This window comes from Dictyobacter halimunensis (genome assembly GCF_036245075.1).
Map to the genome: position 1 here is coordinate 2,249,189 of NZ_BSRI01000002.1, position 115,343 is coordinate 2,364,531.

Here is a 115,343-nt window from a genome sequence, read left to right on the forward strand (position 1 = left end):
CGCGACGATGACCGAACTGGGCATGCGGGTCGCCGAACAGGTCAATCAGACTCTAAGCTCCAATAATACCGACTATATGTATTTTTGGATGGATATGCTGGAGATGACGGCTCCTCTCCATCAATCCCCCCATATCTGGCTCGCGCTGGTACAGAATATGACGGCCGAGGACCTCGGTGTGCCGGTCTTTCAACTCTGGTGGCAGATCAAGGGTGAGAACATCTTCCAGGCGATCCACCAGAGACTCAAGCTGCCCGTGGACGAAAACCTGCTTACACCCCTGACTCCGCTGGGCAAGAACGTGGTCGATAAGATCCTGGTGGCCATCCAGGGCGAGGATCGCTGGTCCATCGATAACTGGCAGGAGAAACTGATCAAGATCACCAGTCCGCGCCAGGATCCCGCCGTCTGGATCTATCTGTTCGAGCATATTGTGACCCGGCCCTTCGATCCCATCTATTGGGAGTGGTGGAACGCCTATGGTAAACATGGGGCCGAAGAGCTGAACCGGATGGGCCGGCAGAATTCCAGTGTGGCGGACAGGCTCTATCAGCTGGGTGAGCTGATTATCGGCAATATCGTGCAGATCATCACGCAGGAGGATCCCCTGAAAGGGATACAGTCCTCGCCCAACTGGCCTATCTGGTCACTGTGGAATGAGATGTTCTCTACCCTGATCGCCCTGGCCGACACAGAGGTGGGCGCCTGCAGAACCTGGCTGGACCTGTGGGGCAACCTCTGGCCTTATGTGTTCACCCCTGTCTATGAGCAGTGGTGGCAACACCAGGGAGCGGAGACGGCGCTCGTCATTCGCCGCTGCACCGAGAAGCATCCTCAGAGCGAGGTGGCACAGAATGTGGCAGACTTCATCTTTGAGTCGATTCTGCCGCTGACCTATGACCTGGTGGATCTGCTGCTGGAGCAGACCGAGGAGAAGGCGCAGCTCAACGCGCGCAACAATCTGTTTATCGTGCTGCGGGTACTGCTTAACGCGCTTCCCGCGCAGCACCAGGAGGTGGTCTGGTTCAACGCAGATAACAATGGTGGTCTGCTTGAATATCTGATGCAGACGATCCAGGGCTGCGCGGACGAGGTCTATCCGTGGGAAATCCATCGGCCGCTGTTGGAGACGTGGGCACAGGTTAAAGCGCTGGACGGGCATCCGGCGCTCTATTCCTGGTTGAACGTTTCATGGGGCACGATTGAACGTCTGCTGGCCGATAAACAGCTGCCAGCCAGCTGGCACCACATGGCCATCGATAGCGTGTTGCTGAAGCCGGTGACGCTGGAGGCACCTCAGCTGAAACATCTCCTGCAGTCCGATCAGTCCTGGCAGGCCTTCCAACAGGTCCTCCAACACAATATCGCCAGCGCCGAGACGGCCCCGCTGGCCCTGACGTTCTTTCAGCACCTGGTAGAGATCGATGATCCCCATAAGAGCCGGGTGCTGGGCAGCCTCTTGCTGGCCGCGCGTGGGTTGCCAGAAGTCGTACAGGAGTTACTACAGCTGGCGCGGTTCACCAACGAGGAGACGGCGACCTTTCTGGAGCGGGACTGCCAGGAGATGCTGCAGCTACCAGAGTGGCCCGCAGCCTTTACCTCGGTGCTGTATAACTACGTCACCAGCCTGGATGCCAGCCGGCTGATTGATCCCACCGTTGCAGGCCTGCTGCGCCAGCTCCAGCAGCGCAGCGAATCCGAGGGGTCCGGCATAAGCGCCGAGCTCACGCTCTATATCAACGGCTGGCTCTACATCGAGAAGCTGTTGAGCGCGCCTGAGGATAGCAAGCGCTGGGTGCGCCTGGCCAGGTCCCGGCTGGGTCAGATGCTGGGATTGCAGCCGGAGGCGCGTGGCGCCCTGGCCGATGTGCTCTGGCCCATCCTGGTCCGGCATCTCAATAGCGAGATGGATCTGACGCGTGTGCTCGATAACCTGGGCCCGGCCCTGACCGGTACCACGCTGGAGGCTGAGGCGGAGACCGAGACCGGTACGGCCCTGCTCTTGAATATGGCCACCCACATGGCCGCCTACCATCAGCAGCAGCCGGACGTGCGGCGGCTGGTCCCCTATCTCAAGGTCGCGCTTGAACAGGCGCAGGAGACGCTCTATCCTAAAAACGAGGCCTTCCTGTTGACGTTCTTTCAGACGCTGTGCGGGGATCTGAACGCCGAAGAATATGAGCGGCTCAATAAGCAGAGCGAGCTGTGGCCGCTCGATTATAAAGAGGTCTGGCAGACCTACATGCAGCAGCAGCATACTAAAAATACCGCCAGGGTGCTGGCCGCGTTCAAGAAAGCGGTGCAGAACGAGGACGTTGAGGTCATCACGCAGGCCTACCAGCAGGTGCTTAAAGAGGTGGCCTATCCGGGTACCCACGTCAATCAGCAGGAGCGCGACATCGCCTTGCTGGCGGGCGATGTCGTCAGCGCCTATAAGTTGATGGATCAGGGGGCGCTGTTCCAGGCGCACCAGGAGGTGCTGCAGTCACAATATAAAGATCGCATCAGGTATACTCCAGAGATCGAGCATGCCATCGCCAATCTACCCGAGGTGCCGCAGATGAGGCCGAAGACAACGCGTCCATTGCTCAAGCACCGCAATTCGCAGATGCTCACCAAGATAGCCACGCAACCCAACGCCGAGATCCTCAAGGCCCTGGAGCAATCCGTACAGGAGACCAACGCCCGTACCACCATCGGTATGGTGCAATCCAAATCTATCATGCTGGATCAGCTGAATAAAATTCATGCCTTTAAGCGCCTCTACATTGGCTACCGGCTGAGTATCCTGGATACCCAGATCAAGAACTCACCGTGGAACAGCAAAGAGAGGTCGTACTATAAGAAAGAAAAGAAGGATCTGCAGGAGGTCCAGCGGCAGAATGACCAGTTCCTCAGGCGCAAGGCACTTGATGATCTGATCGATAACGTCTTTATTAATTCAGGCATCGAATCTAGAATCAAGCAGGGGCAGTGTGGCATCGAGGAGTTTCTGCTTGAGCAGCGCGTGCTGGAGCAGTTCCGATCCTTCCAGCCAGATGATTATGTGGCGCTGGTCAAGATGCATAACTTCACCGAGACGGATGTGAAGCAGGTGCTGCGCATCTTCCGACGACGCGAGCGCTTCGCCGAGCGTCTGCTTAAAGAGCGCTACGACCTGGATAGCTGGCTGGAGGAGCGCAAGAAGCTCTACCAGGATGAGATCCAGATCGAGGGCCGCTGGTAGTCCGGGAGAGGGAAGAGGGATCGCCTGGCGATCCTATCTTCCCGCATCTGTGGCCGCGGGCGCCTCAAAGGTGTAGGTATCGCCGCGCTTGAGATAATGGACCCGGTTGGCCAGGCCGGCCTTCTCCGCCTCAGCCTGAAAATCCGAGAGCGGTGAGGTAAAAACCGAGTAGTCATTGTAGTGAACGGGGATCGCGGTGCGTGGATTGATCAGCTGGATCATCTTCACCCCCTGCCCGGCATCCATCGTCAGCATCACCTTGAGCATCCTGGTTCCTCCCAGGTGCAGGAGAGCCATATCTATATCGTGGTAGCGCTTAGGGATCTCGCGCAATCCTTTATGCATCAGGGTGTCGCCGGTGATATACATGCGCAGGGTTTTATGGCCGGGAACCTCGAATTCGAGCATACTCCCCATGACCGGTGGCAGGAGCGGATTGAGTGGTCCTGGTCCATGCTTGCCGGGCATGGCGGTAATGTTCAGGCGCTGCTCCCCTTTCTCCAGCGTCAGGGATTGCCAGGTGTCCAGGGGATAGAGGCGGTAGAAGTGCATCTTCTTCCTCAATGCTTCCGCCGCTTTCGGCGTGGTCGTAATTGGGGTCGCCTTATCGAGGTCGCGCGCCACCCCGCGATCAAAGTGATCTTCATGCAGATGCGAGAGCAACACCATATCCAGCGGAGGCAGTTCAGACAGCTCCATGGCAGGATTGTGCAGGCGAGTCGCCTTCATGCCATAGCCCAGGTGTACATGGTCGCCGCGATGCAAGAAATTAGGATCGGTCAGGATAGTAAAGCCCGCGTAGCGCAAGAGAATGGTCGCATTGCCAATAAAGAAGATTGTGCCCTGGCCAGTCTGCGTCTTTTCAGCCGTGCCCGGTAGCACTACGGTATGCCTGAAATCCATAAGAGGCCTCTTTCTTTGCTATTCATGTGGTCCTATGAGAAACCTTACACACCTTCGACACGTGTCATAATACCTGCTGGTAACAGCAACAAGAAACATCCATCGAAGGTTCGGGCCTCGCGACTGATTTTTCCTTCACGTACGAAATATGTCGTCGAACACGAAAACATGACAGATTAGGACATAACATGTTTGAGAGACGTAATTGGATGGGGAGGGAAATCGGGAGCAAGGCCCGCACCCACGGCAAAAAATATGACGCGGGCTTTGATGCATATGCAAGAGATTAGAAAATACGAAAATATTGTATACTACACAGTATGATGTCAATATGTATAGTTGTGCTAAAATGACGAATAATTCAAGTGTAAGAGGTTATGATGGAACATATTGATGAGGCAATGATTCAACTCTCGGCGCTATTCACAGCAAGTCCAGATGGCGTCATTATTCAGGATGTTGAAGGGAATATTCAACGTCTCAATCCTGCTGCCCTCGCCCTCTTAGAGCTCACTTCTGAAGAGGAATGTAAAAGTATGCCTTTTCAGCAGTTGATGGATCGCTATCAGCCACGTGACGCGCAACTGTACCCGGCCTACGACGACAGCTTGAGCACAATCATTGGTCATAAACCAGCATCATCAGCATCCAAGCATAGCGCTATCCTCACGTTGCCATCACATAACGCTATCTGTGTTGACATTACCTCGACCCCGTTGAGCGATAATCAGCAGCAGCTGCTTGGCGTGCTGCACCTGTTTCATGATATGAGCGCGTTATACCAATCCAAGCTCGAGAGCCAGCGCGCCAATAAAGCCATCTTCACCTTAATCAAGGCCATCTCACATATTCATGAATCTATATATGCCGCCTCACCTGAGGAGGATGTATTGCATACGCCTTCCATGGATGTGATTGGTCAGCAGCTAACCGATTTAATCAGCCAGCTCTTAAAGACGCCGGCGGTCCTGCTGGTTTCATTTAAGAGGACCCCCGAACAGAAGCTGCATTATATCGCCATCAGTGGACTGCCAGATAAGCAGGTGCAGATACGCAAACAGGCAAGTGGACATTATCCACTCTCAGAATTTCTGCAGCCAGAAGAAATAGCACAGCTGGAACGGCAGCAGATAGTCTGTGTCGAGCGAGCCAATCAGCGTAGTCCATTTTCCATTACCAGCACCGCATCGACGCGATTTATGTGGATACCATTGGTCATTCAGAACCAGGTTGCCGGGGTGCTCATTATCGGTCGCATCGATCCCTGCACAGAAGAAGAAATGGCTCTGATCAAAGCAGTGGCCACGCTGACGACGCTGCTCACTGAATGCGTCAAGCTCTTTGCCCGCTTTAAAGATCCCCGGCTGGAAGGCATCGTATTAAAAGAGACCAACGCGATCATCAACGAGTTTTTGAACCTGGCCAGCCATGAGTTCCGCACTCCCCTGACGGTGACCATGGGCAATATTCAGCTGGCACTGCGAAGGTTGGAGAAGCTGCGCAGTGAGATGGCGGGCCAATCAGAGGAGCTGAGTCGTGGCATCGAGCGTGTGCTCAATCCTTTGGAATATGCCTCACAGAGTACGCGGGTCCACGAACGCATGATCGGCAATATCATCGATGACTCGCGGCTGCAGGCGCACAAACTGGAACTGCACGTCTCACGTGCTGATCTGCGCCAGCTGGTGGCCGAGGTGGTCCGCACGTATCAACGCCGCCATCCCGATCGGCAGATTGAGCTAGAGATAGATCCGTTAGCCGAGCCCATAGAGGTGATGGTGGACGCGAATCGCGTCAAGCAGGTGACGCATATCTATCTCACCAACGCCATTCAGTTTTCGCCCGAGGGGCAACCGATCACCGTCAAAGTGCGCGAGGGTGAGAAGGATGCATGTGTCTATGTGCATGACAATGGACCAGGCATCGCGCCCGAGGATCAAAAGCTGATCTGGGAACGCTTCTACCGGGCCAAGGGGACCGCGCTGCAGAATGAGCTGGACCTGAGCCTGGGGCTGAGCCTCTATCTGTGCAAGGAGCTAATCCAGCTGCATCACGGTGAGGTCGGCGTGAAGAGTAATCCGGGCCAGGGGGAAACGTTCTGGTTTATGCTTCCCCTGTCCCCGACCAGTTCATCATGACCATGGGCCGCCCGCTAGCGCGGCAGGGCTCCACCGGAGGCGATCAGGCCGGCCAGCAGAGCGGTGCGCTGTGGAATGGGGTCCAGCAGCACGTATTCTTCCGTGGTATGCGCGCCGCCGCCGATCGCGCCCAGCCCATCAATAGAGGGACACCCCGCGATGGCCGTGTTACAGCAGTCGGAGGCACCACCCCGCGTCTCAGGATCAAACGGCACATTGAGGATCTGTTCAGAGATGCGCTGTACCTGTTGGGCCAGGGCCAGGCTCTGTTCGGTCGCCACCATCGGCTGCATCGAACTGGGAGCGGGCGTCAGGGTTAACGTCACCCCTTCGATAAGCTGGTCCCGCAAGAGCTCGTGCCAGCGCGCCTCGGCCGCGCGTCGATCATCGGGATGCAGGAAGCGCAGATCAAACATGATCTCGGCGTGATCAGAGACGATGTTGGCACGTGAACCTCCTTTGATCGGACCCGCGTTGATCGTCATGCCGTCGCGCATCCCCATCAAGCCCTGCGCCTGCACGATCTGGTGCGCCAGCTCTACCACGGCATTGCGGCCGCGCTCCGGATTGCTCCCGGCGTGGGCGGCCAGCCCCTCGGCGCTGAGACGATAGTGCGCGCATCCCTTGCGCCGCGTGACCACGTTGCCGATGGAGCGCGCGCCCTCCAGTCCCAGCACAAAGGGACGTGCCAGGGCCAGCTCACGAATCAACCCCACGTGGTAGCGCGTCGAGATCTCTTCATCGGACACCGAGAGAAACGTGATCTTCGCGAAGTCCTGGTAGCCGCGCCGGTGTAGATGTTCCAGGGCGTAGATGCCCTGCAACAGACCCGCCTTCATGTCTACGGTACCGGGCGCGTAGAAGCGCTCGCTCTCCAGCCGCGTATGCGCGCCGGCCGAGCCAACCGGATGCACGGTATCGTGATGGCCGATCAACATCCAGCTCGGGCCGGCGGGATTGGCTCCCTGCAGCGTACCCACCACAGCGTTGCCGCATGAATGCTCCACAATCGAGGCGCGCATCCCTACCTGCCGCAGCAGGCCCGCCAGCTGCTCCGCCATCGCGTTCAAGCCACCCGTATCCTCCGAAGGCGAATCGATCGCGCACAACCGCTGCAGATCCTGCACGAAGCGCGGCATCGCCTCCTCCAGATAGGCCACCCCCTCCCTCACTAACGCCTGCACCGCCCCATCCGCATAAGCATCCTGCCGCTGATTACCCATAACAATATTTTGATCTTCTTCTGGATTCAACATATGCAACCTTCTATTTCCTTCGCCAAAAGAAAGGCAACAAGAGAAAAGACCACAGTACGTGCGGGGCTTGCCCCCGCTTTTGTCCCCCAAGAGGAAAGCTCATTCAAAGTGATCAAGAACGATTGAATGAGATGCATTGCATTCTGTTTGTTGCTTTTTCGGGTGGTGAGGAAGGAAGCGGGGGCAAGCCCCGCACGTGCTCTCGTCATTTTTCTTGTTGCCTGCATTAAAGTTGAACGTATTAGGGTTCTTGTTTGGCTCATCACCCGTTTATACGTGAGGAAATCGGCCGCAAGGGCCGAACCCACGGGGCAAATCACCCATTTACACGCCCAGGTCACGCCGATCGTGGTATTACATTTTATACGCAAAAAAATGCCAGAATGGATGCGTGATAGGAGCAGCGGTTAGAGAAAGAGGAATAATCATTTAAGCATAGAATGTTTCTATTTTTAGAAATAGCATCACGTTTCAACAAACGGAATCATCATACAGCTCATCTGTAAATCGTTTTGAGCAGCATGCAATCCATTATTGTTGCGTTACTCGCAAGTTGCTGTCATCCAGCGATTTAAAGCTTGCGAACAAGCACATTTGTAATCATGAGAAGGTGACTTTATTATGTCATGGGAAATAGATCGTTTTCATAGTGTGGCTGAATTTGCTGTTCAACATCTGGGCATTGCTATAGTCCGGGGAAAGTTTACCGACGTAACCGGCACAATCGAGACGGACCCACACTCTCCAGAGCACTCCTCAGTAAAAGCTCAGATCATGGTCAACAGTATAGATACCGGCGCCCCGCAACGGGACGTTCATTTACGTACTGCCGACTTCTTTGATGCCACCAAATATCCAGCCATTACATTTAACAGTACTCAGATAAGGCATATAGATAGCAATCGCTTTATTATCACGGGCGACCTGTCCCTGCATGGGGTGACACACCAGGTGCAGCTGCGCACGCTGTATAATGGCGCCACGCAGGACCATTTAACCAATGCCTGGCGCATCGGCCTGCGTGCCATTACTAAGATCGATCGTCGCGATTACGACATGACCTACAGGGTAACGAATAATGCAGGGATAGCCCTGGCAGGCAATGAGATACAGATAGAACTGGGCGTAGAAGCTATCTGGGCCGGTTAAACAACGCCTTACCCCAAAGAAAGAGCAATCTCCCTCTTGAGAGCCTCGAGAGGGAGATTGTTCTTTCCTGGCGTCTGATATGATTGGATTGGTTCTTAAAGGCTATCTGCGCCCATCAGGGAGCATAACGATACGGGGCAAGGGCATTTTCTTGAGCGACCAGGGTCCGTTCATCAGGGGTAACGCAGACATGGTCGTTGGGGCCAGCCTCACGCCAGACATAGCCGGAACGACAGGTATCGGCACCGTAAGGACCACCATACGGATTGACGCGATAGCGAGCCTGGCTATTGTCGAATGCGACCTGGGTGCGGCGATCGGGCGTAACGCACACGTGATCGCCCGTAAAAGCTTCACGCCAGACATAGCCGGAAATGCAGGTGTCTGGACCATACGGGCCTGACGTAGACACGGCAAGGGCTGATCGATTCATAGCAACATTTGAAAATTCGACCACCAGGCACAGGCAGGCAACGAAAATGAGCGAAACCAGGCAGCGTTTAAGCATGTTTCTTCCTTTCTCTCACCAAAACGCTTCACACAATGGTCGCTTTACATTTCACCTATAAACATTTCTTTGCTATACATCCAAGCATTAACCATAATAAAGATATTATGGGCAGCTATGTGCTTTACGATATATTATACTCCTCGCTCAAATTAGCCACAGACTCTGGATTGGTATCCACATGGATATTGGCCAGGCACAAAAATAAGCCCCGCGTAACTGGCAGAAAGGGCCTGTCAACCGGGTGAATATAAAGCCTATTGCAGTGTTTATTAAATTCGTATCCTGTACCATAATTGGCCCGATATTAAAATAATATAAAGATCGCAACAAAATAAAACCTGTTAAAAGCATTTTATATGATCTATTATTCTTTCTTGCATAAAGATATGTACGATAAAAATAGCCGCTAATATCCCAAAGTACTATATAGATTCCTACCTCTTCTGTGCTGGCTGCGAGCTTAACCACGTCCATATATAATTATTGTTATATTAAAAATAAAGATATTAATTAGACGTACAAATTGAAAGTAAGCATATGTATTCGATTCTCGCAGATGAACCGTTTCACATAAAGTGGTCGATAATCGATCACAAAAAGATTTTATTAATGTATAACTATATAGCCCAAGGATGGAGGACGTAACCTTAATGAAAAAATTGAGTTTCATTGGCGGAGCAATCTTAACAGCATTACTTGCCTGTCTTTTTCTCTCGCCATTCAGCGCTTCTGCCCATGCCCAGGCTAATGCTGCTAAAAGCGGCTCGGTAACCCAGGCAGTTACAGGAACGGCTGCTAATGGGTCCACATTCAATGGTGCTTATACAATTAACCACTTTGTCTCTCAGAATGGGCAGCTCACCGGCGTAGGTACCCTCAGTGGCACCCTCACCAGCGCGACTGGCCAGGTACTGGGAACGGTAACCAATGTTCCGGTTCAGGTACCAGTCGCCTCAGCTACGGGTACATGTCCGGTTCTGCATCTTGATCTTGGCCCATTAAACCTGAATCTGCTGGGCCTCAACGTAAACCTTAATCAGGTTATCCTGAATATCACAGCGCAGTCAGGCGCGGGCAACCTGCTTGGCAACCTGCTGTGTGCGGTTACTCACCTGCTTGACGGTGGTGCTCCGTTAACAAGTATTACCAACCTGTTGAATCGGATCCTGGGTCTTCTATAACTCAGTAAAATGAAGTGATCCGTCACAGAGCACAAATGACATTGTGGCATAGCGCGAAGCAGCCAGAGCTGTAAACCGTAAATGCCATGACGAGAACCAGGGGAGTGGAGATATACATCCGCTCCCCTGGTTCTTGCTATCTCACAAAACGTCAGGTGTCTTCTTTTGTGGCACGCCCCAGGTGATCTGGGCGCGCACCTGGAAGGGGACCACGCCATCAGGATACGCCGCGAGCAGGGCCTGCTCTGCCTCGCGATCAAAAGCCGCCGCCTTGAGTGGTCCCATGCGCTCTCGCGAGAAGCCGGCACGTGAATGATAGGACTCAACGACATCAGCCAGCGATTGGACGAACGCATAGGCCTCGGTCGTGCTTTCACCCACCTGCTGAAAGAGGCCCTGCTCTTGCCTCTCCTGTGACTGAGGAAGGTAGAAATCGGCCCGGTAGCGCGGCACCACGTCGCCGAGCAAGGACCAGATATCCGGCGTGATCTGCCTCCCCACCATGGCCAGGTACGCCCCGTCCTGCAGCACATCATGGAGCAACGGCATAACGATATGCCAATCCAGCCAATGCATACTCTCGCCGGCCGTCACCAGGGCATAGGGAGGCTGAAGTTGCACCTCCTCGATGCGTCCATACAGCCAGCGCAGAGCAGGATGATCCCCATTGGGGAGCTGCCTGCCCCGCTCAAGCATCTGGGATGAAAAGTCCACCGCATCCACCCGCTCAACCCGTGGCACCAGCTGGCGCGCGATATCGCCGCTGCCACAACCCACATCCAGCACCGCCCCAGGCCGTGTCCCCATCAGCTGCACCAACAGATCGAAGGTGGCAGATGGATAGATGGGACGATAGCGATACGCATACACCACGCTCTTATCTTGAAACGCCGCCGCGTGTGCTCGATACGCCGAAGCAGCGCTGTGAGCTTCCTCAGCCATGTGTCTATCACACTCCTTCTTCCTCTATCGCTTTGAGCCTCTCCATCGCGGCTTTGCCAGACGCGGGAAAGGATCTATTTGCATCTGCGGTGCATCTAAAGCGAGTGGCTTTAGAAGGTCCAGCAAGATCTCCATCCGTGTCTCGCTCAGGGCGCTAACACGCAAAGAATGGTCCTCAGACAGCGTGAAATCACCAAAGCAAAGTGTTCCATAGGGAGCATCATACGCTGGATCTCCCCAGTATAGCCAGCAGCCATGCTGAGAACCATCATCCGCCACACAATAGAGCCGCTCATCATTCTGCAAGAAAGCATACACCACATCATCAGGGATATGCTTGAAGTAAGCTGCCTGTGGGTGCATCAAACTATACGTTTGCATGCTCGGATTCTTACAGACAGGGCGCCAATAGGGTAATGGCTGGCAGCAGTCAGCAAAACGTTTGCCACTACCACAGCAGCACAAGTCAGAAGCGCCCAGCGGCAGATAGCTCGAGATAAAGACCTTCTCTCCAGGCTGCTCAGGATCGGGATCTTTTGCACATGGTCGCCAACATACCATGACAGCCACAACGCCTCCATCTGGATCAAGGGAGCGCAGATCAATGCCAGCAAGCTCATCAAATATATCCATCAGCCCATCCTCCTGGCTTTATTTCAAGGCATGATACGTACTTCTTGCTCTATAGCTTTTTTTTAGTATATCTAACGTATCAACGACCAATTTAGCAGAACTCTGTCGTTTTTGTCTATACAATGGAAGAGCTTCTTATATGGGGTTAGATCAGATGTACGACTGAACCCTCACTTCTTTGTCGGAGGTCTGGTCTTGTCCCTCACCCAGCCTCCTGTCAGTTGAAATGTGACAACATCCTTGAAATCGTGCAACGCATCCAGCGTCTCTTGCACGGTCAACGGTTGCTGTATACCGCGCTTCCATATTGCACGGTCCATGGTTCCTACTACCAGATAATCGTTGCCAACTATTTCTAGATCAGGCCTGGAAAAGTACGCTGCCAGAAAACCCTCCACGTCGTTTTGATGAGCAATAAGCAAATCACAATGTGGACAATAACGGCATGTTTTGTTGAGAGAGAGCAAGTAAGCTGGATCGACATGGATCACCAGCGGTAACTTACGCTGATGCATCTTATTCTTACACTGAGGGCACATCGTCCACCGCAGATCCTGATACGGATTGAGATAGAAACGGTAACGCGGATATTGCTTGCCGAGCTGTGCCTTAGTTTCCTTTTTTTGCTTCGCCATTGATAGTTTACTCCCTCTTGAGACAGCAACTCCTTTCAACTCCGTCCTTCTATACTATCGCCAACAAATCAGCAGGCTGGTATACATAGCTATCCTTGTATATGATAGTAAAAAACGCTCGATAATAGACTTGGTAGACGGAGTCAAGAAGGAAGAAACAGAAGTAGGGCTAAGTCCCCTCCAGCAGCCAATTCACTACTATAGGTATACGGCAATAACGTAGATTCCCCTGGTTTTTTATTTCCCTCCTTTGAAGCCTAAATCAACGCCCAAAACCCCTCAAACTTGTGTTACGTCACCATCGGTTTTGCATCTCAGACAGTAATACCTTTCTTCTCAGGCCTCTTCCTCAAAGCTCACTGGAAGCAATACTTGCTCATGTTTTTCTTTCCCATCAAGCCAATCTTGAAGCCAATCTTGTAATGAGGGGGCTTCAATACCAACGTGATATGTTTGATCGCTTCTGACAATGGGATATGGTGCTTCAGAACAAAGAATTGAAGTATAGATCGTACATCCTTGTGAACCGATGACGATAAGCTGATCAGGCCAATTTCCCCATTTCCGAAACAAGAGAGTAGTATGAACACACGTGTTGTGTATACCGCCTTGAAGGGGGAAATTTATTTATTCGAGCAATTAGATTCAAATTTTCAATGAGCTTGTCATCATTAAGTTTCATATTTTCTCCTGACAGGTGACTATAGTATAGGAAGTTTAGTTTCTATATGTATGCCAAGTGGGAATGATTTTGACGTTTACGGTTGTGATGAAGCCATAGCTAAGTTGTGCTGAATACTTATTGAAAAATTGGCTTTACCCAAAGTGCTTTCAATTGGTTAGCTCGGAGAATAGCTCCACACCCCATCGCAAATAGGACAGCAACGTCATCTTTGTGAGAACTAACGTCTCCGAAGCAAACCCAAGAAGTAGCTGAGTCATAAGAAATGTCCCACGATTCTGAACCTTCAAGTCCAATAATATCGCCACACTCAATTGCTTCATCAAGTAAAATCAATCTACCTGAATGGAAATTAGGAACACGGAGCTGGCGCTTATCCCATCTGGTGGAGTCTCCACAGTATCCACTCACTTGATTGGCGTACTTGGTATCGCCGTAAACCCAACTAAAGCCCAATTCCACGTGTAGGATCTCCACGCTGCAATCACTCTGTTGTCTCGGCACAAAATTCAATGCGTAGTCTTGCCGAACATATACGAGCCGTCCAAAAGAAAGTACATGTCCTTCTTCAACAGCAAAAACACTTTTTCTTCCCAACAGTGCGGCCCTTTCAAAACCTTTTGTTAGATGGTAGTAATTTCTATTTTTGGCTAGGAAAATTTTGGTAGGCTTCTCTGTAGGCCTGGGTTATTGGCGCTCCAGACTCTTTCATATCGAGTACGAATACGCTGGTATCATCTCTCGGGAAGATGATCTCGCTAAAGCCAAAGTGCTGCAGCAGTCTAACCCCGCTGCGGGTCACTCCTAAGAAGGATTTTTCGGTTTAGTCAGGTGTTCTTTCTACACAATTAACTCAAGCTTCCTCTTTCAATTGAGTAAGGTCTTTACTAAGCAATGCATAGATAAGGCTACCTACGGGAAATTCAAGGCAGCAGGCCCAATCTATCAAATGTTCGGTTTGAGAGAAAGTATCCTTATAAGCCTGCCATTGATGCAATTCAACTTGTAGCTGCTGATCACTTTTCCCTGCAACAGAACTGTAAGGATCTGGCATAATAACTGGTAAACACAGCCCTACGATTGGCCAAGCCAGCACTACGAAGGCGATATTTATGAATAAAATAAACTGCAGTTTCGTTTCTCGACGATAGGGTCTGGTTACTTCACCATCCATTCTGAGCAACTTCCACATAGATATATTCGCAATACCGTACCTACGCAGTTGTTTGTCTTGTGCCATCATTTGTCGGATCACATAAATGCTTAGAGGAATTAGTGTCAGAAAAATCAAGAGCAAGCCCGTCAGGAGAAAGGTTCTGGCCGGCTCATGTTGGTCTGAATGCATCAAGCCATCGAGGATGACACTAGAACTCAAAACAACACAGTTTATAAAAGCCACCACGATCAATGTACGGCGCATGGTTCCTTCCATCTTTTCTTTTTACCTATAAGTCTAGCATAGCAATATATTTACGGTATAACAACAAAATGCAAAAAAAGGCGGGTTTACCAGTTGCTTGCTACATTCAGTAAAAGAGTTTTCTTTAGCTTCTGAGGCGGGTTTACATTATTGAGTTTATGAGGGATGGGGCTGGGAGACTTGAGCCTCCGACGCACGACTTAGGAATGAACGAGGGCACCATTTGCTCCTCAGATCGAGCACCACGTTATCCGTAAGCTGTTAAGCATGTTCCTCGCATCGAGAGCAAGAGTTACAACTGGTGCCATTGGCGACGTTATAAATCATATGTGGGTTGAACTGGAAATGTGACAAACGCAGAGTAAAGAAAGGAGCAAGGCTATGCCTACCTACGTAGTACTCATCAAATGGACCGATCAAGGGGTGAAGAATGCCAAGGATACTGTCCAGCGCGCTCGTCATTTCCGTTCCGATGTGGAGCGTCACGGGGGTAAGCTCGACAATATCTACTGGACCCAGGGAAAGTATGACCTCATCAGTGTCATTGAGGCGCCAGATGAACAGGCGGCGATGGCGACATTACTCACCCTCGACAGCCTCGGTAATGTACGCACCCAGACACTTCGTGCGTTCAACGAGACCGAAATGGAGGCCATCATTCAGAAGATGTGAGGCGTGACCACGCTTCCAGTCTACCCCACGCTCCTCTTTTCCTCTGAGCACGAGCCTCGCAAGTGAATTTGTGTTTGCCATGAAGACGCTACCAGATGGTCGCTGATGGATACTATTTATTCTGGATATAGTGATAGGAAATCGCGGTTCACTCGTCCGCACAGGACGACCAGGTCCCGATTGAACGCACCATCGTAGCGCCCAGTGTGATCGTACCGGGAAGCTGAAAAAACGGCAGCAGACGTTTCCAGGTGGCCTGCGCGTTTGTTTCTCGACAGGCAAAGTAACCTTTGGGCGGCTGGTATCCAGACATTGGTTTCCTCCCTGAATATGCCACAAATCCGTCATGCTCACACTCTATCGTAACCAGGTGATGTCTCAATGACTCGCCAGGCAATGACAGATGCAGGCATTTCCCCTGATCTCTCTGGACGGCAGATTGAGCAATGAGGAGCTGGAGACGCTAGCCGCAAGGCCAGGTTAACGTACGTTTGCCCCCAATCAAAGCTTTTTTCGTGTTTGAATGAATAACAAAATACACATAATGCTCGAAAACAGAGCAATGCAAGCATCCGTAAAGGAAAGGCTCCTGTGACTATTGCTTGTAGCGGCTATATAAAAATCACCGGCAGCCACAACAATGCAGCAAAGAGCACTAAAGGCTATTGCATAGGTTCCTATTTTTCTTCTTCTTGTTTGCATAATTTCGTTTTCCTCATTTTGCGTCACTATTATGTCCTATACGCACTACCCAAGCTTTCCGGTTAGGTAGGTGACAAAAAGCACCTCACGAAAGAGTCTCGGCAGTGGCTGCTATGAATGTTCTGAGCAAGCGGAAGAGACGGAAACAACAGGGCATTTAGTTGATATAATCTTTATGCTTATTTGGCTAAGAAAGGATTCAAACATGATTGACTGGGAGTGGGCACTCATTGATGAGTTAGAAACTGCTAAGAGCTGGCAAGAAGCAAAAGCAGTCATGCTTCAACAATGGGAAGAAGACCCCACCCACATAAAAGCCTGCGTTCGTTTAGCGTTTTTATGCTGGTATACCGTTGTTGAACAACCTTACCAGTGGCAAGACGAATACGATTTACCAGACTATGATGAATGCCTTACAATCCTTCGCCGCCTGACATCCTATGGACTGGAGCATTTTACAGAAGATATTAATTTTCTCTGGACCTTTGGTTATATGATGTCTTTATTCGCGGAGTACTTTTGCGCGAACTATAGCGAGCAGGCTTATCTTGCATGGGAGCAGAAAGGGGAGCAAATGTTAGAAAAAGCTCACAGTATGATGCCGGATGATCCAATGTTTACTATGATTCTTCTCAGTAACATCCCTACTGCTAAGTTATCAGATCAACAAAAGATATATAAAGTGGCTTGTAGGGCAACTAAACCACTATTAGCTTCGAGATTTCAAGGAAAAGGGGAAATGCAGCGATACTTCCTATCAGTCCTCAATAGAGATAAAAAAGTCTAAAAATGGGAGGTTTTCCTGTCGGAGAATCGGCGTTCCGACAGTAATACTTGGGAAAAATGGCCCCAAAATAGGTGCTTTACCTGGTTCTCTCGGGTGGTGCCTGTTGGGGACTTTTTTAGCTTCTGGAGCGGGTTGAAGGGGTATTAGAAAAACTGAATGGGGCTGAGAGGACTCGAACCTCCGACGCACGGTTTAGGAAACCGACGCTCTATCCACTGAGCTACAGCCCCGCTGTCCTTTTATGATAGCATATCCTCTGCTTTCATTCAATCCTCTTGCAGAGCCAGTAAAAGATATGTAGCTTCGGCCACGGTCAAAAAAGTGTGCGCGCAGCACGATAAATGTGTCACAAGCATTTATATTCATGCATCATGTATAGTAGCTACCTCAATTCCCTGGTCGAGAACATAGAAACTGGAGGAGTCGGCATGCTCTTACACCTCACACTTGCGCGTTGCGGCCCACCCACAGCAATCTTCGACAATTTGTCATTGGCCTTTGCATTCTGCGGGATCGTTGCATTTTTTACTGCAACAGCTTTCTCGCTAAGAGTGCTTCAATTGAAGCAGTTCCACCGCTGGTGGGTAATTACAGTCATGGCTTTTTTCGCCAGCTTTACTTCCATTCTGATGGCAGCTGTAACTCGTGTCCCCATATTTGTTTGTGGCCCAGGTTTCGATCCCCCATGGTGGCACAATCTTTATATCACCATGCATATTATGTGCTTATGGAAAGTGATAGAGACGCTTGCTTTCTTCGTCGTCTACTTCAAAGTACTCAGCAACAAAGTAGTTTCTCTGCAATTTGATTCTTGAGTCTTACGGCAGCTGAGACACCTTGTTACATACAAAACGCCCAGGTATGACAGTCAAGAACAGACTATTTACCTGGGCGTTTTTGTTTGGCTCATAGTAGCATTTTATGAACCTACAATATATTTCGGTTCCGGGAATGCTAAGTGCGCCTTTTTCTTGCTGATGTTAGTTTGCCTCATTTAGCTCAACTAACACACTATAATAAATCCATACCTTTGCTTCTCTGGTCCAGGGATAGCGACCTGAAAAAAACCACCTCGCTACATGATCTAAAAAATCATATGCTTTGCTAAAGTATTCTGGTTCTTTAGCAATTATATCGCTCCAATATGGATGAGAAGTATGGCCTGGTACAAAGGTGGCAATATACCAGTATCCTTCTGCAAGCCAGCGTGGTAAAGGTAATGCGTCCTCTTTTGAGTTAGGTGTTTGCTCATATTGTTTGCAGCATGCATACATGGCCTCAATAAGGCGCTTAAATGCCACTTTGTCCCAATATAAGTCACATCTTAGCTGCAAGAGAAAGCTGTTCTCCTGGGCAGCGAATTCATGCTGGAGTACAGCTATATAATCATCATCTATGTATCTTCTCCATTACATTTACCACACTGGCTCAAACATTGTTGCGCCCTTTGGCTTCAAATTCGAGTACCCATCGGGTGGCTAGTCTTTGTGGGCCTCGTCGGGGCCGTAGGAGGCGGCGCTGCGATAGTATGGCTGGTCGTGGCGGCCACGCGCATCCATGCCTTCGATGATGCCGCTGAGCTCTACCAGGTGGCGCTCGATCTCCTGCGACTGACGCTGGAGAGAGCGGAGCTGGCCCGCCAGCTCGTACACCCGGCGGTTGAGAGATTGGGCACTGGCATCCTCATCATAATAGCCAGGCGCCAGGCTGCCACTCGCACGCGGCGGGGCGGTCTCCTCATTGCGATTGTCCTGGCTCTGATGTGTATTGAAGGCTGCGGGCGACCGCTCGATGGGGCGAGGCGTCGCGTCCGTGGGGGCGACCGCGCTGGGTGAGCCCGCGGCCTGGGCGGCCATCAGTTCTGTCTGGGCCTGGTTGTTGCCAGGCAATTCGGACCTGCCGCTGCCGCCGCGCTCGCCGCTGGCTCCACGGGCCAGGAAAAAGGCGAGCAACAGTGCCGCAATGGCAACAGCGATGAGTCCACCGGTAATCAACATGCTTCTTCCTTTCGATTGAATGCAGGGACACCTCCATAGCAAAGATGCCCCTCCCTCAGGCAGGCAGGCTTACTTGCTGCATGGCCGCCTAGTGCACGTGAATGGTTACTTCCGCGCTCATCCCAGGAACGACATTGTCGCTCCCGGTACTATTCAGACTGATGACGACGGGGATGCGCTGCGCGACCTTGGTGAAGTTGCCACTGGCATTGTCCGAAGAGGGCAGCAGCGAGAACGAGCTGGCGGTCGCCGAGACGATGTCCTGCACATGGCCCTTGTAGGTGGTGCCGCTAAAGGCATCGATCGTCACATCGACATCCTGATTAATCTTAACATTATTGATGGCGCCCTCATCGACATAGGCGGTGATCGTCAGATTGCTGAGATCCGCCACCTGGGCCAGCGCCACGCCGGGGGTCACCGTCTGTCCCTGGACCGCCGGGACCTGGACGATCGTGCCCGTAATGGGGCTGATGATATCGATATTGCTGCTCTTCGCGCCACCGGCGGCCGTGGTCCCGGTGCCTGTGGTGGGGGCCGCGGCGGTGATGGTGCCGATAGTCTGGCCGGCGGTCACCTTATCACCCAGCTTGACGGACAACGCGGTCAGCTGGCCCGCCTGGGGGCTGCTGACGCTCAAGATATGCCCCGTCACCTGGGCATCGTCGGTCTGGTAGTTATTGTAACCATTCCAGAACCAGTAGAGAGCGCCACCGGCGATGGCCAGAATGGCGATCATGATTAAAATTGGAACAAAGACCATCCGTCGCATGGTACGTTCACTCCTTCGATCATTCGTATCGTTGTATTTTTCAATCGAACGCGTTTTTAATCGGACGCGAGGTCCGAACCTATGGGTTGGACGCGGCGGCCGGGCCGATGGGTTATACGGCCATCATGGCTTCTTCGCGGGCCTTGGATTCTTCGTCGCTTAATGGTTCTTGTTGGGCCGGTTGGTTCTTACGGCGACCGGAGCCGACAAAGAAGGCGGCGACTACGGCGACCAGCGTGAGCGCCAGGCTGAGCCAGAAGGCGTCCTGGATGGCCAGGATATATGCTTGCCGCATCACCAGGCCACTGATGGTGCTCAGGGCCGTGCCATAGGCCTGGGTCGCCGCTGCCCCATGCGAGATAAACAGCGCCTGCAGGCGCGGCACCAGTTGTCCCAGCGGGGAGTCTGGCGTGACTTTCTCGGCCAGGTGGGCATAGTGTAGCCTGGTCTGGCTCTGGACTAGCGTGGCGATGATGGCGACCGCCAGCGAGCTGCCGACAAAGCGCAGGGTGGTGCTGACTGCCGTGGCCTGCGCCAGCATGCGCGGCCGGATCTGGGCCAGCGCCGATACCATCAGCGGCTGCATACAGAGGCCGATGCCGAAGCCACGCAGGATCAAGAGCAGCTGGAACGAGCCAAAGGGAATATAGAGATCTAAAAAGGTAAAGCGCCACATGGCGATGGCGGTGATAACCAGACCCGGGATCACCACGGCGCGCACCCCGAAGCGATCCACCAGCCGGCCACCGACCAGCACGGCGATCATAGACGCGAACGCCTGGGGCAACAGCAGCAGTCCGGCCTGGAAGGCGCTCAGCTGGCGCAGGTTCTGCAGGTAGACCGGGACCAGGAAGAGCCCGCCAAACAGGGCGAAGGTGACCAGGATGCTGGCAAAGCTACTGGTCGAGAACGAGCGATCCCTGAACACGCGTATATCCAGCAGCGGCTGCTGTTCCCGCCGCACGCGGCCCAGTTCGACAAAGATGAATATGACCAGCAGCAGGCCGCCCGAGAGCAAGCAGCCCAGCACGGTAGCCGAGGTCCAGCCAGAGGTACTGGCGTCCGAGAGCCCATAGAGCAGCAGGCCCAGCCCGATCGCCGAGAGCACGAAGCCGGGGACGTCAAAGCTGGTGCGTGCATCGCCGCGTGCCTCATGGAGATAGATCGCCGCCAGAATCAGGCCGATAATCCCCAGCGGAACATTGATATAGAAGATGAGCTGCCAGCCGGCGAAGGTGACGATATAGCCACCAAGGGTGGGACCGAACGCCGGGGCCAGCAGGATCGGGATACCCAGTACGCCCATGGCTGTACCACGCTCCGCCGGTGGGAACTCATGGTAGAGCAGCGTAATGGCCAGCGGCGACAGGAAGGCTCCCATAAAGCCCTGCAGCAGGCGGAACGTGATCAGTACCGGCAGGCTCCAGGCAAATCCGCACAGGGCCGAGCCCAGCGTAAAACCCGCCAGCGACATCATGTAGAAACGCTTGATCCCGATGCGATCCGACAGATAGGCGGTGAGCGGCGTAGCCACCCCCTGGGCCAGCGTATAGCCGGTCAACACCCACTGCACACTATTAAGATCCGAACCAAAGGCACTCTGTAGACGTGGAATGGCGATATTCACGATAGTACTATCGAGAATACTCATAAAGATGCCAAAGATCACCACGCATGCCACAATCCATTTATATGGCAATCCCCCGCTCCGAGGCGCGGCAGGTGCAGACGTCTGCATAGACAGAAACTCCTTATACGCTGTACAGATGCGATATTGCTATATACACATCAAGCAATGCAAAGTACAAAATACAGTGATGTTCCAGAGTTCGATGTCGATTGGCAAGCAATCAAGTAAGTGACTGGTTAGTTGTCAATTGACTTACAAACAGATTTCTTGACTACTCAGTCATCAATTTACCAGAAGGTCATTTCAAAGTCAAGGGATTAGGAGGGGGATTTTTGCCTTCGGCGCATGACTATACGCGTCTACGGCGCTCAAAATGTATTTAGATGTGTGGGGTGGTGGTGTCAGGCAGGCGCTGGGCGCCTGCCTGACACCACCACCCCACACATCTAAATAAAGAGGAGCCATGCACCACCCCACACATCTAAATAAAGAGGAGCCATGCACCACCCCACACATCTAAATAAAGAGGGAGCATGCGCCACCCCACACATCTAAATAATAGGGGGGCATGCCTGTGGCACTCACAAATAATTAAGATGAGGGTGTGTTTTTGCATTGATGGCGCGTAACGCGCCATCAATGCAAAAACACACCCTCATCTTAATTAAAAAGGGCGGCCGCGTATGCGGCCGCCCGGGAGGGGGCGACTAGTCGCCGTAGGGCATGGATGGTACGGAGGAGCTCCTGCTGAGCAAGGGCTCCGACCCATTGCCATTGCTGTGATTTTTGCGGTTCATGTGTTCGATGACGCCGCTGAGGTGCATGAGATTCTGCTCGATGTCACGCGTCTGGCGCTGCATGATATGCAGCTGGCCGGCTAGTTCGTATAAGCGACGATTGAGGGCGGCTACGTCGGGCTCATGCTGGCTCGCTGACTGCTCCTGCGGCCAGTAGGCCGGCGTGGCGTTGTAGTCCTCAAAGTTGTTGACGCGAGGCATGGACGTTGTCGTATCCTGGCTGAGATCGGGCATGCTGGAATTCTTTGGGAACTCCAACTGCTGGCTCTCCCTTTTGAGCTCGGGAGCCGGGATAGTGGCCTTCTTCTCTATGTCAGGCTGGACCGGCGTCGCTGGCTGCGCGCTCTCCACCCTAGCAGCAGGCTTCGCGTTTTTATCGCCACCACCACGTGCCAGGAAGAATGCACCCAGCAAGGCGAGAACGGCGACCGCGATAAGTCCTCCAATGATCATTTTTCTCTCCTTATATTAGTGAACGTGAATGGTGACTTCCGCGCTCATGCCCGGTACGATGTTGTTGCCACCGTTGTCGCCAAATGAGATGATGACAGGGATGCGCTGCGAGACCTTGGTGAAGTTGCCGCTGGCATTGTCCGAGGAGGGCAGCAGCGAGAACGAATTGGCGGTCGCCGAGACGATGTTCTGCACATGGCCCTTGTAGGTAGTGCCGCTATAGGCATCGACGGTCACATCGACATCCTGATTCATTTTAATATTGTTGATGGCACCCTCATCGACATAGGCGGTGATCGTCAGATTGCTGAGGTCAGCCACCTGAGCCAGCGTAGCACCCGGAGTTACTCCCTGTCCCTGCACCGCTGGAACCTGGACGATGGTGCCATCAATCGGGCTAGTAACATCGACAGTAGCAGGCTTGGCAGCGGCCGCTACAGTCGTTGCGCTGGTACCGGTGGTGGGAGCCGTGGTAATGGTGCCAATGGTCTGGCCGGCAGTCACCTTATCACCTAGCTTGACCGACATGGTGGTCAACTGGCCCGCCTGGGGACTGCTAACGCTCAAGATATGGCCAGTGACCTGGGCGTCATCGGTCTGGTAGTTATTGTAGTTGTTTAAGAACCAGAGGCCAGCTCCACCGGCGATAGCCAGGATGGCGATCATAATCAGGATCGGTACAAAAATCATGCGACGCATGGTGCGTGATCTCCTTCAAATGAAAAAGTAAAAATTGATAACAATTTGTATTTATATATGCATCAGGGAATGATAATCATTCCCCTCCTTTTTAAACTGGGTATGACATACCTTTTGCATCCCCGCCTTCGGCGGGGAGAGGGAGAGGAGAGTTGGTGGGGTGCCGCCGTAGGTGCCGGGCTTGCCCCGGCTTGCCGCAAAGCGGCCACGTCCCCGGCCACCCACGTCCCACCAACGATACCATCTCCCCTTTGGGCTATACCGCCATCAGGGCCTCTTCTTTGGCCTTCTGCTCTTCGTCGGTCAGCGGGCGCTCCTCGATCGGCTCATTCTTTTTATTATTCTTCTTGCCGCTGACAAAGAAGGAGGCAACGACGGCCACTCCTACCAGGATCAGGGTTACCCAGAAGGCATCCTGCATAGCCATCACATATCCCTGCAGTTGCAGGCGGCCGGCGATATACTCCAGCGCGGTCCCGTAAGCGGCCGAGGCCGATGAACCACGGCTCATCAGGATGGCCTGCATCTGGGTGATAAAGTGACCTGTGGGCGAGTCGGCGGTAACCATCTCGGCCAGGTGGGCATAGTGCAGCTTGTCGCGCGAGGTCACGTAGGTCGAGATCACCGATACGGCCAGCGAGCTCATCACAAAGCGGAAGGTAGTGTTGACCGACGACGCCTGCGAGAGCATCTTAGGCTTGATCTGCGAGAGCATCGAGACTGAGAGCGGCTGCAGACACAGTCCCATACCAAAACCGCGAATGATCAGGGCCGTCTGGAAGGAGCTAACCGGCTCGGTCAGACTGAGCGAGGTCAACATCCACATGGCGAATCCCATAATCAGCAACCCCGGGATAACCACCGCACGTACGCCGATCTTGTCAACGAGACGACCGCCAATCACAACCGCCAGCATGGAGGCAAAGGCCTGTGGCAACAGGACCAAGCCGGACTGGAAGGCCGATTCACCGCGCAGCGACTGCAGGTAGACCGGGATCAAGAACAGACCGCCATAGAGGGCGAAGATCACCAGCGTACTGGCGATGATACTGGTGGTAAAGACGCCATTGCCGAAGACGCGCAGGTCCAGCAGCACGGCTTTCCCTTGCTTCGCACGCGACAGTTCCAGAATGACGAAGATCGTCAGGCAGAGCAGGCCGCCAATGATACAGCCGAGCACAGTCGCCGAGCTCCAACCGTCGGTACCGGCATCCGACAGACCATAGAGGACCGCTGCCAGGCCGATAGAGGCAAAGATAAAGCCCAGGAAGTCGAAGTTGACACGCTGCCCCACGCTCTCACGCAGGAAGAAGAATCCCATCAGCAGACCGACGATACCGATCGGCAGGTTGATATAGAAGATCAGCTGCCAGTCGGAATAGGTCACCAGGTAACCACCCAGCGTCGGCCCAAAGGCGGGCGCCAGCAGGATCGGGATACCCAGGAAACCCATGGCCGTACCACGCTCGGCGGGCGGAAACTCCATGTAGAGCAACGTAATCGCTAGCGGAGACAGGAAAGATCCAAATATCGCCTGAATGATACGGAAAATAATCAACGACTCCAGACTCCAGGAGAGTCCGCACAGCGCCGATCCCAATGTAAAGCCAGCCAATGCGACAAGGTATAAACGCTTATTGCCGATCCGGCTCGCCAGGTAGGCGGTCAGTGGGGTGGCCACACCCTGGGCCAGCGTATACGCTGTGAGCACCCATTGAACACTGGTCAGATCAGCACCGAAGGCGTTCTGTAAGCGTGGAATGGCGGTATTCACGATGGTTCCATCCAGGATGGTCATGAACAGGCCAAAGACGACCACAATCGCAACAACCCACTTATAGGCAAGTCCCCCCGCCTTTTCCTGCGGAGATACTGTAGAAACTTGCATTATGAGTTACTCCTTACGACGCAATTTCAATACATTTAAACTCATAGTTATAGAAAAGACAGAGACATTGTTTATGCAATTTTTTATCAGAGAGCGGCATTGCTAGATCTGGCAACAAATGTTCCGTCGGTATATTCCATTTATCGGCACAGCCGGCTTTAGCCCGCAGGCGCGGGTGTGGGGGCTGTGATACCGTGGAAGTAGATGCACTTAAGGTGGCCAACAAGATCTTCGTATGTGACCTGCTGACCCTGGTGAAAGTTCTTGAACAGGCGCGAGACGATGATGCCAAACAGGGCTTCCATCATCACCTCGGTCGGCAGGCTGGCATTAAAAATTCCCTCCGCCTTCCCGCCATCCAGTATCACACTGATCTGGGCGCGAATCCCATTAAAATATTCTTTGATCTCCTCATGGATCTCCGCCTCCAGGTCAGAGGCGTTACGCATGATAAAGAACACCGGATGCTTCTCGGCCAGGTGGTAGCACAGCGTATCGATCATCAAAGATATCTTTTCCTGCGCACCAACCTGCATACCGGCAATATTCTCGATAGCCACATGCAGATCATGGAACTCACTCTTAAAGAGGGCGATCATTAAGGCTTCTTTGCTCTCAAAATGCTGGTAGAGCGTACCTTTGGCCACCCCCACTCGCTGAGCGATCTCGCCCATCGAAGTTTCATAGTAGCCACGCTCCAGCAACAACTCCTGTGTCGCCTGCAGTATCAGCTCTTCCCGCTCCTGCCGCTGTTTTTCTTTAAGCGATTGATGTATCATTTTTCTGCGACCAATTCTCTAGAGAGATACATTCCTGTTCATCCCGGTTGATTTCTGACCAGTAATACTAAATTTTGACTAGCCAAATTTCTTTATGACTTCTTAGTCATTAAGTTACCAGAAAGTCAACTTCATGTCAAGGGTTCAGATTTCCTTCTCATTTACCCGCATGGAAACCCCTCCTCCACGCACGAACACGCCCACCGTAGGTTCGGCCCTTGCGGCCGATACGTTCAATTTAAGACCATGCAAAACCAGAAAAGACCACAGTACGTGCGGGGCTTGCCCCCGCTTTGCTTGTTCCCCAAAAGGAAAGGTTCCTTGAAAGCAGCCAGGTACGGTTGCATGCGATGCCTCGCATCATGCTCGTTGCTTTTTCGAGCGGCGAGCAAGCAAGCGGGGGCAAGCCCCGCACGTACTCTCGTCTCTTTTCTTGTTGCTTGCTCTAAAGTTGAATGTATTGGCCCTTGCGGCCGACCTACAGTGTGATCATTTATTTGATGGGGGTTCTTCTTTGTGGGTGTATTGGAGGGCGAGTTCGGCGGCTCGTTCAATGGTGAGGTCGAGGGTGTCGAGGATGTTGCGCAGGTCAGTTCCCCAGCGATCCTGCTGCTGGCTGAGGTCGGTCATGGTATGGGAGATCTCTTGTAGTAGCTGCGTCGATTGGGAGGCGGCGGTGATCAGGGATGCCTGCTGGCGGGCCAGCTCGGCGGTTGGGAGCGCCAGGTTCTGGGCCTGCCGCGTCAGCTCGCCGTTGGTCTGCTGTAGAATGGTGGCGGCGGCACGCACGTGATCGGCCGTCTGCACCACGCCCCCGCTGAGCCGGTCCATCTCTTTCAGGTATTTGCTGCCCTCCAGGAGCTGCTCCAGCATGCGATCGGTCATCTGGCCGAAGCGATGCATGACCTGCTGCGACATGCCATCGTAGCGGGTGGTGATATCCGTTGTGACACCATCGAACTCCCGCGTCAGCTCTTGCGCGATGCCCGCAAAGCGCTCGGAGACCTGCCGCGTCATGCTATCGAAGCTGGCGCTAACCTGCTCAAAGTTCGTTTCCAGGCGGCGCCCCATGGAGTCGATGCGCCGGGCGAGCAGGGTCAGGTTGTCCGCCGTGCTGAGCTGACTCTTATAGTGCGCCAGATAGAGCGTGACCATAGCCAGCGTATGGTTCAGGGCGGCCCGCAGATCCTGCTCCTGCCGCGCCTGTTCCTGCGATTGTTGTTGCTGAAGCGATGGCACTCCGGCCAGCCACAGCGAAGAGATCAGCCAGGCCAGCAGCAAAAGCAAATCGAGCAGCAAGACATTGCTGGCCCGCAGCCAGCCCGGCAGCTGACCGTTAAAGCCCTGTTGCCACCAGAAGAGAAACGATTGGCTGCCGCGTCCAGCCGGGGATGCTGCCAGGACGGCTGGATAGAGCGTCAGAGCCTGGATCAGACTCACGCCGGTCAGCAGCAGGGGCAGACAGGGCAGCAGGATGCGCAGCAATGTTCGTCCATTGAGCTCTACGCGCGATCGCGCGGGCCGCGCCTGATAGCTACGATAGCGCTCGCATACCAGCGCCGGATCGATCAGCTGGTAGAGGTCGCTATCGGCCCAGGCATTAATCTCACCGCTCGCCTCATCCTGAATGGCCGCGTTCAGCAGCTTGAGGCGCCCGGCGCTCTCCCCATCAAATGACTCGATGCGCCGCGCCATCTCCGCCAAAAGTTCTGTTACATGCATGATATCTATCATAAATCTTCCTCAACAAATGGACGATCTCGATGCCATATGCCCCTTAAATAAAAAGGGATAAAAATCATGATGCCAAACGAGAAAAGACCACAGTACGTGCGGAGCTTGCCCCCGCTTTGCTTCCCAAAAGGAAAGGCCCCTTCAAAGTGATCAAGGACGGTTTGCATACGATACACCACATTATTTCTGTTGCTTTTTCGAGCGGCGAGGCAACCAAGCGGGGGCAAGCCCCGCACGTACTTTTGTTTCTTTTCTTGCTTGCGCATGCCGCCTCTTCAACGTTCGTCACATTCTTATGATGCGATCATGTGGATTTACAGCGCGAGGTGGGAACGCAACCATCGGCGAAGAACCAGCGTCGCCGCTCATCCCAGGGATCGCGTAGAGCGCTATAGCCCTGGATATAGAGCGCGGCTTCAGCCGCCGGATCCAGCCTGATCTCGCACGAGCCCTGCAGCTGTCCTTCCGGACGCTGTACCCAGGTGAAATGCTCGGCGCCCGGCTGCCTGACATGGTTGCCCAGGCGGGGCGGCCAGCATTCATAGCTCCAGACTATCACGGCATGGCGCACCAGCGGCGAATCCGGCCAGCGCCACGTGAGGGTGAGATACGCCGTCTCGGCGCGCCGGCTGATGGTCGCCTTGAGATCGCTAATGTCTTGCTGGCGCACCAGGCGCAGGGCCGCTCTCTGTAGCTTAAAGCGGATCAGCAGTCCCGGCTGATTGGGAAGCAGGGACCAGCCGCGCCGCACGGCCCCGGCATAGTCGCGCCGCGCCAGTGCCTGCTCGATCTCAGCGGCGGCCATGGCTCCCTTGATGCGTTGCTGCTGCTCTGCAGAAAAGGCGCAGGCGCTAAATAGCTGCTCCAGCTCTGGCCGGTATGCCCGGCGGATGCGCGCATCGTCGTCCGTGGCGATCCCTCTCAGCACCTCGTCCCGCATGGCTTGATAGCCACGGGCCACCTCAACCAGCTCCAGTTCCTGGGCCGAAAACCTGAAGGCGCGCTGATAGGGCGAATCCTGAATCGCCTGGTAGGCGGTCAGCAGGGCCTGGCTATCATGCTCATGGCTGGCCTGCTGGAACGCGTGGGCCAGCACCAGTAGCGACCGCTCCCTCTGCGTCACGCTATGGGAGGCGTTCAGCAGGGAGGCGTCGTAGGCCGTGGCCATCTGCAGCGGCCGCTTCGTGGACAGGGCCATGCGAAAGCGTGCCAGGGCACTGCGCCGCTGTTGCGCCAGCCGCGCACGCTGCAGCAACGCCGGCGGAAAGAGCCCCTCATCGAAGTGCCCAAAATTGCTGATCTCCTCAAAGGCGGCCGCGATCTCCTCGTCATCCTCACGCTGACAGACCTGCCTGAAGGTTGCTACGCGCTCAGCGAACTGGCGCTCCCACTCGCGCATGCTGTAACCTTGAGCGGGCCGCGCAGCCGCAACGCTGATGGAAAGGCTGCTAGTGGTCACCCCCGGAGCCACCGCAGGGCTTCGCTCCTCCGTATGGAGCGTCGTGGCGGCTGCCCTGTCTATCTCAACAGTTGGCGCTGGCACGGGCGGCACAGGTCCAGGCGCGGCGACAGGTTGATCTAACAGATGCCAGGGAAAGCGTACCTGCTCAATGGGCTGCTGGCAGGCGTGACCGAGCGCGGCCAGGGCGCGGCTCACCCGCTCATCATTCAACGCGGCCAGGGATCGCCACAGGCGCGAGTGATCGGGATCCAGGTAGTCCTGGCGCGTAAAGAGCAGATTGGTATCCAGTAGCTTGCCCTGCGCGTCGCGTTTGGCGTACATCTCCCACAGCTCCGGCTGCCGCGCGAGGGCCAGCAGGGCCGTATAGATCACCAGTGCCGAGAAATCGTCCATGGTGGCGTTAAAGGGGCGCGCCGTCATCTGTGGATGCTGATAGTCGGACTGACCCAGCAGGACGCGCTGCAGGTTAGCCGCGCCGGGTCCAAATTCGGGCAGATAGACGCCATCGTAGTCCACCAGCAGCATATGGCCGTCCGTACGACACATCACATTGACGCCGGCCAGATCCCCATGGGCCACTCCACTCTGCCTCAGACGCACGATCAGCTGCTCCCACTGTCCCACCAGTCGCCGCAGCCTTTGTATGTTACGGCGGCGACAGCACTCATCCACCATCTCCAGCAGCGTCAGACCATCGACCCACTCCATAGCGATGACCGGATAGGCACGCGACGGCGACACCCCTTGCTCCTTGACCACCAGACAGTCGGCGTAATAAGAGCAGTCCACCGTAATGTCGGGCAGGTGGGAGCGGAAGAAGACTCCGATACGCTCATAGCGAAAGCGCATATCGGCGTCGATGGGCACGCGAAAGCAGCGCAGGGCGCGCGCCTCCCCGCTACGCGTCATAAACTTATAGACGACCGCGAAGCCCCCTTCAATGCCCCAGGGACGCTCAACGGGTCCCAGCGCGGTCCGCGTAGTCAGCGTAGCCACTTTCCCCTGCTTAAGCTCGGGATCCGTTACCTTGAGCCGAACCGCCGCAAACAGCATCGCCTCATCATAGGCCAGACGATCAGGCATGGCATCATCCCTTCCACCAGCTTAAGTGCGTCACCCATGGACAGACCCGCTCCAGGCGCTGCCTGAACTCGTCCGCGTCGTAGCCATGGGCCTCGCGCAGCCAATCATCCAGCTGTGTCGAACGCTCCCAGAGCAGATAATCCTCAAACAGCTGCCGGTTAAGAAAGCTAAGCAAGATATCCTTGAGCTGCCCCTCGCTCAGCTCCAGCTCCTGTAGCAGATGTTCATAATTGACCATGGGATCACCTTTGAAGGCCTGCCAGATATCTGGCAGCAGGATCTCCGGCAACAGCGGCATGCTCACGCCGCTACTATTGACGGCCCGAATCCCCTCATGGATCAGGGGAGCATTTAGCAGGTCGTCCAGGGTCGACTGCTCCAGCTCAACATCGTCAATCTTCTGGTAGATCCAGTGCATTAAATAGATGCGTTTCACGGCGCATACTTTCCTGAACCAGGCCTCGCTGATGCCGGGCTCATGATGCTGGACAATCGTGGGGGTGGTGGCTGCCGCCATTTGCTGCTGCCTCTGCTGCCACAGCTGCGCCAGGTAGGCTTTATCCTGTTCCGGAAAGAGCAGTGTCTCCCTGTAAGGAGAGGCAAGAATGGCTTCGACCGCCTCCAGGACGGCCTGGTCATTCAGGGCGCGCCGCGCGTCCATCCAGCGCAGAGCCAGCGCTGTGATCTCGCGCTCATCTGGTGAAAAGCTGCTGAGGTTACGCCCTATCACGTCGGCGGCCATGGCGATCTGCTCGATATGCTGGCTGGCGATCGCCTCCTGCATATTCACGCGACCCTGCTCACGCAGCGCGGCCTGCTGGATACGTTCCTGGTCGCGTCGCGAGATAGGCACCATATCCACGTAAGGAGAGCTCTGCAGGGCGGCCGAGGCTTCGACGATAGCCATGTCATCGTTTGAGCGCAGGGCCTCGTCCAGGTCGCGTTCCAGTTGCAGCTGCGCCGGATCTTTAATGACCACCTGCATGGGGACAGCCGTGGCTGGTGGCAGGGCCCAGCCGACCGCATGGGGATCTTCCGGCGCCTCCAGGGGAATGCCCAGCCGCGTCAAGGTCTTGCGCACAGCGGCGGCGCATGGCTCCTCTAGCAGCAGATGCTCATGCTGTCGCCACGCGGGGGCGATCAGCTGAGCGGCCTGGGGACCATTAATCTCGCGTCGCAGCACCGTCAGCATCTCACGCAGCGCGTCGGCCACCTGGCGCGCACGCTGCTTCTGATCATCCGAGAAAAAGACCCCCTCCTGCGCCATGTCCAGCCCATCCCCAAAGATGATCGCGGCCAGCTCTTTATTCTGATCCTGTACGGCCTGCAGAAAGTCGCCTTTGCGGCTGGCACGCACCTCAGGACGATGGGCCGTGGTCGCCCCGAGCAGGGTTGCGCTGTCGTCGTGCGGACGCGCACTCAGCGCGAGCAGGATGGCCGTGCAATCATCATCAATCATCGAACCGGACGCGCGGCAGGCCGCTACGAAGTTGAGCCAGCTCTCCGCCGTCTGCCCGGCGATGGAGTGGAAGGCGCTCAACGCGCTCTCGCCCACCCGGTTTTCGGCATCGATAATCCAGCGCGCCACCGCGTCGGTCGCCAGCAACACACGATCACCAGCCTGCAGATCGATACAATGCGTCTGCGCGCGGTGAAAATAACGGTGAAACGCGCTCAACTTCGATGGCAGGCTGATCGGCGGCTGATCGAAATCGCTCACCTGCGCCAGCGGAAAGGAGAGCACAGCGGCAGCCGCCGCTTTATGGATAAAAATACAGCTATCCCCAAAGACCAGCATCTGCGCCTGGAGCGAAGCGTGCTCACCCTCCCCGGCCGTCGCCAGCATGCGTAGCGTCGCCAGAGTCGAAAAGCTCCCTTCGTTCTGCACTTTTTGCTTCACATTCCAGGGCATCCCATCCAGAGGCGGCAACGACTGCTGAAATTGCTCCTGTGCCACACGCAACCACCACTCCACCTCAAAAGGATCCTCACTGAGGAGAGGCACAGCCAGAAAATGATCCACAAGGTGCCTGGCCCACACATTTGAAAAGAGCGTCGTCCCAACGCCATCCGCCACCGCCAGCAATCCATCGCCAGGGCTTATACCATAGGCATCTTCACAGGTCTGATCATTATGCTCGGATTTCCAACATTGCAACCTGGTCACATGTGCATACATACAAATTCAATTTCTTACGCGCGGGTAGCGCGTTCACCTATTCATGAACGTTCAAAGGCTGGGTAGCCGGTACACTGGCAAAGACAAACATCTGGCGCACCGAAGCAGCATCCCCATTAAAGATTATGCCACGCGCCCCCGGTTGAATGTCCTTGTTTAGCAGCGAACGCAGCAACTGGCGGCTGCTCTCGGGAATCTCGCTAGAAATATCAAACAGCAAACGGGCATACTCGTCGGCGGGCAACTCTTCGCTGCTGACCGGATAGGTCACCGGCGCCAGGTTAAAATCGGTAATATGGACATTGAAGAGCAGCGCATGCCCATCATTGGTCCGGATCTCGCTGATCTGTCGCGCCAATTCCGATGGATCACCATCGCTAGCCACACCATCGGTCACATTAATAATAACGGGCGGATAGCTATCGGGATGGTTAGTAGCCCACTCTTGGGCCAGATCCCGCGCCTGCTCCAGCGCCATGCACATCGGGGTACCACCGCCCGCCTTCGCCTTCACCCAGACCGGGAAAGGGACCGTAATCTCAATCTCCTGGCCAGTATCGTCGATCTCGGTACGCCTGCGCCGCTCGATATCAAAAGGATTCATTTGCAGTTCCGGCAGACCGATAAAGGCCTGGCCCGGCAGACCGCTCTGCAGAACGGGTCCCACCGAGATCCCCTCGTATCCTAGCACCACCACCTCGGCACGTGGCCGCACCTCGGTCGTGCCATCTCGCTGGGCCACTGTATTGGCAACAATCAATTCATTTAAGAACCCATTTAAAACCGTCGCCACCATATCGCATTTGCGACGACCCGCGCCCGCCTGGGCCATGCCAAACGGTTCGGCCATCGATCCGGATTGATCAAGCAAAAAGATCAGGCATCCAGGGCGCGAACCCGCCCACACCTGTGTATATGTATCCATAAAATTGAACCCACAAATTATGACTAATACAAACAAACAATGACTTCACAGTCATCAATTTACCTAATAGTCAAAGCAATGTCAAGTAGGGATTGTTGATAGGAAATTTGTGTTGTGCGGGGAGGGGACGCGAGCGTCCCCTCCCCGCACAACACAAATTTCTTAAATAGTAGCATACGAACTAAAGAAGGGAGATAAAATGCGGGGGCCAGGCATCAATGTGATGCCTGACCAATATGCATGGGGTCTTTAAACGTTATCACTAGCCCGCCTATGCGTCCTCTATGCATCTTCGACAGATGCGGTAAGGAACCAAAATACTACAGGCAGGCATCCAGCAACGAACTACTGACTTATGAAAGCGACGCCAGTCCCAGTATGGAAATTGGTTTCTGTGACCTGACTAGGTGTACTTCCCCAGTTCATCGAACTGACGGTTATCTGATTGCCCTTAACCTGTTCAACTACACCAACATGTCCCACAGGCGATGATCCTTGCACGCCTGACTGTAGGACGATAATCGAGCCAACCGTGGGAATGCTGGAGACATGCCACCCAAATTGTTGGGCACGATCGACCCATCCTCCAGCATTAGCATTTGCCCATGGCACTAATACATCGTGCAATTGATAGTAGCGCTGCGCGGCCCACCAGGTGCATTGTTTGAACGGATATGCGTTCTGCAGGCTGTTCCTCATAGAGAATGGGGACAGAGCCGCAAAACCCGCCGTTACCCGAGGCAATGCCGCCCCGATAGGTAGATCTATCTCCGATGATGGCACCGCTTGAAATTTTGGAGCCGCTGGCTGATCGCGCTCCTCTAGCAAATAGGCTTTATGTCTCGCCAGTGCCATAGGCGCCCTGAATGTACGCAGTACTCTGTGCGTATACATCGCGCTACTCATGTTTTCCGGTTGTAGGCTCGGAATACAAATACGCTGATTGATGTAGATTGAATGAGGGCCAATCAAGTGATTGTAGGCCACAACACTCCGTTCGCCAAGACTATAATATGCCGCGATACTCGCCAGTGTCTCATTCCTGATTACGGTGTGAATGCGATCAGTCTGTGAACACGCAGCATCCGTTCGCGCGTGCGCATCCTCCATATTCGCTCGCGACGTTACTCCAACCAAGCCAATTCCAAAGACGATGATAAAACAAGCACTCACTACAAAACTCACTACGTTGTACCGCTGGAGAGTTTTCCAGCTTCGCTGTTGTGTTTGCAATGTATCCTCTTTCGAATATACAATTTGCAGACCCCCGCAACCGTCCTTGATACATCCTGTAGATCTTTTTACGATCAGGCATACACTTAAATACACTCGCAAGTGATGCCACGCCTACATTGATGATCACGGACGTATAGTTGCAATATACACCCTATACAACAATGAAACATGTTAATATACCGGGTCATTAACTGACTTAAAAGGTAAACACAAAACAAACAGGCGTAAAATCAGAAAAAAGCGCAATACATGCAAGCATGTATTGCGCTTTTTTCTGATTTTACGCCTGTTTATAAGCGCTTCTTGCGTTTACCCAGCATCTCCTGGCCGGTGGTAGGCTTCTGGTCAAAGCTAGCCAGGTCAGCCATCGAGGGATCGGGCAGCGAGCGCGACTGCTGATCGCCGCTGGCCGACTCACCGGTCTCCTGGTTATAGCCAACCTCACTTACCTGTTCGGGGCGGAATGGATTAAATGAACGCATTCCCGGAGGGGGCGGGGTCGCACGCGGACCGGGTCTGGAAGTGGGCCAGGTAGGCCATGCGATCTGTGAGGGCGCCACAGCCTCATTCTTCTGTTCCGCAACCTGTACCGGAGCCTCCGGCGCGGCTGTCCCCGTCTCCGTCTGCGTGGTGGTTGTGGGATCGCCGGCGGCCGGAGCGGAATCCACAGGCGTGCTGGCGGGTGCCTGCGTCGTTTCCACGACGGGTTTCTGGGCTGTTTTATTTTTTACTTTTTGGTTACGAGCCATTGATTACTCCTTTATAGTAGTTTTCTTCTATAGAACAAACGAGAGAGGAAATAGCACCCCGCCAATAAGAGCATTATTACTTATACGACATTATCATGATGCATAAAATCAATATATGCGGGTACTGATCCCTTGTAGTAACACTACTCGTTCCATAATTCAGGCGAGTTAATCTTATAGCATATTGTACACCGTCATGGCTATATATGCGATGGAAGTCGGGGGAGAATATAACCACATCCTCACCATAATTTCCTCGGCCGCGACCTAGATCAATCCCATACGTAGTGCCTCGGCGACCGCCTGCGCGCGGTCGGAGACCTGGAGTTTCCGATAGATCTCCTGCAACTTCCGCTTGACGGTTACCTCGCTCCAGAAACGCTGCAGGGCAATCTCTTTATTTGTATAACCATCACCCACCATCCGTACAATCTCAATTTCAATCTCGCTCAGCCCGGAAAGGGTGCGTACCTGATTACGACTGATGCGGCCAAACTCATCCAGCAGCTGGCTCAGAGTATGGGAATCCATCAATACACGCTCCCCCTGCTGAACCGCGCGCAGAGCCGCCAGCACGCCTCTGATGGGGAGCGACTTCTGCAGGTAGCCATGCGCGCCGATACGAAAAGCCCGAAAGAGCGACTCATCATCAAAGCAGCCGGTAAAAATGACCACGCGCACCTCGGGACAGGTCCGCAGCATCTGCTGGGCAATATCGAGTCCATCGATCCCACGCAGGATCACATCCAACAGAACGATGTCTGGATGGAGCTTCTGAGCCATGGCAATGGCCACACCGCCCTCCGCCGCCTCACCGACCACTGAAAAATCTGGCTCAGCCGCCAGAGACGCGCTGATACCGGTACGCACAACCTCGTGATCATCGACGACCAGCACCCGAATCGGCGCGGGCACCGCCGGATACCACTCCTTCCCTTCCAGATATCGCGACCCCTGGATCGAATCCAGCTCTGAACGTTGCTTATCCATATCCACCCCCCCAATCATGAACCACGAAACATCTTTTCGCCGTCAATTGCGCGTAAAAAACCGGGCCGAGCCTGATCAACTTAATCGTATGTGCCTATATGTATATCGAGCGGCGCTCCGTGTCGTTCCAAGAGCATCACTACCTACCTATTGTACCCATGCGCCAGCATGCGCTTGCGCCCTGTAGGAAATGTGGTTGCCTGGACGCTTACCCTGAAGAGCTATCAGGCACGATTGAGGAAAGGCATGGCGTGCTTGGCATAAAAGTCCGCGTGCTCCTGCTGCAGCCAGTGCAGTGGGGCCAGTAAAATAGAAGGAATATTGAGGGCTACCGCGCGCTCAAGCGAGCTCAGGGCCTCCTCATCCTTGCCCAGACTGGCGCTGATCATCCCTTTCCAAAAGTGGGCATCCCAGCGATCCAGGTCAAGGGCCAGCGCGTACTCAAGTTCCTGCAGGGCCAGCGTATGGCGCTGCTCCAGGAAGTGGGCTACACCGCGACAGATGTAGGCGGCGTAGGCGGCCGGCTCCGCGGTCGCGATGCGTTCCAGGCGTTCAGGGACAGCGGCATCGGGCCGCAGCGAACACATATCCACCCATTGGGCCATCCACCCATGGTCGGCATGCGAGCCATCCAGATTCCAGCTATGGCGGCAGTCGCGGGCCGCCTGCTTCAGATCGCGCAAATAGAGATACGCTTCGCCGCGATTGGTATAGGCGCAGGCAAAATCCGGTCGTAGTTCAATGGCGCGGTTGAGGTCTTCAATCGCCTGCCCCGGCTGCGACAGATAGATATACATGGTGCCACGGCTAAACCTGGCCATGACATTGCCGGGATCGTAGCTCAGGATACGACTATAGTCGTCCGCCGCTTCCTGATAATGCTTGAGGCGTATATAGATAGCGGCCCGGTCGTGGTAGACCGCTGTAAAGGTAGGATTCAGCGCGAGGGCCAGCGTATAATCGGCCAGCGCCCGCTGCGTCGCCTGCAGACCATCGTAGGACAGGCCACGATTATAATACACCGTTGCCAGGCTGTCATCCAGCGCCAGCGCCTGGTCGAAGTCCTCGATCGACTCCTGGTAGCGTTCAAGCAGCCGATAGGCCTCACCGCGATTGTTATAGGTAAAGGCCGTGCCCGGCTGAAGCTCAAGGGCTTTTTGATAATATTCCAGGGCATGTTCCGGGTGACCACTGTCCGTGCAGGCCGCGCCCAGGCGATTGAGCAGAACTACATCCTGCGGCTTAAAGGCCAGCGCGCGCTGGAAGTCCGCGATCGCCTCGGACAGACGCTCCAGGGCCGCGTAGGCCTGTCCACGGCTGGCATACGCGCCCAGCCGACCGGCATTATGCTCGTCCAGCGTCAGCGCGCGGTCCAGATTCAGGATCGCCTGCTCATACTCTTCCATCACGTTATAGACCAGGCCACGACCAACCAGCGCCTGTACATCCTGTACATTCAAGGCCACGGCCATACTAAAATCATAGAGCGCGCGCCGATTATTATGCTGCAAATAATAAATGATCCCGCGTTGATAATAAGCCTGCCCATAGGTTGGCTGTAGCTCAATTACACGCTGGATATCTTTGAGCGCCTGCTCATATTCATTCAGACTACGATACACCAGAGCTCGATTATAGTAAGAGGAGGCTTCCTGAGGATGATTGTGGATCGCCAGACTAAATTCCGCTAGCGCCTGATTATAGTCGCCCGCCAGCGCATAGTCGGCGCCACGCTTGTTATACTCCGAAACGTCACCAGTGGTCATCGACGCTGTCTCCTTTATCGCTTTTAATGTTGTATATCAATGCATGAATGATTTAGGCATATACTAGTAAAGACGAATAAAGCAGGTATTTCTATCAATGAACCACAAAGGGCTAGTACAAAAGCGATAGAAAGCAGTATGGCTGGTAGCCATACTGCTTTCTATCGCTTTGCCGCCTTCGGCGGCGTGGGGAGAGAGAGAGTCTGGGGGACACCCCCACTCCTCCGGCAGGAGGGCTCGCCGCCCTCCTGCACCTCCCGCGTGGGAAGGAGGGGGGTTGGTGGGGATCACCCGCCCCTGCGGAAGGCCGGCCGCCCTCCTGCACCTCCCGCGTGAGAGACTTGGTGGGAGTCACTCCCACACCTACGGCAGGAGGAACGCCGCCCTCCTGCACTTCCCGCTGGCGGGCTTGGGCGGCTCCCGCACGGGCCTCCGCATACGCGGCCGCAGCGTTTTTATAAGGTGATGCAAAAATGGGGCGCGTTACGCGCCCCATTTTTGCATCACCTTATAAAAGTTTGGAGCACCGCCGTACGTGCGGGGCTTGCCCCCGCTTTACGTTTGGAGCACCGCCGTACGTGCGGGGCTTGCCCCCGCTTTACGCGCTGCCGACGCGGGGGAGCGGCTGGGCGGTGGTGGGAGGGCGCTGAAAGACTTCATCCGTATAGACTACCTGGTATAGTTGGGAAGCCGCCGTGGCTAGCTTTTGTACATCCTGCATAAGCTCCTGTACGGTTCCGTCTTTCATCATGGTATCGATATCTTCCTGGCTGCGCCACTGGGCGTAATTCACTACATTTCGTCCGTCGAGACTTTTATGAAGATTCGCCGAAACATAGCCAGGCATGTGGCGAATCGCTACATTGATGGCTTTGATCAGAAGATCTATCAGGCGTTGCTGATTCTCTGGTTCGACGGTGAAAACATTCACTACAGTAATCACAGGTCGATCTCTGGCAATTTTTGTCATCATATCGTCTCCCACCCGATAGAGAGCCCATTATGCTTCACCTACATTTCCTATTTCAGGGTTACATACTTCTACGCAAGAAAGACGAAGGGTGATCCATTTCAGGGTAAAGCCACAGCACCAGGTAGCCTAATGCGACTTTGCGCGCGGCGTCTCTTTACCACGTACCAGGGAGGCCAGTACGCCTACAACAGCGATACAGGCACACACAATAAAGGTCTGATGGAAGCTATACACAAAGGTTTGCTGCAACTGCGTCATCTGGCTACCTCCGTGGCCCGAGGCCAGGATTCCGCCCGCCGCTGCACCTCCCAGAGCGGAGAAGATCGCTCCGGCCAGCGCGATACTTAAGCTCTGGCCCATGGTACGAGCGGTGGCCAGAAAGCCCGAGGCGCTACCCTGGTGCTGGGGAGGCGCCGCCCCTAATAGGGCGCTGTTATTCGGCGACTGGAAGATCGACTGCCCGATGCCGGTTATCAGCAATGGCCAGACGATGCCCCAGATAGGTGTATGCGCATTCAAGAAGCTAACGAACACCAGTCCCAGACCAGCGATCGCCAGCCCACCGGCGGCCAGCCAGCGCGTACCAATACGATCGGCCAGCGAGCCACTGAACGGCGCGATACAGGCAATCGTCAGCGGCAAGGGCGTTAGCAGGAGGCCTGATAGTTCGGTCGAAAATCCGCGCAACTCCTCCAGGTAGAATGGCAGCATAAAGCTGACCGCGAATAGAGCCAGAAAGCTAATGATCAGGCTCAGCAGGGCGGAGGTAAACACGCGGTTTTTGAGCAGAGAAAGCACGATCGCCGGATTGGGCACCCGCAACTCGACAAAAGGTAAGATGATCAGAGCCAGCACTCCCACAATCAGCAACGCCAGAATCGGCGGCGAGCCCCAGCCCAGTTCCTGGGCGAAAGAGAGCCCAGCCGTCAGAGAGGCCAGGCCGACCGCCAGCAAGATGGCCCCCAACGGATCAAAGCGGCCGGGACGGCGCTGCACTTTCTCTTTAATAAACGACAGTGTGGCAATCAGTCCAAGGATGCCAATGGGCAGGTTCACATAGAAGATCCAGCGCCAGCTAAAATAGCCGGTAATAAAGCCGCCCAGGATAGGTCCAATACTGACTCCCAGCGCCACGATGATAGCGTTGAGGCCCAGCGCGCGCCCACGTTCATGTGAAGGAAACGCAGCGGTCAGCATGGCGGGACTCACCGCCATCAAAAGCGCGCCACCAAACCCCTGCAGGGCGCGAGCCGCGATCAAGAAAGCCAGGTTGGGAGCCAGTCCGCACAACGCCGAACTTCCGGTAAAAACGACCAGCCCGGTCAGCCAGACCGACTTGCGGCCGATCATATCCGCCAGCCGCCCGGCCGTTAATAAGACCGCCGCCGTCACCACCAGGTAAGCAATGATAACCCATTCAACCGCGCCACTTAAAGAAACCCCAAAGTTGCGCGCGATCGCCGGCAAGCTAATATTGACGATCGACGAATCCAGCGTCGCCATAAAAACCCCAATTGCCACCACCAGTAGCGTCTGCCACTTCCCCGATTGGAGTTGTGGCGCCGCCTCTTTACCAGTAGGAGCAGGAGCATCAGAGCTCCCCACACGCTGATTATTCGTTTTCATATCAGATTGAGAAGTCTTTTCCTCTTGCTTCATATCAAAATCCAGGTTCTCTATATATGGTTAAAAATCTACATGCATGAATGAAATCATCGGTTAGCCATCCTAACACAGACATCATACATAACACGTTTCAGGGCTTAATGGGTTTTGATAAAGAAATACAATGTCATCACGAATCCTACTGCAATCACAAAGTAGCGAATCCATCTCTGATCAATCTTACGCGCGAAGTAGGCGCCACCATAGCCACCAATGATTGCTCCCACTACCATTACGATCGCCGCGGGCCAATAGATAGCTCCCGCCACAATAAAAGTGATCACGGCCACGCCATTGATACAGGATGCCAGCACGGTCTTGAGGCCATTCATCACATGGATATTTTCCAGACCCATCAAGGCCAGCGTTGCCAGCATCAAAATGCCGATGCCGCCGCCAAAGTAGCCCCCATAAACGGCGATCACCAGCTGCGCAACAGACATACCAACCAGTTGTCTGACCGAAAGGGTTGTCTTTTCAATACGCCGCAACCGTAAACGTTTGGTAACCGGGCCGCTGAAGGTGAACAGCAGCGTAGCGATCAACAATAAATAAGGGATCAGCGTTGTAAAAATAGAGGGTGGCGTAAGCAAGAGCAGGAACGCGCCCAATACTCCACCAATCAAACTGGTCACCACCAGTACGATCAACAGCCTGCGATCAATCATTTTTAGCTCATTGCGATAAGCACCCGCGCTGGCCACCGAACCCGGCCAGAGCGCCACCGTACTGGTCGCATTCGCCACCACCGACTGCACGTTCGCAAAAATCAAAGCCGGAAAAGTAAAGAAGCTACCGCCACCCGCCACAGCATTGAGCGTTCCACCCACAATCGCTACCAGAAACAACAACAAGATAGTTGGTAAAGACATACAGACACCTTTATACCCCGTGGCTAACAACAAAGTTCATAATATTGACAAGTATATCATTATACAACGATATAAAGGACAGTAAACCTTTCCTTTTCGCTTGAAAAGGAAAGGTAGCGGTCTTGCTCGGGCGGCCGCTGACGCGGCCGCCCTGTGTTTTTAATAGGTGGAGCAATGAAGTGAGCAGGTGCGCAAGCACCTGCTCACTTCATTGCTCCACCTATTAAAAACAATCGAGTATTGCACCTGCCCATAAAACATTTGAGCGTCGCAGGGATCTGGTTATCTGATTCGTGGTGGTGGCACAGGGACCTGCTTATCTGATTTATGGTGTCACAGGGGCGCGAATGCGCCCCTGTGACACCACCATAACCCACAGGCGGCCGCGTTTGCGGCCGCCTGTGCGGGGGCGCTCACGTACACAAAAGGCAGAGTAAGAAAATAGTCATGATATATTGCGGATTAAGCTAGCAATAGATAATATCAAACTACAGAATAGCGTAAAATGTAGGAGTTGTATCATAAATACTATTGCGTGATTTGGCAATTTAAAAATATAGATACATGGTTATAAAAGTTACTAAAGTATGTAGGGGATAAGAGTAAGTAGGTCACATAGGCTTAGAAAGGACTTTTTTTTGTCGCAATCAGTCAAATATGTCTTATTGCTTGTCGGTATATTTCTGCTTGGTGCGCTGGTTACGGTTGCCATTATTATTCCTGACAATATTTCATCGCTCGCGGTAGCTCAAGGGCCTGGCAATTCAACACTGGCAACCGGGACACCTGCTTCAGGAGCTTCCCCTGCTGAGCAGATACGCCAGCTGGCGCAAAACAGCAATGCTTTTGCCAATATATCTGGAAATATCGATGTTAAATATACGCAAGGCAACGCGCAAATTACTGAAAAGCTCTATAAGATTAGCGATGTCACTGTGGGACGCGACCAGGTGAAGCATGACTGCTTTACCATCCAGCGCGCCATCTGGAATGCGGGCATTAAACAATTGAATTCATTGGCGGTCATATTTAACGCGCCTATTGCCGATAAATACGGTCAGGTCAACCCGAATGAAAACGTCGGCAGCTGCATGTTAACCAGTACAACGGCAAAAAAAGTCTTCTGGGAAAACCTTACGTATCAGCGAGCCTGGGATGGCACGGGCACGGCTAGTGCCGGCACCACGCCAGTCGCCACAACGACGCCAGATCCGTTCGCGACAGTAACCCCAACGGCCACCGCCAATACGGGCACCTATGTGTATGACGCACACAAGTTTATCGGTTTCCTGGCCACCAATCCAGCACCAACGCCCGCCAGCTAGCAAGCCATATTATATAGATATATATTATAGATAAACAAAACAGAAGAGAGCGGGGATAATCCCCGCTCTCTTCTGTTTTGTTTTGTTCGCGGTACGGCTACAACGAACCGTACACCAGCTGGCCGCCAAGGATGGTAGCCTGCACGCCATTTTCTGAAATATGGGTCTGCTCCACACGCAGAATATCGTCGCGCAGCACAACGGCATCTCCCAGCTTCCCCACGGTCAGCGAGCCTTTTTGTCGCTCCTCGGCGCCCGCGTATGCCGCGCCCAGTGTATAGCCACCCAGCGCGCTCACCACTGACAGCGCCTGATCTGGCAGCCAGGGTGGACGCCTGGTGGCGGGATCGCGGCGAATAGTGGCCGCGTAGATAATGTTGAGGGGATCAAACGTTTCCACCGGTGAATCCGAACCCATCGCCAGCGGTATCCCCATATTATGCATGGTACGATAGGCATAGGCGCGGCGGTAGCGCTTTCCCCAGTAGCGTTCCGCGATATCCCGGTCCGCCACCGCGTGAAACGGCTGGATCGAGGCAATAACGCCCAGGCGCCGCATCCGCTCCAGGTCCTCGGGCGCGATCAGCTGAACATGCTCCAGGCGATAGCGCAACCGCTTGACGGGAGTGCTCGCGTCGCCCTTCATTACGAGCGATTTCTGCGCCTGCTCAATGGAATTGAGGGCCACACGCGCCGCCCGGTCGCCGATGGCGTGGATAGCCACCATCAGGTCCATCTCGGTCGCCACTCGCACGGTATCCATCATCTCTTGCTCAGGGATGGCCAGGATGCCACGGTTGCCTGGACTCCCCTCAAAGCTATGCAGCATGGCGGCGGTCTGCGAACCCAGGGTTCCATCGGCGAAGATCTTGATGCCGGCGACGCGCAGCAGATCGTTCTCGCCATTGGAGATCGCCAGTTCGGGCATTTTGTGCAGCAGCTGGCGCGGCATAATCATCTGCACGCGCACACCCAGCTTGCCTTCATCACGCAGCTGACTGAAGATGTTCAGGGAGAGCTCATCTTCGATGTCATGGATGGTCGTGATGCCGCTACGCTGCAGCTGGGCCAGGGACAGCTCCATCAGCTGGCGGCTCAACGTGGGATCGGGTGGCGTGATCACATCAAACACCAGGCGCGTGGCATCGGCCTCCTGCAGAACGCCGGTGGGCTCGCCGCTGCCATCGCGCAGAATGGCACCAGTCTCGGGCTCGGGCGTCTCGGCGTTAATGTGCGCCAGTTCCAGCGCGCGCGAATTCACCCACAGCAGGTGCCCATCTTTACTGGAGAGGGCCACTGGATGATCAGGGGCGGCGGCATCCAGCGAGGCGCGCGTCGGAAAATTAGTATTCGGCCACGCATTGCGATCCCAGTGGCTCCCCTGGATCCACTGCCCGGCCGGAGTTGTGGCGGCTCGTGACCGCACCAGTTCAGCCACCTCCTCCTCGCTGGTGCAGGCCGAGGCATCGATGCGCTGCGACCGATAAGCGGTCGCCAGCAGGTGAATGTGCGCATCAATAAAACCCGGCACCACTGTGCGCCCGCGCAGATCCACCAGTTCCGCATTCTGGCCGCCCTCGCGCCTCACCTCATCATTCGTCCCCACCGCCAAAATGCGCCCGCTCCCCCCATCTATCGCCATCGCCTGCGCATATGGTACTTGCACATCCATCGTATAGATGTTGCCATTCAAATAGAGCACCTTGCTCATCAAGCATCTCGCTTTCTCATAAATGCTGAGCTGATCTCAGCTTACATCCACTTATTCCTCCAGAAAGTTGAGGATCGCTTCGCCAAGAACCTGCGGGCGCTGCAGCTGGATATCATGCGCGGTTTCGGGCATCCACAGGACGGAGCAATGCTGGATAGCGCGCGCCACCTGGGCCGCCATCTGTCCCTTGGCGGCCGCGAACTCATCGGCATGCTCAAGCCGTTCAGGTGGCTCCTCTCCGGGAACAGGTTGGCTGGCGGCCGGCACCAGCAGGACCGGACAGCTTAATTTACTATAGTACGACAGAGCGCGGTCCTCCCACAGCGACTCGCGAATAGCGCACTGCTGGCTGGCACGCAGACGCTCCTGTACGGTGCCATCAGGCAATTCAATAATATAGGTCTGGACGATCCGCTCAATCTCTGGCGTCCAGGTAAACGGCATCTCTGTTCGCAATGCCTGCAGGTAGGCCGCGCGCGACGCGTACAGTTCGGACGTGGCCTTCTCGCGAATGAAGCGCTCACGTGTCATGCCCGGCCAGTGGCGGGGCTCCACGTGTGGACAATCAACCAGCACCAGGTGACTGACCAGGGCGGGATGACGGGCAGCCAACACCAGGGCTACGCGCGCCCCCCAGCCATGTCCCACCACGGCCACCTGTCCCAGACCCAACGTGGCCATCCCACTAATGATATCCTCGGCGATCGTAGTCAGGTCGTAGCCCGTCTCCGGCTGGGTACTCAAACCATGCCCACGCAGATCAAATGCCAGCAATGGGTGGCGCTGATAGAGATATTCAGCGGTCAGACGCCAGGTATCCGCCGTCGCAGCCAGACCGTGCAGCAGCACAACAGGAATATCATCGCTGGCATCTTCATATGCCGCTGACGAAGCCTCGCCAGCTGATGCATTGTGCAATACCGGGTCCCATTCCAGATAGTGAAGACGCACATCGCCCGCATCAACAAACGAGCTGCGAGGTTCCAACATAAAACGTACCTCTTTCTCAGTATATCTTCTTATTCCTGCTTAGAAATCAAGTAGACGCTGACGATAATGAGTATACCGCCAAAGATGGTGTAAGGGGTAAGTTCTTCATGCAACAGTAGCACGCCCAGCAAGGGCCCTAATAGTGGTTGAATAAAAAGCGTCGAAGCCGCCGCGGAGGCTTTGACTTTCGTCAGACCTTGAAACCAGGCCAGGTATGCCAGACAGGTGCATGGAATAGCCAGCCAGAGCACGCTGAACCAGCCGGCCATATCGGGCATGCGCCAGCCGGTTGAAAAGAATTCCCAACCCGCCACCGGTAGCCAGAAAATCATACTACCCACAATTGAAGCCGTCGTAATCAGCAGGGGCGAATGCCTGGTCAGTAATGCCTTACCACGAACAGTATACAGGGCCTCAACCAATAGTGCCGACACGACCAGCAAATCTCCTACGATACGCCAGATACCACCATTGGCGGGCAGATTGGGCAGCAGGCTACGCTCAACAATCAGGTACACGCCGAAAAATCCCAATCCCAGTGCGCCCAGTGCTCGTCGACTGACATGTTCCCGCAACACAATCCAGGAGAGGGCCGAGGTAAAAATCGACTCACCTGTAATCAGCAGGGCCACGTCCGAGGCAGTGGTTAACGACAGGCCGCCAAACTCCAGCATCTTATTCACCACAAAGCCGATCAACGACAGCAATGCCAGCTGCGGGAGGTCGCGCCAGGTTAAATGAAGTGAATCCCACCTGGCGATCAGAAAGGGCAGCAGCACGATTCCAGATAGACACATTCTCAGGGCGAGCATCAGAGGCAATGGCATCGCCGCCAGGGCATACTTGGCCGCCACATAACTGGTAGCCCATAAGATATTCGCCCCGATCAAAATCAGCCAGGGCAGGGTATGACGAGACGACGAAGAGGATGGGAGGCGCGAGGAGATAGGCAAAACGATGCTCCTTACAAGGTATCGAGTTATCAGTACGCTACGGTCGGAACAGGCCCGTCCGTCACATTGTACCGCACTACACTATTTTTAACATTTTATGTAGCCCTTTTCCAGCATCCTTAATGAGGACGCGGCCCGGTCGCGTAGAGCACCTTGTAGCGATTGTTGCCGCCAACCTCGCGCACCTGCTGGAAACAGGCCTGCAGCGTGGGCTCATATTTCAGGAAGCGGTTAGCGACCAGGTAGAAGCGGCCGTTGGGCACCAGAATGCGGGCGGACTGGCGAATAAAACGCTCGGCGATCTCCAGCGTCTGTACCCCTCCCTGGTGAAAAGGAGGGTTGGTGGCGACCAGGTCAAAGCGCTGGTCCAGCACCGCCTGGGCGCCGTCGCTGGGAAGCACACGCACGTTGGTCAGGCCCGCCAGGCTCACGGCCTGCTCGCTGGCCGCCACCGCCGCCAGGCTGGCGTCCACCATCGTCACCTTTCCTTGAGGGGCTAAACGTGCTATATGCAAACCAATAAAGCCGGCGCCACAACCGATATCCAGCGCACGATCGGTCGGTTGTACCTCCAGAGCCGAGAGCAGCAATTGCGTACCCTCATCCAATTTGCTATCCGCGAAGATACGCAACGTCGTCACCGGCAGCTGCTCAACGCTGAAGCCCTGCCGCTTGATCGAGCAGAGCACGCGCTGCCCCTTGGAGATTGTCAACGTCTCCACATTCCCAAACAGCTCTTGCATGCGCTTCGCCATCGTCAGGATACCCCGATCCTTGGCGCCCGCGACATAGAGCTTGCCGCCAACCTTGAGCGCAAAGGCGGCGACGCTCAGCCCATAAAACATCCAGACATTGCCCGGCTGATACAGCAGATTCATCGCCGCCACATCTACCGTCTCTGGCGAATGATGTAAGATATAATCATGAAACGGCATAGCGCGCACAGAAGAACCGGACGCATCTATCTTGAGCGCTCCCAGGGTCGCGATATTATCTTCCGCCAGGCACAGATGTCCCGTCGTCAGACGTGGCCGCGCCTGGATCACGAAAGGATCGGCAGCCGAATTGAGCATCAGCACTTGATCTGTTGTGTTAAATTGTACGAAATCAGATAATAATCGAGATTGGAGCATCACTATGGCCCTCTATATTGATAGTGCTTACCTGGATGATATCACAGCGGTAGCACAGACATTACCCGTTGCCGGAGTAACCACGAATCCGACATTGCTTTTGAACGCCTACCAGCAACACGGTCAGCGTTTCAACGCCAACGAGCTGGTGCAACAGCTCTTGCAGCGCACCATCGGTACTATTTTCATGCAGCCCTCCATGGCCAACGAAGAGGAAGCCTATCGAGAAGCCCACTCATATATTGATGCCGACCCCGAGAGGGTTATTCCCAAGATCCCGATGAACAGGGCGGGAGTGCGCGTAGGGCAGCGCCTGTACGCCGAAGGACATTATATCGCGTTCACGGCCGTCACCACGGTCTTTCAGGCCTATGTCGCCTCACAGGTAGGCGCAAAATATATTATCCCCTACTATAACCGTTTACGGCGCAGCGGGGTAGATCCCTGTGAGCGCATCGCGAACATGGCCCGGGTCATCTCCGGCCAGACCCCTGGCACCCGCATTCTGGCCGCCAGCATCAAATCCGCGGCCGAAGCCGCCGAAGCCCTCGTCAGTGGCGCGCACGACCTGACGATCCCTCCGGCCATCTTACTGGAGATGGCCAACGACCCCGAAAGTGATGAGGCAATCGCGCGTTTTGAACAGGATGCAAAGAATTTAAACAGGATACAAAGAAGATGAATAATCTGTAATATAATTCTTGTCCAACTTTTCTCGTAGTATGAACATTTATTCAGCATAAATGAACGTCAATTCATGTCATAGTCATGCACACATGGTATATTATCTTCTGTAAGCGGATAGAGAAACGCGACCCCTGGTGGATGAAGTGATGGAAGGGATGGGGGGAGCGTGGTTCGCCATTCTTGCGCAGGTGGGGTGATGTGAGGATGCGGGCAAGAATGGGACGTGGTAAGGGATGGAGCTCAACGTTCTTGCAGGTGGTGTCGATGGAAGTGGATGTGGGCAAGGACGGAACAGGGATGTGGAAGGGGAAAATACCTGCAGCCTTGCTGGTGTGGCGGTGGTAGCGGTGATTGAGAGCAGGGCTGGCATGGTATCAGGGTGAAGATCAAGAGCAACGTTCTTGTGGGTGGCTATGTGGTAGTGGATGTGGACAAGAACGTGTCGGATAGAGGGGATGAACCGATTTTTTATCTGGTTGCCATGAACACATATCGGGAGGACGCACAGTGGGACATGTGGTATGGGAGGTCAGTGGTGTGCGCCATGGGTGGTGGTTGTGGTTGATGAGGGTCCCGCATATGTCTTTCGTGAGGGGGGAGAACAGTGAGCGACGCGGGGAGGGGAGGAGTGAGAAAGCCTGACAGCTGTATTTATACAGCTTCAGGCTTCTATATATCTCTCCCTTCCACGATTGTATAGGAAGGGAAAGCGGTAGGATTTTTGGGGTGGAGGGGCGTGCGCGCCCTCCGCCTTTTTTTGTGTGTTCTAAAGGGGAGATTTGTGCCTTCGGCCCCTGACTCTACGCGCCTACGGCGCTCAGAAGGTTTTTTAAGACAGTGTGCGACACAACAGATGGCTGCATTCGCACGCTGTCTTAAAAAACCTTTTGAGGGTGTTATGCATTTTGTTGCGAAAAGAAACCGTGACAAGAAAAAAGAAACGGACACGTAGGTGTCGGGCTTGCCCCAATACCTTTAACTTAAGAAAATGCAGGAATAGAAAGAAATACAGTACGTGCGGGGCTTGCCCCCGCTTGCTTCCCAAGAAGAAAAGCACCTTCAAAGCGATCAAGGACGGTTGCATGCGACGCATCGCATCATTCCTATTGCTTTTTCGAGCGGCGAGGAAAGAAGCGGGGGCAAGCCCCGCACGTACTGTGGTCGCGTTTCTTTTTGCCTGCGCTAGAGTTGAAAGTATTGGAGCTTGCCCCGACACCTACATGCGCATGTCCATTTTTTTGTTGCATTTATATTTATCTTTGCAAAAACATAAACTGCACTCTGCTCTGACATACAATTGTAACAATTTCGGTCTATGCTAGTTGGTGATAAATGTTGGTATCAGAGGGTAGGGGAAGAGGTGGTGGTATTCCGGTGCGGTCTCCTGCTTCTCGTTACAAGGTCAGAATGTATTCTATGTATCATATGCCGCAACAATTACAGCCGCCTCAAAAGAGGCGCCGATCGCAGATGGGGATCAATGTCGGCTATCTGCTGCTATCGTTTCCACTGGGCATCGCCTATTTTGTCCTGCTCGCCATCTGCATTGCCTTCACCGCACTCAATCTGTTTCTGATTGGTATTCCGCTGCTGATCTTTATTATGGCTCTGCTCTGGAAGATCGCCGCATTTGAGCGGCACCTGACCATGAATTGGCTGGGCGTGGAGATCGCGCCGATGGCCGCTCCTTTTCCGGCCGACGCTGGCAGGATACAGCGCGCCCTGATCCATCTCAGACGGACCGTAACCTGGAAGAGCCTATTCTATCTCTTTCTCAAATTTCCCTTTGGCATTGCCGCATTCAGCCTGACCATAGTCTGCCTCAGCCTCTGCCTACCCCTCAGCATAGTCGCAGGCGTGCTGGGACTGCTGGCCGCTCCCTTTGTGTATCTCTATATGGTTGTGGCCTCCCGTAGTCCGCGAAAAGGGAGGTCCGCCGGTTACTATATCAAGACCATACTGACGCTTGGGGGCGGCACCACCTTCCCTTTGATCATTGTGAACTTTCTGGCCGCGCTCTGGGGCCAGTTTGCTCAGGCTATGCTGGGCATGAATCAAAACGCCCTGCGCCTGGCGGAAGCCACGGCCATGGCCGAGCGCGAGCGGCTAAAAGCGGAGCAGGCCGAGCAGAGCAGGCGCGAACTGATCATGAATGTCTCGCATGATCTGCGCACGCCTGTAGCCAGCATTCGCGGCCACCTGGAATCCTTGCTCCTGAGTAGCGAGGAGCAGACGCTACAGCCTACCATGCTGCGCGATTATCTGCAGATCGCGCACCGGGAGACCCTGCGCCTGGGCACGCTGGTGGAGGATCTGTTGTCGCTGGCACGTAATGATAGTCAGGAGCTACGTCTTCAGATCGGTATCGTCGATGCCAGGGAGGTGATAGAGGAGGTATACCAGGTAATGATGCCCCTGGCTCGGCGCGAACGCCAGATCAGCCTGGTACGCCAGGTGCCACCCCAATTACCGGCCATCTACGCGGATCGTCAGCGCCTGGTCCAGGTCATGCTCAACCTGGTGCGCAACGCCGTCACCTACACACCCGACGGCGGCATCGTCGCGATCTCCCTGCAGCAGACCGAGGCGCAGTACCTTACCCTGAGCGTCTCCGATACCGGTATCGGCATCGCGGCGCAAGATCTCCCCCACATCTTTGAGCGCTTCTACCGTACCGACAACTCCAGGACACGCAGTTCCGGCGGCTTTGGTCTCGGCCTGGCTATCGTTCAGGATTTCGTCCTGGCCATGGGTGGCACCATCTCGGTGGAAAGTACCCCCAATGTTGGCAGCACCTTCCACCTTCATCTCAAGGTCGTTCACAAAACCACAAACAGGTTTTAGAATTTATCAGGTTCCCTGGCTTTTTGAGATATTTTTGAGGTCGGGGCGGCAAATTTTGAGACAGCCTTGACACCTTTAGTTGTATCTTAGAGGAGGATATACAAAGACAACAGAGGATCAGCTATACCAGAGGGGGTGAGCGCATGCAGAAAATCGAGCGCATTCCGCAGATGGAAACGGGCCACAAAAACAAGTGGCAGTATTATGTATATGATGTATTGATCGCCATGGCTGGTTCGCTCATCGTTACCGGCCTGATCTACTTTTCTCATCTCTACCCGCATATCTCTGACATCGTCATCATCCATTTGATCTGGATTATGGCGCTGGCCATCTGGCGCAGCCGCTATGCAGCCATTGTTGCCGCCATCACAGCCTTTCTCTCGTTTGACTACTTCCTGGTTCCCCCGCTCTACACACTGACCATAGCGGATCCAGTCCAGTGGGTAGCCCTGTTTGTATTCCTGTTTACAGCCATCGTCACCGGCTGGCTGGCTGGCGCGGTCAGGCAAAGCGCCGAAGAGGCCAGAAAGAACGCGCACGAGCTACGCATCCTATACGAGTTGATGCGCGTCTGCAATAACACCAATAACCTTGATGAGCAGCTCGATATTATCGTGTTATCAACGTTGCGCGTCTTCTCCTCTCTGGGGATAACCGAGTGTGTCCTGCTGATGCCAGACCAGGTAGGAAAGCTCAGCGTGCGCGCTGATGCCCCTATTCGCGTCGATGAGTTTCAACCAACGTCTGAGGAGATGGGGCACGCGACCCAGGTCTATCGCAGTGGAACACATACCACCATCAAAGATGTAAAAGTGCCGCATTCACAGGTTCATTACATCCCCTTGAAGTCCGGCTCTCACGTCTTCTGTGTCCTCTATCTGCGCGTACTCAATGGGGTCCCATGGCTAGAAAATGAGGAAGGCGTGAACAGCGCCCTGCGCAACGCCTACCCACCGGCCGAATTTTTCCGCACTTATCTCGACCAGATCTCCTCGCTGATCGAACGCTCATTCTTACGCGAAAAGCTAGCGTCATAAATATCGCAGGCGGCCGCCTGTAGTCTGCCTGGGCTTTCGCACCTGCGGTGCTTAGTAGTTTATTTGAGCTGGTGCATGGGTGCGCGAATGCGCACCCATGCACCAGCTCAAATAAATCAGTGCGGCCGCGCGTGTGGGGGCGCTCATGTACCCCTGTACAATGAGGGGGAGACGCATTCTACTACGCTGAGCTCCACAGGAGCAAAGCGGCAGGCGTTTACACGACGAAGCGATAACCCACGCCCCAGACCGTCACGATCTTTTCGCCGAGGGGCCCCAGTTTTTTGCGCAGGCGGGTGATATGGGTATCAACAGTACGGTCGAAGCCATCATAATCATAGCCCCATAATTCCTGCAGCAGGAACTCGCGGCTAAAGGCGCGCCCAGGGTTCTTGCTCAGCAATACCAGGAGATCATATTCCCTGGGGGTAAGATCTAGCGGCCGCTTCTCCAGGGTGACGGTGTGCTCCGCCAGAGAGATATAGAGGGGGCCACGAACAATAGGGGGCGGTGTAGCGGACGAGGACCGGGCCACTGTATCCGGCTGCGAAGATGCGGAGAAATTATGCGCGAGCACAGGGGTTTGCGCGTCCAGATCGATGCGCCTCAACATGGCACGCACCCGCGCCGTCAGCTCACGTACGCTGAATGGCTTGCTAATATAGTCATCAGCGCCCACCTCCAGACCGAGAATACGATCGACCTCATCGGTACGGGCAGTAAGCATAATAATCGGGAGCAGGTGCTTCTGCCGAATCGTACGGCAGACGGTCAGGCCATCGAGCTTTGGGAGCATCCAGTCCAGAATAACCAGGTTTAACGGCAGCTGCTCAACCAGGCGCAGAGCGGCCTCCCCATCAAAAGCCTGGTAAACCTGGTACCCCTGAGATTCCAGCTCTTTGCGAATAAGGTTACATATATCGATCTCGTCTTCCACAACGAGTATGCTGGCCATAGTTTGATCCTCTAATATAAGACTCTACCTTAAATACTCCTGTCAAAGTGTACACCAAACAAAAAGACAAATCCAGTCCCAGTAGGCGTCGGGCTTGCCCCGGATTTGTCGCGAAGCGACCGGCTCCCGGGCGCGCACGTTCCACAAAAGGTGATAAGAAATGACGGCCACCCCATTGTGGGACAGGGTTATTGCAGGATCGCGTGCACCACAATCTGTGGGGACTGCGGAAACGCAGGTATCCAGTTGTTATCGCAGGTCACCAGATTGAGGTAGGTGCCGCTACCATCGCCGAAGATAGCGGACGCGGGCGTCTGATCGGGCGCATAGCTACGCACCAGCGTCACGATAAAGTGCTGCACAACACCGGTCTGATTGACAACCAGGATGGTATCCCCCTTATGCAGGCTGGTCAGCTTACTAAACGCGCCCGGCGTACCATCCGGCTGGCTGGCATAGCCATCGATGACCGCGCTCCCCATATCCCCCGGTCGAGGACCATTCATGAACCAGCCTACGCCACCGGACCCATGGAGCGCGGGCACATCGACATGGTTGTTCATATTCAGGCCGACGGCCTCAATCGGCGCATCGACCTTAATGGCGGGAATCTGTAGATGCGCGCCGGTATCCGGATGTGGTGGCGATAAAATCGGATCAAGGGTCGGGGTGGGAGTGGGGAGCGCCATATTGGCGCTAGCATCGAGGGAAGACTTATTGTTATTGCCCGTCTGGATTAAGAGCCGGGCGGTCTCATGATCAAAGTTGGTAGAGATCTGATCGCCACTATTATCGACCTTGCGGTGTGTAGAATGGGCACCATCCGGCGTAAACACGATATTTGGATGGGTGATGCGATACTCCAGCGTCGAAAGAGAGCAGACCTGGCACAGCCCCCAGCCTGAAATCACTCCGCCTACCAGCAATAGTAAGACCAGGGCAAATAGTATATTCGTCTTCGTATATGGCGTAGTATTGGATGATCGAAAAGCCTTGAAAAGCCGTTGCATGGAATATTCTCTCCTCTCGAATGGCATCCTGACCATCTAGCAGGTTATACCCTTCAAGGGTATATATAGACCAGGCATAGCCAGAGATGCCAGCCATATAGAGATCAATCTGAAAAGTCAACACCAACGATTTCGTACAGCGCGACCTACGCGATGCGCTGTGTATACACAACCAGGCGCTCAGAGGTCTGGTTCTCTGCGGGTACCCATACGCCAGCGCAGGTAATCAGGTTCAAAAACGTACCATCCTGGCGACCGAATATAAGCTTGATCGGAGCCTGCGTGGGCTTATAGTTGGAGACCTGAGTAACCTTAAAGCGCGCCTTATCACCATTTTTTGCCTGCACGGTGACGATATCGCCGGGATGCAACTTCTTCAGATCCCAGAACACAGCCGGTGCCCCACCCGTACGATCCAGATGCCCATCAATTACCGCGGTCCCCTTCTGACCGGGAAGTGGACCCTCCTTATACCAGCCCACGCCGGTCCACTGGTTGCGCGTTGGCACATCCATATACCCTTCAGACGTCTTACCAACGGTCTCAATTGGAGCATTCACCTTGATAGCCGGGATAATCAAACGCCCCCCCGACGAAACATTAACACCAGTACTCAAATCAGGCGTCGCAGGCTTCATAGCGGGCATCTTTATCGTCTGCTGCTGACTTGCCGTTTTCTGCGAGGAAAGGATACTACTCCAGACCCACCCCCCAAAGCAATACTCAGCAGAACAAAGAGGATAGCCACAAAAAACCAGACACGCTGCCTTGTATGCATCGTTTACAACTCCTTTCCAAGAGCATGCACCAGAACACACCTCATAGCACGATACATCATCACCCCGGCAAGCCAGGAGTGATGATGATAAACAGATCCTATTGACAGCCGGGATGATAGAGGAGGTCAGTAGAGCCAATACGCTCGCGCCCATCGTTTCCCCGACCTTCCCATATCTATCCCTCAACAACGCGAATATCACTTCAATCCTAGCGTCTCAAGCGAGGATCTGGATCAGATCCTGTCAGAGGCATGCCAGGATATCCAGCAGCACCAGCGGCTCCGAAAGCGCTATGGCTGTTGAAGTGGTTATTGTGGTTATTGTGGTTATTATTCTGATGGTGATGATGCTGTTTCTTCACAAAGATCGTATACATTACTGTATTGTTGTCGGTGTTGGAATCGTTTTCAACGTCTACAGTCGCGGTATCGGTCAGTGTTGGAACAGCGTCACTGGTCAGGCGGCCCGTGATCGTAATCACCGGCAAGGTCTGGCCAGGCATGAGTGGAGCGCTGCCCGTAAAGTTAGCATCGATCACCGAAGGACTGTCATGGTCACTCACCTTAAAGTGCCAATTCTTGCCTTCTACGTGAATGTTATTGAGGCCGATCGGGATAACATCTTCAACCGAAATGGTAGATGGATCATCTACACTCACGGAGTCAGACACATTCGAGACGGCGACAAAGAAGGTTACATTATCACCTACGCGGAAGTGATCGCCACCCAGGCTGCTCTTCACGATTTGCAGATTCGGGCCATTCTCGGTTGGTCCAGTTGGCCCAGTTGGTCCAGCTGGTTCAACTGGAGCACCTGAAGCAATTGGAGCACCTGGAGCACCTGTTACTCCTGGGGTACCTGGGGCAGGTGTAACGGTAACAGTGACATAGCTGGCGCTGTGGGCGGGATTCTGATAATCAGGTGAGCTGGCAAGTACCGTGTTGGTAAATGCCGGGCCAACAGCGCTGGTTAGCGTACCGCTGATCGTCAGTGGTGACAATACGGTGCCCGGAGCAACCGGATATGCGCCTGTATACGTAGCCAGAATCGCCACCGGGCTGGTAGTATTTGACACACTTACCTGCCACTGGGGACCATTAGCTGTTATATTGGTCAAACCAACGGGAATCAGATCGAACAGCGTGATCGGCAGGGTCTCGGGACCCGCGGCAGCGTTGTTACTGACGTTGACCACAAAGCTGAGCGGATCGCCACTTGAAAAGGTATCTGAAGTGCCCAGGTGAGACTGGGTGATATCTAGTGCGGGCGAGACTGGCGTTGGCGATGCGGTCACCGTGCCTGGGGCCGCCGGCGAACCTGCTACTGGTGTCTCCGTGCTCGTCACGGTTGGCGAACCTGCTACCGGTGTCTCCGTGCTCGTCGCCGTCGGCGAACCTGCTACCGGTGTCTCCGTGCTCGTCGCCGTCGGCGAACCTGCTACCGGTGTCTCCGTGCTCGTCGCCGTCGGCGATCCAACAGCTGGCACAATCGAGACGCTGGAGATAGCAGAATTGTTGCTGGTATCGGTATCACCAGGAACAATAAGGCTCGCGGGATTGGTATATGGGCTAGCAGCGGTCGCTGCCACTGTACCCGTAATTGTAATAGGCGGCAGAACTGTACTGGCTGCAACCGGATAGGTACCGCTATACAGAGCAGTGATCGAGCACGGACATGCCGTTGAGCTCGATGAAATGCTCCAGTCAGGACCACCACTCGCGGTTACACCGGTCAGGCCTACCGGAACCGTATCATCGACCTCGATGGGCGTCCCAGTTGCCACATCACTTGTGCCAACAGAAGACACCGTCAAGGTGTACGTTATCGTATCGCCAACTGAGAAGCTACTACCGTTGGCCACTTTGCTAAGCGCAAAGTCGATACCTGTAGCCACGGGAGCCGCCGTTGGTGTTGAAGAGGCCTGATCTACCTGTACAGGAGTACTGTCGGTCACCGGGGAACCAGCTGCAGCTGAAGTAGGCGCTGCCCCAGGTGTCGACACCGCAGTTGGGGTGTCGTCCCGCATGTTCGAAACCGCTGCCTGAACGCTGGCCGCGTTATTCGACAGGTTGGTATCTCCAACCTCGGACACCACAACGCTGGCCGCCTGCAGTCTGGCCAGATTGCCAGTATGAATAGCGCCAGGAGTGGCGGTAACCGAGATACTCGGCAACACATGTCCGGGGAGGATCGGTAATGCGCCCGTATAGATTGCCGAAATGACCGGACCACTGGACACAAATGACCAACCACCGGCGGATGCCGCCGAAGCGTTGACGAAGCCAGCTGGCAAAGTAATCAATGCCGTCGGAGCAGCAAGGGCGCTACTCGCCTTTGCCAGGTTCACAATGCTGGCTGTAAATGTTACGGGCTGACCAATCTTCGATACCGACGAGCTCTGTGAGATACTCACGCCCAGGTCGGGACCCATAGCTGCCGAGCCTTGCTTCTTTATAATTTGAGGCTGTGTTGTCCTCAGATGAGGCATGTTTAAGGAATGGACGATGCCTCTACCATGAGAATAACCAGCAGCTTTGACGCCAGCCAGCAAGCCAGCGCCTATAGAAAGCTGACTACCTAAAAGTAGTAAGCAAAGAAGGACAGCTCGAATTAACGAGATTGGTGTTAGAGTCTTTCTAACACGATGAGGTTGATGCATCACTAAGAAACCCTTCTTCCACTATACTAATTTACCAAAGAAAGTGATGACTAGCACGAATTCACATATACCCTATTACACTGCCATCTATACCTATAAAGCAGCTACCCATCATGCTAGGTTCAAATCAAGTATACAGACGGCCTCCAAAAAAAGAATTTGAGCCTGAAATAACAAAAAATGTGAAATAGGGGGATCCAGTGGTTATACGGGGTACAACCACTGGATCCTCCTACCTCACATTAAAAGAGAAGGGATTGCTTGGTAGAGAGGAGATTCATGCGTTTATATAGATGAAGTAATAATTATAAGAGGAGATGATATGTCAGAGACCACGGATATCTTGATCAGCGTGGCGGAGCAGGAGTTCGCGCAAGCCAAGCAATCAGAGGATCAGCGGGCGAACATCACAGGATTGGTGATAGTTGTGGCCTCGGCCATCCAGGGAGGACTAACCCAGACGGGTCTGACGAAGAGCGCCCTCCCACTCACCCTGATGCTGATCGCAATTGGAGCCTTTGGCATGCTGGCCAGCATCAAGCTCTATGAGCGCTTCCGACGCCACGTGCGGCTCAAATTCAAGATCCGCCAGCGCCTGGAAGAACTCTATCCCGACACCAGGTTACAGGCCCTGCTAGACCTCACGCGCCAGGAACAGCAAAAAGACTTCCCTTTCCTGAGAGGCGTACGTCTCTATTTAATCTGGGTCTGGCTGCACGGCTTCATCGTCATCCTGGGCATCATCTACACCATCATTGCCTTATTGCATTAAGTACAAAAAGGAACCATAACACCAGATTCATTATCTGATAACAGGTTCCTATGTAGCAGTATCCATTTCCTTATCTCGGATTGTCATAGATCCACCGGGTAATCCCTTGAACTCTTCTTCTTAAATCGATTGAGTATTAGATTGGTGATAAGATTTAAAAAAAGTAAAGTAAGAGGTACAATGAGAAAAACTCTGAATGACGTATAGGCTGCCCAGGATATAAAAGAGTGTAGAACAATTAATAAGATGCTGATAGCAGCCAATAGCAATCTGAATTTTGCTTTCCAAGACACATTTCTCGCAAAAATTATCCACGCCACAAATAAATCAAATAAGCTAAAAGATACAAATATTAGGAAGATCCCCATTATCCCTACATCTTCGCGATACCATCCATACATCATCTGGCTCAAAAATATTTCAATAACAATTGACAAAGCGATAACAGCGAATAAAACAAGAAGTTTCTTAAAAAAATCACCCCGTGGAGGTTGGGTAACAACTAATTTTTCACGGTGAGCATCGTATTTAAAACGCTGTTCTTGAGAATGCATAAAAGTACCTTTCCTGCTTTGTCAATAACTATTGCCAAGGAAAGTATCCTGGCAGGATTTAATCTTTATGGGCAATATTGCATTTAATTAGCAGCAGCTTCCTCCTCATAAAGTTATGAGAAAGAAGCTATTGGAAGGAATTGCTAATTTGTACAGTTGCTATCTAACTTCAGTGAAGAAAGAGAATAATTTTGTATATTTCCATATGAAAAATTGCCCTTTTCATAAATATCAAAACGTTGACTTCCACCTCCACCATTTATATCGCTATACATGGTTCCTGTAGAGCAACCTGACCAAAAGCTGGCAGCATTATCATTCCAACTGTTCGTACAATAGGCATTACCAAACCAATGCGCACAATAATCAGTCAAATTAACAAAACCGCTACCAATGAAACAAATCGTATTTCCGCCCCAACCAGGGGAGTCGTACAGTTCAAATGCGGAAGTAGAACAACCTGTTATATAGGTATGTGGTTGTACTAAACCAGTCTTTGCTGCCGTTTTTACTCTGCTCACACAGATACTCGTCGCTGGCTGAGAACCATGTAACTGGACTTGGAGGACAGCGCAATTTGTTGTGGGTGTTTGTGCTATCCCATGCCGCGCTGCTGCTTGAGCAACCGTTGTATGTACAAAAACTAACAATACGCAACAAAGGCACAAGTACAACAACTTTACACTTCCCAATTGAATAATTCTCATGGAATCCTTTCCATTCAACTGATATGACTAATTCAACTTCAAGCATTTGAATATTATAATGTTATTATAATATTTAGTCAATCTAAGATGTTAATTATCAATATTTACCTTTTATATCGATAAAAGCATATATTATAATAGTTCTTCAAAATCCACATTAAAATGAAGCACACCGTATTTTTCAACAAGCCTCTCTGCTCCTTGACATAGCCCAGGTGAGATGATATAGTTCCGGTACCACAAAAAGTGAGAATGATTATCATTATTAGGGTAACCTAATTTAGGGGGGCCTAATAGAGATGGGGGTCTGTATATGAGAGAGAAGCTGAACGCCAATGCCCAGGCGGTGCTAGAGATGGTGCGTGCGGCCCATGATCATCCTACGGCCTCGGAGGTGTATGATGCCGTCAAGCAAGTTCGGCCGCAGATCGGGCTGGCGAGCGTGTATCGTATCCTCCATCATCTGGTTGAGCAGGACTACATTAAGGAGCTCAGGCATAGCGATGATACCTGCCGCTATGATGGTCATGTGTCACGGCACGACCATGCGATCTGCACCGAGTGTGGAGCGTTGCTGGATGTGCCGATAGATATTCCTCTGACACAGGAAATGTTGGAGCAGGCAGCCAGGGCGACCGGCATCGAGTTGAGCTCACACGAGTTACGTCTCTATGGGCTCTGTCCTACGTGTAGTAAAAAACAGAAGGCGGCCCAATAGGTCCGCGTTCATTCAACATTATTCGTGTATAAGAAGGTACATCCGTTCAGATAGATGACAAAGTAAGTAGCGCAGTCAGCAATATAAGGAGACTGTTTAATGGTGCAAGAGAAACAGAACGCAGAGCGACCGGAAGTCCAGATAGAGCAACAGTCCGAGAAGGTCACAGTTCGTCAGGAGATTGATGCTATCTTTAGCGCCCTGCGCAATAATGACGATACCTCACACGATTTCTTGCTGCGTGTAGTGCAGCCTGGCCTGGCGGGATTGATGGACGGCTCAGTATCGACGCTCGCACCTATCTTCGCTACTGCTTTCGCGACGCATAATCCTTTTACCGCCTTCCTGGTTGGTATGGCCTCGGCGACCGGTGCGGGCATCAGCATGGCCTTTTCAGAGGGGCTGTCGGACGATGGTACGCTAACCGGCCGTGGGAGTCCGGTGGTGCGTGGTAGCATTACCGGTATCATGACCTTCTTTGGTGGCGCGCTCCACACCCTGCCTTTCCTGGTGAGCGATATCCACCTGGCTCTGACACTGGCCTACGTGGTAGTGGCCGTTGAACTGGTGCTGATCGCCGCCATTCGCCATCGTTACTTCAGGACACAATGGCTCAAATCGATCATCCAGGTGGTGGGTAGCGGCGTTCTGGTCTTTATCGCGGCTATGATCTTTGGTAATGCCTGAGCGCTAGAAGATGTCAAAAAAGCCAATATATGATAGCATAGGAATGGGGATGAGCTTACATCCCCGTTTTTTTATTGTTCTATCGTATTCAGTCAAAAGTATTCAATCGAAACTGCTAGTAGTATGGGCTGCGTGTTACACATAATAATACCTTATACTGATAGAGGAGGTACCAATTAGATGGCACGCGAACTCACAGTACCAGCACCAAAGTTTACCATTCCGTCATTGATCGGGGCGGCGGCTGGCGGGGCAGCAACCATTCCTATGACTCTTTTCATGCTGGCTATGCATAAAGTCCTTCCACGCTGGCAAAAGGATGCTTTACCACCCGAGAAAATTACGGCAGAGATAACCGAACGGGCCAATGTCTCGGTAGATAAACCACAACTGCTGGGAGGCACGCTGATGGCTCACCTGGGCTATGGTGCTAGCATGGGATCTCTCTATATGACCTTTACCCGCAAGTGGACTCTCCCTCCCGTGCTCAAAGGAGCCCTCTTTGGCCTGGGCGTCTGGGCGGGAAGCTATATGGGTTGGCTACCTGCGGCAAATTTCGCGGCTGCTGGAACTAACGAGCCAGGACAACGTAATATTCTTATGATTATAGCTCATCTTATCTGGGGCGGAGTTACTGGCGTGCTGGCCGATCAGCTTCTACGCCAGTTGGTGGGAGAAAATTAGCTTTTCCAGCTTTTCAAGCCTACAATTATTTTACATAATGTAAAACTCCTTAACCGTGGAAGACGTACTATAATAGAGGAAGAGTAATTGATAGGCCAATACTACAAATTTTAAAGGAAAGAGTGCATTTGCTATGAACCTGAACGTGGCGAACAATACCCTTTACCTCAGTATTGAGTTGCCTTACCTCATCATCATTGTGGTTATTATCATTATTATTTCTTTACTGCGCCGCCGGTAATGAAGCTAAAGGGAAGATGGAACGTGTGACACACCTCCGTCTTCTTTTTATATAGCGAGGGCCCCGCGTGGTACCCTCCTGATGGCGAAGAAGAAAGAGATAATATAACCACCTCGACAACCATATGTCTGTCTGTTAGCAGCCAGACATATGGTTGGTAGTGTGCTGTTTTTTTCTATGACTGCCACTTGTTCAGATTGACCTCAGCAGTGCAATAAAATACAATACATTACGGTATAGATCATGAATGTTATAGACAACAGGTGTTCAGTTTGATTGCCTGTGCTTATGATAATAAGGAGGACAGATGCGCATTCGTAAAGCGGTACTGCCAGTGGCCGGTCTGGGCACACGAGTACTCCCCGCTACCAAGGTTGTTCCCAAAGAGCTTTTACCGATCGTCGATAAGCCGACCGTGCAATATATCGTGGAAGAGGCGGTGGAGGCTGGTATCGAGGAGATTATTTTTGTGACGAGCCGCAGTAAGCGTGCCATAGAAGATCACTTCGATAGCTTTCCAGAGCTGGAGCTGGCCCTGGAGCGCAAAGGCAAAGAGAAAGAGCTGGCCGCTGTGCGCCACATTCAGGAGATGGCTAAATATGTGTCGGTACGCCAGGCGGAGCCGCTGGGTCTGGGACACGCGGTGCTGTGCGCGAAAGAGGCGGTTGGCGATGAGCCATTCGTGGTGATGCTGGGCGATGAGATCTTCGCGCCCGAGACCCCCTGCCTGCCACGCCTGATAGAGATCTACGAAAAGTATCAGGCAACGGTGCTCTCCCTCTTCTCGTCGCCCCGCGAGCTGATCCCTTCTTATGGCATTGCCTCGGTGGAGGAAAAAGAGAAGCATACCTACCAGGTCAAAGATCTGGTGGAGAAGCCTTCAATTGAAGATGCGCCTTCCGACCTGGCGGTGGCGGGACGCTACGTGCTGACGCCGGATATCTTCGCCATCCTCGAACAGACCAAACCCGGTCGCGGCGGCGAGATCCAGTTGACAGACGCCCTGCTTGAGCAGGCGCGCGCCGGTCGCTGCTACGGCCTGAACTACACGGGCAACCGCTACGATATGGGCACGCCACTGGGCCTCCTGACGACCTCGATCGCCTGGGCCCTGCGCAATCCAGACATCTCCCCCGCCCTGCGCGACTATATGCAACAAACATTAAAAGAACAATAATTAAGGAGTTGGTACGACACAGCGAGGAGGTGCGAATGCACCTCCTCGCTGTGTCGTACCAACTCCTTAACAAGAGAAACATCAGGACAGGCGGATGGTAATCTGCTGACGGCCGGTAGCGGTAGCGAGTACGCTGGGAGAGGACATCGGCTCTCCATTGAGCAGAAATTCCTGGATGGTAGTGCCCGTTCCCTGAATCTGAATGTCCAGCAGCATTGAGCGGTATGGCAGATCGTGAAGCTCGACCCCATCAAGGCCGCTGGGGAGCAAGGGCTGAAAGCTAACCCCCTCGACGCTGAAGCGCATGCCCAGCAGACCCATGAAGATCATGCGCAGGTAGCCGCTGGCGCTCCACGTCTGACGCGAACACGATCTCCATTCGCTGATCTGCTCGCCGATGACCTTACCGCGCGGTCCCTCCTGCACCCCACCATAAATGGCGCCGGTGATGGGATGATAGATTTCGGCGAACTGGCTATCGCGACAGGCTTTGCCAGCCACATTGCGCAATTCATGCTCGAACAGATCAAGGCGACCCTGCTCGGCCGCCGCCTGGGCCCAGAAGGCCTGGATATGCGGCCAGACCACGCCACAGTGGCGCCCAAAACGCATACCTTCCGCATCCCTGTAGCGCTCAAACTGCGGCCAGACACAGGGTATGCCATGCTCCGTCAGGTATTGCTGATTGAGGACGGAGGCCGCCTGTTCAGGATCGGCGATTCCGAACAGAAGCACAAAGGCATGCCCCATCCCCTCCTGGTGCTCGCACTTCTCAAACTCATCAACATAGTAGCGATAGCTGCCGCTTTCCGCGTTCCAGAAATGGATCTGGATGGCCTCCTTCAGGGATGCCGCCTTCTGCTCCCAGGCAGGATCAACGGGACGCTGCAGCTCACCGGCCATCGGACTTAAGAGGCGATAGGCCGCGTAGTAGAGGCAGTTGGTTGAGAGCGCGTGCATCGGGATGCCGAAGCCCGGCGTGGATGCCTGGTCGGGATTGTTCTTGACCCAGGCAAGGATGCCGCTCGATCCCCGCGTACGCGCATAGAAGTCGTCATAGGCCGCTATGCCATCCCCGTAGCAGGCCGGTCCGCGAAAAAGATTGTAGCGGGGATCAAATTCGCTGGACTCAAAGTACGCCAGCGAATTGCTCACCGCCTCAAAGGCCAGGGCCAGAAACTCTTTATCTCCGGTCCATAGATACTGATGCCATGCCCCTAGCGTCCAGGAGATGGCGTCCCAGTACTGGCCGCCGATCTGCACTTCATCCCCTTCACGTTTGAGGACCGATAGCAACGTATTATAGGTCACCAGGGGAAAGAGCAGACCAGCTCCATTCCAGGTGTTGATCGCGGTGTCACGTGTCCAGGGGGTATTGTAATCAAGGCCGGCCAGTAGAGATAGCTCTGGCTGCTCCAATAAGCCATCTTTGAACGGTACGATATTACCAGCGATATCACCGACGGCGATGCGGAATGCGCTATCCAGAGCGCGATCCCCCGAACGGAAGCTGGTCGCGGGCCACTGGACGGCCCGCGAATCACGAACTACATCTGTCATACGAGAATCGTATCAACTTTCCAGTCATCTATAGTTACGCAAACATTAGAAAAAGTCGAGGGCGGAGCGCACCAGCACCTCAACGGCGATCGGCAGCGCATCCTCATCAACGTTGAAGCGAGGATGATGATGGGGGTAGCGCGCGCCTTTCTCTTCATTATTGGCCCCCACGACAAAGTAGCAGCCCGGAACTGCATTCAGGAAGCAGGCCATATCGTCGGCACCGGTCGTCAGGATCTCTTCACCAACATCGACAAACTCCTGTCCCACGGTGGCGACGGCTGCTCCCTGCACCATCTGCGTCATGGCGGCGTTGTTGACACAGGGTGGGCAACCATCAAAGACATTCACCGTGCAGGAGCCACCCATAGCCGTGGCGACGCCGTTGGCCACCTCCTCAATGCGTCGCGTCAGATACACGCGATGCTCATCAGAAAAAGCGCGCAAGGTACCACCCAGCTCGGCCTTTTCGGGAATGATATTGAAGGCGGTCCCGGCATTGAACGTACCGATAGTAATCACGGCCGGACTAAACGGCGAGGTCTCGCGGCTGATCAGGGTCTGCAGCGCCGTAATGATCTGGGCCGCGATCATGATCGGGTCCACTGTCCCGTGAGGCATACCACCATGCCCGCCTTTGCCGTGCACGGTCAGGGTCAGCTTATCCGCGCTGGCAAAGACCGTACCAGCCCGCACGCCCACGCGTCCGACCTTATAGGTACTGATCAGGTGCAGACCGATCACGCCGTCGACGTCATCCATCACGCCCGCCTCGACCATTGGTTGGGCTCCGCCAACCACCTCTTCAGCGGGCTGGAAGATAAACTTGATGTTGCCTTTCAGTTCGGAGCGGCGACGGCTCAAGATATCGGCGACCGTGAGCCCGATGGAGGTATGACCATCGTGGCCGCAGGCATGCATCTTGCCATCGACCTGCGAACGATAATCAACGTCGGTCTCCTCATAGATAGGCAGGGCATCCATATCAGCGCGAATAGCCAGCGTCCGGGCCTCGGGACCCGCGGCACCGCCGCGCAAGAGGCCCACCACTCCGGTCTTCGCGATCCCCGTCTGCACCTCCAATCCCAGAGCGCGCAGGCGCTGCTCCACGATACCGGAGGTACGCACCTCCTCAAACGCCGTTTCTGGATGCTCATGGAGATCGCGCCGCATCGCCACCAGATCGGGCACACGCTCATCAATCTCCAATTTCAAGCTATCGGGTTGGGATATCTGCTGCATATAAATCTGCTTCCTTCCTGATTCATGCTCGCATCCAGTTTCTTTCCCCCTGAGAGGAGGATATGACGACGCCAGCGATATTAAAAACAAGATTCAGATAGATTCTGAGGGAATTTTATATTATCATCGTAACATACGAAACAGGGAAATTCCTAGAACAGCTGATAGGAGTACACATGGATACAACAATACAGAAAGAGGAAGAACGCTGGCAGGCGGTAATAGAGCGCGACAATCACGCGGACGGCACCTTCGTCTATGGGGTACGCTCCACGGGCATCTATTGCAAACCGTCCTGCTCATCACGCAAGCCATTGCGCGCAAATGTGCTGTTTTTTAGCGGCACACAGGCGGCCGAGGAGGCCGGCTATCGTCCCTGCCTGCGCTGTCGACCACAGGGACAGGCGGCGCAAGATACAACCAATGAGGAGATTATTCAGCGCATGTGTACTTACATCGAAGAGCATCTGGAGGAGCGCCTGACGCTGGCACAACTCAGCCAGCAGGTCCATCTTAGTCCGTTTTACCTGCAGCGCATCTTCAAGCAGGCCACGGGTATCACGCCGCGCCAATATGTTGAGTCGCTGCGGCTCACGCAGCTCAAGAGCCGCTTGCGCGATGGAGAGGAGATCACCTCGGCCCTCTACGATGTCGGCTATGGTTCGGTCAGCCGGCTATACGAGCGCGTCCCAACCCACCTGGGCATGACACCCAACACCTATCGTCGCGGCGGCCTGGGCATGCAGATCGCCTATACCATCGTTGATAGTCCATTGGGACGTCTGCTGGTCGGAGCCACCGAAAAAGGCGTCTGCGCCGTCAGCCTGGGAGATCAAGACGAGGAGCTGGAACACCAGCTGTGCAAAGAATATCCCGCCGCCGAGATTCAACAGGACAACAGCCAGCTCGCTGGCTGGGTTAATGAGCTCCTGCAGTATTTGCAGGGGGAACACAACTGGTCCCAGTTGAATCTGCCCATTGATATCCAGGCCACCGCCTTTCAATGGCGCGTCTGGAACGTTCTGCGCACCATCCCGCAGGGAGAGACGCGTTCATACGCCGAGGTTGCCAGCAGTCTGGGAGATAAGAAGAAGGCACGCGCGGTCGCCAACGCCTGTGCTACCAACCCAGTAGCATTGATCATACCCTGCCACCGTGTAGTAAGAGAAGACGGCGCCGCAGGGGGATACCGCTGGGGCATCGAGCGCAAACGCCGTCTGCTCGCGCAAGAGAAAGCTGAATTATAGATAAATTTCTATATAAGGCATAAAAATTTTTATTCAGACATAATCAGCGCGGATGGAACATCTTTCCATCATTGACGAAGGTGAAATCCTGGCTACCGACATGGACAATCAGATTGATTTTTCCCTGCTGGTTGACCACGTTCCCGGTGACGGGAATGAGATCCTGGCCAGAACCATCAAGAACAGGGCCGTTGAAGATACGAGTTTTCGAGGTATCGCCACCCGGGATTTCTATAACTTGAATATGTCCGTGGAGATTAATAAACAGAAAGTGGGTGGGGTGATCCTTGCTATCGTTATGACCGACGACCGCATCGATTTGTGAGGTGCGCGGATTACCATAGGTCATATCTTGTTGAAAGCCCTGCCACCATGAAACCAGTGATGTGAGACCAAACAGAAGTACCACGGCAACGATCATACCAACAATCAAAGTTGGTACAAAGCGACGTGGTCGTTTGCCCGGTTTTCCGTTGTTGCGACCACGGCCGCGATCGCGATCAGGATCATCCGGGTAAACATCTACCGTTCTGGATGGGCGAACAGCACTGGAAGCAGCACTGCCTTGTTGTCGTGTGGTATATACACCTTTGGTTTTAGTAGTATTGCCACTCGAACGACGACGTTGGATAGAAGGGTTATTCTGGTTTTGTAACACCAGGGGATCATCTATTGTCTCGTATGGCTTGTAGCGACGGGCGCTACTGGGCATACGCGTCACGTAGAGATCGTCACGATCATCCACATCGTAATAGGCGGGCTGCTGGCGGGTATAAGTCGTTCCCATTACGATTTCCTCCTTCTAGTTAGATTTTTTAGAACATTTGTTCTCATGCATAAGTATAACAGAATAGATTTTCTCGTCAAGCGGTGGGATAAAACAACTCACGCTTTGGGGAACCTGGTAGGACAAGCTGATATGCGGTAGATACCATATATGGCCCAGGTGAGGACTATCCTGTCTGCCTATAGCAGGTCTTAATAATAGCGCAAAAGCATAAAAGAAGCAAATATATCCCCCATAAGTCAGATGGTACTAGTACACGAGCATAGCTCTCAAGCTCCCCTACAGTTGTTGAGGTTAAATAGAGGTAAGTTTTGTGCCCCTGCCACTTGATTCGAGCGCCAGCGGCGCTCGAATCTATATAATCGCAAGGGACGTGCATTGTATGTGAAGTGGGCTGAGCCCACTTCACATACAATGCACGTCCCTTGCGATTGAGAAAAACACTATAGGGCGATGCACGCCCTTCGATTGAGAAAAACACTATAGGCCTACGAAGAGGCGACTGTCGGTGTCGAGCAGGGGATCGACTTCGTGCTGCAGGGCGGCATGAGAGAAGACCATGCCGGGCTCGGGGGAGCGCATAGCGCGTCCCAGTACATGATAGCTTTTTGTTCTATTCTGCTCCTGGATCTGCTTGCTGATCACATCCCATTCCGTGAGGATATCGGCAAAGGATTGGCGAGATCCCACAGCCTGGGCATACAGTTCCTGAGGGGTCAGGCCATCACAGTAGCCATGGGTGATGATCACGGGGTCTCCATTGACGTCTGAAACGGCATCCTGACCGGCGTAGAGGGCCAGCAGTTGCAGGATGTCACCCAGGGCGCCGCTCTTCACCGTCAACAATTGAGTCCCATGATCGAGATCTGTATAATCGACGCTGGCGCCCAGATATTCCGTCTGCTCGGCCAGCCAGTCTGACCACTCTCCGGTCGCCACATTGTGATCGGGCCGCTGTCGTCGTATGTCGCTACCGGCAAAGGGATGTATGGAAAGGCCGGCACTGCGCGCCTGTTCAAAGCCGCGCCGCCAGAGCCGCTCAAGCATCTGCACCGTCTGCTGCGAACCGGACTGCTTCAACTGGGTTTGTAGCTGCTCCAGCAGCATAGCCTGGGTCAGCATGGTATCGGCCAGGGATACATTCAGCAGGGCGGCTAATTCGGCTCTGCCTTCAGGTGTCAGGCTCAACCAGGCCAGTCCCCACATGACCTCGTGTGACGGCAGCAGGGCCTTGATTAAGGCCGGATTGTGGCTCAGCTGGGCGGCAACAGTCAGACGCGTGCCAGCTTCCTGCTGGGCGGCCGGGCTCTGTGGCAGAAAGACCGCCACCTGATCGCCATCAAAGTCGGTCTGGATCTGCCGGCTCACCAGGGGGTGAAGATGCAGCGCAGCATCGGGATAGCGCACCGGGTGGCAGGCCGCAAAGGTACGCAGATCAAACACGGGCGCGCGATTGAGGATCACCCAGGACTGCTCCATCAACTGGTCGAGCCGCTGGCTGGCGCGCTCGCTGCGTCTCTCAACCTCCTCGGCATCCAGCTCACGTCTCAACCGAGGTCCAAACAGGAACCAGGCCATCTCTTCCGGTAGGCCCACCTGATCATGTTGTATATCCAGCGTCGGCACGGCAACCGCGCGCGCCGATGATGAGGCCAGAGCATTAAAGCGCAGCTGGGCGGGCGTGATCATGGCCTTACAGAAGGCATGGACATGCGCGGTCAACTGGTCCAAAGCTTGCCGGGCCAGACTCTCCGGAGCCTGGCTGGCAAGGATGCGCCGCAGACGCGTATTGGCCGCCACCAGCGCCGGGTATTCCGCCTGGTCACGGCAGACGCTATCGGCTCCGATGCTCGTCAGCTGCTGACCCTTCAGCCAGGGATGAAGCACCGGGCGAGCCAGCTGGAGCACGTCACCGGCGGGAGGAGCCAGTCTGAAGGCCAGCTGGCGCTCATCGGTCAGCTCGGTCTGGATGCCGATGGCCGCCAGGCGCCGCGTCAGCGTCGTGAACTGGGGAGCCTCCCTGGAAGCATGCTGTCCCCCCCCGGCACCATCAGCCAGCTCATGTGGGGGCAGCGCGCTGGTATGGAACTGCTCATGAATAGTCTCAAACGCCTCACCGTTGCGCAGGGCGAAGTACTCAAGCTCTCCGCGCCGCTGACCGTCCTGTGGACTCAGAAATGCCCGCAGCTTCTCCTGTGCCATATGTGTCAGGCGTCCCCAATAGATCCAACCAACGGTGCAGCGCTGCTGCACCGGCTCACCGGATGTTCCAATGGTCAGGGCCTCCATCCCATCTGCAGGCAGTCCATTATCCACAAGCGCTGCTTGGATCGCCTGCTCATCAGGAGACGCAAATGGAGGAGCCACAAATGGCGCATCCTGGGCCTGCGCGATGCGCCCCAACAGGGCCTCGCGCACCATGCCAAACGACTGCTGTACATGCAGACCGACCACGTTGACGACCAGCTCGACCGGGGTACCATCCTCCAGGTGAGGCATCTGCTCATCCGGCACGATACGGCTCACCACCCCCTTGATGCCATGGCGATTGCTTATCTTATCTCCGGGCTCAACGGTGCGTGGATAATCCAGTCTCCGGGCCGCCGAGGCGCTCAAGAGAAGCCCGTTATCAAAGGTATCCACGCCCCAGGATGTCAGGGCGGTCAAGAAATTGCGGCCGCACCAGAACTCCGGCGCCTCCGGCTCATTGCCGCTCTGCACCAGCGCCACCTCCGGCACTGGCGGTCGCACCCACTGGCGCAGCATATTTGCGCCCATCAGCAGGCCGCGTGGATGGTCATGCTCCAATAGAGGGATCATAGACGCCTCAGGGCCCAGCATAGCGGTGGGTCGATCATCCAGCACCACAAGCTTGCCAGAGCGAATAGCCGCTCCACGCGCCAGCACAAAGATACGGCCAATATTGGGACCCTCTGGAACCTCGAATGGGCAGACACGCCCGAAGTGGGCCGGGATAAAAAGTCTGGCGCGATCATTGATATACAGGCGACGTAGGTGCTGTCGCGTCGCCAGCCAGTTGGTCTCATCCAGCCACTGCGCCGTCGAAGGCAGATCGCTCGGATGGCGTTGATCAACCCCGAAAAACTCGCGCATCCAACGGTCTACAGGTAGCCAAGCCCGCACCAGAGACTCATTCCACGGCACGGCATCCGGAACCTGGTAGTTCAACAACTGCTGACAATACTGCAGCAGCTGCTCCCCCACACAGAGGATGTCCGCCTCCGCTAGGTCACCGCTTGACGCATAGGGAGCCACCGCATAACGCGTCCCATCCAGCACAAACACCCCCTCCTCATCCGGCTGCGGCAGATCCTGATATGTAACCGCAACCTCCTCCTGCCCCGATGACAATGTCAGATCCATCTGATAGGTATATGTCCCGGTCGAACTAACATGGTAGCCCACCAGAGGTAAACGTTCCGCCAGCAACGCCGGCAACCACTCATGGATACACTGCTCAAACGTAGCCTTATGCCAATCGGCCAGTAACGCACGATTATCCATCAAAGATCCTCCTCATCCTTATTCAGATCAGACCACTGGCGAGCGAGTCGCCTGGTAGCGTAGTGCAGGCGCGATTTCACCGTACCAGTTGGGATCGAGAGCATATCCGCAACCTGTCGCAGACCCATATCTCCATCGTGAACCAGGCGAAACACCTCGCGCTTCTCCGCCGGCAGACCCTCAATCAGTTCCTGCAGCAGCCGCCGATGCTCCCATTGCACCACCAGCTGGTCCGGCTCAGGGTTTTGCTGATCCACCATCCAATCAGGGATACACTCATACTCATTGCCATCCTCCGTAAACTCGACAGGCACATCCAGCGGCAGCTGACGGCGCCTGCGCACCGAGCGCAGATAGTTTAAAGCCTGGTTATGGGCGATGCGCAACAGCCAGCCCTGCAGCGTACCATGTCCCTGCCACTGATCCGCCCGCAACCACAGCAGCAAAAAAACCTCCTGAGCCACATCCTCGGCCGCGTCCGCATCATGAACGCAGGCAAAAACATGCCAATACACCGATGTCCGATAACGACTCGACAACATCTCAAAAGCTGCCGCATCGTGGGCCCGCACCCGCTCCAGCAACTCCAGATCCGATGGTGCCATGTCCACTCCTTCAAAAGCATTCTCAACCTACTCGCTCAATAGACACCATACCCCCCTCAAAAGTTCACATCAAATGTAGTAAGTGTGAGAGGCAGCCCAATCAGCACCCCAGGGGTGCTGATTGGGCTGCCTCTCACACTTACTACATAAAAAGTTTCAACTTCACCGGATTTTGTAAGGGATGGGCAATGCCATCCCTTACAAAATCCGGTGAGTGCCGCAGGCGCGTATAGTCAGGGGCCGAAGGCACAAACGTATGCTATCGAGAAGAAAGCAGCGGAAAGAAAAAAAGAGAAGAGATGAAGGAGAGATGCCCCAAGATGGATCCACTATCTTTATTATCCTCGCAAAGCCGTTTTTCCCTACTAGAAGAGAAATCAGGGGCATCTCTGTCTTTAGTGTAGCACGACCTAGAAGTGAGCAAAATAAATGTGACATTTCTCAATCTAAGCGCTACGCATGCGAGAAGCCTGCCAGCACGCGCTCCACGACAGGTTTCACGTGAAACCTCTGCAACAATGGGGGATGGGAGGGCACATAAAAGGTCGGTGCGCATGGGCGCTCATAACGCACCGACCTTTTATAACTTCTGGTACTTACATACCAGTATCGACCAACATTAAGCAGAGATAAAGGAGACGCCAGGACCTGGTCTGAACTCGAAGTTGGTCACCTGCGAATAGTTTGGTCCCCAGTTCATACTGCTAACCAGTACATGCCCGTTGCTCATCACCATCTCTACAACCCCCACGTGGCCCAATGCCTGGGCGCCCTGTACACCGGGCTGTAAATCCATAATGGCTCCCCTCGTTGGTTGGGATGATACATGCCAGTGAAAATCCAGCGCCCGATTCTGCCACTGCCAGGCATTGGAGTTCGTGGCCCAGGGCACATAAAAGCCATGCAGTTGAAAATAGCGCTGGCTGGCCCACCAGGTACACTGACCATAGGCAAATGGATTGACATTCCCTTTCACAGCAATCAGTCCTACCGGGATAACGGGCTGATTGCCAGTTGGATTCCCCGTAACAACCCCATGTCCTTGAATGCAAATATGCTGATTTATAAAAATGAGGTTGGGGTTGGGCAAATGGTTATAAGAAGACAGGTTCTGCCACGTCGTAGCATGTGTAGCGGCTATCGAACCCAGGGTATCACCGCCTCGCACCACATACGTCTGATCACCCTTAGCGCAGGGTGCCTGAGCCAGCGCACTAAATAAAGCCGGTGCAAAAGCAGTGCTCAACCAGACCAGTCCCATAACTGTCACTACTACCACGTGAGCAGCAATAATGCTCACTGCGCGATGCTGATTCAAATACGTCCAGATACGCTGATGTTTCTTAAGAGACAACAAATGGACTCCTCCTCTTCTTCACAAAACGACACAGGCCCAGTTACCTGCTACCTTAAATAAATGTGTGTCGATCTATATATTAGAGTACTTTCAGCGAATCCTCATGAAATAGGTTGAAACATAGGAAAAAAGGGAGATATAGATTGCAGAATATTGAGAACTCTCTTAATAAAATTTTAAGGCAAAATAGACATAAAAAGAGACCGGACACTATATCCGGTCTCTCTCTTTATGCAAAAAGTTATTTGGCGCTGATGAAATGCACGCCGGCGCCAACTGAAAACTGGGATTTCGTCATCACGCCCACGCCGTTCCAGTTCATCTGGCTAGCGGTGAAGCGTCCCTTACCATCAATGCTTTCAACCACACCAACGTGTCCATACTGGCCGGTCCCCTGTACCCCACGGTCGAGCTGCATAATATCGCCAACGTGGGGAGTCGAAGAAACATTCCAATGATATTGATGAGCCCGCTCGGTCCACAGATAGGCATCCGAATTGGTCATCCAGGGAACATAGATGCCGGTCAGCTGATGATAACGGTTATCCGCCCACCACGTGCACTGCCCGTACGGAAATATATTCGCCGTGCCATGAGCAGCCTGGGAAACAGCCTTCACTGCTGGAGCAGCAGGCTTAGCCACCGGAGCAGCAGGTTTAGTAACGGTCGTGGGAGCTGTTTTGGCGGCCACTTTAACCGGAATACAGAGCGTCTGATTGACCGAAATAACATTTGCATTCGCCAATTTATTGTGTGCACTCAGAGCCTGCCATGTCGTTTGATGGCTTTTGGCAATAGAATCCAGGGTATCGCCCGCGTGCACAACATACGTTTTGTCTCCATTGGCACAGGTAGTTGCCGCGAAGGCACTGTGAGCATTAGCAAAGAGCGCACCGCCAGACAACGTAAACGCGCAAGCTCCTAGCACAGCGACTCGTCCTACTACCGTTCTGACAAGCTGATGTCTGCGTCGCGGCCGCGAAATGCAAGATGATTTCGACATAAAATGTGGGTCTCCTTTAGCTACGATTTCCGGACACCGGTGTGGTGATCCATAAATATTGACTGGTTGTATTGATATTAGCGCATCCATAGATGGAATGCTATGAAACGGCATGAAACATAGGAGAAAAGTAATAAACATAATGGAATATTAAGAAGCACCATTTACCAAAAAGTCGCATAAATTAAATACATAATCTATACGCAAAAAGTATTTGAGGTAGAACGAAGCAGCAGGCTCATCCTGAAAGGGAGACAAACATGTGAGGATTTTAGAGGATGAGCTTTTTCGAGCCAGGAGGATCGCCAAAAAATTATTGAGAACTGCGGAAAAAGCCGTCAAAAAAGGGTTGACGGAACCCGAAGAACATGCTATATTATTGCCACGCGCCAAGATAGCTCAGTCGGTAGAGCATAGCACTGAAAATGCTAGTGTCGACGGTTCGATTCCGTCTCTTGGCACCCTTTCATTTTTGGCACCCGCGCCCATCGGCCTCTAGAGGCCGATGGGCGCGGGTTTGCTTTTGGCGAAAGGCCGAGCTTTACATCAAAACTGACAACTTCGGATCTGGCTCACTGTTGGTGAAGGGTGTGCAGATTAAATATAAAACATCTATCTTGTCGCAAGCAGAATGCTTTCTATCATCTCACTGAAGATCTTTCATCAGGAGTAAGTCAGGTCCCAAATCGCAACAATCAATAGGAAATGTTATCTCTCTTCAAGAATGAGGAATAGGAGCCAAAAATTATAGAAGTGTCAAGTGGCTTTTAGATTGATGCCTTTCAATGTCATTCCTTTCTCATCACTTAGCTCATGTTACATAGTATTGAGACTATGGTCGTAGAAAATGTCTGCCCGCAAAATGCTTGAGAAAAAGGGCGGCCCTCCCTAACCTGGCTACAAGCTGGAGCTGGTCGAGGAAAAATGTCTGGTTGAAGAGAAAGGGGCACATATGTTGATGAAGAAGTTGACGAAAGTGAGCGCGATGTTTGCTCTATGTGGGTTCTTCATGCTGACGATGTTAACCAGTGTGGGAAGCGTACATGCGCAGGATCTCCAAGGACATAATGTATCGAGCATTACGATCAGTAATCCTGGCCCATATGGCCCGGACACCTGTAAGCAAGGATATGTCTGGCGCGAGGCCATCCCGAGCGATCACGTCTGTGTTACCCCTGATCAACGGACTCGGGTTGCCCAGGATAATGCAGCGGCCGTGTCGAGGAGAAATCCTACAGGTCCGTATGGATCAGATACCTGTGTCCAGGGGTATGTCTGGCGTGAAGCATTTACAAACGATCATGTCTGTGTTACTCCTGATGAACGCAGTCGGGCTGCCTATGATAATAGTCAGGCTGCAAATCGGGTTGCAAGGTAGATCTCTGACAATTGCCTGAGTACAGTCGCGCAACTTTTTGGGTGGTGTCTATGCTTGTTCAGCAGACCTTATGCCAAATTTTGCTTCTCGATTGTATTTTGTGCAGGCTCAAGAAATATGTTGGATAGCGGAGGAAGTTAGACATTGAATGCAACGAGGTACCCATTTGTGGGTACCTCGTTTTGAAGATCCACAGAATCTAGTGGCTGTGGTGATGGCTGTGGTGATGGCTGTGATTGTGATGGTGATTATTGTGATTATTGTGATTATTGTGGTGGTTGTTGCTCAGTATGTTTTTGTTGCTAACGTCATTGTGGTTGCTGTTATCGTTTGTGATATTGTTTTCAACATTAATGTGGATGGGGCCCGTTGTACCAGCAGACTGTTGCTGCTGCTGCTGTTGCTGCTGCTGCTGGCTACCACTGACCTCAAGAAGGGCAGCTGTAGATGGATCAGTTTTGCAACTATAGACCGCATTGATGTTATTACTCGTGTTCATAATAACAAATGCTTGTCCTTCAGTCGTACCGTTGCCATTAAAGGTTTGTGAATAGTCACCAGAGGTATCCGCAACTGTAACTGTACCCTGGCCAGTAGAGAAGATGACGTTACCTTTCAGAATTTCGCCAGGGCGAATTGTAGCAACTGCTGTACCAGATTGGCCGCAGATGCCTGTCACGTTTTCTGTTGGAGCTACGATATCCGCCACATGAGCACTGGCTGGTAACGCAAAGCCAGCTGTTGCACCTAAGCTTAAAGCACCCATAGCGAAAGTGGCAACAAATGATTTAATCAATTTTGTGTTCATTGTTAAAAACCTCTCACAAGAGTATTAACCTATTACATTTATCAAGAATAAAGAACTATATATGAGATTCTTTATTCTGTAATCTTGCTAATCGGATATTCAATAATAAAATTTAATAATACATGTATAAATATACAAACCGAACAAATGGCGAGGTATTTTGTGAAGCACTACCAGCAAAACGAAACGTTAAATACAACGAGGTACCCATTGTGGGTACCTCGTTGCGAAGAACTACAGCGTTCTAGTGATCGTGGTGGTGGCGGCGATTGTGGTGGCGGTTGTTGTTGTTGTTGCTCAGTACGTTTGTATTGTCAATGTCGTTATGGTTTGTGTTGTCGTTGTCTATATGGGTTTCAACTTCAATATCGATTGAGCATGGTATACCAACAACCTGAAGCTGTTGCTGCTGCTGCTGTTGCTGTTGCTGCTGCTGAACAGTATCCGCAGCGGGATCACGGGGGGCAGCAGTAGATGGATCAGTTTGACAGCTATTGCCTGGGGCAACGTTATTACTCGTGTTCATAGCAGTAACTGCTGGATGAGCACTGGCTGGTAATACAAAGCCAGCTGACGCACCTAAGCTCAGGGCACCCAGAGCAAAAGTGGCAACAAATGATCTGATCAATTTTGTGTTCACTGTTAAAAACCTCTCACAAAAGTGTTAACCTATTACATATGTCAAGAATAAAGGACTACACGTTAACTTTATTCTGTAATCTTTCTAATCGGATGCCTTAGAGGCAAATTTATTGTATAAGTGTATAAATATATGAACTAAACAGCTATATCACGCTCAGTGATCGGATCGATCAGCATGTTTTTACCATCAGTTTGCAGGTTCCGCTCATTCTATTAGTACAGCCCCTGGACAAATGACGGCAGTTCAGGTGGGCATTGTTCATATAAATAGGTAGGTGGCGTTGAGCTGGAGACAAGGTGTACATGTAAGGATTTAATAGGTGCTTCCTACGCACGTGGTTGGCACAAACAGAGGTGAACGTGCGCGGACATCTTCTTGTCAAGCACAAGGGTGAAAGGTTATTGGCCTTTCACCCTTGTGCTCAATGTATCGGATATGTCTCCATCTGTGAGCATGGATACTGACCAGTTCTACGTTGGTGAACATGTACAGATATAATTTGATGCTGCATCCTGCTACACAGATAGACGCAATTTGTCAGCCAGCAGACTGGCGCTGAGCAGGGCGTGCTCGCGCTGCACCTGCGATAGATCATAGAAGCGCACGGTGTTGAGCGCGTGATAGAACAGGGCCGTATAATACTCGTCCATGCGCTCTTGTGGCTTATGCCCCAGGACATTCCATGCCAGATCTCGTATATGCAGAACGGTCGCATACGCTTTCCCGAGAGCAGTACTATTCGTTGAGAGCCGCGCTTGCAGGTCCTTGAGTTGCTGGAAAGACTCAATGCTACAAAGCGCCTCCTCCATGTGAAGTCGCTCATCCAGGGTCGCTTCGTGCCCCGCGAGTAGTTCGAAGCGTATCACGGAATCGAGCTGGGAGAGGTCGCGCAATACATGTCCCTGGCCGGTTCTGAGGAAGTCGATCAGCCAGGTATTGTCGTTTTTATCCAGGAGGATGTTGTGTGAGTTCAAATCGCCGTGCGTGATGCAGGTATAGGTCGAGTAAATCCGCGCTCGCCGACTGGCGGCGGCACGCACAGGATCAGTAAATGTACGCTCTTCATGCACATTTTGAAAATGGAGCCGCTCTCCTCGCTGAACCGACGGGCTGAGATCCTGTACTCCCTTCGCCAGGCGTTCGGGCGTAAAATGGAGGAGCCGCTGATAGTCATCTGCCAGGTTAAGAGGCTGCAGACGACTTTTGTCACCGTACCAGTTCCCGCATGTCTCGTGAAAGAGATTGTCGATTGTTGTCTTGATCTTGATGCTGCCGGCATGGTGATAAAAACGCCCAAAGTCCTCGGGATCTGTATTGGTAGCGCCCACAAATGAATAGATAATACCGCCCAGATGCGGCGTCTGACGTAGATCATGGACAATCGTGCTGCGACCGCCACCCAACCTGCTTTCAATATATTCTTTGAAGTTCGCGTGTTCCTGCTTGATCTTATCTATGCTCCCAAATTTCACAATCACAGTATTTTTCACCCCGGCCCTGGTAAATGGCTGTACTGAGAGCACACCGGTAGCACTTTGGCCAGGGGTGACAGGATGGATCACCACCCTTTTGGCATCGTAAAAAAGGCGACAGAGGAGATCGTCGAGCTCGCGCCACATTAACTGCTGCAGATCTGTACCTTTCGCAACTTTCGTTCCATTCATGGCCAGATTGACAACGACATCCTCGTCATCATCGTCACCCTGCCACATCATTTCAAGCGCCAGGTTGATCTTCAATTTTTCGAAGACCCTATCCATGCCCTCTAACAGCGTTTTTTTATTAAATTCTCTCTTAGAAAGGAAGTCCACTACTCCATGCAAGGCTAGTATTTCACCTTTGTACACTTTATTATATAAAAATAAACTCTATTTTATAAATAAACACGACATAGTTTGTGATGAATATAGGTATCCATCGAGAAATTGTATCCAGGCCGGTATAGGGTGGCAAAATTGTTTTATGAGAAAGGATGCATGGTTATGTTGGGCGGAGAACCAATGCGGAAAACTTTAACTTTTGTAGATGCCAATCAAAGCCTGGAATATCGTCAAGAGGCTTTTGATCAGAGGCAGCGTGCTCTAAAGGAGCGTTGTATCATACTGCAAGAGCAGCGATCATTTCTTAACGAGCAGAGGCGCGCCTTTGGACAAAGGCGGCTGGATTTCCTGAACACGGTATCGAATATGTGGCAAGAGAACAACAATTGTATAGCGTGGTGGCACGGTCTACGGCAACGTATCTGTCAGGCAGACGATCTCATCCAGATGCCTCGGCGGCAACAGGTATATGCCCGGTTACAGATTGAGGGTTTCCAGGAGCAGCTCTTGATGTTGCGGGAGCAGCGCCAGACGATACAAGAACAAATGGATATTGAGCAAAAGCAACACAGCTTTCGCGAGATAGAGGCCAGCTATGATGATCTCCTACAGCAACTGAAAGAGCGTCAGCATTTTCTAAGGGAGAGGTGCATCACCTATAGGCAGCTCCGACTCGACTATGAGGAGCAAAGATTGCATTTATGCGCGGTGAGAAATGCAAAGATGCAACAAAAGAGTAGTGAAGAGAGAGTAGAATAAGGAACCAACACCCACCCACGCCTGAGGTGGATGGATGCCCGCTATGGCCAGGAAACCTTGCTTATTTATCCACACGGATCATGGTGGCATCACTGGAGCTACGCTTGCGGGCGATGCGAACGCGACGTCGGCCATCGCGTTCAAAACATCGATCTGCCCACGGGCGCGGTCCAGCGCGGTCTGATGCGGTTGTGGAGGGAGTGGCTGACCCATCTGCTGGCACAGGCTCTCCAGTTTGGGATAGGAGGTCAGGTGCAGATAGCTCATGGCCCGCTCCATAAGATCCTCTCCAATAATCGTGAGCTCATCTAGATGGTGACGATGGGTGGCCTCCTTGAGCTTGCCGGTATCAAACTCCAGGTTGTAGGAGAGCACATAGGCACCATGAACCACCTGCCTCAGGCGGTCGAGCATCTGGTCAAAAGGGATGCCACTTGATTGGATCTCGCTATTGCTGATCCCGGTAATCGTAACCATCTGACGCGATAGCGGCTGTGATGGCGTTACCAGGCAATCCAGCAGCGTCTCCCCGCGAATATTCAGCACAGACACACGCACGATCTCGGCATCTTCCTGGAGTCCAGTTGTATCCACCTCCAGGAAGACCAGGTTCGGCATCGCGCGTACAGCCTGGGCCCAGTGGACAACCTTGAGCGGCGGCAGTGGGGGAAGCGCGCGCGCCTGTCGCTGCACCTGTCGGAGCGCCTCCTCCCACTGCTGGATCTGTCGGGCGATCGTGCTCCGCCGCTGCACCCGTGCCTGCAGATCATCCAGATGGTGAACGGGTCCCAGGTCGCGCTCTTGCGCGATCAGATCGCCCAGTTTTGGGGGAATCAAAGCATTCGTCATCATATATAACCTCGCTTCTCTCTCTGTCTGATGTAGACACGTTTGAGGTCAGCGCATGATGACGCTTTTTCTCAGGTCATGATGATTATCGGATTGAGCAATCCCATACATAGTATAAGTGCCCACCGCGCTGAATAAATTAGCGCGGTGGGCACCGATGGCCTTTGTTATATGCATCAGCCTAGTTGCTACGGTCGCGTACTCCCTGTACCCCTTCTTTGGTCGCGCAACTGGCGCAGCAGTAGAAGACACCATTCTCTTCTACTCCATGCCCAATAATGCGACAGTCGCAGTGATGGCACCGGGGAGCCAGAGAGGTAATTGCGCATTCAAAGCTATCGAAAATATGCGACTTTTGCCCCATGACAACCTGGAAAGCCTTATCATATTCATTGCCGCACACTTCACACTGAGCCATAGACGTTCTCCTTTTCTAAATGTATCTCCACGTATCTTATGTCCGGGCAAGTCTGTTCCTTTTTCACTATAGTGTTGCGCTTAAATGATCGCTTTCAATCAGTCCTCACCTTGCTGCACAATTTTATAGATGAATACAATTTTAGGCCGGGCGCATACTGATGGTGGAAGCAGATGCCGGCCAAATCAATGGTCAGGGGCATCTCCGCGGAGGTCATGAGACATGATACCCAAGTGAGGAGCAGCCACAGCTATGCAAAAAGTAAGTACGCGACCCGCTATTTCTAAAACCCAGACGACGGGTCCAGATAAATCAAATAACCTTCTCTATCGCTATGGATTGGATCTACTGGTTGTGCTGGCGATGGGATTTCTTCTATACAAAGGTCTGTTCGGGCAGAGCTTTAGCGATGTACCTGGCTATCAATGTTATGCAACGGTTTTTGGAGGGGTCTATCCGCACTCGGACCGCTCTCATCATCGCAATGTGATTATGTAATCCATCCTCAGGCATCGTTTATTTCTACCGCTACCCTTGTACATTGGATGCAAGCATATCACATGCCCTCATTCAGCATCCAATTTGTAGCCAGCCAGAATGCGAATCTTCCCTTTCACTCATTACCTAGAGAATATCCGCTGCCAGCAATGCTTCCGTTCTCATTTCCTTTACTTGTCCCAGATGGCCAGTACCAGATGGTCTTTGCAATCTCAATGGCTCTGGTGGCCGCTATTATTTATGGGTTACTGAGATGCTTTAGATCAAGGTGGGCGGCGTTTACCTGCGCGCTCTACCTGGTCATTGGCGGCTGGGCAACAGCTGTCGGCCGTTTCGATCTAATCCCCTCGGCGCTTACACTGGCCGCTATCATCTTCGGGGCACGAAAGCGTTGGCACCTGGCCTTTGCTTTTCTGGCGCTGGCCGTGACCTTTAAATTCTATCCACTACCACTACTTTTTCCATTTCTCCTGGCTCAACAACTGGCATCCAATGAAAAGTGGAAGAGCTGGAGCAGGTTCACCCCACTGGCTGTGTTTACAACGATATGCATGCTAATGATAGCAGTCTCACTCTGCTTGAGCATCGAGGGAACTCTTGGGCCATTCAGCTACTATGGCAATCGTCCGTTTCAGGTCGAGTCACCCGCAGCCTCCCTCATCTGGTTCTTCCACATGCTGGGAGCTCCACTCTATATAGTGTATGGGTATGGTTCATTAAACATAGGCAGCCCCCTTGATCCCCTGGCATCGTTGATAAATGCACTTCTACTGGGTACGGGTCTGATATATACCTGGTGGTTGCAGTGGAGGAATAAAGTTGACCTGGCAGCCTCATGCCTGCTGACGCTCCTGATCGTTGTCTTCACCGGAAAAGTGTTCAGCGCACAATATATCCTCTGGTTCATTCCCCTGGCCGCCTATGTTGAGGCGCGGAACCCCAGGTGGATCGCGGCGTGGTGTCTGATCGGAGGCTTGACAACATATATCTTTCCTTATCTCTACATGGACTTTTACAGCCAGTTCAGCGTCATCGCCAATATTCCCTTCTTCCATGCCGTCATTGCGCTTCGTAACCTCTGCCTTCTCTGCGTTATTGCGTCACTCCTCTACTTTTACTCGCGTCCATACGAGCGCAAAGAAGCTGATTTAGTACATGCACGGCTTAAAGGAAGGAAAGTAACCGTGAGGAAACGCTATTGATAGAGGAAATTTCAGCTCAAAGGAGGCACAAAAGATATGTCAAAGACGGTGATTACGTCACCTGCGCAGATACAGCAGCATGTTAACCAGGTTGAGGACACGCATCAACCAATGCTGTTGTGGCACAAAATCGCGCTGGGTGCCATACTTGCCATTGCCACTTTCTTCAATTTTTTCGCCCTCGACAAACAGGATTTTTATGAGTACTACTATGCGGCTGCTGTTAAGAGCATGCTGCTGAACTGGCATAATCTGTTCTTCGTGGCGTTCGATCCCGCCGGCTTTCTGGCGATAGATAAACCGCCGCTCGGCTTCTGGTTGCAGGTGTTGAGCGCCAGGCTCTTCGGCTACTCGGTATTCTCTATCACGCTGCCTGGAGCCATGGCCGGGGTGTTCGCGGTCGCTCTGATGTTTCACCTCGTGCGCCGCACCTTCGGTCCCCTGGCCGGCCTGCTCGCGGCACTGGTGCTGGCCCTATCGCCCATCAGCGTGATCACCGATCGCAACAATATTGTAGACGGCACGCTGGTCCTGGTCGTACTGCTGGGAACCTGGATGATGTGTAAAGCCGCAGAGACTGGCCGCTTACGCTGGCTGTGTCTCTGCGCGATCCTGATTGCCCTTGGCTTCAACATCAAATATCTCCAGGCATATATGGTGATACCCGCGCTGGGCCTGTTTTACTGGCTTGGAGCACCGATCCCTACGCGAACAAAGATCTGGCACCTGGCGGTAGCGCTGGGAATCCTGGCGCTGATCTCCCTCTGCTGGGTAACGATCGTCGACCTGACACCAGCCAATCAGCGTCCCTTTATTGATTCGATTACCAGCGGCTCGGAACTCGATCTCGCCCTTGGTTACAATGGTGCGTTCCGCCTGAATGCCGACAGTAATGTCGTCAACTACTGGGCCTGGGAGATAGGCCGACCGGGGATTGCACGCTTCTTCTTACAACCGATGGCAGGGCAATGCAACTGGCTCTTGCCAGTAGCGCTGGTCAGCTTTTTTGCATGGAGCAGGACGCGAAGAAAGCATCAGCCATTTACCAGGCAGGATCGGGCGTTCATACTCTGGGGAACCTGGCTGTTTACCATGCTCATCTTTTTTAGCGCAGCCCATTTTTTCCATTTGTATTATCTCTCGATGCTGGCCCCGGCCATCGCGGCATTGGTTGGAGCGGGAACAATGATATTATGGCGGGAATATTGTCGCTATGGGTGGCATGGCTGGCTACTTCCCTATACCCTGTTGGCAACAGGAATCATCCAGGCTCTCTTTCTCATTGCTTTTCCAACGTGGGGCACAATGCTCGCGATGGTCATTGCTGCTCTTAGCACCGTGTTAGTGCTAGCGCGCAAGCAACGCTTCCCCTATGAAAAAGTCAGGAAACCGCTTAACCGCTGGGAAGCCAACCAGATCAAACAACATAAAAGGGGACAAGCAGAATCACATCAACACGCCATTAACGGCGATGCGAAAATACCTGAGCAACGTTTGCAGCAGATTACCATGCCAATTGTCGTCCTGGGGATATTGAGCCTCTTGCTAGCTCCAACAATGTGGATCGCCATCTCTTTCAATCAGGGCGGGCGGATTAACCCAATGGCTGGACCACCAGCTCCCCAAACGCGCGTCCCTCCGCTCATAGCCGACCCTGTACTAGAAAACTTTCTGCTCTCCAATAAAGGCCAGGCAGAATTTCTGCTCGGCACCATGAATACAGAGGTTGCAGCTCCATTCATCATAGATACGAGTCAGCCCGTCATCGCGCTGGGTGGCTACAATGGCAGCAAAAGCTTTCTGACGCGAGACCAGCTTATCCAGCGCGTCGATCACGGCGTGGTACGCTTTTTCTTGATGCCAGATAGTAAAGATCCGGCGGGGCACTGGGTACTTTCTAATTGCCACAGAGTGCCAAACAACCAATGGCAATCACGTGATACAACAAAATTTTCTATAGATGGGCTATGGTTGTTCGACTGCCAGGGTCATTCGTGACATTCAAACCCAAACTTTTATCACACGCAGGCGTGTACATGTGATCATTCGGTTGCAAACCTTTGTGAAGAAAGAGTGTGAGGACACCTGCGTTCACCAGACCCCTGAGCATGCAAATTCCCAGCATGCCAGGGGTCAAACACATTCTATGCAGCGTTTTTTAGAACTTGTACTCTTTATTTATTGTTACATCGTTCAACGATCCATGCTCCCTGGGAGTAGAGCACTTGATGAGATTGGCAATTGACCTGTTCACCGCCTTTGAGAATGGCGATATATGAAGGGACTGATAGCAACTGTGGTTCTGTTGGATAGAAGTAATAATTACGATAGTTAAGAACTTTATATGTGTCACCTACGGTTATGACCGACGAATGCTGCTGAAAATCGTATGGGTCTATGTGAAGTAGATAGAGGATATATACGTAATTAGTTGAAATGCGATCAGATAAATAGATGGGTTCGTCGGACGTTGCTTGCGTTCTGGCAGCGAGGAGAGCTTGATCCAATCCATCGCTGAATGCATAGCTAATGTAACTATTGTAATCTGTAAAATAATCCCTGCAAAAAAGTCCGCTATAGCTTAGTGTGATAGCCAGAACGGCTGTCAGGAAGAGCCATTTAGCTTTCTTATTCCTGATGCTACTATACATTCCAACGATACCAATTGCGCTTAGAGCTATTAGCGGCACAAAGATAGCATTGCTGCGATTGATATTGAGAGGAACAAGAAAGAAAAGCGGCAGAGTCGCGATCAGCCAGATGATGAAGATGGTGGCATCGCCGCGTTTTTTGAGGCTGTAATAGATGCCCAGGGCCGCGCCTGGAAGTGTTACGGCGCCGAGTGGTTGAGACCAATCCAGATTATTCCAGGGCAGGCCGTCGCGAAAACCGCTACTAAGGAAGAGTGCATTGGCGGCCAAAAGATCTTGACCATTGCTGATTTGATTTAAGCGATTACTGATAAGCAAAGGAATGGTGAATGGTAAGTGAGCAATAAATGGGGGGGTATAATGCAATATACTGTTATCCAATGTGAATAATAGGAATGGGGCTGTGATAAGCAGAAATATTCCCAGGCTGAGCAGAAAGGCCGTTTTGTGAGTAAGAATTACTTTATAGCGCATGAGGGAATACATCCCTGCTATTCCTAGTATGACCAGGACAGATATCCCATAAGCGTAACAGGAAAGTGCCAGGAACACGAGTGAAAAAGGGAGAAGCATCTTTCTAGCGGAGGAAGTATAACAATAAACCAGGGAAGCCACACCAATCAGGAGAAAAAAAGGAAGTAGATTTGATTCCAGGCTCCATCTCGACAGCATAATGTGCCATGGCGTGACACTCAGCAGAAGCATTGCGAGGAGTCCTGTTTGAGCATTATAGAGTCTTTTAACCAGGAAATAGAGCACGATCAACGTCAGAACACTCAACAGAGCGGGCAAAAATCTGGCTCCAAAAGTATTGAGCCCAAACAATTTGATAAAGGGAATGTTGATATACGACTGTAGTACATTTTGGCCGGACCCCCATGATGGAAAATAGATAGGAAATTTGTTACCCCAACGATCGGTACCTCTTGTTAATAAAGCATATGACTCATAGGCAGCACCCGCTTCGTCTTGATTGATTCCCGCTGGAAGTGATGGGAATTGAGCAAAGCGTAGTATGCAGGCTAGTATGAGTATGCACCAAAAGAGTATTTGCATACGTACCTTGTTAATGCGTTCATAGAAGAAGGGCCAAAGGGTTCTTATTGTGACATCTTCAGTTTGAGATACCTCTGTTTCGATCTCTGTGATTATTTTGTGTCTTTGCATCATTCACCACCACATTTCCACTTTGAAATTGTTATCAGGCTTCTATAGCTACAGAAGCCAGGTATTTTAATCAGACTACTCCTCTGGACAGAGTGCCTCGTTTTCAACTTGAGTAGTATTGAGCTGACCACCAACAAAATAGAGGTCCTTTATTAACGTGCCGACCGTAATGATTATCGCTCCTAAAATGAGAAATGATAATAAGTAGAAGCTGATAATTGTTGTGTAAAACAGAACAGGCACATAGGAGAGTAAGGATGCCAGTTGTACAACAATGGCAAGATAAAATTGCCTGGGTACATAGCATGCATAGATAATAGATATGACGTCCGCCATGTAAAAGTATCTTTCATGCATTTCTGGCAAGAAAAACGGGATGCTGAGCACAAAAATAAACGCAAGCAGCAGTACCAGCTGAGCCGAAACTTCTTGATGACGCACGTACACAACAAAACACAATATAATGACGCATGCCATAGCTAATATTATGCCTGAATAATGAAGATTCGAGAACTGAGAATCCGGGAACCATTGCCAGAAGGTGGGCGCATGGAGGGTTAAAGATGGATACTCCCCTGTTGCTCTCACGTATATGGTTAATAAATTTATGAATGACCGACCAAGAAGAAAAGGAGGGAAAATTATCAGCAAGTAAGTAACTGGTATCATCACCAGATGCTTGATAGAAACCTCTCGTTTCATCCATAAACAGAGCAATAATGGGGACAGAAAAATGGCTTCTGGTTTAAATGAAAGTGAGAGACCAAAACAGAAGCATGCTAGCCAGGGGCGTTTCTTCATCAAGAAATACAGACCCGCTGCACCGAACGCTGTATAGATACCATCGCTCTGAGACCACAGAGCACTGTTAATAAAAATTGTTGGAGCAAATAATATAAGTACTGAGGCAATAAAAGGTACGTAGCCCCCCGGATATTTGGTTTTAACGATAAGATAGGCAAAAAAGGCCAACACAAAATCAAAAAAAATAGAGATCCCTTTAAGGGATACTATTTGTGGAATTGGGATATAGGTTACAAATGCAATAAAATAGAAGTAAAATGGGGTATAATCACCAATCTCATACTTTAATGCAAGAAATCCACCATGCGCTCGCATAAAGCTGTACCATATGGCAACATAACGTTGGTAGTCACCGCTTTCAAATGGTAAAAAAGAAATCCGTAACAGCAAGGCTAATAGCAAGAGGGCTCCTATTAAAATATGTTCCACTCTTGTTTTTCTCTGTACCATATTTTTTATCGTAGAGAAATACTTTGCTGTTATGTTTTCGCTTTCGGTATGGAGGTTGTTTAGCGCTGGTTTCATTTTTGTAGCTTTGTTTTCTACTCGAATATTGCTCATGGTTTTGTTCTCCTCGGAAATCCTTCAGCTCTAATGTGATTCTTCAGGGTCCTTGTACCTTGTTACCTGCTTACTCCCTTTCTCACATCGCCCATGGGCCTTGCAGGGCCGCTGGAGCCCTTGCTGAATAGCGGCCGTTTAATTTCAGTTTACCCATATCCGCAAAACTACTTGCAGTTTCTCACTGAGAAAGGAGGTATCTGATAAGTACATCAGGAAAATGGTAGCCAGGGGGATCTCAGGCTTCTTCATCTTCTCATAAAGTCGACTATGTAGCAGTATTAGAAATCGCGGGGGGTTATATCCTGCGGAGCATCACAGTTCGCAAAATAGAGCTCTCTGATTAACGCACTGATCGTAACGATCATCGCTCCTAAAGTGATAAAGGCTAGCAGGGATAGGTTGATGACTGTTATGCCAAATAAGAAAGGCGCATAGGAGAATAAGGACGCCAGTTGCACACCAATGGCAAGATAAAACTGCCTGGGGATGTAACATGCATAAATAACAGACATAATATCTGCCGTGTAAAAGTATCTTTCATGCATTTGCGGCAAGAAGAACGGCACACAGAGCGCAAAAATAAATGCAAGCATCACCAGCAGCCTATTAGACATTTTTGGATGACGCATATACACAACCAGACACAAAAGCAGGGCACATGCCAGGGCCAGAATCAAACCCGATTGATGAAGAATTGAAAATTGAGAGTTCGGGAACCACTCCCAGAAGTTGGCGGCATTAAGGGTTATATATGGTACATCACTGGTTGCCGCCAGGTATACAGTTAATAGATCCGTAAGTGGCCGACCAGCAAGGAAAGCAGGAAAAATCATCAATAAGTAAGCGGCAGGTATCATCATCAGATGCTTGATGGAGATTTCTTGTTTCATCCATAAGAGGAGTAACAATGGAAAGAGAAAGGCCCCCTGTGGTTTAAATGAGAATGCAAGGCCGAAGCAGAAGCATGCTAACCAGGGACGTCTCTTCAAGAGGAAATACAGGCCAGCTACAGCAAACGACGCCAGGATGCTATCACATTGCGCCCACAGAGCGCTATTAATACAAACGGTCGGAGCAAATAATACGAGTACCGAGGCAATCAAAGGGGCGTAACCTCTTGGATATTTGAGCCTGGCAATGAGATAGACTCCAAAGGCCAGCATAAAATCAAAGAAGATGGAGAGTACTTTGAATAATACAAGCTGGGGGAGTGGAATATAGGACATCAGCACAATAAAGTAAAAATAGAAGGGAGTATAGTTACCCACATTGTATTTCAATGCGAGAAACCCACCATTGGCTTTAATGAAATTGTACCATACTACAAGATATCTTTGATAGTCATCACTTTCAAACGGTAGAAAAGAAATCCGTAACAGCAAAGCTAATAGCAAGAGAGCTCCTATTAAAAAGTATTCTACCCTTGCTCCCCTCTGCACCATATTTTTTATATCGGGAAGAGATTTAACTGTTATAGTTTCGCTTTCAGTATGGAGCTTGTTGCGCACCGGGTTTATGTTGGGAGCTTTGTTTCTTATCTGGATATTGCTCATGGTTTTGTTCTCCTCAAAAATCCTTCGGTTCTAATGTAACTACTCAAGGTCCCTGTATCTTTTTAGCTACTTTTGGAGCCGAGATATGGGAGAATTTACGAGCACCTCTATGCCTTCTCCAGTTTACCCCTTTTCTCACATCACCAATGGGTTTTGCAGGCCCACTGAAACCCCGGCTACATAGTATTGCTTAATTTCAGTTTACACATATCAACAAAAGTATTTGCAGACTATCTTGATAGAGAAGATTAGTAATTAATTAATATATTTTGTTGTATAAAATATGAAACAGGAGCAATATTTTCAATTTTGAAAAATACACATAAAAATGTTATATACACTTCTATTATATTTATCCTGAATAATTTGTTATCGCTATATATCATAATATCAGAAAGTCAGCAATGGCGAATAAAAGTTGGAGGAAGATAGATGACAAAAATCAGCATAGTAATACCTGCTTTGAACGAAGAGAAAGGGATCGGTCCAGTCCTTCAAGAGATTCCCATTTCTACCTTGAATCAAATGGGATATGAAACCGAAATTTTAGTCATAGATAACGGCTCAACGGATAGAACGGCTCAGGTTGCGCGAGAACACGGGGCAACAGTAATAGTGCAGCCAATTCGAGGGTACGGCAACGCATATCATGCAGGATTTGCTAACGCTTCAGGAGAGATTATCGCAACTGGAGATGCCGATTTGACTTATCCATTTTCAATATTACCTCAACTCATAAAAAAAATGGAGGAAGAAAACTTAGAGTTTGTGAATACCGACCGCTTAACTTACCTTGATAACGCCGTTATGAGTTTTTCTCATCGGGTTGGTAATTGGATATTAACACACTCTATCAAATTGCTTTTCAAATGGCCGTTTAAAGACTCACAATCGGGTATGTGGGTATTTAAAAGAGAGATCTGGTCGAACCTGGATGTGCGCTCATCTGGTATGCCATTTTCACAAGAATTAAAAATTGAGGCGTATATAAGAGGTTTTAATTGCGCGGAAGTTCCCATTCTTTATCGTACCCGGGTGGGAAAAGAGAAGTTACATACGATTAAAGATGGGATTGGCAATATCTCTCATTTATTTTTAAAACGACTCCAAGGATGGAACCAATCCGACCGATATCGTATTCACCGGATTCAACTTCATCAGAGGCAAGCTGCCCAAAGCACATCACACGATGCATCAGCGTTTGAACAACCCGTATCGCAATTGGTAAGCAGCCGACGAAAAAACCGCGTTTGATAGCATTTGTGCCAGGGAGCAAAGAAGGTAGAAGGAAATGTTATGCTCAAAGAGTATATAAAAGTCGAGGCACGCTTAAAACAATCCTCCGAACGAGCAGAACCACGCCCTGAAACGCTCGTTGCCCGGTTTGAGGTTGCGTTAATAGCGCTAGGCCTGCTGGCAAACTTTTTTCTTTTGCAGCATGTTATGTGGTGGCCTGATGCTGGATTCAGATTCAACGCTCTGTCGGAACTGCTGACACAGGGCAAAATGCCTGACACAAAGTATTCGCTGGTCGGGCCACTCTTCTCAATCCCTCTCTGGGCTCTGGACACAGCTAACCAGACGTACTGGTGGACTACACGTTATAATGTGTTCGTCCTTGGCGCAGGTCTGCTTGCTATCTACTGGCTATTGAAGGATCGCGTCGACCGTGGCCTGCTACGCAAGTTCTTCTTGCTACTCGTCGCAGGCTCAATGTTCTCCCACCACCTCTTGTTCTACTTTGGAGAGGTGTTTACTGCTGTCTTTGTCGCCGTCGGTTGTGTAGCAATTGTTGTTGGTCCCGTTACAGTAGGTTGGTGTGCAATTATCCTGGGCGTGGTCAATACCCCGGCCACGGTTATCGGCTTGATACTGCTGGATGCCAGATATATACTCGCGAGCAAACGTGTACGCTATACTCTGGTGATCATTATTGGAGTGGCTCTAATTATGCTCGAATCCTGGATCCGCCGCGGCAGTCCGTTTGCCAGTGGTTACGCCGATGACTATGGGCTGCACACCATCATGCCCTACTCTGGTAGGCCGGGCTTTAGCTATCCCATTTTCTTTGGCTTGAACTCATTGCTCTTTTCCTTTGGAAAGGGGATCTTATTTTTTGCTCCAGGCTTGTTGCTCCCTATTCGCCAAACCCTGCGCAAGCTTCAGAAAGAGACAAAAGTGGATCTGTTTGGGGTATATGCCCTATGGATAGGATTCCTCGTTGGCTTATTGTTGCTCTACTCCTGTTATTGGTCCTGGCACGGTGGTTGGTTCTGGGGACCACGTTACCTGCTCTTTGCATCGATCCCGGCCTCCTTTGCGCTCGCCGTACGCTTGCAACAGCGCGATGCCTCACTGGTGATGAATATAGTAATCATCCTGGTACTTTGCCTATCTATCTGGGTTGGTATTAATGGCGCAGTCTATGGAGACGACGCACTACGAAACTTCTGCAATCCCCAATGGTATGGAAATGAGTCTTTGTGTTACTATGCACCTGAGCTCAGTGCCCTATGGTATCCCTTCGTGGTTTATCAGCCGCTTGGTCCAGGACAACTGCTCTATCTACTCTATAGCTTCTTTGTCGGCCTTTATCTCCTCATGCCCCTGCTGATCACAACATGGCGGCAACTAATTACAGTAGCGCAACAACATAATTGGACCAGGCTAAACTTTCGTTTCTGATTTCATGCCCACATCACACGCAACATGAACCATCCTGGATTTAACGCAGGAGGATGATCCACCATGAAAAACGGGACATCCTCCTGTATGTCTTGTTTACCAGTGCTTCACGTGCGATCACAGCATCCCGGATAACATATGAGAATAGCTTGAAGTCAAACAGTGCCTTGTGGAGCATCTTGAGCGTCTCGTAGTGGCCTATATGCGCCAATCTACCGCTCAAAGTCCTTGACCATCAAGAGTCACATGGCTAGAAACGTAACTTGTGTGATGTGGAATCAAATCTTCTTCCAAATATGACCATCTACCGTAACGTAATGGTTTGTTGACACTATATACAACCGTATTATTTATTTCTTATACGGTAATTCAAGCAAAATTATATATAGATTAACTGTGCAGATAATAAAATACAAGAGGCTATTATTACATTAATTTGGATATATACCTTACATATTGCTTCTATACTGAGATTAGAGCAGCCTCTCCTATAAGAGAAGAGATGTTGCGGCACCGAGGGATGGTCTACATGTTATCTGGGGTTACTGACATCATCCTTGGACCGATAGCCGTATCTCTTAATTTCCTACTATAAAGGAAACAGGCGCATGCTCTTGTGTTTAACCAGTCATAAAAGGAAGAGAAAGAAATACAGCCTATGAGAAAATTTCACATGCTGGGCATAGCACTCGTGGTTTGCGTACTGGCGATTTCTGTCAGTATGCTCGCAGGGGTGTTCGCTCATGCTGGTTCGGATCATTCTCATTCAGCTCATGTTGGTTCGACTCATTCTCGTCAAGCTTATGATGACTCGAACCAGCACCGTCAAGCTTATGATGATACAACCGGCTCTCATCAAGCTTCTGATGACTCGACTCACTCTCATCAAGCTTATGGTGATTCGGACCACTCTAGTTCAGATGCTGACTGGACCCAGGCTTACCCGGATGATAAGCAAATCGGGCTTTCCTCTCAGCAAAGCAGTCTTTATTCCCATCAAAGTGGGCCTTTTACCAAAGGCTATCAGTGGTTCTCCAATAAGAACACTGTGGGTAAGGTCTCCTATCATAAACATAGCAGTTGTGATGGGTGCAAAGATTGCGACAAGCATCACTGCAAAAAAATTATTATTATAAAAGGACCCTCCGGTCCTAGCGGTCCATCAGGTCCTTCTGGGGAGTCTGGTCCTTCGGGTCCATCAGGTCCTTCTGGAGAGTCTGGTCCATCAGGTCCTTCGGGTCCTTCTGGGGAATCTGGCCCTTCGGGTCCTTCGGGTCCTTCTGGAGAGTCTGGCCCTAGTGGTCCTTCTGGAGAGTCTGGCCCTAGTGGTCCTTCTGGCCCCTCTGGGGAGTCTGGCCCTTCAGGTCCTTCGGGTCCTTCTGGGGAATCTGGCCCTTCGGGTCCTTCGGGTCCTTCTGGAGAGTCTGGCCCTAGTGGTCCTTCTGGCCCCTCTGGGGAGTCTGGCCCTTCAGGTCCTTCGGGTCCTTCTGGGGAGTCTGGTCCTAGTGGTCCTTCTGGAGAGTCTGGCCCTTCGGGTCCTTCTGGCCCCTCTGGGGAGTCTGGTCCTAGTGGTCCTTCTGGCCCTTCGGGAGAATCTGGCCCTTCGGGTCCTTCTGGAGAGTCTGGTCCTAGTGGTCCTTCTGGCCCCTCTGGGGAGTCTGGCCCTTCAGGTCCTTCGGGTCCTTCTGGGGAATCTGGCCCTTCGGGTCCTTCGGGTCCTTCTGGAGAGTCTGGTCCTAGTGGTCCTTCGGGTCCTTCTGGGGAATCTGGCCCTTCGGGTCCTTCGGGTCCTTCTGGAGAGTCTGGTCCTAGTGGTCCTTCTGGCCCTTCTGGAGAATCTGGCCCTTCGGGTCCATCAGGTCCTTCTGGAGAGTCTGGTCCTAGCGGTCCTTCGGGTCCTTCTGGGGAGTCTGGTCCTAGCGGTCCTTCGGGTCCTTCTGGGGAGTCTGGTCCTTCAGGTCCTTCTGGCGAATCTGGTCCTAGTGGTCCTTCTGGCCCTTCTGGGGAATCTGGCCCTTCGGGTCCTTCGGGTCCTTCTGGAGAGTCTGGTCCTTCGGGTCCTTCGGGTCCTTCTGGAGAGTCTGGCCCTAGTGGCCCCTCTGGCGCTTCTGGTCCTAGCGGGGCGTCTGGTCCTTCCGGTCCTTCGGGCGCTTCTGGCGCTTCTGGCCCTTCAGGTCCTTCTGGCGCTTCTGGCGCTTCCGGTCCTTCTGGTGCTTCCGGCCCTAGTGGTCCTTCTGGCGCTTCCGGTCCTTCTGGTCCTTCTGGAGAGTCTGGTCCATCAGGTCCTAGTGGCGCTTCCGGCGCTTCTGGTCCTAGTGGCCCCTCTGGTGCGTCTGGTGCTACTGGTCCATCAGGTCCTTCGGGGGCGTCTGGTCCTAGTGGGGCGTCTGGTCCTTCAGGTCCTAGTGGGGCGTCTGGTCCTTCAGGTCCTAGTGGGGCGTCTGGTCCTAGTGGGGCGTCTGGTCCTTCAGGTCCTTCGGGCGCTTCTGGCCCTCCAGGAGAGAGTGAAGGATTTGACACGGTCAGCAGCTCAACAGTACCAGTTGTTATACTCAGCCCTACCGGTCCATCAGCAGGCACAGATGTAACGGTGGCGAGCCTAGGGCCGTTACCAGCAGGCAACTATGTTATCGATACGAGTATTCCGATAACCACGTTCGGTACTAATGCGATGGTAACGTGCCACTTTGCCGGCACTAATGTCACAACCGATGGCGCAGTAACGAAAGAAACAACCGGTCAGGCAGGTGGAGAGTCAACTCCAGATGTTGCAACAATACCACTGACGGATTCAATAGTTATAGGCACTGGTGGCGGAACCGTCGATGTTGTATGTTCTGCAACGGAAAGGGGTGCTTCAACAGATGTTTCGGCCGATAATGTCTCTATCACTGCGGATAGGAAGGGTACTCTAACTCATCCGACTCCGACTCCGACTCCGATTCCGACTCCCGGCCTCTAATTAGAGGAAGGCAAGCTATATTGTAACCCCTGGCTTGGTTCATCCTCTAGCAGGTGGGTACCGATGGAAGTGGATGTTATCATCCGCTTCCATCGGTACTCTCTATTTTGTAGAGAAATGAGTGGCCACACGAAGATTTGCTAGCGCATTTTGTGAAGCGTGCCATTTCCCTCTTGAGCAGGAGAGAGTCACCACCATCGAACGCCGTCAAGTCCACGATCTGCCAGCGGTTTTTGCTAATACTCCTTTCCCTATATAAAAATTATGCGTGGATAAATAATACAGGTAAAAAATACAATAAGTATATTAGCATCTTGATTTGAATATATAACTTATATATCGCTTCTATACTGAAATCAGAGCAGCCTCGCCTATAAGGGAAGAGATGTAGCGTGAACAAGGAACAGTCTATGTTATCTAGGGTTACTGACATCATCCTTGAGCTGGTAGCTTGTATCTCTTGTTTTCCTAATGTAAAGGAAACGGGCGCACGCTCTCTTGTTTAACCATTCATAAAAGGGAGAGAAAGAAATATAGCCTATGAGAAAATTACACATGCTGGGCGCGGCATTCGTGGTTTGCGTGCTGGTGATTTCTGCTGGTATGCTGGCAGGAGTGTTCGCTCATGCTGGTTCAGATCATTCTCATTCAGCTCGTGTTGGTTCGTCTCATTCTCATCAAGCTTACAATGATTCGAATCAGTACAGTCAAGCTTCTGATGCTTCGGACCAAATTCATCATGCTTCTGATGGTGCGGGCGCCTCTCATCATGCTTCTGGTGATGCGGATCACTCTAAAGCAGATCCTGATTGGATTCAGGCCTACTCAGACGGTGATCAAATTGGGCGCGCCTCGCAACAAAACAGTCTTTATTCCCATCAAAGTGGGCCTTTTGCCAAAGACCATCAGTGGTTCTCCAATAAAAGCACTGTGGGTAAGGTCTCCTATCACAGACATAGCAGTTGTGATGGATGCAATGATTGCAACAAGCATCACTGCAAAAAAATTATTATTATAAAAGGACCCTCCGGCCCTAGTGGTCCTTCTGGAGCGTCTGGCCCCAGTGGTCCATCAGGTGCATCCGGCCCTAGCGGTCCTTCTGGTGCATCTGGTCCTAGTGGTCCTTCTGGTGCGTCTGGCCCTAGTGGTCCTTCTGGTGCATCCGGCCCTAGCGGTCCTTCTGGAGCATCTGGCCCTAGCGGTCCTTCTGGAGCATCTGGTCCTAGTGGTCCTTCTGGAGCGTCTGGCCCTAGTGGTCCTTCTGGAGCATCTGGCCCTAGCGGTCCTTCTGGAGCATCTGGTCCTAGCGGTCCTTCTGGGGCGTCTGGTCCTAGCGGTCCTTCTGGAGCATCTGGCCCTAGCGGTCCTTCTGGGGCGTCTGGTCCTAGCGGTCCTTCTGGAGCATCTGGCCCTAGTGGTCCTTCTGGTGCATCTGGCCCTAGCGGTCCTTCTGGGGCGTCTGGCCCTAGTGGTCCTTCTGGGGCGTCTGGCCCTAGCGGTCCTTCTGGAGCGTCTGGCCCTAGCGGTCCTTCTGGAGCGTCTGGCCCTCCGGGAGAGAGTGAAGGGTTTGACCTGGTAAGTACACAAACTGCCACGCTAACACTTGCTGCAGGTACAGAAAATGTTAGCACATCGTCAGTCGTAGCGAATCCAGGCTTAACACTACACCAGGGCAAGTATGTTATAGATGCGGTGGTTCCGATACTATTCAAGTCGGCGAATGCGCAGGTAACGTGCAAATTTGTCGCTACTAGTGGCACCATCTCTTTTGAAACTGGTGGTCCTGCTGTAATGATAGAATCACCGCCAACGGGAGAGGGACGTGCTTCTACCCTTCCGCTTACGGATTCAGTGGTCGTCGGCGCTGGTGGTGCAACGGTTAATGTTCTCTGTACTCTTAGCCGGATAAATGCTGCCGATCCCCAGGCGGTTACTATCGGGGTGTTCGTAGCCAACCCGGACAACGGGATCTCGACCAGCGGTGTTTCCATGTCTGCTGACTTGAAGAACAAGCTAAACGGCGCGGATCCGCCGGCAGAATAAAGAGCAGTATAGTAACCCTCTGCTCATTCGTTCTCTAGCTTGTAGGTACCGATGAAGGTGGATATTATCATCCACTTTCATCGGTACTTCTATTATGTAGAGGTATGAGAGGCTACACGTAGATTTGCTGCTGCCATCTCGGCTTTGTGGAGTGCCTGGGCGACGCCACGCGGCTGGTTGGGGAGCGCGCAGTGGCGGGCATGCCACAGACCATGCTATGCTTTAGATAAAGCTATTTCTTTGAATTATTATTTCTTTGAATTATAAAGAATCGCAGGCAGCGAAAGGAGATGCGTACGTGAACGAGGAACAGACCGATCGTCAGTATTGGATATATGTTCTCAGCCGAATCGCTGAACCAGTCCTTACTAATATGGCCGCCCGTACATTGAAGGAACGCATGCCCGTTGAGGCCAGCGACAGCAAACGCGCCAGCTTCAGTCATCTGGAGGCGATTGGACGGCTGCTGACCGGATTGGCCCCCTGGTTGGAACACGGGCAGGTTCACGCGCAGGAAGAGCGGCTGCGTCAGCGCTACGCCGACCTGGCCCGGCAGGCTTTAGACGCGGCCACCGATCCCTCTTCGCCAGATTATTGCAATTTCGGCTACTCGATGCAGCCCATCGTTGATGCCGCATTTCTGGCCCAGGCTCTGTTACGTGCCCCTACCGAGTTATGGGAGAAGCTTGAGCCTTCGGTCAAACGCAATGTTGTACAGGCTCTCAAGCTGACACGCAGCCGCAAGCCATATGCCAGCAACTGGCTGCTATTTAGCGCCATGATCGAAACGGCCCTTTATCGCATGGGTGAGAATGACTATGATCCGATGCGCATCGATTATGCCTTGAAGCAGCACGAACAGTGGTACCTCGGTGATGGCGTCTATAGCGATGGCCCCCACTTTCACAACGATTACTACAATAGCTTCGTCATTCAACCTATGCTGGTAGACATCATTGAGCAGGTTCGGTCGCTGTACGCGGATTGGAAGGCGCTGCGCGCGCCGATTCTACAGCGTGCCCGGCGTTACGCCGTCATTCAGGAACGCATGATCTCGCCCGAGGGCACCTATCCGGTCATTGGCCGCTCCATCACCTATCGCTTTGGCGCGTTCCACCTGCTGGCACAGATCGCTTTGAGGCAGGAGCTTGATCCCACCATACACCCGGCGCAGGTGCGTTGCGCGCTGACTGCGGTGATCAAGCGTGTGCTGGAGATGCCCGGCACCTTCGATGAGCAGGGCTGGCTCACCATCGGCCTCAGCGGCCATCAGCCAGAACTAGGCGAATCCTATATCTCAACGGGTAGCCTGTACCTGTGCGCGGCGGTCTTTCTGCCGCTGGGCCTGACCGCCGATAACGCCTTCTGGCGAGGACAGGCTCCCTGGACGGCCCAAAAGCCTGGGGCGGCGCTAGCACACCGATTGATCACGCTTTACGCTCGTAAACTGCTAGATTTTAATATCTAAACCGTTTCCTACTGGTAATCCGTATAATCATGGTGATAGGAATTTTGTTGCCATGGATGGCATCCTAAAAGTGAGGCATACACCAATGTGTATACCGAGCAGAAAGGCAATTCACATGAATATTAATCCTCAGCAGATCGATCAGGTCCTGAATTCACTGCCATATCCCATCGGTAAGGACGACCTGGTTCAGCAGGCTCGCCAGCATGGCGCCAACGACCAGATCATCGGTATGCTGGATAAATTGCCCAATAAGACCTTTAATTCAGCCGATGATTTGAAGAGCAACCTTAGCGGCCTCGGCAATTTAGGCGGCCTTAAGTTCTAACTTAATAGCTGCAGGGGTCGCGCCACTGGCGACCTTTGCGGCTATTTCTATACCAATAAAATGGATCAAGGTCCATTTTATTGGTATAGAAATTAAAGTTTTGTTTGTAGGGTCCGATAGAGGTAAGTGTAGCCCACCAGCACTCAACATCTTCCGCATTAAGGCTACCAACCTTCCAGGTGGGAGGAGCGAAAGGTTTTTTCGCTCCTCCCACTTTTTTTGGATGCTTGAGCGCCCCTGCTCGGGCGGCCGCGTACGCGGCCGCCCTGGTTAATAAGGTGTGCATCGGGGGCGCACTGCGCCCCCGATGCACACCTTATTAGGGTGGTGGGCCTCTCCGCGCGGTGGTGCCATGCTTTATTAGGGTGGTGGATTGGCTCGGCTCATCTCTTCGCGCGGCGGTGCCATGCTTTATTAGGGTGGTGGATTGGCTCAGCTCATCTCTCCATGCCGTGGCGCCATGCTTTATTAGGGCGGTGAATTGGCTCGGCTCATCTCTTCACGCGGTGGCGCCATGTTTTATTAGGGTGGTGGATTAGATTTTGCCCCGCCTTGCGTGAGCGCCCATGGTATATATGGATGATGTAAAAAACGCGCGTTTTTTACATCATCCATATATAACGTGATCGTAGGTGCCGGGCTTGCCCCGGCTTTGGAGCGCAGCGACAGGGTGGTTAATTTGCCTCTTGTTCAGGGATAATAGATCGTTGTAAGAGGAGGCGGGCCAGTTCGCGGGCGGCGGGCGAGGGACGCTGCTGCTGGGTGGACCAGGCCGGGCCATACAGGTGAGAACTCAGTAAGAAAGGTAAGAGGACTGCGGGGAGACGCGCGGGCGTCGCTGTATTGATCCAGTTGACGCGACCATGGATACATAGGCTGGGTGGTGCCACTACATAATTACCTTCGCCGTAGGTGTCTATGCCCGGGCCAAGCTTATTCTTCGTAGTGCAGAGGGACAGGGTTTGATTATAAGTAAAGTAAAGCTGCCAGCTACCGCGCTCGTTCTGGCTGATAGCCGTTTCAGGTATGGCATACAGCTGCCTGAAGTGCTCCAGGAAGCCACCCCGTAATGGATCAATCTCGATGACCATCAGGCCATCACCAGTGGCGATGCCGATGTTCACCTGCTCGTCTTGCTTCCACCAGCGTTGAAGTTCCACCGCATCATTGGTTGCTTGCTGCACATCATCTACCAGGTAAGGATGTTGTCCTGGCTGTGGACACTCTAGCTGGCCGCAGGCACATGCGCCATCAGCATTCAGGCTATAGAGGGGAAGGACGCGCCAACCGTTCTGTGCATAATTGCATGCAGCATCCTGTAAACGGCATAGCGGAGGACATAAGGTAGGTAGAGGGGGTGTTATACGCATTGTCTGTCGCATATATGCTCTCCTTCTCAAGACGTTGAGAGAAGACACTACGAAGTCCACCCATACGAGTGAGCAGTACAGAGAAAATCTGTACTTGCATCCAGTATAACTGTACCCTCCAAATTTCGCACTCGTTTTTTCTACATGCGGTTAAATATCAAAAGAGCAATGAGCGCGCCTATCAGTCCGCAGTTCATTGTTCCTTGCATCGTTGGATGGTTACATAAATTTGGTGTAGAAGGAACCATGACGCCCCCACCAGAGAAGCGCAAGTAAAAACACATGTTGGGGCCGCCGCCTATCCTATAAATATGCTTGTATCCGCGACTGGATAGTAGCGGGTCGGACGCGACAGATTATGAAAGCGCCTCCTGAGCGTTGCCCATAGCAAGAATTTCATCCACCTGCTTGATCAAGCTCTGCGCATTGGTGAAGCCATAGTTAACCGCGTATGTTTTGCCGTTAGCATCGAGCAGTACGGTGGTGGGCACCGTCAGGACGTGATAGCGCTGCGCCAGTTCAGGCGAGTCGGCTATATCCACGTTCATGACCGAGACCACATTTCCCTTGGCCTCAACCACGCGACGCAGCACCGGAGCCTGCAAGATACGACATTGCCGATCTTCTTCGCTGCCAAAGGCAAGAATGCGCACCCGTACCGCGACGGGCGGATTACTCGTGCTTTCAACCACATCTTCACTTGCAGATACGTCAATACTGGAGGGAGGAGCGACAACCTCAACAGGTGCAACAACGTGCGTATGCCGCTGGTGCTCAAGTACAAAGCGGCGAGCAGCAAGCGCGAAAACAAGCACAAAGACAGCGATCAGCACGAAGGCAGCCAGCCATAAAATCAGATCAGACATAACAATCATACTCCCCGCCAAACGAATACGCCCTCACAGCCTGGAAGAAGCAGCCCTCCTTAAAGCCATGGGTAATTACAGAGACGCAGCCTATCTATTTTTCTATACGACTCCAAAAGCATAAGCAAAGAAACAGGGAACCAGCAATACAAGTACCCATAAAAGTATTTAATCACGAAAAACACGAGTTTGTACAGGTTTATTCTGTCTACTAACATAACGAACATAGCCACGGGTAGCAACTTATACCGGTGGTAGCAGGGATGCCCGCTTTTCCCGTAAGAAGGCCGCGATCTGTTCTGGCTCCTCTTTGTGGAGGGCGGAAGACTTTAGTTCGCTCAAAACTGAGCTCCACTGCTCTTTAGCGGGCAAATAACGGCTATCCAGGCCAACCAGTTCTTCAAAGATGCGTCGCTCCAGTTCATGCCACATCGAGCGATCGCGTCCATCGATATCGCCGTCATCGGGCACATAATCCTGGTCATTGGTCGCATTATCGATGCGTGTGTGGATGGGTTCGAAGTAGCGGCGCACCAGTTCTTCCATACGCTGCTGATCCAGAGAGCCCGCATCGAAGGCCAGCGTCCCGCTCAAATGGATCTGCACCACAGGCTCAACACCCTGATACGGCGGACCCTCACGGCGACAATAATCCTCCAGGCGCTGATATAATGCTTCTGGTTCCGGCAGACCATCTACCCGTAAATCATAACGTACAAAGGGTCTCCGACGACTCACTAAACGGACTGCGTGATGCACACGCTCTTTCTTCTCTGGATCAATGATGCGCCCGGGATCGTCGGTGTCGATCTCAACATAGTAGTAGCCGCGATCCTCCCACTGCGCTTCCTCCGCGCCACAGGTCTCGGTGGAACCGGGATTATACATCCAGCCATCGAACTCGTATGGCTTATGCACGTGGCCGAGCGCCAGGTAGTCGACATGGCCGGAAAGGGCCTGGAACTGTCCCATGGTTGGCAGACCCTGGACGCGTGGCACGATACCATCTACTCCTGTATGCATCATCAACAGGCGATAGGCGATGCCCTGCTCATTCTCCTCAGCCTCGGCCTCTTTTAAGGCCTGGGCCATCCCTTCCAGGGAACGCGAGGTAGCTGCCCCCTGCCATGGCAGGCCATAGACGCGCAACTGGCCATCCAGCAGATCAACATAGCTGCCCAACATGGTCTCGGGCTGCCAGGGTGTGAGTTGTGGCGCCCCATTCTGCATCACCGGAGCCAGCAGCTTGATGTATCCCTGATAACACAAAAACTGCAGCCACGACACGCCATCACGGTAATAGCTGCGATCATGGTTCCCCTCGATAGCGATCACCGGAATCTGCTGATCGTACAGCTTCTTCAGGCCCTCGATCGCATGGATCAGCGTCAAAGCGTCGATGGCACGCTTATTGAACAGATCACCGGCAATGACCACGAAATCCACGCGGCGCTCGATGGCCGTGTTGACCACATCCCAGAACGCGCGGCTAAAATCATTGAAACGCTCACGGACACCGTATTGCTCGTATCCCAGATGGGTATCGGCCACATGAATAAAAGAAGCTCGCATCTTTGTTCCAATTTCCCTCGTAGGTGCCGGGCTTGCCCCGGCTTTCTGGGCTTGCCCCGGCTTTTGCTAGGCGGGACCGGTCATCCAGGCGCGTACCGCCACGATAGCGATCACCAGCGCACCCAGGCTATAGATCAGCACATCTTTGCGCCTATCTTTTCCGTTGGTTGTAAAGCTCAGCCAGACCAGCGGAATGCCCAGGGCCACAATACCACCATATACATAGTGTAGATAATAAAGTCCAGTGCCGCCACCTGGCTTCAGTCCCAGAGCGACCATAGACAGGCCGAGCAGGCCCTGTAGCACCCCGAAAGCAAAGGCAACCAGCAATGAAATACGCCATGGCTTGATGTTCTCTCGTTTCTGAAAGTAAACGATGAGTCCCCAGATGCCAGCCACCAGTGCTGATAAAAAGACGAAATAGACATTATAGGTATGTAAGGTAAGGATAAAGTCAGCCACTGTATTACCCCTTCAGGCCCTTTGATAAGGGATTGCTTATCAAAGTTATTCTTTTTATCTGGGGGAAGTTGGAATTCCCCTGGCCTTACTATAGCGTGTCTGAGATTGGCTGACAAGATTATAAACACGGTGAAACCGTGTTTTATGCCGAAGATGCGTGCCTTCGGCATATGACTCGAGCGCCTGCGGCGCTCATAATACGTGAATAAGGGGTGAGAGGGCCGCGTTCCGCGGCCCTCTCACCCCTTATTCACGTATTATGACTCCATACATATGTTCAGGCACACTAGATTTAAATATTAGACGGCATGTAGGTCTGGATGACGTGCATGATGTCATCGACGGTAAAAGGTTTGGGCATGGTCTGATCGACCTGGAGCGTGGTGGCTTTGGCGAGCTGATCCAGGGCGGACATAAGGATGATGACATGCTGGCGGCGGCGCGCAGGGTCCTGGCTGAGCGCCTGGCAGAAATCGTAACCGCTTACGGCCGGCATCATCAGGTCCAGGAATATCAGGTAGCTCGTCCGCGGGTCGGCGGCGAGCATATCGAGAGCGTCGCGTCCGTTGCGAGCAACCTCGATGGAATACCCCTCCATATCCAGAATGTCGTTCATCATATCTCGAATGATGGCTTCGTCATCGACTACCAGAATTTTTTGTGGGGCATTCGATATTTCTTTTGCGTACATGCTTTAATTCTACCTATTCAACAGTATCAACGGGAGGGTTTACCAGGGGCAAATAAAAGCTAAAGGTTGATCCCTCATTGGCGACACTCTGCTCCAACCAGAGCTTCCCATGCATCGCCTCAACGAAACGACGGCAGATGTATAATCCCAATCCCGAGCCACGGACCGGAGTGGTCAATGAACGGGGGGCGCGTACAAATTTTTCAAAGATCTTCTGCTGATCGGCGGGCAGAATGCCTTCGCCTTGATCTTTGACGCGTACCAGTATAACAGCAATATCTTCATTGTCCAGCAATAACATCGGATCGGCCTGATCCTCGCTCAAAAGTGGCTCAACCTCTGAAAGCTGCAGGGAGGTAGCCGTGACCTGGATGATGGTGCCGGGCGGCGAGTATTTGGTGGCATTCTCCAGGAGATTGGTTAAGACCTGGCGTACCCGTGGCGCGTCGCCATTAATCCAGAGCCGGGGATCAATGCTCAAGGAGATGTCGTGTTCAGAGTTATGCGTCAGCATATTGACGGCGACTTCGGCCGCGGCCAGCACCTGTACGGCCTCTATATGCAGGTCCATCTTGCGATCACCAGGACCGATCTGAGCCGCTTCAGTGATGCTGGCGACCATATCGCTCAATTGCTGGGCCGCGACCGAGATTTTGGTAGCGAAGCGCAGCACCGTTTGCGGCGTGGCCCGCGCGCTCTGGCGCTTCAACTGGCTGGAATAGCCGCTGATGGCGGTGAGGGGGGTACGCAACTCATGGGAGGCGGTAACCAGGAACTCATCTTTCAGCTTGTCCATGCGCTCCAGGCGGGCATAGGCCTCCTCGCGCTGCTCAAAGAGAAGGGCGTTGCGAATCGCGCTGGCGGCCTGCGCGCAGACGGCCAGCACAGTCCCAACATCTTTGGGGCGAAAGAAACGATTGCCGTGCGGCGTCGGAACCGCCAGAAAGCCAATGAATTCCGTTTGATACGACATAGGCACCATCAATATATGCTCGATGCCCATTTCGCGCAGGAAGATCATCCCGCCCTCATTGCTCGATTTAGCCAGCTCATCTAATTTCGGTGGGTCCAGATAGAAAAAACCCTCATCAGCCATATGCTCAAGAAAGGTTCCTTTAAAGGGAAGCTGAATCATGTTAATCAGCGCGTCCGGCTCACCTTTATGGGGGGGCGTAATCACCGGCAGACCGCTGCCATCATCCACCATGCGCACGCTTGAAGGCGCGTAGAGGGCATGAGCCACCAGTTCCTCGGAGGTGGGTGATGGCTCAAAGAAGGCGCACAGGTCCACTTTGGTGATGGCGGCCACCGACTCGACCAGGTTGTTAAGCAGCTCGGTCACGTTCAATACGGAATTGATCGACTGCAGCGCGCTATTGATGGCTGCCAGTTGCGCCTCGCGCTGGCGTGCATCATTGAGGATAGCACGATCGCGTTCATATAATTTGGTGTTCTCAATGCTGACCGTAACGATCTGTGCCATCGCCTCCAGCACCTGAATCTCTTCATGCTGATAGGCGTCAGGCCGCATGCTCGTCAGACAGATGGTGCCGATCACGCGATTAAACATCTTCATTGGCAGTAATAGAAACGACTGCGTATGGCGCTGATCGCCCCAGACACCGCTAAGCAGTTCCTCGTAGGTCTGCGCCTTCTCGCTATCACGGGTCGGTGAAAACAGCAACGTCCGCTGCTCCTGCTGCGTCTCCCGCCACCAGACCGGTCGCTCGGTCTTGAGGCGCACGGTCGGCTTTTCCGCCAGGCCCTCGATCCGCTGACCATTGTTCATTGCGAAGATATCGTATAAACGATCCAGGTCACGATCGTAAAGGGTCAGCAGCATACCCGAGACATCCACCACGCGCTCCACGAATTGATAGATATTCTCCACCAGGTCTGAGAGTTTCACCGAGGTGGGAAAGACCGAGCTGATGCCCTGCAGCAACTGTAGATACTCGCTGGTGCGGAGCTGCTTGCGGCGCCGCTCCTCATCCTGCTGGCGCAACGTGCAATTCTGCAGGGCGAGCGCGATCCGCTCGCAGTAGTTTAAAGCCTCGCTACGCTGGCGCTGGAAATAGGCGGAGGTGGCCCCGACCGGCTCGTTATAAAAGTACAGCACCACCACACCCAGCACGCTGGCCAGCCGTGATTCTCCATACGCCTCATCCACCAACGTCGATTCCCGAATGGGTACAACCAGGTAGTAAGCTGGCGCCACATCATAGCGGGGAGGGATCGGCTGATTGGCCAGGAAATGCTTCATATAATGATCATGGCGCATCACAAAGGCTTCATTGTTATGCCAGCAATTCCCTATCAAATCCTGTCCCTGGGAGTAGGTCGCGCCGGGCATAAAAAGCTCGCACTGTTGTGGAAACACATCGACGATGTCATCTACGGCCGCAGCCCGCGCGTGAGGAAGAGAGGCCGGGGAGAGAGACACGACCTGCCGCGTCTCCTCCTCATCCTGGCCCAGATGGACCGTCGCACGTCTCCTGAGCGTATCGGACGGCTGGGGAGATAATTCATTAATTGCCAGGGGAGAACCTTGAGCGCTCGCCCGCGCACGCTTCCAGCGAGTATGCACCCCTACACGCATCAGACCGATCTTCTCATCATACAGGGCCATACAACCACCATCGGCACCAAAGCGCGTCATCATCTGTTTTAAAAGTAATTTCAGCAGTGATAAGGGATAGTTTTCTTCGGCCAATAAATCCGTTTCTCCCCATGTAGAGGTAGACATCCACAACTCCTCTTCTAGCCAAAGCGCTCAAAGGTGCGCTGAAAAATCGTCTAGCTGGCAACGAGCACGTGCTACACTAAATTTCCTAAAGCGTAGCATATCACACACATTAGCCATATTCAACATGACAGGCAGAACAGCTGTATAAATACAAACTTGATGCATAATATCAGTACGTATCAATGCATGTCCTGAGTGTAAAAATAGTATTTATTAACTATTATCTCTGCCAAAACGCAAACTCTGGCGCTTGTTTTGAAGGGCATATTGATCACGTTAGTACTATATCACTTGTTGACATATTAAACAACGTAATGCTACAGCCTGATATATATGAGCCGGTTGGATCATTTGACAAGCCAGCTATAGTGGGGCTATGATGCTACTTACGATGATACTTATTACCAGGGAAACACATACTACGCCTGTAGCGACGGATAACGTGCCTGCTAGCAAGCAGTAGGCCGAACAGACAACGCCTTGCACACTGGAGGAGCAAGTTATGTCAGAAACCATAGCCAATGGAACGATATTTCACACCCACACGCTCAGCAACGGTCTACAGATTGTTGGTCAGCCGATGCCAGACTTTGAATCGGTGGCAGTATCCTACTATGTATGTACAGGCTCACGTGACGAATATGATCCAGACATTGCAGGCGTCTCTCACTTTCTAGAGCACATGGTCTTCAAGGGCACACAGACCCTGGACTGGCAGGAGATCACGCTGGCCTTTAATAAGATCGGGGCCGAGCTCAATGCCTTCACCTCCCATGAGTCGACCGTCTACTACGCACGCGTGCTAGGCGAATACCTGGACCGGGCCCTTGAGCTACTTAGCGATATGATGTATCCGCGCCTGGATGAGACCGACTTCACGATGGAGAAAGAGGTTATCATCAATGAGATCGCGCGCTCCGAGGATCAGCCCTACAACCTCACCTATCGGCGCATGATGCAGGACTACTTCGCGGACCATCCCCTGGGGCACGATGTGCTGGGCACGCGCGAGAGCATTCGCAATCTGCGCGTCGAGCAGATGCGCGACTACTGGAAGCGCCGCTATGCCGCCAACAACCTGATTCTCTCGGTGGCCGGCAACTTTGACTGGGACCATATCGTCGAGATGGCTGAGAAGCACTGCAGCAACTGGCGCACCGGAGATAGCGGTCGCGACGTCGCCCACTACGAGCCCGCGGCCTCGCAACGCCATGTCATGGTCGATAAAAATCTCAAGCAGCAGATCATGATCATCGCCATGCCAGCCGTAGACATCAAGCATCCCGACTACTACGCGGCGGTCCTCGGTGGCAGCATCCTCGGCGACAGCGACGGCTCCCGCCTCTACTGGAACATCTACCAGCGCGGACTGGCCGAGTCCGCCAGCGCCGGTATCTGGGCCATGGAGGGCACGGGCATCATGCTGATGGAAGCCAACTCCACTCCCGAGGACGCGCCACGCGTTATCAAGATGCTCAATCAAGAGCTCGATAGCCTGCTCAACGACGGCGTCTTTGAAGATGAACTGCGCCGTGCCAAAGACAAATGGATCAGCGGCATCGTCCTCAGTAGCGAATCCACCTTCTCGCGTATGCGCTCCCTGGCCAACGACTGGGTCACCGAGGGACGCCTCATCAGCGTAGAGGAAGAGATCGAGCGCATTGAGAAGATCACGCCCGATGATGTAATGCGTGCCCTCAAACATTTCCCGATGCGCGACAAACAGATCGTCACCACCCTCGGTCCTTTAAGCGAGGCAGAGCTCTTCGCGTAAATGAATATACACACAGAAAAAGCCCTGGTGCATCGGCGCCCGGGCTTTTTCTGTGTGTATAACCCTGCAGGCATCAGACATTGACCCGCCGGTGAAGCTATGCTACAGTGGTTGCGACATATATATCCCGATAGACCTGATTGCTGACGTTGTAAGTGAAATGAGTTCTTTTTATGCCGTATCCCATTGATCCAATCGTGCTCTCCTATGTGCAGGCGGAGCAGCTACAGCAGGCGCAGAAGCAAGGTGAAAGCTCACTTGAACTTTCTCCCGACCTGGGTATCAGCACCATTACAGTACAGATCTCGCAGGATGGCGTCACCTTTCCAGAGGGGGAGCGGCTCAACTGGCAGCAGGTACAGAAGATTAAACGCGCCGAGGTCAACTGCTTTGTGCTCAATAGGGACGGCGAGATAGAGCCGATCCGCTTCTTTTCGGAGCATACCAATCGCATGTGCAGCCTGATGCCGACCAGGCACACGCCGACCATGTTGATCGCCGGCTTCACCATGCATCGTATCGTCAACATCGATCCGATGGAGGATACGCTCAAAAAGATGGCCGCCATCGCGCCCCTGACCGGCCGTGTGTTGGATACCGCCACCGGCCTGGGTTACACCGCCATCGAGGCGGCCAGAACCGCCAGCGAAGTCGTCACCATCGAAATAGATCCCGGCGCCCACTACATCGCGCGCCAGAACCCCTGGTCGCGCGACCTGTTCGCCAATCCCCGCATCACCCAGTTGATGGGCAGCTCTTATGATCTCGTTCCTACCTTTGAAGAGAACAGCTTCGACCGCATCATCCACGATCCCCCCGTCTTCAGCCTGGCCGGTGACCTCTACTCGGGCGTCTTCTACCGGCAGCTCTACCGCGTCCTCAAGCGCGGCGGGCGGCTCTTCCACTACATCGGTGACCTCAACAGCAAATCGGCGGGAACCGTCACCCGTGGCGCCCTCAAGCGCCTGCAAGAGTCCGGCTTCAAACGCGTCGTACGCCACCCCGAAGCATTCGGCGTCGTCGCCTATAAATAACCACCGCCCCCTCCCATAGGTTCGGACCTGGCGTCTGATTTTCCGTCCCCGGGCGGCCCCGTTCCCCCGAAGCGCATGTGTGCATCCATGTTGTCTCTTTGATGAGTATAAGTAATGAAGGTTACGACGTGCAGACGAAAGGATGCTCTTTATGCTACAACCAGAAGCTATCCTGAACCAGGCGCTTCAGGGGCCGCTGCCAGAGGACTGGCGCATGTTCAATGGCCAGGGCAGGCCATTGGGCCTGGCCATTTTCTCGGCCTTATTCGCCTTTATCTTCGTGGCCCTGCTGCAGCTTGCTCTGCTCTTCTTTCTGGGACCATTCGGCGTTTTAAGCTGGCTGGTGACTACGCCCGCCCATATCCCGGCTGGCATCCAACCCGCACTACATGCCACGAACTGGCAGAACTTTGTGCCCTCGCTGCTACACCTGAGCATGTTCTTCTGGCTGCTCCCGGTGCTGGTGGCCTTGCTGACCGCCCTACTAGAGTATCGGCGCGGCCACCGGGTGCGCACATCGGTATTGATTTTGACGCCCGAGGGTGTGGTGCAATGCATGAGCTATGCCTCTGCCAGCGGACGGCGCTTTAAGATTCTGGATTTCGCCGAGGTGCAGAAGTTGGCCCTGCACATGCGCTCGAATGACGATTCCAGCCAGGCGCACATATGGCTGGATGTACAACGGCTCAATGGTCGCAACGATCGCTGGCCCATCGACTCGCGCTATGGTTCCGTGGAGCAGATCGTACAGACCATCATCGAGAATCACGCCCTCTACGCCGCCCGTGGTCCGCGAGCCGCCTTGTAACGCCACAATCGAACGCGAGATGTTTTCATGGGAACGAGGATGGGCGGTCGGCAAGCTGGCAGATGGCTTTGACGCCCATGATCAGCTCTTCTTCTGTGGCGGCCAGCGAGATGCGCACGTATTCATCGGAGACGCTGCCGAAACCATGGCCGGGCGTGACCGTGACGTTGCTGGCGCTGATCAGGTCGAGCGCGAACTGGCGTCCACCCCGGGACTCACCATGGCGTCCGCTGACGTTGATGAGGGTATAGAATGCCCCGTGCGGCGTGTAGCTGTAGCGACCAAACTCTTTGAGCTGCTCCACCACCAGGTCGCGGCGGCGGCGATAGCTCTCGCGCATCTCGACCACGCAATCCTGGGGACCCGTAAGGGCGGCGGCGGCGGCCCGCTGCACGGGCGTGCTGATATTGGTCAGGTTCGCGTTGAGCACGTCCACGATCGTTTTGGTCAGTCGTGCACCGGCCACCACGTAGCCGATGCGCCAGCCGGTCATGGCATAGGTCTTCGAAAAGGTGTAGATGCCGATGAAGCGCCCGTCCTCAAACTCCTGGCGCGAGAGCAGGCTGGCCGGGCTCACATGCTCGCCCTCAAAGATGATCTGATCGTAGCATTCATCCGAGAGCAGATAGAGATCGTGGCGTTGCGCGAACGCGAGCAGCTCGGCCATGACCCGGCGCGGAAAGACGGCTCCGGTAGGATTGCCGGGCGAATTGATCATCAGCATACGCGTGCGGGGTGTCACCCGCTGCTCCAGCTGCTCAATGACCGGCAACCACTCGTTAGCGGGGTCCAGTGGATAGGTCACGGGAACGGCTCCGGCGATCTGCAATTGGGGCAGGTAGATGGGCCAGCAGGGGTCGGAGATCAGCACCTCATCCCCTGGATTGATGGTCGCCAGCAGGGAGGCCAGGAGGCCGCCGGTACCGCCCATGGAGATAGCGATATTCTCGGGACCTACCGTGTAGCCGTTGACGCGCACGATCTTCTCGGCCAGCAGTTCACGCAGCCAGGGCCAACCGCTGGCCGGTCCATAGGTCTGCACCTCGCCAGCGATACTGTCGATGGCCGCCTGGCGAATATGTTCGGGGGTACGGAAGTTCGGCTCGCCGATCTGCAGCCGAATGGGCGGCGGCAACCGCTCACCACGCGCCTCGGCCTCGCGCTGCAGCTGATCAGCATAAGCTCCCAGCGATACGATATCAGGAACAGGAAGTTGATGGAGTTCGGGTTTACCAAATTTCATATAGATTTGCTCACGTTCCACACTTAAACTACCGGCACAGACGTTGTAACAGGCCACTGACCAGGGCGATACGCACCGGAAGCGGCTCCAGCTCGATATATTCATCGGGATTATGGGCCAGGCCGCCGGTCGCTCCCAGACCATCGAGGGTCGGCACGCCCAGAGGGGCCGTTGTATTGGCGTCCGACGCCCCACCACTGGACACATCCTCGATCTCCAATCCCAGGTCGGATCCCGCAGCCTGCGCCAGATGTACCAGTTTCAGGCTGCCCTCGGTACGCTCAAAGGGCATATTGCTGACGCCTCCCGATAGCACCACGCGCGTCCCCTCCAGCACCGTATGGGAGATCACATCGCGTATAGCCGCCTCAATGGCCTCCAGGCCGGCGCGATCGCTCACGCGCACATCGATCTCACAATAGGCATAATCGGGCACAATATTGGTGCGCCCACCGCCCTTGATAATCCCCACATTCAGGGTCGCGCCTGGAATCGTACCATTAATAGCCTGCAAGGCGATCACCTGGTGTGACAGCTCCAGAATAGCGTTGCGCCCCTTCTCAGGTTCCACGCCGGCATGAGAGGAGACTCCGTGCGCCTCCACGCGATAATTAGCGATCCCCCTGCGGGATGAGACCACGCGATTGATGATGCGTCCCGGCTCCAATACCAGCACGGCGTCCGACTCGCTGGCCAGCTTGCGGATTAAGGGACGACTGGAGTGCGAGCCGATCTCCTCATCGCTATTGCAGACAAAGGTGACCGACTGATAGTTGGCCATCTGCGACTCGATCAATAGCTGCACAGCATAGATGCCGATCAGTACGCCCGACTTCATGTCCAGCACACCAGGTCCTTTGGCGATCTCCACGCCATCCAGCTGCTTGCGCGAAAAGGGGCGCCGCCGGGCCTCGCCATCGGGGAAGACCGTATCTATGTGGCCGATCAACAGCAGCCGGGGGCCCTGTGGATTCGTACCTCTATGGACCGCCACCAGGTGATTTCCATACTGCTGTTGCTCATCGAAATAGGTCTGGCAGCCGAGCCGCTGCAAGCGCTGCTGCAGCCAGAGTCCCAGCCGATCAACCCCCTGTTTGACATAGGTGCCAGAATCGATATCCACCATCGCCTGTAGATCGGTCAGAAACGGCTCCATCATCGATTCGGCCTTCTCCAGCAAGTTATTCTTCGGCATGCCATGCTCCCCCTTCATCATGCAATGCAGTAGTTGCTGCGACCAACACCATCCATTTTAATATGTCGCAACACTCAAGATTACAAGTATATCAATCGTAGGGTAGCAGCCAGAAGCAAAGCTTGTCAATGGACAGGCAAGGATTTCATTAAACTCTCATTCGCGTTCTCTTCTTCGGGGAGCGTGGGCATGCGCTCTAACTTCGCGACTGGCGAAAATATGACCAACAGACAAACCGTTGCCAGAGCTGCTGCCCCTATCAGGAGCGTTGGGCGCAGACCTATTGTATTGCCAAGAAATCCACCCAACAGACTGCCAAGCGGGATAAAGCCCCAGGTCAGGAAGCGATAACTAGCATTCATCCGTCCCAGCAGATGGTTTGGGGTCACGGCCTGGCGCAGGCTGACGACATAGATATTATAAATGGTTAATGCCATCCCGGTCAGAAACGCGATCAGCGCGAAGATGAGTGTGCCATTCAGGGCATCCGAAGCAAAAGAGTAGAGCAGTGGCGATAAGCAGAGTACCAGCATCACTATGACCATGATTGAGCCCAGCTTGAAGCGGCGCTCCAGGGGACGGATCAAGAATGCTCCTAACAGGGAGCCCACATTGCCGACGGAGAGGGTAAGGCTGAGCGCGCCCGGAGTGATATGCAACTGCTGCAAACCTGTAACAACTCTGGGCATCATTTCTCTTCACATACATGCTTGAAACCGTCTTTTCACATCACCAGTATGCGGGAGGGTGAAGCTGCTTACCAGGGGATAGCAAGCCAGCTAGCGGACAAATCCTGCCATTTTTATGAAGATGGTACAATAGGCTCAGCATGCAAATATATCAGTTTTGAGAGGGGTTGTGACTTATGCCAATTGCACTTATCGTTCATGGTGGCGCCGGAGACATCAAAGAGGAGCGGTTCGAGGGGGCCAAAACAGGTTGTAAAGAAGCCGCGCAGGTCGGCTGGCGCGTCCTACAGGCCGGTGGAAGCGCGCTCGACGCGGTCGAGGCCGCCGTCCGGGCGCTGGAAGATAATCCAGACTTTAACGCGGGCCGGGGCTCCTGCTTGAATCAAGAAGGCAAGATAGAGATGGATGCCGGCATCATGGATGGCTATGGCTTGCACACAGGGGCCATTGCCGGCGTAGAGTTGATTCAGAATCCGATTACGCTGGCACGCCGCGTCATGGAAAGCCAGCATACATTTCTCATTGGTGCCGGAGCCCAGTTCTTCGCCCGCGAACACGGCATCGCCCCGTGCCGCCATGAAGATCTACTCACGGAGCGCCAGTTTAACGCCTGGAAAAACCACACGCATAGCTCCCTGACCTACGAGGCGAAATCAGATCCCCAGCAGGAAAAGCCAGAGAAGCATGGAACCGTCGGAGCCGTAGCGATCGATAGCGCGGGCCGACTGGCAGCCGCCACCTCGACCGGTGGCATGGCGAACAAATATCCTGGCCGCGTCGGTGACTCTCCGCTGGTAGGCTGTGGTTTCTACGCCGACGAACACGCCGCCATCTCATGCACCGGCTACGGAGAAGATTTTACGCGCCTGATGATCGCCCAGCGCGCCGCCTCCTACGTGGCGCAGGGAATGGATGCCCGCCAGGCTGGAGAGGCCGCGATCGACTTCCTCAGCAAGCACGCCGAAGGTGACGGCGGCCTGATCATCGTCGATCGCCATGGCAATGTCAGCAAAGCCAAAAACAGCAAATGCATCGCCCACGCCTACATCAACGAGCAGATGACGGAGCCTGTGGCCGGCATCATATAACCGCCTTCCCTCCACGCACCGTAGGTTCGGCCCTTGCGGCCGATTTCTCCTCGCCGCATAAACATGCATCTCATATTCGTTTCCGTGGTCCTCGCGTTTGGGGAACATGGGTGTGCGTGGAGGGGAAATCGGCCGCAAGGGCCGAACCTACGCTGGGACGTTTCCGCGCGTGGAGGGGAAATCGGCCGCAAGGGCCGAACCTACGATCCTCTTTTTCGCCGCATCCTTGCATCATCGGAAACTTGACATAATAATAAACACTGGGTACTATTATGCAATAGCGACAAGTAATCGATTACTGTTTATTTTTGTTTATTGAAAGGCAGAATAGCCATCTTAAAAACACAGCGTTAGTGTCGAATATGCAAGGAGGATAGAGCATGTTTCATCGACGCAGGATGCAGCTTATCTCGATAACAGGTGCCTTACTCACGTTAATGATGCTTGTCGCGGCACAAATGGTCAATGTACCGTCGGCCCATGCCGCCGCCAGTGTGACTCCGGACCAGTTCAAGGGGGTGAACTGGGCTGATCCACGAGACAACTTCGCCAATGATGCCGTGGTGCCGTCAGGTCTATCGACGGCGGATAACTATCCTACCACCTACGCCAAGGCAAGCGCGATCATCCATGGCTTCGCGGTCAATCTGCACTCGAATACGGTAAGATTGCCGATCAATCCCTATACCGTGAACGGTCCTTTCTGGCACTCATATACTGGCGCGATCAAGGCCGCCACAGACCAGGGCTTCAAAGTTATCCTGAGC

The 115,343-nt window shown here is 53.0% G+C and carries 97 protein-coding genes, 2 tRNA genes and 1 pseudogene (2 of these 100 running past the window's edge); 33 read left to right on the top strand and 67 right to left on the bottom strand.

Annotated elements, in window-relative coordinates; genetic code table 11:
• A protein-coding gene (locus tag AABA21_RS23450) for a GAP1-N2 domain-containing protein (RefSeq protein ID WP_338254055.1) crosses the window boundary here: on the top strand, positions 1 to 3,226 show its 3' portion. 1,343 nt of this gene lie to the left of the window's left edge; only the last 3,226 of its 4,569 coding nucleotides appear in the window; its start codon lies beyond the left edge, outside the window; it ends in the stop codon at positions 3,224 to 3,226.
• A gap of 33 nt (positions 3,227 to 3,259) precedes the next feature.
• Here the strand turns inward: AABA21_RS23450 and AABA21_RS23455 are convergent, their stop codons facing one another.
• Entirely contained in the window at positions 3,260 to 4,129 is an 870-nt protein-coding gene (locus AABA21_RS23455) for an MBL fold metallo-hydrolase (RefSeq protein WP_338254057.1), read from the bottom strand.
• Between the two features lie 377 nt (positions 4,130 to 4,506).
• Here AABA21_RS23455 and AABA21_RS23460 point away from each other — a divergent pair, with 377 nt between their 5' ends.
• Positions 4,507 to 6,267, top strand: a complete 1,761-nt coding sequence (locus tag AABA21_RS23460; RefSeq protein ID WP_338254058.1) for a sensor histidine kinase — start codon at positions 4,507 to 4,509, stop codon at positions 6,265 to 6,267.
• Between the two features lie 14 nt (positions 6,268 to 6,281).
• Here AABA21_RS23460 and AABA21_RS23465 read toward each other — a convergent pair whose 3' ends face one another.
• Positions 6,282 to 7,523, bottom strand: coding sequence for a M20/M25/M40 family metallo-hydrolase (locus AABA21_RS23465; protein WP_338254059.1), 1,242 nt, complete (start codon positions 7,521 to 7,523; stop codon positions 6,282 to 6,284).
• 621 nt (positions 7,524 to 8,144) lie between these two features.
• Here AABA21_RS23465 and AABA21_RS23470 point away from each other — a divergent pair.
• Complete coding sequence (locus tag AABA21_RS23470) at positions 8,145 to 8,672, top strand: YceI family protein (RefSeq protein ID WP_338254061.1); 528 nt, start codon at positions 8,145 to 8,147, stop codon at positions 8,670 to 8,672.
• A gap of 115 nt (positions 8,673 to 8,787) precedes the next feature.
• On the opposite strand, the gene AABA21_RS23475 is transcribed toward AABA21_RS23470, so the two are convergent.
• Positions 8,788 to 9,180 (bottom strand): hypothetical protein, encoded by a 393-nt coding sequence (locus tag AABA21_RS23475; protein WP_338254062.1) that lies wholly within the window; start codon positions 9,178 to 9,180, stop codon positions 8,788 to 8,790.
• Between the two features lie 653 nt (positions 9,181 to 9,833).
• Here AABA21_RS23475 and AABA21_RS23480 point away from each other — a divergent pair.
• Positions 9,834 to 10,364 (top strand): hypothetical protein, encoded by a 531-nt coding sequence (locus AABA21_RS23480; protein WP_338254063.1) that lies wholly within the window; start codon positions 9,834 to 9,836, stop codon positions 10,362 to 10,364.
• 141 nt (positions 10,365 to 10,505) lie between these two features.
• On the opposite strand, the gene AABA21_RS23485 is transcribed toward AABA21_RS23480, so the two are convergent.
• The 5 genes from AABA21_RS23485 to AABA21_RS23505 form a co-directional block, all read right to left on the bottom strand.
• The gene (locus AABA21_RS23485; RefSeq protein WP_338254065.1) at positions 10,506 to 11,306 is read right to left on the bottom strand and encodes a class I SAM-dependent methyltransferase; all 801 of its coding nucleotides are present in this window, start codon (positions 11,304 to 11,306) and stop codon (positions 10,506 to 10,508) included.
• A gap of 24 nt (positions 11,307 to 11,330) precedes the next feature.
• Positions 11,331 to 11,939: a hypothetical protein gene (locus tag AABA21_RS23490; RefSeq protein ID WP_338254066.1), complete on the bottom strand. Its 609-nt coding sequence runs from the start codon at positions 11,937 to 11,939 to the stop codon at positions 11,331 to 11,333.
• Positions 11,940 to 12,109: 170 nt separating this feature from the next.
• On the bottom strand, positions 12,110 to 12,574 hold the full coding sequence (locus AABA21_RS23495; RefSeq protein ID WP_338254067.1) for a hypothetical protein: 465 nt from the start codon (positions 12,572 to 12,574) through the stop codon (positions 12,110 to 12,112).
• 799 nt (positions 12,575 to 13,373) lie between these two features.
• Positions 13,374 to 13,853 (bottom strand): hypothetical protein, encoded by a 480-nt coding sequence (locus tag AABA21_RS23500; RefSeq protein ID WP_338254069.1) that lies wholly within the window; start codon positions 13,851 to 13,853, stop codon positions 13,374 to 13,376.
• Positions 13,854 to 14,109: 256 nt separating this feature from the next.
• Positions 14,110 to 14,688, bottom strand: coding sequence for a hypothetical protein (locus tag AABA21_RS23505; protein WP_338254070.1), 579 nt, complete (start codon positions 14,686 to 14,688; stop codon positions 14,110 to 14,112).
• 369 nt (positions 14,689 to 15,057) lie between these two features.
• Between AABA21_RS23505 and AABA21_RS23510 the strand changes: the two genes are divergently transcribed.
• A complete protein-coding gene (locus AABA21_RS23510; protein WP_338254071.1) occupies positions 15,058 to 15,348 on the top strand; it encodes a GYD domain-containing protein in 291 nt (96 codons plus the stop codon).
• A 148-nt stretch (positions 15,349 to 15,496) separates the two neighbouring features.
• Here AABA21_RS23510 and AABA21_RS23515 read toward each other — a convergent pair whose 3' ends face one another.
• Positions 15,497 to 15,661 (bottom strand): hypothetical protein, encoded by a 165-nt coding sequence (locus AABA21_RS23515; protein WP_338254072.1) that lies wholly within the window; start codon positions 15,659 to 15,661, stop codon positions 15,497 to 15,499.
• A 594-nt stretch (positions 15,662 to 16,255) separates the two neighbouring features.
• On the opposite strand from AABA21_RS23515, the gene AABA21_RS23520 reads away from it, so the two are divergent.
• Positions 16,256 to 16,837, top strand: a complete 582-nt coding sequence (locus AABA21_RS23520) for a hypothetical protein (RefSeq protein ID WP_338254073.1) — start codon at positions 16,256 to 16,258, stop codon at positions 16,835 to 16,837.
• Between the two features lie 157 nt (positions 16,838 to 16,994).
• Here AABA21_RS23520 and AABA21_RS23525 read toward each other — a convergent pair.
• Positions 16,995 to 17,067, bottom strand: a tRNA-Arg gene (locus AABA21_RS23525).
• Between the two features lie 198 nt (positions 17,068 to 17,265).
• On the opposite strand from AABA21_RS23525, the gene AABA21_RS23530 reads away from it, so the two are divergent.
• Positions 17,266 to 17,652 (top strand): hypothetical protein, encoded by a 387-nt coding sequence (locus tag AABA21_RS23530; protein WP_338254075.1) that lies wholly within the window; start codon positions 17,266 to 17,268, stop codon positions 17,650 to 17,652.
• 165 nt (positions 17,653 to 17,817) lie between these two features.
• Here AABA21_RS23530 and AABA21_RS23535 read toward each other — a convergent pair whose 3' ends face one another.
• From AABA21_RS23535 to AABA21_RS23630, 20 genes are all read right to left on the bottom strand, one after another.
• Entirely contained in the window at positions 17,818 to 18,171 is a 354-nt protein-coding gene (locus tag AABA21_RS23535) for a hypothetical protein (RefSeq protein ID WP_338254077.1), read from the bottom strand.
• Positions 18,172 to 18,315: 144 nt separating this feature from the next.
• Positions 18,316 to 18,834 (bottom strand): hypothetical protein, encoded by a 519-nt coding sequence (locus AABA21_RS23540; RefSeq protein ID WP_338254078.1) that lies wholly within the window; start codon positions 18,832 to 18,834, stop codon positions 18,316 to 18,318.
• A gap of 88 nt (positions 18,835 to 18,922) precedes the next feature.
• Positions 18,923 to 19,606 (bottom strand): HlyD family secretion protein, encoded by a 684-nt coding sequence (locus tag AABA21_RS23545; protein WP_338254081.1) that lies wholly within the window; start codon positions 19,604 to 19,606, stop codon positions 18,923 to 18,925.
• A 112-nt stretch (positions 19,607 to 19,718) separates the two neighbouring features.
• Positions 19,719 to 21,344: a DHA2 family efflux MFS transporter permease subunit gene (locus AABA21_RS23550; protein ID WP_338254083.1), complete on the bottom strand. Its 1,626-nt coding sequence runs from the start codon at positions 21,342 to 21,344 to the stop codon at positions 19,719 to 19,721.
• Positions 21,345 to 21,943: 599 nt separating this feature from the next.
• Positions 21,944 to 22,486 carry a hypothetical protein gene (locus tag AABA21_RS23555; RefSeq protein WP_338254084.1) on the bottom strand — a complete coding sequence of 181 codons (543 nt, stop codon included), beginning with the start codon at positions 22,484 to 22,486 and terminating at the stop codon, positions 21,944 to 21,946.
• Between the two features lie 15 nt (positions 22,487 to 22,501).
• Positions 22,502 to 23,185: an HlyD family efflux transporter periplasmic adaptor subunit gene (locus AABA21_RS23560; protein ID WP_338254086.1), complete on the bottom strand. Its 684-nt coding sequence runs from the start codon at positions 23,183 to 23,185 to the stop codon at positions 22,502 to 22,504.
• A 256-nt stretch (positions 23,186 to 23,441) separates the two neighbouring features.
• Complete coding sequence (locus AABA21_RS23565; protein ID WP_338254088.1) at positions 23,442 to 25,073, bottom strand: DHA2 family efflux MFS transporter permease subunit; 1,632 nt, start codon at positions 25,071 to 25,073, stop codon at positions 23,442 to 23,444.
• A 158-nt stretch (positions 25,074 to 25,231) separates the two neighbouring features.
• The gene (locus AABA21_RS23570) at positions 25,232 to 25,852 is read right to left on the bottom strand and encodes a TetR/AcrR family transcriptional regulator (RefSeq protein WP_338254090.1); all 621 of its coding nucleotides are present in this window, start codon (positions 25,850 to 25,852) and stop codon (positions 25,232 to 25,234) included.
• A 489-nt stretch (positions 25,853 to 26,341) separates the two neighbouring features.
• Positions 26,342 to 27,586 carry a hypothetical protein gene (locus AABA21_RS23575; RefSeq protein WP_338254091.1) on the bottom strand — a complete coding sequence of 415 codons (1,245 nt, stop codon included), beginning with the start codon at positions 27,584 to 27,586 and terminating at the stop codon, positions 26,342 to 26,344.
• A complete protein-coding gene (locus AABA21_RS23580) occupies positions 27,583 to 27,852 on the bottom strand; it encodes a hypothetical protein (protein WP_338254093.1) in 270 nt (89 codons plus the stop codon). The genes AABA21_RS23575 and AABA21_RS23580 overlap by 4 nt, the downstream gene beginning before the upstream one ends.
• A gap of 38 nt (positions 27,853 to 27,890) precedes the next feature.
• Positions 27,891 to 30,131, bottom strand: coding sequence for a hypothetical protein (locus AABA21_RS23585; protein WP_338254095.1), 2,241 nt, complete (start codon positions 30,129 to 30,131; stop codon positions 27,891 to 27,893).
• Between the two features lie 4 nt (positions 30,132 to 30,135).
• Positions 30,136 to 32,310, bottom strand: a complete 2,175-nt coding sequence (locus tag AABA21_RS23590; protein ID WP_338254097.1) for a hypothetical protein — start codon at positions 32,308 to 32,310, stop codon at positions 30,136 to 30,138.
• A 37-nt stretch (positions 32,311 to 32,347) separates the two neighbouring features.
• Positions 32,348 to 33,235, bottom strand: a complete 888-nt coding sequence (locus AABA21_RS23595) for a vWA domain-containing protein (protein ID WP_338254099.1) — start codon at positions 33,233 to 33,235, stop codon at positions 32,348 to 32,350.
• Between the two features lie 345 nt (positions 33,236 to 33,580).
• Positions 33,581 to 34,090 carry a CHAP domain-containing protein gene (locus AABA21_RS23600; protein ID WP_338254101.1) on the bottom strand — a complete coding sequence of 170 codons (510 nt, stop codon included), beginning with the start codon at positions 34,088 to 34,090 and terminating at the stop codon, positions 33,581 to 33,583.
• Positions 34,091 to 34,761: 671 nt separating this feature from the next.
• Positions 34,762 to 35,220 (bottom strand): hypothetical protein, encoded by a 459-nt coding sequence (locus AABA21_RS23605; RefSeq protein WP_338254103.1) that lies wholly within the window; start codon positions 35,218 to 35,220, stop codon positions 34,762 to 34,764.
• Between the two features lie 267 nt (positions 35,221 to 35,487).
• Positions 35,488 to 36,210 carry a response regulator gene (locus tag AABA21_RS23610; protein WP_338254104.1) on the bottom strand — a complete coding sequence of 241 codons (723 nt, stop codon included), beginning with the start codon at positions 36,208 to 36,210 and terminating at the stop codon, positions 35,488 to 35,490.
• 224 nt (positions 36,211 to 36,434) lie between these two features.
• Positions 36,435 to 37,976 carry a tetratricopeptide repeat protein gene (locus AABA21_RS23615; protein WP_338254105.1) on the bottom strand — a complete coding sequence of 514 codons (1,542 nt, stop codon included), beginning with the start codon at positions 37,974 to 37,976 and terminating at the stop codon, positions 36,435 to 36,437.
• 598 nt (positions 37,977 to 38,574) lie between these two features.
• A complete protein-coding gene (locus AABA21_RS23620; RefSeq protein WP_338254106.1) occupies positions 38,575 to 38,949 on the bottom strand; it encodes an antibiotic biosynthesis monooxygenase family protein in 375 nt (124 codons plus the stop codon).
• Between the two features lie 126 nt (positions 38,950 to 39,075).
• On the bottom strand, positions 39,076 to 40,608 hold the full coding sequence (locus AABA21_RS23625; protein WP_338254108.1) for an MFS transporter: 1,533 nt from the start codon (positions 40,606 to 40,608) through the stop codon (positions 39,076 to 39,078).
• A 104-nt stretch (positions 40,609 to 40,712) separates the two neighbouring features.
• Positions 40,713 to 41,486, bottom strand: coding sequence for a sulfite exporter TauE/SafE family protein (locus AABA21_RS23630; RefSeq protein ID WP_338254109.1), 774 nt, complete (start codon positions 41,484 to 41,486; stop codon positions 40,713 to 40,715).
• Positions 41,487 to 42,124: 638 nt separating this feature from the next.
• On the opposite strand from AABA21_RS23630, the gene AABA21_RS23635 reads away from it, so the two are divergent.
• Positions 42,125 to 42,811, top strand: a complete 687-nt coding sequence (locus AABA21_RS23635; RefSeq protein WP_338254110.1) for a hypothetical protein — start codon at positions 42,125 to 42,127, stop codon at positions 42,809 to 42,811.
• Positions 42,812 to 42,908: 97 nt separating this feature from the next.
• Here the strand turns inward: AABA21_RS23635 and AABA21_RS23640 are convergent, their stop codons facing one another.
• From AABA21_RS23640 to AABA21_RS23655, 4 genes are all read right to left on the bottom strand, one after another.
• A complete protein-coding gene (locus tag AABA21_RS23640) occupies positions 42,909 to 44,522 on the bottom strand; it encodes an amidohydrolase (protein WP_338254111.1) in 1,614 nt (537 codons plus the stop codon).
• 51 nt (positions 44,523 to 44,573) lie between these two features.
• Positions 44,574 to 45,512 carry an alpha/beta fold hydrolase gene (locus tag AABA21_RS23645; RefSeq protein WP_338254112.1) on the bottom strand — a complete coding sequence of 313 codons (939 nt, stop codon included), beginning with the start codon at positions 45,510 to 45,512 and terminating at the stop codon, positions 44,574 to 44,576.
• A 29-nt stretch (positions 45,513 to 45,541) separates the two neighbouring features.
• Positions 45,542 to 46,465: a DMT family transporter gene (locus AABA21_RS23650; protein ID WP_338254113.1), complete on the bottom strand. Its 924-nt coding sequence runs from the start codon at positions 46,463 to 46,465 to the stop codon at positions 45,542 to 45,544.
• Positions 46,466 to 46,584: 119 nt separating this feature from the next.
• A complete protein-coding gene (locus AABA21_RS23655; RefSeq protein WP_338254114.1) occupies positions 46,585 to 47,598 on the bottom strand; it encodes a methyltransferase in 1,014 nt (337 codons plus the stop codon).
• Positions 47,599 to 47,602: 4 nt separating this feature from the next.
• Here AABA21_RS23655 and AABA21_RS23660 point away from each other — a divergent pair, with 4 nt between their 5' ends.
• The 3 genes from AABA21_RS23660 to AABA21_RS23670 all read left to right on the top strand — a co-directional run bounded on the left by AABA21_RS23660 (position 47,603) and on the right by AABA21_RS23670 (position 52,169).
• Positions 47,603 to 48,280, top strand: coding sequence for a transaldolase family protein (locus tag AABA21_RS23660; RefSeq protein WP_338254115.1), 678 nt, complete (start codon positions 47,603 to 47,605; stop codon positions 48,278 to 48,280).
• Between the two features lie 1,475 nt (positions 48,281 to 49,755).
• Complete coding sequence (locus AABA21_RS23665; RefSeq protein ID WP_338254116.1) at positions 49,756 to 51,129, top strand: ATP-binding protein; 1,374 nt, start codon at positions 49,756 to 49,758, stop codon at positions 51,127 to 51,129.
• 143 nt (positions 51,130 to 51,272) lie between these two features.
• Positions 51,273 to 52,169, top strand: a complete 897-nt coding sequence (locus AABA21_RS23670) for a DUF4118 domain-containing protein (protein ID WP_338254117.1) — start codon at positions 51,273 to 51,275, stop codon at positions 52,167 to 52,169.
• Positions 52,170 to 52,386: 217 nt separating this feature from the next.
• Here the strand turns inward: AABA21_RS23670 and AABA21_RS23675 are convergent, their stop codons facing one another.
• The 4 genes from AABA21_RS23675 to AABA21_RS23690 form a co-directional block, all read right to left on the bottom strand.
• Complete coding sequence (locus AABA21_RS23675; RefSeq protein ID WP_338254118.1) at positions 52,387 to 53,124, bottom strand: response regulator transcription factor; 738 nt, start codon at positions 53,122 to 53,124, stop codon at positions 52,387 to 52,389.
• A 188-nt stretch (positions 53,125 to 53,312) separates the two neighbouring features.
• Entirely contained in the window at positions 53,313 to 54,134 is an 822-nt protein-coding gene (locus tag AABA21_RS23680; RefSeq protein ID WP_338254119.1) for a class F sortase, read from the bottom strand.
• A 146-nt stretch (positions 54,135 to 54,280) separates the two neighbouring features.
• A complete protein-coding gene (locus AABA21_RS23685) occupies positions 54,281 to 54,772 on the bottom strand; it encodes a class F sortase (protein ID WP_338254120.1) in 492 nt (163 codons plus the stop codon).
• A gap of 349 nt (positions 54,773 to 55,121) precedes the next feature.
• Entirely contained in the window at positions 55,122 to 57,344 is a 2,223-nt protein-coding gene (locus AABA21_RS23690) for a hypothetical protein (protein ID WP_338254121.1), read from the bottom strand.
• A gap of 550 nt (positions 57,345 to 57,894) precedes the next feature.
• On the opposite strand from AABA21_RS23690, the gene AABA21_RS23695 reads away from it, so the two are divergent.
• Positions 57,895 to 58,344, top strand: coding sequence for a hypothetical protein (locus AABA21_RS23695; RefSeq protein WP_338254122.1), 450 nt, complete (start codon positions 57,895 to 57,897; stop codon positions 58,342 to 58,344).
• 83 nt (positions 58,345 to 58,427) lie between these two features.
• On the opposite strand, the gene AABA21_RS23700 is transcribed toward AABA21_RS23695, so the two are convergent.
• Together AABA21_RS23700 and AABA21_RS23705 are read right to left on the bottom strand one after the other, a co-directional pair.
• Positions 58,428 to 58,898, bottom strand: a complete 471-nt coding sequence (locus AABA21_RS23700) for a hypothetical protein (protein ID WP_338254123.1) — start codon at positions 58,896 to 58,898, stop codon at positions 58,428 to 58,430.
• A gap of 143 nt (positions 58,899 to 59,041) precedes the next feature.
• Positions 59,042 to 59,419 carry a hypothetical protein gene (locus tag AABA21_RS23705; protein ID WP_338254124.1) on the bottom strand — a complete coding sequence of 126 codons (378 nt, stop codon included), beginning with the start codon at positions 59,417 to 59,419 and terminating at the stop codon, positions 59,042 to 59,044.
• A gap of 499 nt (positions 59,420 to 59,918) precedes the next feature.
• Between AABA21_RS23705 and AABA21_RS23710 the strand changes: the two genes are divergently transcribed.
• The 4 genes from AABA21_RS23710 (at position 59,919) to galU (ending at position 63,112) form a co-directional block, all read left to right on the top strand.
• Positions 59,919 to 60,323, top strand: coding sequence for a Fur family transcriptional regulator (locus AABA21_RS23710; RefSeq protein ID WP_338254125.1), 405 nt, complete (start codon positions 59,919 to 59,921; stop codon positions 60,321 to 60,323).
• Between the two features lie 99 nt (positions 60,324 to 60,422).
• Complete coding sequence (locus AABA21_RS23715; RefSeq protein WP_338254127.1) at positions 60,423 to 61,010, top strand: VIT1/CCC1 transporter family protein; 588 nt, start codon at positions 60,423 to 60,425, stop codon at positions 61,008 to 61,010.
• Positions 61,011 to 61,190: 180 nt separating this feature from the next.
• Positions 61,191 to 61,694, top strand: a complete 504-nt coding sequence (locus tag AABA21_RS23720) for a DUF1440 domain-containing protein (protein WP_338254128.1) — start codon at positions 61,191 to 61,193, stop codon at positions 61,692 to 61,694.
• A 548-nt stretch (positions 61,695 to 62,242) separates the two neighbouring features.
• Entirely contained in the window at positions 62,243 to 63,112 is an 870-nt protein-coding gene (gene galU / locus AABA21_RS23725; RefSeq protein ID WP_338254129.1) for a UTP--glucose-1-phosphate uridylyltransferase GalU, read from the top strand.
• Positions 63,113 to 63,193: 81 nt separating this feature from the next.
• On the opposite strand, the gene AABA21_RS23730 is transcribed toward galU, so the two are convergent.
• Complete coding sequence (locus AABA21_RS23730) at positions 63,194 to 64,672, bottom strand: MGH1-like glycoside hydrolase domain-containing protein (protein ID WP_338254130.1); 1,479 nt, start codon at positions 64,670 to 64,672, stop codon at positions 63,194 to 63,196.
• A 45-nt stretch (positions 64,673 to 64,717) separates the two neighbouring features.
• A complete protein-coding gene (locus tag AABA21_RS23735) occupies positions 64,718 to 65,914 on the bottom strand; it encodes a M20 metallopeptidase family protein (RefSeq protein WP_338254131.1) in 1,197 nt (398 codons plus the stop codon).
• A 176-nt stretch (positions 65,915 to 66,090) separates the two neighbouring features.
• Here AABA21_RS23735 and ada point away from each other — a divergent pair, with 176 nt between their 5' ends.
• Positions 66,091 to 67,161 (top strand): bifunctional DNA-binding transcriptional regulator/O6-methylguanine-DNA methyltransferase Ada, encoded by a 1,071-nt coding sequence (gene ada, locus AABA21_RS23740; protein ID WP_338254132.1) that lies wholly within the window; start codon positions 66,091 to 66,093, stop codon positions 67,159 to 67,161.
• 43 nt (positions 67,162 to 67,204) lie between these two features.
• Here ada and AABA21_RS23745 read toward each other — a convergent pair whose 3' ends face one another.
• From AABA21_RS23745 to AABA21_RS23765, 5 genes are all read right to left on the bottom strand, one after another.
• Positions 67,205 to 67,948 (bottom strand): hypothetical protein, encoded by a 744-nt coding sequence (locus AABA21_RS23745; RefSeq protein ID WP_338254133.1) that lies wholly within the window; start codon positions 67,946 to 67,948, stop codon positions 67,205 to 67,207.
• A gap of 480 nt (positions 67,949 to 68,428) precedes the next feature.
• Entirely contained in the window at positions 68,429 to 71,473 is a 3,045-nt protein-coding gene (locus AABA21_RS23750) for a hypothetical protein (protein ID WP_338254134.1), read from the bottom strand.
• Positions 71,473 to 72,078 carry an RNA polymerase sigma factor gene (locus tag AABA21_RS23755; protein ID WP_338254135.1) on the bottom strand — a complete coding sequence of 202 codons (606 nt, stop codon included), beginning with the start codon at positions 72,076 to 72,078 and terminating at the stop codon, positions 71,473 to 71,475. The genes AABA21_RS23750 and AABA21_RS23755 overlap by 1 nt, the downstream gene beginning before the upstream one ends.
• Positions 72,079 to 72,697: 619 nt before the next feature.
• Positions 72,698 to 73,432, bottom strand: a complete 735-nt coding sequence (locus AABA21_RS23760; protein ID WP_338254137.1) for a COG3942 and LysM peptidoglycan-binding domain-containing protein — start codon at positions 73,430 to 73,432, stop codon at positions 72,698 to 72,700.
• A 244-nt stretch (positions 73,433 to 73,676) separates the two neighbouring features.
• A complete protein-coding gene (locus tag AABA21_RS23765) occupies positions 73,677 to 74,438 on the bottom strand; it encodes a CHAP domain-containing protein (protein ID WP_338254138.1) in 762 nt (253 codons plus the stop codon).
• 388 nt (positions 74,439 to 74,826) lie between these two features.
• Here AABA21_RS23765 and AABA21_RS23770 point away from each other — a divergent pair.
• Positions 74,827 to 74,899, top strand: a tRNA-Phe gene (locus AABA21_RS23770).
• 491 nt (positions 74,900 to 75,390) lie between these two features.
• Positions 75,391 to 75,816, top strand: a complete 426-nt coding sequence (locus AABA21_RS23775) for a hypothetical protein (protein ID WP_338254139.1) — start codon at positions 75,391 to 75,393, stop codon at positions 75,814 to 75,816.
• A gap of 199 nt (positions 75,817 to 76,015) precedes the next feature.
• On the opposite strand, the gene AABA21_RS23780 is transcribed toward AABA21_RS23775, so the two are convergent.
• From AABA21_RS23780 to AABA21_RS23790, 3 genes are all read right to left on the bottom strand, one after another.
• Positions 76,016 to 76,624, bottom strand: coding sequence for a hypothetical protein (locus AABA21_RS23780; RefSeq protein ID WP_338254140.1), 609 nt, complete (start codon positions 76,622 to 76,624; stop codon positions 76,016 to 76,018).
• A gap of 244 nt (positions 76,625 to 76,868) precedes the next feature.
• Positions 76,869 to 77,150 (bottom strand): hypothetical protein, encoded by a 282-nt coding sequence (locus AABA21_RS23785; RefSeq protein WP_338254141.1) that lies wholly within the window; start codon positions 77,148 to 77,150, stop codon positions 76,869 to 76,871.
• Between the two features lie 632 nt (positions 77,151 to 77,782).
• Positions 77,783 to 79,027, bottom strand: a complete 1,245-nt coding sequence (locus AABA21_RS23790) for a phosphotransferase (protein ID WP_338254142.1) — start codon at positions 79,025 to 79,027, stop codon at positions 77,783 to 77,785.
• 240 nt (positions 79,028 to 79,267) lie between these two features.
• Between AABA21_RS23790 and AABA21_RS23795 the strand changes: the two genes are divergently transcribed.
• Entirely contained in the window at positions 79,268 to 79,846 is a 579-nt protein-coding gene (locus tag AABA21_RS23795) for a hypothetical protein (RefSeq protein WP_338254143.1), read from the top strand.
• A 78-nt stretch (positions 79,847 to 79,924) separates the two neighbouring features.
• Here AABA21_RS23795 and AABA21_RS23800 read toward each other — a convergent pair whose 3' ends face one another.
• Both AABA21_RS23800 and AABA21_RS23805 read right to left on the bottom strand, forming a co-directional pair.
• Positions 79,925 to 80,698: a 3'-5' exonuclease family protein gene (locus AABA21_RS23800; protein WP_338254144.1), complete on the bottom strand. Its 774-nt coding sequence runs from the start codon at positions 80,696 to 80,698 to the stop codon at positions 79,925 to 79,927.
• A 178-nt stretch (positions 80,699 to 80,876) separates the two neighbouring features.
• Positions 80,877 to 81,113: a hypothetical protein gene (locus AABA21_RS23805; RefSeq protein ID WP_338254146.1), complete on the bottom strand. Its 237-nt coding sequence runs from the start codon at positions 81,111 to 81,113 to the stop codon at positions 80,877 to 80,879.
• Between the two features lie 252 nt (positions 81,114 to 81,365).
• Between AABA21_RS23805 and AABA21_RS23810 the strand changes: the two genes are divergently transcribed.
• The 3 genes from AABA21_RS23810 to AABA21_RS23820 all read left to right on the top strand — a co-directional run bounded on the left by AABA21_RS23810 (position 81,366) and on the right by AABA21_RS23820 (position 84,811).
• Positions 81,366 to 81,611: a hypothetical protein gene (locus AABA21_RS23810; RefSeq protein ID WP_338254147.1), complete on the top strand. Its 246-nt coding sequence runs from the start codon at positions 81,366 to 81,368 to the stop codon at positions 81,609 to 81,611.
• A gap of 197 nt (positions 81,612 to 81,808) precedes the next feature.
• On the top strand, positions 81,809 to 82,813 hold the full coding sequence (locus tag AABA21_RS23815) for a hypothetical protein (RefSeq protein WP_338254148.1): 1,005 nt from the start codon (positions 81,809 to 81,811) through the stop codon (positions 82,811 to 82,813).
• Positions 82,814 to 82,849: 36 nt separating this feature from the next.
• Positions 82,850 to 84,811: an ArnT family glycosyltransferase gene (locus tag AABA21_RS23820; protein WP_338254149.1), complete on the top strand. Its 1,962-nt coding sequence runs from the start codon at positions 82,850 to 82,852 to the stop codon at positions 84,809 to 84,811.
• Positions 84,812 to 84,987: 176 nt separating this feature from the next.
• On the opposite strand, the gene AABA21_RS23825 is transcribed toward AABA21_RS23820, so the two are convergent.
• The 3 genes from AABA21_RS23825 to AABA21_RS23835 form a co-directional block, all read right to left on the bottom strand.
• A complete protein-coding gene (locus AABA21_RS23825) occupies positions 84,988 to 86,634 on the bottom strand; it encodes an ArnT family glycosyltransferase (protein ID WP_338254150.1) in 1,647 nt (548 codons plus the stop codon).
• A gap of 72 nt (positions 86,635 to 86,706) precedes the next feature.
• Positions 86,707 to 87,996 (bottom strand): hypothetical protein, encoded by a 1,290-nt coding sequence (locus AABA21_RS23830; RefSeq protein ID WP_338254152.1) that lies wholly within the window; start codon positions 87,994 to 87,996, stop codon positions 86,707 to 86,709.
• 281 nt (positions 87,997 to 88,277) lie between these two features.
• The gene (locus AABA21_RS23835) at positions 88,278 to 89,552 is read right to left on the bottom strand and encodes an MptA/MptB family glycosyltransferase (RefSeq protein WP_338254153.1); all 1,275 of its coding nucleotides are present in this window, start codon (positions 89,550 to 89,552) and stop codon (positions 88,278 to 88,280) included.
• Positions 89,553 to 89,984: 432 nt separating this feature from the next.
• Here AABA21_RS23835 and AABA21_RS23840 point away from each other — a divergent pair, with 432 nt between their 5' ends.
• Positions 89,985 to 90,806, top strand: a complete 822-nt coding sequence (locus AABA21_RS23840) for a glycosyltransferase family 2 protein (protein ID WP_338254154.1) — start codon at positions 89,985 to 89,987, stop codon at positions 90,804 to 90,806.
• A gap of 42 nt (positions 90,807 to 90,848) precedes the next feature.
• Entirely contained in the window at positions 90,849 to 92,237 is a 1,389-nt protein-coding gene (locus tag AABA21_RS23845; protein ID WP_338254155.1) for a hypothetical protein, read from the top strand.
• A gap of 1,110 nt (positions 92,238 to 93,347) precedes the next feature.
• Here the strand turns inward: AABA21_RS23845 and AABA21_RS23850 are convergent.
• On the bottom strand, positions 93,348 to 94,757 hold the full coding sequence (locus AABA21_RS23850; RefSeq protein WP_338254156.1) for a collagen-like domain-containing protein: 1,410 nt from the start codon (positions 94,755 to 94,757) through the stop codon (positions 93,348 to 93,350).
• A gap of 1,067 nt (positions 94,758 to 95,824) precedes the next feature.
• Here AABA21_RS23850 and AABA21_RS23855 point away from each other — a divergent pair.
• Positions 95,825 to 96,217 (top strand): hypothetical protein, encoded by a 393-nt coding sequence (locus tag AABA21_RS23855; protein WP_338254159.1) that lies wholly within the window; start codon positions 95,825 to 95,827, stop codon positions 96,215 to 96,217.
• Here AABA21_RS23855 and AABA21_RS23860 read toward each other — a convergent pair.
• Positions 96,192 to 96,794 (bottom strand): collagen-like domain-containing protein, encoded by a 603-nt coding sequence (locus tag AABA21_RS23860; protein WP_338254161.1) that lies wholly within the window; start codon positions 96,792 to 96,794, stop codon positions 96,192 to 96,194. The two genes, AABA21_RS23855 and AABA21_RS23860, sit on opposite strands and share 26 nt — an antisense overlap.
• A 746-nt stretch (positions 96,795 to 97,540) precedes the next feature.
• Between AABA21_RS23860 and AABA21_RS23865 the strand changes: the two are divergent.
• Positions 97,541 to 98,688 (top strand): annotated as a pseudogene (locus AABA21_RS23865) (DUF2264 domain-containing protein).
• 137 nt (positions 98,689 to 98,825) lie between these two features.
• Entirely contained in the window at positions 98,826 to 99,038 is a 213-nt protein-coding gene (locus AABA21_RS23870; protein WP_338254163.1) for a DUF2795 domain-containing protein, read from the top strand.
• 1 nt (position 99,039) lies between these two features.
• Here AABA21_RS23870 and AABA21_RS23875 read toward each other — a convergent pair whose 3' ends face one another.
• The 7 genes from AABA21_RS23875 to AABA21_RS23905 form a co-directional block, all read right to left on the bottom strand.
• Positions 99,040 to 99,324: a hypothetical protein gene (locus tag AABA21_RS23875; protein WP_338254164.1), complete on the bottom strand. Its 285-nt coding sequence runs from the start codon at positions 99,322 to 99,324 to the stop codon at positions 99,040 to 99,042.
• 388 nt (positions 99,325 to 99,712) lie between these two features.
• Complete coding sequence (locus AABA21_RS23880; protein ID WP_338254165.1) at positions 99,713 to 100,420, bottom strand: bifunctional DNA primase/polymerase; 708 nt, start codon at positions 100,418 to 100,420, stop codon at positions 99,713 to 99,715.
• 344 nt (positions 100,421 to 100,764) lie between these two features.
• Entirely contained in the window at positions 100,765 to 101,274 is a 510-nt protein-coding gene (locus AABA21_RS23885; RefSeq protein WP_338254166.1) for a thioredoxin family protein, read from the bottom strand.
• Positions 101,275 to 101,517: 243 nt separating this feature from the next.
• On the bottom strand, positions 101,518 to 102,846 hold the full coding sequence (locus AABA21_RS23890; RefSeq protein ID WP_338254167.1) for a metallophosphoesterase family protein: 1,329 nt from the start codon (positions 102,844 to 102,846) through the stop codon (positions 101,518 to 101,520).
• A gap of 66 nt (positions 102,847 to 102,912) precedes the next feature.
• Positions 102,913 to 103,308: a hypothetical protein gene (locus AABA21_RS23895; RefSeq protein WP_126595924.1), complete on the bottom strand. Its 396-nt coding sequence runs from the start codon at positions 103,306 to 103,308 to the stop codon at positions 102,913 to 102,915.
• A 292-nt stretch (positions 103,309 to 103,600) separates the two neighbouring features.
• On the bottom strand, positions 103,601 to 103,999 hold the full coding sequence (locus AABA21_RS23900; protein WP_338254168.1) for a response regulator: 399 nt from the start codon (positions 103,997 to 103,999) through the stop codon (positions 103,601 to 103,603).
• Positions 104,000 to 104,012: 13 nt separating this feature from the next.
• Positions 104,013 to 106,745 carry a sensor histidine kinase gene (locus AABA21_RS23905; RefSeq protein ID WP_338254170.1) on the bottom strand — a complete coding sequence of 911 codons (2,733 nt, stop codon included), beginning with the start codon at positions 106,743 to 106,745 and terminating at the stop codon, positions 104,013 to 104,015.
• 502 nt (positions 106,746 to 107,247) lie between these two features.
• Here AABA21_RS23905 and AABA21_RS23910 point away from each other — a divergent pair.
• The 3 genes from AABA21_RS23910 to AABA21_RS23920 all read left to right on the top strand — a co-directional run bounded on the left by AABA21_RS23910 (position 107,248) and on the right by AABA21_RS23920 (position 110,361).
• On the top strand, positions 107,248 to 108,519 hold the full coding sequence (locus AABA21_RS23910; RefSeq protein WP_338254171.1) for a M16 family metallopeptidase: 1,272 nt from the start codon (positions 107,248 to 107,250) through the stop codon (positions 108,517 to 108,519).
• A gap of 173 nt (positions 108,520 to 108,692) precedes the next feature.
• Complete coding sequence (locus tag AABA21_RS23915) at positions 108,693 to 109,553, top strand: class I SAM-dependent methyltransferase (RefSeq protein ID WP_338254172.1); 861 nt, start codon at positions 108,693 to 108,695, stop codon at positions 109,551 to 109,553.
• Between the two features lie 151 nt (positions 109,554 to 109,704).
• Positions 109,705 to 110,361, top strand: a complete 657-nt coding sequence (locus tag AABA21_RS23920; RefSeq protein WP_338254173.1) for a hypothetical protein — start codon at positions 109,705 to 109,707, stop codon at positions 110,359 to 110,361.
• 25 nt (positions 110,362 to 110,386) lie between these two features.
• Here the strand turns inward: AABA21_RS23920 and AABA21_RS23925 are convergent, their stop codons facing one another.
• The 3 genes from AABA21_RS23925 to AABA21_RS23935 form a co-directional block, all read right to left on the bottom strand.
• Positions 110,387 to 111,604 carry a pyridoxal phosphate-dependent aminotransferase gene (locus tag AABA21_RS23925; protein ID WP_338254174.1) on the bottom strand — a complete coding sequence of 406 codons (1,218 nt, stop codon included), beginning with the start codon at positions 111,602 to 111,604 and terminating at the stop codon, positions 110,387 to 110,389.
• Between the two features lie 28 nt (positions 111,605 to 111,632).
• Positions 111,633 to 112,799 (bottom strand): M20 family metallopeptidase, encoded by a 1,167-nt coding sequence (locus AABA21_RS23930; RefSeq protein WP_338254175.1) that lies wholly within the window; start codon positions 112,797 to 112,799, stop codon positions 111,633 to 111,635.
• 125 nt (positions 112,800 to 112,924) lie between these two features.
• Entirely contained in the window at positions 112,925 to 113,491 is a 567-nt protein-coding gene (locus AABA21_RS23935; RefSeq protein WP_338254176.1) for an MFS transporter, read from the bottom strand.
• A 173-nt stretch (positions 113,492 to 113,664) separates the two neighbouring features.
• Here AABA21_RS23935 and AABA21_RS23940 point away from each other — a divergent pair, with 173 nt between their 5' ends.
• Both AABA21_RS23940 and AABA21_RS23945 read left to right on the top strand, forming a co-directional pair.
• A complete protein-coding gene (locus tag AABA21_RS23940) occupies positions 113,665 to 114,576 on the top strand; it encodes an isoaspartyl peptidase/L-asparaginase family protein (protein ID WP_338254177.1) in 912 nt (303 codons plus the stop codon).
• A gap of 380 nt (positions 114,577 to 114,956) precedes the next feature.
• Positions 114,957 to 115,343, top strand: partial view of a cellulase family glycosylhydrolase gene (locus AABA21_RS23945; protein WP_338254178.1) — the start only. The gene runs 645 nt beyond the window's last position; only the first 387 of its 1,032 coding nucleotides appear in the window; its start codon is at positions 114,957 to 114,959; its stop codon lies off the right edge, out of view.

What these genes read in the sequence shown, in the direction of transcription:
- AABA21_RS23870 (WP_338254163.1), top strand. Translation starts at nt 98,826, where the DNA reads ATGAATATTAATCCTCAGCAGATCGATCAGGTCCTGAATTCACTGCCA.
- AABA21_RS23830 (WP_338254152.1), bottom strand. Translation starts at nt 87,996, where the DNA reads ATGAGCAATATTCGAGTAGAAAACAAAGCTACAAAAATGAAACCAGCG.
- AABA21_RS23920 (WP_338254173.1), top strand. Translation starts at nt 109,705, where the DNA reads ATGCTACAACCAGAAGCTATCCTGAACCAGGCGCTTCAGGGGCCGCTG.
- AABA21_RS23880 (WP_338254165.1), bottom strand. Translation starts at nt 100,420, where the DNA reads ATGCGACAGACAATGCGTATAACACCCCCTCTACCTACCTTATGTCCT.
- AABA21_RS23545 (WP_338254081.1), bottom strand. Translation starts at nt 19,606, where the DNA reads ATGCGACGGATGGTCTTTGTTCCAATTTTAATCATGATCGCCATTCTG.
- AABA21_RS23940 (WP_338254177.1), top strand. Translation starts at nt 113,665, where the DNA reads ATGCCAATTGCACTTATCGTTCATGGTGGCGCCGGAGACATCAAAGAG.
- AABA21_RS23555 (WP_338254084.1), bottom strand. Translation starts at nt 22,486, where the DNA reads ATGATCATTGGAGGACTTATCGCGGTCGCCGTTCTCGCCTTGCTGGGT.
- AABA21_RS23560 (WP_338254086.1), bottom strand. Translation starts at nt 23,185, where the DNA reads ATGCGTCGCATGATTTTTGTACCGATCCTGATTATGATCGCCATCCTG.
- AABA21_RS23915 (WP_338254172.1), top strand. Translation starts at nt 108,693, where the DNA reads ATGCCGTATCCCATTGATCCAATCGTGCTCTCCTATGTGCAGGCGGAG.
- AABA21_RS23785 (WP_338254141.1), bottom strand. Translation starts at nt 77,150, where the DNA reads ATGAACACGAGTAATAACGTTGCCCCAGGCAATAGCTGTCAAACTGAT.
- AABA21_RS23655 (WP_338254114.1), bottom strand. Translation starts at nt 47,598, where the DNA reads ATGCTCCAATCTCGATTATTATCTGATTTCGTACAATTTAACACAACA.
- AABA21_RS23460 (WP_338254058.1), top strand. Translation starts at nt 4,507, where the DNA reads ATGATGGAACATATTGATGAGGCAATGATTCAACTCTCGGCGCTATTC.
- AABA21_RS23550 (WP_338254083.1), bottom strand. Translation starts at nt 21,344, where the DNA reads ATGCAGACGTCTGCACCTGCCGCGCCTCGGAGCGGGGGATTGCCATAT.
- AABA21_RS23715 (WP_338254127.1), top strand. Translation starts at nt 60,423, where the DNA reads ATGGTGCAAGAGAAACAGAACGCAGAGCGACCGGAAGTCCAGATAGAG.
- AABA21_RS23815 (WP_338254148.1), top strand. Translation starts at nt 81,809, where the DNA reads ATGGTCTTTGCAATCTCAATGGCTCTGGTGGCCGCTATTATTTATGGG.
- AABA21_RS23900 (WP_338254168.1), bottom strand. Translation starts at nt 103,999, where the DNA reads ATGTACGCAAAAGAAATATCGAATGCCCCACAAAAAATTCTGGTAGTC.
- AABA21_RS23695 (WP_338254122.1), top strand. Translation starts at nt 57,895, where the DNA reads ATGTCAGAGACCACGGATATCTTGATCAGCGTGGCGGAGCAGGAGTTC.
- AABA21_RS23855 (WP_338254159.1), top strand. Translation starts at nt 95,825, where the DNA reads ATGCTGGTTCAGATCATTCTCATTCAGCTCGTGTTGGTTCGTCTCATT.
- AABA21_RS23710 (WP_338254125.1), top strand. Translation starts at nt 59,919, where the DNA reads ATGAGAGAGAAGCTGAACGCCAATGCCCAGGCGGTGCTAGAGATGGTG.
- AABA21_RS23530 (WP_338254075.1), top strand. Translation starts at nt 17,266, where the DNA reads ATGCTCTTACACCTCACACTTGCGCGTTGCGGCCCACCCACAGCAATC.
- AABA21_RS23730 (WP_338254130.1), bottom strand. Translation starts at nt 64,672, where the DNA reads ATGACAGATGTAGTTCGTGATTCGCGGGCCGTCCAGTGGCCCGCGACC.
- AABA21_RS23840 (WP_338254154.1), top strand. Translation starts at nt 89,985, where the DNA reads ATGACAAAAATCAGCATAGTAATACCTGCTTTGAACGAAGAGAAAGGG.
- AABA21_RS23495 (WP_338254067.1), bottom strand. Translation starts at nt 12,574, where the DNA reads ATGGCGAAGCAAAAAAAGGAAACTAAGGCACAGCTCGGCAAGCAATAT.
- AABA21_RS23595 (WP_338254099.1), bottom strand. Translation starts at nt 33,235, where the DNA reads ATGGATACATATACACAGGTGTGGGCGGGTTCGCGCCCTGGATGCCTG.
- AABA21_RS23455 (WP_338254057.1), bottom strand. Translation starts at nt 4,129, where the DNA reads ATGGATTTCAGGCATACCGTAGTGCTACCGGGCACGGCTGAAAAGACG.
- AABA21_RS23790 (WP_338254142.1), bottom strand. Translation starts at nt 79,027, where the DNA reads ATGGATAGGGTCTTCGAAAAATTGAAGATCAACCTGGCGCTTGAAATG.
- AABA21_RS23670 (WP_338254117.1), top strand. Translation starts at nt 51,273, where the DNA reads ATGCAGAAAATCGAGCGCATTCCGCAGATGGAAACGGGCCACAAAAAC.
- AABA21_RS23610 (WP_338254104.1), bottom strand. Translation starts at nt 36,210, where the DNA reads ATGGATAAGCAACGTTCAGAGCTGGATTCGATCCAGGGGTCGCGATAT.
- AABA21_RS23585 (WP_338254095.1), bottom strand. Translation starts at nt 30,131, where the DNA reads ATGCCTGATCGTCTGGCCTATGATGAGGCGATGCTGTTTGCGGCGGTT.
- AABA21_RS23615 (WP_338254105.1), bottom strand. Translation starts at nt 37,976, where the DNA reads ATGACCACTGGTGACGTTTCGGAGTATAACAAGCGTGGCGCCGACTAT.
- AABA21_RS23520 (WP_338254073.1), top strand. Translation starts at nt 16,256, where the DNA reads ATGATTGACTGGGAGTGGGCACTCATTGATGAGTTAGAAACTGCTAAG.
- AABA21_RS23795 (WP_338254143.1), top strand. Translation starts at nt 79,268, where the DNA reads ATGCGGAAAACTTTAACTTTTGTAGATGCCAATCAAAGCCTGGAATAT.
- AABA21_RS23745 (WP_338254133.1), bottom strand. Translation starts at nt 67,948, where the DNA reads ATGGGAACGACTTATACCCGCCAGCAGCCCGCCTATTACGATGTGGAT.
- AABA21_RS23845 (WP_338254155.1), top strand. Translation starts at nt 90,849, where the DNA reads ATGCTCAAAGAGTATATAAAAGTCGAGGCACGCTTAAAACAATCCTCC.
- AABA21_RS23565 (WP_338254088.1), bottom strand. Translation starts at nt 25,073, where the DNA reads ATGCAAGTTTCTACAGTATCTCCGCAGGAAAAGGCGGGGGGACTTGCC.
- AABA21_RS23665 (WP_338254116.1), top strand. Translation starts at nt 49,756, where the DNA reads ATGGGGATCAATGTCGGCTATCTGCTGCTATCGTTTCCACTGGGCATC.
- AABA21_RS23835 (WP_338254153.1), bottom strand. Translation starts at nt 89,552, where the DNA reads ATGAGCAATATCCAGATAAGAAACAAAGCTCCCAACATAAACCCGGTG.
- AABA21_RS23910 (WP_338254171.1), top strand. Translation starts at nt 107,248, where the DNA reads ATGTCAGAAACCATAGCCAATGGAACGATATTTCACACCCACACGCTC.
- AABA21_RS23825 (WP_338254150.1), bottom strand. Translation starts at nt 86,634, where the DNA reads ATGATGCAAAGACACAAAATAATCACAGAGATCGAAACAGAGGTATCT.
- AABA21_RS23675 (WP_338254118.1), bottom strand. Translation starts at nt 53,124, where the DNA reads ATGGCCAGCATACTCGTTGTGGAAGACGAGATCGATATATGTAACCTT.
- AABA21_RS23765 (WP_338254138.1), bottom strand. Translation starts at nt 74,438, where the DNA reads ATGTCGAAATCATCTTGCATTTCGCGGCCGCGACGCAGACATCAGCTT.
- AABA21_RS23800 (WP_338254144.1), bottom strand. Translation starts at nt 80,698, where the DNA reads ATGATGACGAATGCTTTGATTCCCCCAAAACTGGGCGATCTGATCGCG.
- AABA21_RS23625 (WP_338254108.1), bottom strand. Translation starts at nt 40,608, where the DNA reads ATGAAGCAAGAGGAAAAGACTTCTCAATCTGATATGAAAACGAATAAT.
- AABA21_RS23475 (WP_338254062.1), bottom strand. Translation starts at nt 9,180, where the DNA reads ATGCTTAAACGCTGCCTGGTTTCGCTCATTTTCGTTGCCTGCCTGTGC.
- AABA21_RS23750 (WP_338254134.1), bottom strand. Translation starts at nt 71,473, where the DNA reads ATGGATAATCGTGCGTTACTGGCCGATTGGCATAAGGCTACGTTTGAG.
- AABA21_RS23930 (WP_338254175.1), bottom strand. Translation starts at nt 112,799, where the DNA reads ATGCCGAAGAATAACTTGCTGGAGAAGGCCGAATCGATGATGGAGCCG.
- AABA21_RS23820 (WP_338254149.1), top strand. Translation starts at nt 82,850, where the DNA reads ATGTCAAAGACGGTGATTACGTCACCTGCGCAGATACAGCAGCATGTT.
- AABA21_RS23570 (WP_338254090.1), bottom strand. Translation starts at nt 25,852, where the DNA reads ATGATACATCAATCGCTTAAAGAAAAACAGCGGCAGGAGCGGGAAGAG.
- AABA21_RS23875 (WP_338254164.1), bottom strand. Translation starts at nt 99,324, where the DNA reads ATGCACACCTTATTAACCAGGGCGGCCGCGTACGCGGCCGCCCGAGCA.
- AABA21_RS23700 (WP_338254123.1), bottom strand. Translation starts at nt 58,898, where the DNA reads ATGCATTCTCAAGAACAGCGTTTTAAATACGATGCTCACCGTGAAAAA.
- AABA21_RS23905 (WP_338254170.1), bottom strand. Translation starts at nt 106,745, where the DNA reads ATGTCTACCTCTACATGGGGAGAAACGGATTTATTGGCCGAAGAAAAC.
- AABA21_RS23810 (WP_338254147.1), top strand. Translation starts at nt 81,366, where the DNA reads ATGCAAAAAGTAAGTACGCGACCCGCTATTTCTAAAACCCAGACGACG.
- AABA21_RS23890 (WP_338254167.1), bottom strand. Translation starts at nt 102,846, where the DNA reads ATGCGAGCTTCTTTTATTCATGTGGCCGATACCCATCTGGGATACGAG.
- AABA21_RS23480 (WP_338254063.1), top strand. Translation starts at nt 9,834, where the DNA reads ATGAAAAAATTGAGTTTCATTGGCGGAGCAATCTTAACAGCATTACTT.
- AABA21_RS23580 (WP_338254093.1), bottom strand. Translation starts at nt 27,852, where the DNA reads ATGCGCAAGCAAGAAAAGAAACAAAAGTACGTGCGGGGCTTGCCCCCG.
- AABA21_RS23885 (WP_338254166.1), bottom strand. Translation starts at nt 101,274, where the DNA reads ATGTCTGATCTGATTTTATGGCTGGCTGCCTTCGTGCTGATCGCTGTC.
- AABA21_RS23680 (WP_338254119.1), bottom strand. Translation starts at nt 54,134, where the DNA reads ATGCAACGGCTTTTCAAGGCTTTTCGATCATCCAATACTACGCCATAT.
- AABA21_RS23690 (WP_338254121.1), bottom strand. Translation starts at nt 57,344, where the DNA reads ATGGGTCCCGACCTGGGCGTGAGTATCTCACAGAGCTCGTCGGTATCG.
- AABA21_RS23605 (WP_338254103.1), bottom strand. Translation starts at nt 35,220, where the DNA reads ATGGCTCGTAACCAAAAAGTAAAAAATAAAACAGCCCAGAAACCCGTC.
- AABA21_RS23485 (WP_338254065.1), bottom strand. Translation starts at nt 11,306, where the DNA reads ATGGCTGAGGAAGCTCACAGCGCTGCTTCGGCGTATCGAGCACACGCG.
- AABA21_RS23505 (WP_338254070.1), bottom strand. Translation starts at nt 14,688, where the DNA reads ATGGAAGGAACCATGCGCCGTACATTGATCGTGGTGGCTTTTATAAAC.
- AABA21_RS23630 (WP_338254109.1), bottom strand. Translation starts at nt 41,486, where the DNA reads ATGTCTTTACCAACTATCTTGTTGTTGTTTCTGGTAGCGATTGTGGGT.
- AABA21_RS23515 (WP_338254072.1), bottom strand. Translation starts at nt 15,661, where the DNA reads ATGTCTGGATACCAGCCGCCCAAAGGTTACTTTGCCTGTCGAGAAACA.
- AABA21_RS23540 (WP_338254078.1), bottom strand. Translation starts at nt 18,834, where the DNA reads ATGTTGATTACCGGTGGACTCATCGCTGTTGCCATTGCGGCACTGTTG.
- AABA21_RS23465 (WP_338254059.1), bottom strand. Translation starts at nt 7,523, where the DNA reads ATGTTGAATCCAGAAGAAGATCAAAATATTGTTATGGGTAATCAGCGG.
- AABA21_RS23685 (WP_338254120.1), bottom strand. Translation starts at nt 54,772, where the DNA reads ATGAAGCCTGCGACGCCTGATTTGAGTACTGGTGTTAATGTTTCGTCG.
- AABA21_RS23600 (WP_338254101.1), bottom strand. Translation starts at nt 34,090, where the DNA reads ATGGCACTGGCGAGACATAAAGCCTATTTGCTAGAGGAGCGCGATCAG.
- AABA21_RS23575 (WP_338254091.1), bottom strand. Translation starts at nt 27,586, where the DNA reads ATGATAGATATCATGCATGTAACAGAACTTTTGGCGGAGATGGCGCGG.
- AABA21_RS23620 (WP_338254106.1), bottom strand. Translation starts at nt 38,949, where the DNA reads ATGATGACAAAAATTGCCAGAGATCGACCTGTGATTACTGTAGTGAAT.
- AABA21_RS23720 (WP_338254128.1), top strand. Translation starts at nt 61,191, where the DNA reads ATGGCACGCGAACTCACAGTACCAGCACCAAAGTTTACCATTCCGTCA.
- AABA21_RS23510 (WP_338254071.1), top strand. Translation starts at nt 15,058, where the DNA reads ATGCCTACCTACGTAGTACTCATCAAATGGACCGATCAAGGGGTGAAG.
- AABA21_RS23780 (WP_338254140.1), bottom strand. Translation starts at nt 76,624, where the DNA reads ATGAACACAAAATTGATTAAATCATTTGTTGCCACTTTCGCTATGGGT.
- AABA21_RS23640 (WP_338254111.1), bottom strand. Translation starts at nt 44,522, where the DNA reads ATGAGCAAGGTGCTCTATTTGAATGGCAACATCTATACGATGGATGTG.
- AABA21_RS23925 (WP_338254174.1), bottom strand. Translation starts at nt 111,604, where the DNA reads ATGAAATTTGGTAAACCCGAACTCCATCAACTTCCTGTTCCTGATATC.
- AABA21_RS23645 (WP_338254112.1), bottom strand. Translation starts at nt 45,512, where the DNA reads ATGTTGGAACCTCGCAGCTCGTTTGTTGATGCGGGCGATGTGCGTCTT.
- AABA21_RS23660 (WP_338254115.1), top strand. Translation starts at nt 47,603, where the DNA reads ATGGCCCTCTATATTGATAGTGCTTACCTGGATGATATCACAGCGGTA.
- AABA21_RS23775 (WP_338254139.1), top strand. Translation starts at nt 75,391, where the DNA reads ATGTTGATGAAGAAGTTGACGAAAGTGAGCGCGATGTTTGCTCTATGT.
- AABA21_RS23935 (WP_338254176.1), bottom strand. Translation starts at nt 113,491, where the DNA reads ATGATGCCCAGAGTTGTTACAGGTTTGCAGCAGTTGCATATCACTCCG.
- galU (WP_338254129.1), top strand. Translation starts at nt 62,243, where the DNA reads ATGCGCATTCGTAAAGCGGTACTGCCAGTGGCCGGTCTGGGCACACGA.
- AABA21_RS23755 (WP_338254135.1), bottom strand. Translation starts at nt 72,078, where the DNA reads ATGGCACCATCGGATCTGGAGTTGCTGGAGCGGGTGCGGGCCCACGAT.
- AABA21_RS23490 (WP_338254066.1), bottom strand. Translation starts at nt 11,939, where the DNA reads ATGGATATATTTGATGAGCTTGCTGGCATTGATCTGCGCTCCCTTGAT.
- AABA21_RS23470 (WP_338254061.1), top strand. Translation starts at nt 8,145, where the DNA reads ATGTCATGGGAAATAGATCGTTTTCATAGTGTGGCTGAATTTGCTGTT.
- ada (WP_338254132.1), top strand. Translation starts at nt 66,091, where the DNA reads ATGGATACAACAATACAGAAAGAGGAAGAACGCTGGCAGGCGGTAATA.
- AABA21_RS23805 (WP_338254146.1), bottom strand. Translation starts at nt 81,113, where the DNA reads ATGGCTCAGTGTGAAGTGTGCGGCAATGAATATGATAAGGCTTTCCAG.
- AABA21_RS23735 (WP_338254131.1), bottom strand. Translation starts at nt 65,914, where the DNA reads ATGCAGCAGATATCCCAACCCGATAGCTTGAAATTGGAGATTGATGAG.
- AABA21_RS23590 (WP_338254097.1), bottom strand. Translation starts at nt 32,310, where the DNA reads ATGTATGCACATGTGACCAGGTTGCAATGTTGGAAATCCGAGCATAAT.